The sequence below is a fragment of the Mucilaginibacter sp. 14171R-50 genome (genome assembly GCF_010093045.1).
Taxonomy (GTDB): Bacteria; Bacteroidota; Bacteroidia; order Sphingobacteriales; family Sphingobacteriaceae; genus Mucilaginibacter.
In genome coordinates this window covers 2,476,827-2,590,072 of the sequence record NZ_CP048115.1, presented here as the reverse complement: position 1 = coordinate 2,590,072, position 113,246 = coordinate 2,476,827, and the positions used below count along the sequence as shown (strand labels likewise).

The 113,246-nt window shown below is 45.0% G+C and carries 118 protein-coding genes (2 of these 118 cut by a window edge); 54 read left to right on the top strand and 64 right to left on the bottom strand.

The genetic code is table 11. The features are described 5' to 3' along the window. Positions 1-1,264, top strand: partial view of an amidase gene (locus GWR56_RS11985; protein ID WP_162431473.1) — the 3' portion only. It extends 353 nt beyond the left edge of the window; only the last 1,264 of its 1,617 coding nucleotides appear in the window; the start codon falls outside the window, past its left edge; it ends in the stop codon at positions 1,262-1,264. 461 nt (positions 1,265-1,725) lie between these two features. On the opposite strand, the gene GWR56_RS11980 is transcribed toward GWR56_RS11985, so the two are convergent. Genes GWR56_RS11980 through GWR56_RS11970 form a run of 3 tightly spaced genes read right to left on the bottom strand, consistent with a single transcriptional unit; the run spans position 1,726 to position 3,521 of the window. Beyond that, on the bottom strand, positions 1,726-1,920 hold the full coding sequence (locus GWR56_RS11980) for a hypothetical protein (RefSeq protein WP_162431472.1): 195 nt from the start codon (positions 1,918-1,920) through the stop codon (positions 1,726-1,728). A gap of 51 nt (positions 1,921-1,971) precedes the next feature. Further along, a complete protein-coding gene (locus GWR56_RS11975) occupies positions 1,972-3,126 on the bottom strand; it encodes a hypothetical protein (protein WP_162431471.1) in 1,155 nt (384 codons plus the stop codon). Positions 3,127-3,128: 2 nt separating this feature from the next. Continuing rightward, positions 3,129-3,521, bottom strand: coding sequence for a hypothetical protein (locus GWR56_RS11970; protein WP_162431470.1), 393 nt, complete (start codon positions 3,519-3,521; stop codon positions 3,129-3,131). A 137-nt stretch (positions 3,522-3,658) separates the two neighbouring features. Here GWR56_RS11970 and GWR56_RS11965 point away from each other — a divergent pair, with 137 nt between their 5' ends. From GWR56_RS11965 to GWR56_RS11955, 3 genes are all read left to right on the top strand, one after another. Then, positions 3,659-4,051, top strand: a complete 393-nt coding sequence (locus GWR56_RS11965) for an AraC family transcriptional regulator (protein WP_162431469.1) — start codon at positions 3,659-3,661, stop codon at positions 4,049-4,051. A gap of 215 nt (positions 4,052-4,266) precedes the next feature. Beyond that, a complete protein-coding gene (locus GWR56_RS11960; protein WP_162431468.1) occupies positions 4,267-5,028 on the top strand; it encodes an SDR family oxidoreductase in 762 nt (253 codons plus the stop codon). Between the two features lie 141 nt (positions 5,029-5,169). Beyond that, positions 5,170-6,087: a DUF72 domain-containing protein gene (locus tag GWR56_RS11955; RefSeq protein WP_162431467.1), complete on the top strand. Its 918-nt coding sequence runs from the start codon at positions 5,170-5,172 to the stop codon at positions 6,085-6,087. A 147-nt stretch (positions 6,088-6,234) separates the two neighbouring features. Here the strand turns inward: GWR56_RS11955 and GWR56_RS11950 are convergent, their stop codons facing one another. Together GWR56_RS11950 and GWR56_RS11945 are read right to left on the bottom strand one after the other, a co-directional pair. Further along, a complete protein-coding gene (locus tag GWR56_RS11950; protein ID WP_162431466.1) occupies positions 6,235-6,456 on the bottom strand; it encodes a PspC domain-containing protein in 222 nt (73 codons plus the stop codon). Position 6,457: 1 nt separating this feature from the next. Continuing rightward, positions 6,458-7,744 (bottom strand): DUF2851 family protein, encoded by a 1,287-nt coding sequence (locus GWR56_RS11945; protein WP_162431465.1) that lies wholly within the window; start codon positions 7,742-7,744, stop codon positions 6,458-6,460. A gap of 95 nt (positions 7,745-7,839) precedes the next feature. Between GWR56_RS11945 and GWR56_RS11940 the strand changes: the two genes are divergently transcribed. Next, positions 7,840-9,144: an MFS transporter gene (locus GWR56_RS11940; RefSeq protein WP_162431464.1), complete on the top strand. Its 1,305-nt coding sequence runs from the start codon at positions 7,840-7,842 to the stop codon at positions 9,142-9,144. A gap of 109 nt (positions 9,145-9,253) precedes the next feature. Here GWR56_RS11940 and GWR56_RS11935 read toward each other — a convergent pair whose 3' ends face one another. From GWR56_RS11935 to GWR56_RS11905, 7 genes are all read right to left on the bottom strand, one after another. Next, a complete protein-coding gene (locus GWR56_RS11935; protein ID WP_238395224.1) occupies positions 9,254-9,976 on the bottom strand; it encodes a DUF1345 domain-containing protein in 723 nt (240 codons plus the stop codon). 46 nt (positions 9,977-10,022) lie between these two features. Next, a complete protein-coding gene (locus GWR56_RS11930) occupies positions 10,023-10,223 on the bottom strand; it encodes a YwbE family protein (protein ID WP_162431463.1) in 201 nt (66 codons plus the stop codon). A gap of 7 nt (positions 10,224-10,230) precedes the next feature. Then, positions 10,231-10,488 (bottom strand): hypothetical protein, encoded by a 258-nt coding sequence (locus GWR56_RS11925; protein ID WP_162431462.1) that lies wholly within the window; start codon positions 10,486-10,488, stop codon positions 10,231-10,233. Between the two features lie 8 nt (positions 10,489-10,496). Then, on the bottom strand, positions 10,497-11,831 hold the full coding sequence (gene argH, locus GWR56_RS11920; protein WP_162431461.1) for an argininosuccinate lyase: 1,335 nt from the start codon (positions 11,829-11,831) through the stop codon (positions 10,497-10,499). Positions 11,832-12,532: 701 nt separating this feature from the next. Next, a complete protein-coding gene (locus GWR56_RS11915) occupies positions 12,533-13,597 on the bottom strand; it encodes a M20 family metallo-hydrolase (RefSeq protein ID WP_162431460.1) in 1,065 nt (354 codons plus the stop codon). A gap of 224 nt (positions 13,598-13,821) precedes the next feature. Then, positions 13,822-15,072, bottom strand: coding sequence for a DUF2130 domain-containing protein (locus GWR56_RS11910; protein WP_162431459.1), 1,251 nt, complete (start codon positions 15,070-15,072; stop codon positions 13,822-13,824). Between the two features lie 258 nt (positions 15,073-15,330). After that, positions 15,331-16,983: a gliding motility protein RemB gene (locus tag GWR56_RS11905; RefSeq protein WP_238395223.1), complete on the bottom strand. Its 1,653-nt coding sequence runs from the start codon at positions 16,981-16,983 to the stop codon at positions 15,331-15,333. Positions 16,984-17,248: 265 nt separating this feature from the next. On the opposite strand from GWR56_RS11905, the gene GWR56_RS11900 reads away from it, so the two are divergent. Further along, on the top strand, positions 17,249-20,269 hold the full coding sequence (locus GWR56_RS11900; RefSeq protein ID WP_162431458.1) for a DUF2723 domain-containing protein: 3,021 nt from the start codon (positions 17,249-17,251) through the stop codon (positions 20,267-20,269). A 71-nt stretch (positions 20,270-20,340) separates the two neighbouring features. Here GWR56_RS11900 and GWR56_RS11895 read toward each other — a convergent pair whose 3' ends face one another. The 3 genes from GWR56_RS11895 to GWR56_RS11885 form a co-directional block, all read right to left on the bottom strand. After that, complete coding sequence (locus tag GWR56_RS11895; RefSeq protein ID WP_162431457.1) at positions 20,341-20,778, bottom strand: hypothetical protein; 438 nt, start codon at positions 20,776-20,778, stop codon at positions 20,341-20,343. Positions 20,779-21,103: 325 nt separating this feature from the next. Then, positions 21,104-21,595, bottom strand: a complete 492-nt coding sequence (locus tag GWR56_RS11890) for an isoprenylcysteine carboxyl methyltransferase family protein (RefSeq protein ID WP_162431456.1) — start codon at positions 21,593-21,595, stop codon at positions 21,104-21,106. Positions 21,596-21,599: 4 nt separating this feature from the next. Beyond that, complete coding sequence (locus tag GWR56_RS11885; RefSeq protein ID WP_162431455.1) at positions 21,600-22,658, bottom strand: type III polyketide synthase; 1,059 nt, start codon at positions 22,656-22,658, stop codon at positions 21,600-21,602. A gap of 125 nt (positions 22,659-22,783) precedes the next feature. Here GWR56_RS11885 and GWR56_RS11880 point away from each other — a divergent pair, with 125 nt between their 5' ends. The 3 genes from GWR56_RS11880 (at position 22,784) to GWR56_RS11870 (ending at position 24,547) form a co-directional block, all read left to right on the top strand. Next, positions 22,784-23,560 (top strand): DNA-formamidopyrimidine glycosylase family protein, encoded by a 777-nt coding sequence (locus GWR56_RS11880; protein WP_162431454.1) that lies wholly within the window; start codon positions 22,784-22,786, stop codon positions 23,558-23,560. 188 nt (positions 23,561-23,748) lie between these two features. Further along, the gene (locus GWR56_RS11875) at positions 23,749-24,225 is read left to right on the top strand and encodes a PA2169 family four-helix-bundle protein (protein WP_162431453.1); all 477 of its coding nucleotides are present in this window, start codon (positions 23,749-23,751) and stop codon (positions 24,223-24,225) included. Between the two features lies 1 nt (position 24,226). Next, positions 24,227-24,547, top strand: coding sequence for a hypothetical protein (locus GWR56_RS11870; protein ID WP_162431452.1), 321 nt, complete (start codon positions 24,227-24,229; stop codon positions 24,545-24,547). Between the two features lie 67 nt (positions 24,548-24,614). On the opposite strand, the gene GWR56_RS11865 is transcribed toward GWR56_RS11870, so the two are convergent. Next, complete coding sequence (locus GWR56_RS11865; RefSeq protein ID WP_162431451.1) at positions 24,615-25,247, bottom strand: HAD family hydrolase; 633 nt, start codon at positions 25,245-25,247, stop codon at positions 24,615-24,617. Positions 25,248-25,759: 512 nt separating this feature from the next. Between GWR56_RS11865 and GWR56_RS11860 the strand changes: the two genes are divergently transcribed. Next, positions 25,760-26,638, top strand: a complete 879-nt coding sequence (locus GWR56_RS11860; protein ID WP_238395222.1) for a helix-turn-helix transcriptional regulator — start codon at positions 25,760-25,762, stop codon at positions 26,636-26,638. After that, the gene (locus tag GWR56_RS11855) at positions 26,635-27,081 is read left to right on the top strand and encodes a DUF983 domain-containing protein (RefSeq protein ID WP_162431450.1); all 447 of its coding nucleotides are present in this window, start codon (positions 26,635-26,637) and stop codon (positions 27,079-27,081) included. The genes GWR56_RS11860 and GWR56_RS11855 overlap by 4 nt, the downstream gene beginning before the upstream one ends. Positions 27,082-27,155: 74 nt before the next feature. Here the strand turns inward: GWR56_RS11855 and GWR56_RS11850 are convergent, their stop codons facing one another. Further along, positions 27,156-27,512 carry a response regulator transcription factor gene (locus tag GWR56_RS11850; protein ID WP_238395221.1) on the bottom strand — a complete coding sequence of 119 codons (357 nt, stop codon included), beginning with the start codon at positions 27,510-27,512 and terminating at the stop codon, positions 27,156-27,158. A 71-nt stretch (positions 27,513-27,583) separates the two neighbouring features. Continuing rightward, positions 27,584-30,199: a PAS domain-containing protein gene (locus GWR56_RS11845; RefSeq protein ID WP_162431448.1), complete on the bottom strand. Its 2,616-nt coding sequence runs from the start codon at positions 30,197-30,199 to the stop codon at positions 27,584-27,586. A gap of 358 nt (positions 30,200-30,557) precedes the next feature. Here GWR56_RS11845 and kaiC point away from each other — a divergent pair, with 358 nt between their 5' ends. Genes kaiC through GWR56_RS11825 form a run of 4 tightly spaced genes read left to right on the top strand, consistent with a single transcriptional unit; the run spans position 30,558 to position 34,579 of the window. Next, positions 30,558-32,300, top strand: coding sequence for a circadian clock protein KaiC (gene kaiC, locus GWR56_RS11840; RefSeq protein ID WP_162431447.1), 1,743 nt, complete (start codon positions 30,558-30,560; stop codon positions 32,298-32,300). Further along, positions 32,300-32,590, top strand: coding sequence for a circadian clock KaiB family protein (locus GWR56_RS11835; protein ID WP_162431446.1), 291 nt, complete (start codon positions 32,300-32,302; stop codon positions 32,588-32,590). The genes kaiC and GWR56_RS11835 overlap by 1 nt, the downstream gene beginning before the upstream one ends. A 17-nt stretch (positions 32,591-32,607) precedes the next feature. After that, a complete protein-coding gene (locus tag GWR56_RS11830; RefSeq protein ID WP_162431445.1) occupies positions 32,608-32,928 on the top strand; it encodes a circadian clock KaiB family protein in 321 nt (106 codons plus the stop codon). A gap of 1 nt (position 32,929) precedes the next feature. Beyond that, on the top strand, positions 32,930-34,579 hold the full coding sequence (locus tag GWR56_RS11825; protein ID WP_162431444.1) for an ATP-binding protein: 1,650 nt from the start codon (positions 32,930-32,932) through the stop codon (positions 34,577-34,579). Here the strand turns inward: GWR56_RS11825 and GWR56_RS11820 are convergent. Next, entirely contained in the window at positions 34,548-35,144 is a 597-nt protein-coding gene (locus tag GWR56_RS11820; RefSeq protein WP_162431443.1) for a hypothetical protein, read from the bottom strand. The genes GWR56_RS11825 and GWR56_RS11820 overlap by 32 nt on opposite strands. Positions 35,145-35,268: 124 nt before the next feature. On the opposite strand from GWR56_RS11820, the gene GWR56_RS11815 reads away from it, so the two are divergent. Then, positions 35,269-36,039, top strand: a complete 771-nt coding sequence (locus GWR56_RS11815) for an enoyl-CoA hydratase/isomerase family protein (protein WP_162431442.1) — start codon at positions 35,269-35,271, stop codon at positions 36,037-36,039. A 171-nt stretch (positions 36,040-36,210) separates the two neighbouring features. Here the strand turns inward: GWR56_RS11815 and GWR56_RS11810 are convergent, their stop codons facing one another. From GWR56_RS11810 to GWR56_RS11800, 3 genes are all read right to left on the bottom strand, one after another. Further along, positions 36,211-36,549: a hypothetical protein gene (locus tag GWR56_RS11810; protein ID WP_202925315.1), complete on the bottom strand. Its 339-nt coding sequence runs from the start codon at positions 36,547-36,549 to the stop codon at positions 36,211-36,213. A 95-nt stretch (positions 36,550-36,644) separates the two neighbouring features. Further along, positions 36,645-36,938, bottom strand: coding sequence for a chaperone modulator CbpM (locus GWR56_RS11805; protein ID WP_162431441.1), 294 nt, complete (start codon positions 36,936-36,938; stop codon positions 36,645-36,647). A 4-nt stretch (positions 36,939-36,942) separates the two neighbouring features. Next, positions 36,943-37,860: a DnaJ C-terminal domain-containing protein gene (locus tag GWR56_RS11800; protein ID WP_162431440.1), complete on the bottom strand. Its 918-nt coding sequence runs from the start codon at positions 37,858-37,860 to the stop codon at positions 36,943-36,945. Between the two features lie 164 nt (positions 37,861-38,024). On the opposite strand from GWR56_RS11800, the gene GWR56_RS11795 reads away from it, so the two are divergent. The 3 genes from GWR56_RS11795 (at position 38,025) to GWR56_RS11785 (ending at position 39,508) form a co-directional block, all read left to right on the top strand. Continuing rightward, positions 38,025-38,360 (top strand): cupin domain-containing protein, encoded by a 336-nt coding sequence (locus GWR56_RS11795; protein WP_162431439.1) that lies wholly within the window; start codon positions 38,025-38,027, stop codon positions 38,358-38,360. Between the two features lie 57 nt (positions 38,361-38,417). Further along, positions 38,418-38,915, top strand: a complete 498-nt coding sequence (locus GWR56_RS11790) for a GNAT family N-acetyltransferase (RefSeq protein ID WP_238395220.1) — start codon at positions 38,418-38,420, stop codon at positions 38,913-38,915. Between the two features lie 233 nt (positions 38,916-39,148). After that, complete coding sequence (locus GWR56_RS11785) at positions 39,149-39,508, top strand: DUF1493 family protein (RefSeq protein WP_162431437.1); 360 nt, start codon at positions 39,149-39,151, stop codon at positions 39,506-39,508. Between the two features lie 38 nt (positions 39,509-39,546). Here the strand turns inward: GWR56_RS11785 and GWR56_RS11780 are convergent, their stop codons facing one another. Continuing rightward, positions 39,547-40,101, bottom strand: a complete 555-nt coding sequence (locus tag GWR56_RS11780; RefSeq protein ID WP_162431436.1) for a YdeI family protein — start codon at positions 40,099-40,101, stop codon at positions 39,547-39,549. A gap of 175 nt (positions 40,102-40,276) precedes the next feature. Here GWR56_RS11780 and GWR56_RS11775 point away from each other — a divergent pair, with 175 nt between their 5' ends. Both GWR56_RS11775 and GWR56_RS11770 read left to right on the top strand, forming a co-directional pair. Next, positions 40,277-41,476 (top strand): ROK family protein, encoded by a 1,200-nt coding sequence (locus GWR56_RS11775; protein WP_162431435.1) that lies wholly within the window; start codon positions 40,277-40,279, stop codon positions 41,474-41,476. A gap of 67 nt (positions 41,477-41,543) precedes the next feature. Beyond that, positions 41,544-41,912, top strand: a complete 369-nt coding sequence (locus tag GWR56_RS11770; protein WP_162431434.1) for a hypothetical protein — start codon at positions 41,544-41,546, stop codon at positions 41,910-41,912. Between the two features lie 67 nt (positions 41,913-41,979). On the opposite strand, the gene GWR56_RS11765 is transcribed toward GWR56_RS11770, so the two are convergent. From GWR56_RS11765 to GWR56_RS11740, 6 genes are all read right to left on the bottom strand, one after another. Beyond that, positions 41,980-42,780, bottom strand: a complete 801-nt coding sequence (locus GWR56_RS11765) for an alpha/beta hydrolase (protein WP_162431433.1) — start codon at positions 42,778-42,780, stop codon at positions 41,980-41,982. A gap of 102 nt (positions 42,781-42,882) precedes the next feature. After that, positions 42,883-43,551, bottom strand: a complete 669-nt coding sequence (locus GWR56_RS11760; protein WP_202925314.1) for an MBL fold metallo-hydrolase — start codon at positions 43,549-43,551, stop codon at positions 42,883-42,885. Between the two features lie 37 nt (positions 43,552-43,588). Next, positions 43,589-44,233, bottom strand: coding sequence for an HAD family hydrolase (locus GWR56_RS11755; protein WP_162431432.1), 645 nt, complete (start codon positions 44,231-44,233; stop codon positions 43,589-43,591). A gap of 51 nt (positions 44,234-44,284) precedes the next feature. After that, the gene (locus GWR56_RS11750; protein ID WP_162431431.1) at positions 44,285-44,437 is read right to left on the bottom strand and encodes a hypothetical protein; all 153 of its coding nucleotides are present in this window, start codon (positions 44,435-44,437) and stop codon (positions 44,285-44,287) included. Positions 44,438-44,651: 214 nt separating this feature from the next. Further along, positions 44,652-44,855, bottom strand: a complete 204-nt coding sequence (locus tag GWR56_RS11745) for a hypothetical protein (protein WP_162431430.1) — start codon at positions 44,853-44,855, stop codon at positions 44,652-44,654. 65 nt (positions 44,856-44,920) lie between these two features. Then, positions 44,921-45,400, bottom strand: coding sequence for a VOC family protein (locus GWR56_RS11740; RefSeq protein ID WP_238395219.1), 480 nt, complete (start codon positions 45,398-45,400; stop codon positions 44,921-44,923). A 205-nt stretch (positions 45,401-45,605) separates the two neighbouring features. On the opposite strand from GWR56_RS11740, the gene GWR56_RS11735 reads away from it, so the two are divergent. Then, the gene (locus GWR56_RS11735) at positions 45,606-45,779 is read left to right on the top strand and encodes a hypothetical protein (RefSeq protein ID WP_162431429.1); all 174 of its coding nucleotides are present in this window, start codon (positions 45,606-45,608) and stop codon (positions 45,777-45,779) included. Positions 45,780-45,949: 170 nt separating this feature from the next. Here the strand turns inward: GWR56_RS11735 and GWR56_RS11730 are convergent, their stop codons facing one another. Then, positions 45,950-46,774 (bottom strand): family 16 glycosylhydrolase, encoded by an 825-nt coding sequence (locus tag GWR56_RS11730; protein ID WP_162431428.1) that lies wholly within the window; start codon positions 46,772-46,774, stop codon positions 45,950-45,952. Positions 46,775-46,879: 105 nt separating this feature from the next. On the opposite strand from GWR56_RS11730, the gene GWR56_RS11725 reads away from it, so the two are divergent. Continuing rightward, the gene (locus GWR56_RS11725) at positions 46,880-48,130 is read left to right on the top strand and encodes a metallophosphoesterase (RefSeq protein ID WP_162431427.1); all 1,251 of its coding nucleotides are present in this window, start codon (positions 46,880-46,882) and stop codon (positions 48,128-48,130) included. A 113-nt stretch (positions 48,131-48,243) separates the two neighbouring features. Here the strand turns inward: GWR56_RS11725 and GWR56_RS11720 are convergent, their stop codons facing one another. Then, a complete protein-coding gene (locus GWR56_RS11720) occupies positions 48,244-49,257 on the bottom strand; it encodes an ABC transporter ATP-binding protein (RefSeq protein WP_162431426.1) in 1,014 nt (337 codons plus the stop codon). A 126-nt stretch (positions 49,258-49,383) separates the two neighbouring features. Between GWR56_RS11720 and GWR56_RS11715 the strand changes: the two genes are divergently transcribed. After that, a complete protein-coding gene (locus tag GWR56_RS11715) occupies positions 49,384-49,596 on the top strand; it encodes a hypothetical protein (protein WP_162429149.1) in 213 nt (70 codons plus the stop codon). A gap of 10 nt (positions 49,597-49,606) precedes the next feature. On the opposite strand, the gene GWR56_RS11710 is transcribed toward GWR56_RS11715, so the two are convergent. From GWR56_RS11710 to GWR56_RS11700, 3 genes are read right to left on the bottom strand one after another with little or no spacing between them, the layout of a single operon-like run. Beyond that, positions 49,607-50,116: a GNAT family N-acetyltransferase gene (locus tag GWR56_RS11710; protein WP_202925313.1), complete on the bottom strand. Its 510-nt coding sequence runs from the start codon at positions 50,114-50,116 to the stop codon at positions 49,607-49,609. Position 50,117: 1 nt separating this feature from the next. Beyond that, positions 50,118-50,912: an SseB family protein gene (locus GWR56_RS11705; RefSeq protein WP_162431425.1), complete on the bottom strand. Its 795-nt coding sequence runs from the start codon at positions 50,910-50,912 to the stop codon at positions 50,118-50,120. After that, positions 50,912-53,308, bottom strand: coding sequence for a glycoside hydrolase family 3 N-terminal domain-containing protein (locus GWR56_RS11700; RefSeq protein ID WP_162431424.1), 2,397 nt, complete (start codon positions 53,306-53,308; stop codon positions 50,912-50,914). The genes GWR56_RS11705 and GWR56_RS11700 overlap by 1 nt, the downstream gene beginning before the upstream one ends. Positions 53,309-53,480: 172 nt before the next feature. Between GWR56_RS11700 and GWR56_RS11695 the strand changes: the two genes are divergently transcribed. Then, the gene (locus tag GWR56_RS11695) at positions 53,481-53,933 is read left to right on the top strand and encodes a DUF2147 domain-containing protein (RefSeq protein WP_162431423.1); all 453 of its coding nucleotides are present in this window, start codon (positions 53,481-53,483) and stop codon (positions 53,931-53,933) included. Positions 53,934-53,999: 66 nt separating this feature from the next. Then, the gene (locus GWR56_RS11690) at positions 54,000-54,458 is read left to right on the top strand and encodes a DUF2147 domain-containing protein (protein ID WP_162431422.1); all 459 of its coding nucleotides are present in this window, start codon (positions 54,000-54,002) and stop codon (positions 54,456-54,458) included. Positions 54,459-54,526: 68 nt separating this feature from the next. On the opposite strand, the gene GWR56_RS11685 is transcribed toward GWR56_RS11690, so the two are convergent. The 4 genes from GWR56_RS11685 to GWR56_RS11670 all read right to left on the bottom strand — a co-directional run bounded on the left by GWR56_RS11685 (position 54,527) and on the right by GWR56_RS11670 (position 58,092). Further along, a complete protein-coding gene (locus GWR56_RS11685; RefSeq protein WP_162431421.1) occupies positions 54,527-55,105 on the bottom strand; it encodes a YceI family protein in 579 nt (192 codons plus the stop codon). Between the two features lie 89 nt (positions 55,106-55,194). Next, positions 55,195-55,980 (bottom strand): alpha/beta fold hydrolase, encoded by a 786-nt coding sequence (locus GWR56_RS11680; RefSeq protein WP_162431420.1) that lies wholly within the window; start codon positions 55,978-55,980, stop codon positions 55,195-55,197. Positions 55,981-56,095: 115 nt separating this feature from the next. Further along, a complete protein-coding gene (locus GWR56_RS11675; RefSeq protein WP_162431419.1) occupies positions 56,096-57,202 on the bottom strand; it encodes a Gfo/Idh/MocA family protein in 1,107 nt (368 codons plus the stop codon). Between the two features lie 62 nt (positions 57,203-57,264). Then, the gene (locus tag GWR56_RS11670) at positions 57,265-58,092 is read right to left on the bottom strand and encodes an N-acetylmuramoyl-L-alanine amidase (protein WP_162431418.1); all 828 of its coding nucleotides are present in this window, start codon (positions 58,090-58,092) and stop codon (positions 57,265-57,267) included. Positions 58,093-58,297: 205 nt separating this feature from the next. On the opposite strand from GWR56_RS11670, the gene GWR56_RS11665 reads away from it, so the two are divergent. The 8 genes from GWR56_RS11665 to GWR56_RS11630 all read left to right on the top strand — a co-directional run bounded on the left by GWR56_RS11665 (position 58,298) and on the right by GWR56_RS11630 (position 64,633). After that, entirely contained in the window at positions 58,298-58,630 is a 333-nt protein-coding gene (locus tag GWR56_RS11665; protein WP_162431417.1) for a hypothetical protein, read from the top strand. 267 nt (positions 58,631-58,897) lie between these two features. After that, a complete protein-coding gene (gene mnmD / locus GWR56_RS11660; protein ID WP_162431416.1) occupies positions 58,898-59,599 on the top strand; it encodes a tRNA (5-methylaminomethyl-2-thiouridine)(34)-methyltransferase MnmD in 702 nt (233 codons plus the stop codon). Between the two features lie 102 nt (positions 59,600-59,701). Further along, positions 59,702-60,508, top strand: a complete 807-nt coding sequence (mazG, locus tag GWR56_RS11655) for a nucleoside triphosphate pyrophosphohydrolase (protein ID WP_162431415.1) — start codon at positions 59,702-59,704, stop codon at positions 60,506-60,508. Positions 60,509-60,569: 61 nt separating this feature from the next. Further along, the gene (locus GWR56_RS11650; RefSeq protein ID WP_162431414.1) at positions 60,570-60,992 is read left to right on the top strand and encodes a hypothetical protein; all 423 of its coding nucleotides are present in this window, start codon (positions 60,570-60,572) and stop codon (positions 60,990-60,992) included. A 138-nt stretch (positions 60,993-61,130) separates the two neighbouring features. Next, the gene (locus tag GWR56_RS11645; RefSeq protein WP_162431413.1) at positions 61,131-61,685 is read left to right on the top strand and encodes an RNA polymerase sigma factor; all 555 of its coding nucleotides are present in this window, start codon (positions 61,131-61,133) and stop codon (positions 61,683-61,685) included. Beyond that, positions 61,678-63,090, top strand: a complete 1,413-nt coding sequence (locus GWR56_RS11640; protein ID WP_162431412.1) for an outer membrane beta-barrel protein — start codon at positions 61,678-61,680, stop codon at positions 63,088-63,090. The genes GWR56_RS11645 and GWR56_RS11640 overlap by 8 nt, the downstream gene beginning before the upstream one ends. A 93-nt stretch (positions 63,091-63,183) precedes the next feature. Next, positions 63,184-63,891 (top strand): PorT family protein, encoded by a 708-nt coding sequence (locus tag GWR56_RS11635; protein WP_162431411.1) that lies wholly within the window; start codon positions 63,184-63,186, stop codon positions 63,889-63,891. A 22-nt stretch (positions 63,892-63,913) separates the two neighbouring features. Next, positions 63,914-64,633: an outer membrane beta-barrel protein gene (locus GWR56_RS11630; protein WP_162431410.1), complete on the top strand. Its 720-nt coding sequence runs from the start codon at positions 63,914-63,916 to the stop codon at positions 64,631-64,633. 46 nt (positions 64,634-64,679) lie between these two features. Here the strand turns inward: GWR56_RS11630 and GWR56_RS11625 are convergent, their stop codons facing one another. After that, the gene (locus GWR56_RS11625; protein WP_162431409.1) at positions 64,680-65,900 is read right to left on the bottom strand and encodes an FtsX-like permease family protein; all 1,221 of its coding nucleotides are present in this window, start codon (positions 65,898-65,900) and stop codon (positions 64,680-64,682) included. Between the two features lie 85 nt (positions 65,901-65,985). Between GWR56_RS11625 and GWR56_RS11620 the strand changes: the two genes are divergently transcribed. From GWR56_RS11620 to GWR56_RS11610, 3 genes are read left to right on the top strand one after another with little or no spacing between them, the layout of a single operon-like run. Continuing rightward, positions 65,986-67,230, top strand: a complete 1,245-nt coding sequence (locus tag GWR56_RS11620) for an exo-beta-N-acetylmuramidase NamZ domain-containing protein (RefSeq protein ID WP_162431408.1) — start codon at positions 65,986-65,988, stop codon at positions 67,228-67,230. A 29-nt stretch (positions 67,231-67,259) separates the two neighbouring features. Beyond that, entirely contained in the window at positions 67,260-68,177 is a 918-nt protein-coding gene (fmt, locus tag GWR56_RS11615; protein WP_202925312.1) for a methionyl-tRNA formyltransferase, read from the top strand. Positions 68,178-68,218: 41 nt separating this feature from the next. Then, on the top strand, positions 68,219-68,842 hold the full coding sequence (locus GWR56_RS11610; RefSeq protein ID WP_162431407.1) for a hypothetical protein: 624 nt from the start codon (positions 68,219-68,221) through the stop codon (positions 68,840-68,842). Between the two features lie 51 nt (positions 68,843-68,893). Here the strand turns inward: GWR56_RS11610 and GWR56_RS11605 are convergent, their stop codons facing one another. Next, on the bottom strand, positions 68,894-69,730 hold the full coding sequence (locus tag GWR56_RS11605) for an aminotransferase class IV (protein ID WP_162431406.1): 837 nt from the start codon (positions 69,728-69,730) through the stop codon (positions 68,894-68,896). 98 nt (positions 69,731-69,828) lie between these two features. Further along, positions 69,829-70,887 carry an RluA family pseudouridine synthase gene (locus GWR56_RS11600; RefSeq protein ID WP_162431405.1) on the bottom strand — a complete coding sequence of 353 codons (1,059 nt, stop codon included), beginning with the start codon at positions 70,885-70,887 and terminating at the stop codon, positions 69,829-69,831. 78 nt (positions 70,888-70,965) lie between these two features. Here GWR56_RS11600 and GWR56_RS11595 point away from each other — a divergent pair, with 78 nt between their 5' ends. The 3 genes from GWR56_RS11595 to GWR56_RS11585 all read left to right on the top strand — a co-directional run bounded on the left by GWR56_RS11595 (position 70,966) and on the right by GWR56_RS11585 (position 74,058). Then, complete coding sequence (locus tag GWR56_RS11595) at positions 70,966-71,856, top strand: 1-aminocyclopropane-1-carboxylate deaminase/D-cysteine desulfhydrase (RefSeq protein ID WP_162431404.1); 891 nt, start codon at positions 70,966-70,968, stop codon at positions 71,854-71,856. A 266-nt stretch (positions 71,857-72,122) separates the two neighbouring features. After that, a complete protein-coding gene (gene lat, locus GWR56_RS11590; protein ID WP_162431403.1) occupies positions 72,123-73,454 on the top strand; it encodes an L-lysine 6-transaminase in 1,332 nt (443 codons plus the stop codon). Positions 73,455-73,617: 163 nt separating this feature from the next. Further along, entirely contained in the window at positions 73,618-74,058 is a 441-nt protein-coding gene (locus GWR56_RS11585) for a hypothetical protein (protein ID WP_162431402.1), read from the top strand. Positions 74,059-74,123: 65 nt separating this feature from the next. Here GWR56_RS11585 and GWR56_RS11580 read toward each other — a convergent pair whose 3' ends face one another. From GWR56_RS11580 to GWR56_RS11565, 4 genes are read right to left on the bottom strand one after another with little or no spacing between them, the layout of a single operon-like run. After that, the gene (locus GWR56_RS11580; RefSeq protein WP_162431401.1) at positions 74,124-74,432 is read right to left on the bottom strand and encodes a hypothetical protein; all 309 of its coding nucleotides are present in this window, start codon (positions 74,430-74,432) and stop codon (positions 74,124-74,126) included. 11 nt (positions 74,433-74,443) lie between these two features. Further along, positions 74,444-75,169, bottom strand: coding sequence for a bacillithiol biosynthesis deacetylase BshB1 (gene bshB1, locus GWR56_RS11575; RefSeq protein ID WP_162431400.1), 726 nt, complete (start codon positions 75,167-75,169; stop codon positions 74,444-74,446). Between the two features lie 12 nt (positions 75,170-75,181). Continuing rightward, positions 75,182-75,685: a glutathione peroxidase gene (locus GWR56_RS11570; RefSeq protein ID WP_162431399.1), complete on the bottom strand. Its 504-nt coding sequence runs from the start codon at positions 75,683-75,685 to the stop codon at positions 75,182-75,184. After that, a complete protein-coding gene (locus GWR56_RS11565; RefSeq protein WP_162431398.1) occupies positions 75,686-76,303 on the bottom strand; it encodes a DUF4294 domain-containing protein in 618 nt (205 codons plus the stop codon). 107 nt (positions 76,304-76,410) lie between these two features. Between GWR56_RS11565 and GWR56_RS11560 the strand changes: the two genes are divergently transcribed. The 5 genes from GWR56_RS11560 (at position 76,411) to GWR56_RS11540 (ending at position 82,289) form a co-directional block, all read left to right on the top strand. Then, a complete protein-coding gene (locus GWR56_RS11560; protein ID WP_162431397.1) occupies positions 76,411-78,633 on the top strand; it encodes a bifunctional (p)ppGpp synthetase/guanosine-3',5'-bis(diphosphate) 3'-pyrophosphohydrolase in 2,223 nt (740 codons plus the stop codon). Between the two features lie 118 nt (positions 78,634-78,751). Then, entirely contained in the window at positions 78,752-79,222 is a 471-nt protein-coding gene (locus GWR56_RS11555; RefSeq protein ID WP_162431396.1) for a Fur family transcriptional regulator, read from the top strand. Positions 79,223-79,268: 46 nt separating this feature from the next. After that, positions 79,269-80,546 carry an adenylosuccinate synthase gene (locus GWR56_RS11550; RefSeq protein ID WP_162431395.1) on the top strand — a complete coding sequence of 426 codons (1,278 nt, stop codon included), beginning with the start codon at positions 79,269-79,271 and terminating at the stop codon, positions 80,544-80,546. 206 nt (positions 80,547-80,752) lie between these two features. Further along, a complete protein-coding gene (locus GWR56_RS11545; RefSeq protein WP_162431394.1) occupies positions 80,753-80,998 on the top strand; it encodes a hypothetical protein in 246 nt (81 codons plus the stop codon). A gap of 16 nt (positions 80,999-81,014) precedes the next feature. Next, positions 81,015-82,289 (top strand): anthranilate synthase component I family protein, encoded by a 1,275-nt coding sequence (locus GWR56_RS11540; RefSeq protein ID WP_162431393.1) that lies wholly within the window; start codon positions 81,015-81,017, stop codon positions 82,287-82,289. 71 nt (positions 82,290-82,360) lie between these two features. Here the strand turns inward: GWR56_RS11540 and GWR56_RS11535 are convergent, their stop codons facing one another. The 5 genes from GWR56_RS11535 to GWR56_RS11515 form a co-directional block, all read right to left on the bottom strand. Continuing rightward, positions 82,361-83,110 (bottom strand): YqjF family protein, encoded by a 750-nt coding sequence (locus GWR56_RS11535; RefSeq protein WP_162431392.1) that lies wholly within the window; start codon positions 83,108-83,110, stop codon positions 82,361-82,363. Positions 83,111-83,374: 264 nt separating this feature from the next. After that, positions 83,375-84,178 (bottom strand): M48 family metallopeptidase, encoded by an 804-nt coding sequence (locus GWR56_RS11530; protein WP_162431391.1) that lies wholly within the window; start codon positions 84,176-84,178, stop codon positions 83,375-83,377. 6 nt (positions 84,179-84,184) lie between these two features. After that, positions 84,185-84,832, bottom strand: a complete 648-nt coding sequence (gene plsY / locus GWR56_RS11525; protein ID WP_162431390.1) for a glycerol-3-phosphate 1-O-acyltransferase PlsY — start codon at positions 84,830-84,832, stop codon at positions 84,185-84,187. 137 nt (positions 84,833-84,969) lie between these two features. Then, positions 84,970-85,818 carry a carboxylating nicotinate-nucleotide diphosphorylase gene (gene nadC, locus GWR56_RS11520; RefSeq protein ID WP_162431389.1) on the bottom strand — a complete coding sequence of 283 codons (849 nt, stop codon included), beginning with the start codon at positions 85,816-85,818 and terminating at the stop codon, positions 84,970-84,972. 41 nt (positions 85,819-85,859) lie between these two features. Continuing rightward, on the bottom strand, positions 85,860-86,255 hold the full coding sequence (locus GWR56_RS11515) for a DUF4783 domain-containing protein (RefSeq protein ID WP_162431388.1): 396 nt from the start codon (positions 86,253-86,255) through the stop codon (positions 85,860-85,862). 61 nt (positions 86,256-86,316) lie between these two features. On the opposite strand from GWR56_RS11515, the gene gpmI reads away from it, so the two are divergent. Together gpmI and GWR56_RS11505 are read left to right on the top strand one after the other, a co-directional pair. Beyond that, complete coding sequence (gene gpmI / locus GWR56_RS11510) at positions 86,317-87,870, top strand: 2,3-bisphosphoglycerate-independent phosphoglycerate mutase (protein WP_162431387.1); 1,554 nt, start codon at positions 86,317-86,319, stop codon at positions 87,868-87,870. Continuing rightward, the gene (locus GWR56_RS11505) at positions 87,857-88,429 is read left to right on the top strand and encodes a hypothetical protein (protein ID WP_162431386.1); all 573 of its coding nucleotides are present in this window, start codon (positions 87,857-87,859) and stop codon (positions 88,427-88,429) included. The genes gpmI and GWR56_RS11505 overlap by 14 nt, the downstream gene beginning before the upstream one ends. Here GWR56_RS11505 and GWR56_RS11500 read toward each other — a convergent pair. Next, complete coding sequence (locus tag GWR56_RS11500) at positions 88,407-89,036, bottom strand: tetratricopeptide repeat protein (protein WP_162431385.1); 630 nt, start codon at positions 89,034-89,036, stop codon at positions 88,407-88,409. The two genes, GWR56_RS11505 and GWR56_RS11500, sit on opposite strands and share 23 nt — an antisense overlap. Positions 89,037-89,663: 627 nt before the next feature. On the opposite strand from GWR56_RS11500, the gene lon reads away from it, so the two are divergent. The 3 genes from lon to GWR56_RS11485 all read left to right on the top strand — a co-directional run bounded on the left by lon (position 89,664) and on the right by GWR56_RS11485 (position 93,877). Further along, entirely contained in the window at positions 89,664-92,144 is a 2,481-nt protein-coding gene (lon, locus tag GWR56_RS11495; protein ID WP_370463748.1) for an endopeptidase La, read from the top strand. 134 nt (positions 92,145-92,278) lie between these two features. Continuing rightward, the gene (locus GWR56_RS11490) at positions 92,279-92,851 is read left to right on the top strand and encodes a hypothetical protein (protein WP_162431383.1); all 573 of its coding nucleotides are present in this window, start codon (positions 92,279-92,281) and stop codon (positions 92,849-92,851) included. Between the two features lie 57 nt (positions 92,852-92,908). Next, positions 92,909-93,877, top strand: a complete 969-nt coding sequence (locus GWR56_RS11485) for a lipid A deacylase LpxR family protein (protein ID WP_162431382.1) — start codon at positions 92,909-92,911, stop codon at positions 93,875-93,877. Positions 93,878-93,955: 78 nt separating this feature from the next. Here GWR56_RS11485 and arfB read toward each other — a convergent pair whose 3' ends face one another. Beyond that, on the bottom strand, positions 93,956-94,369 hold the full coding sequence (gene arfB, locus GWR56_RS11480) for an alternative ribosome rescue aminoacyl-tRNA hydrolase ArfB (protein ID WP_162431381.1): 414 nt from the start codon (positions 94,367-94,369) through the stop codon (positions 93,956-93,958). A 106-nt stretch (positions 94,370-94,475) separates the two neighbouring features. Here arfB and cmk point away from each other — a divergent pair, with 106 nt between their 5' ends. Next, positions 94,476-95,150, top strand: coding sequence for a (d)CMP kinase (gene cmk / locus GWR56_RS11475; protein WP_162431380.1), 675 nt, complete (start codon positions 94,476-94,478; stop codon positions 95,148-95,150). Positions 95,151-95,282: 132 nt separating this feature from the next. Here the strand turns inward: cmk and GWR56_RS11470 are convergent, their stop codons facing one another. Together GWR56_RS11470 and GWR56_RS11465 are read right to left on the bottom strand one after the other, a co-directional pair. Continuing rightward, positions 95,283-95,738 carry a dCMP deaminase family protein gene (locus tag GWR56_RS11470; protein ID WP_162431379.1) on the bottom strand — a complete coding sequence of 152 codons (456 nt, stop codon included), beginning with the start codon at positions 95,736-95,738 and terminating at the stop codon, positions 95,283-95,285. A gap of 74 nt (positions 95,739-95,812) precedes the next feature. Continuing rightward, complete coding sequence (locus tag GWR56_RS11465; protein WP_162431378.1) at positions 95,813-97,423, bottom strand: sugar MFS transporter; 1,611 nt, start codon at positions 97,421-97,423, stop codon at positions 95,813-95,815. A gap of 190 nt (positions 97,424-97,613) precedes the next feature. On the opposite strand from GWR56_RS11465, the gene GWR56_RS11460 reads away from it, so the two are divergent. Next, entirely contained in the window at positions 97,614-98,270 is a 657-nt protein-coding gene (locus GWR56_RS11460; protein WP_162431377.1) for a LysE family translocator, read from the top strand. 145 nt (positions 98,271-98,415) lie between these two features. Here the strand turns inward: GWR56_RS11460 and GWR56_RS11455 are convergent, their stop codons facing one another. Further along, complete coding sequence (locus tag GWR56_RS11455) at positions 98,416-100,323, bottom strand: class II glutamine amidotransferase (RefSeq protein ID WP_162431376.1); 1,908 nt, start codon at positions 100,321-100,323, stop codon at positions 98,416-98,418. Positions 100,324-100,518: 195 nt separating this feature from the next. Here GWR56_RS11455 and GWR56_RS11450 point away from each other — a divergent pair, with 195 nt between their 5' ends. Together GWR56_RS11450 and GWR56_RS11445 are read left to right on the top strand one after the other, a co-directional pair. After that, a complete protein-coding gene (locus tag GWR56_RS11450; protein WP_162431375.1) occupies positions 100,519-101,367 on the top strand; it encodes a sugar phosphate isomerase/epimerase in 849 nt (282 codons plus the stop codon). Positions 101,368-101,409: 42 nt separating this feature from the next. Beyond that, entirely contained in the window at positions 101,410-102,198 is a 789-nt protein-coding gene (locus tag GWR56_RS11445; protein WP_162431374.1) for a carbon-nitrogen hydrolase family protein, read from the top strand. A gap of 368 nt (positions 102,199-102,566) precedes the next feature. Here the strand turns inward: GWR56_RS11445 and GWR56_RS11440 are convergent, their stop codons facing one another. The 9 genes from GWR56_RS11440 to GWR56_RS11400 form a co-directional block, all read right to left on the bottom strand. Then, on the bottom strand, positions 102,567-104,540 hold the full coding sequence (locus tag GWR56_RS11440) for an amidohydrolase family protein (RefSeq protein WP_162431373.1): 1,974 nt from the start codon (positions 104,538-104,540) through the stop codon (positions 102,567-102,569). Between the two features lie 123 nt (positions 104,541-104,663). Continuing rightward, positions 104,664-105,971 carry an ammonium transporter gene (locus GWR56_RS11435; protein ID WP_162431372.1) on the bottom strand — a complete coding sequence of 436 codons (1,308 nt, stop codon included), beginning with the start codon at positions 105,969-105,971 and terminating at the stop codon, positions 104,664-104,666. A gap of 78 nt (positions 105,972-106,049) precedes the next feature. Beyond that, positions 106,050-107,564, bottom strand: a complete 1,515-nt coding sequence (locus tag GWR56_RS11430) for an NADH-quinone oxidoreductase subunit N (protein ID WP_162431371.1) — start codon at positions 107,562-107,564, stop codon at positions 106,050-106,052. A 9-nt stretch (positions 107,565-107,573) separates the two neighbouring features. Next, positions 107,574-109,184 (bottom strand): NuoM family protein, encoded by a 1,611-nt coding sequence (locus tag GWR56_RS11425; RefSeq protein WP_162431370.1) that lies wholly within the window; start codon positions 109,182-109,184, stop codon positions 107,574-107,576. Next, a complete protein-coding gene (locus tag GWR56_RS11420) occupies positions 109,184-111,247 on the bottom strand; it encodes an NADH-quinone oxidoreductase subunit L (protein ID WP_238395218.1) in 2,064 nt (687 codons plus the stop codon). Before GWR56_RS11420 ends, GWR56_RS11425 begins: the two co-directional genes overlap by 1 nt. Then, positions 111,244-112,086, bottom strand: a complete 843-nt coding sequence (locus tag GWR56_RS11415; protein ID WP_162431369.1) for a hypothetical protein — start codon at positions 112,084-112,086, stop codon at positions 111,244-111,246. Before GWR56_RS11415 ends, GWR56_RS11420 begins: the two co-directional genes overlap by 4 nt. Continuing rightward, positions 112,083-112,391, bottom strand: coding sequence for an NADH-quinone oxidoreductase subunit NuoK (nuoK, locus tag GWR56_RS11410; protein ID WP_162431368.1), 309 nt, complete (start codon positions 112,389-112,391; stop codon positions 112,083-112,085). The genes GWR56_RS11415 and nuoK overlap by 4 nt, the downstream gene beginning before the upstream one ends. After that, positions 112,388-112,909: an NADH-quinone oxidoreductase subunit J gene (locus GWR56_RS11405; RefSeq protein ID WP_238395217.1), complete on the bottom strand. Its 522-nt coding sequence runs from the start codon at positions 112,907-112,909 to the stop codon at positions 112,388-112,390. The genes nuoK and GWR56_RS11405 overlap by 4 nt, the downstream gene beginning before the upstream one ends. Positions 112,910-112,935: 26 nt before the next feature. Then, positions 112,936-113,246: the 3' portion of a 4Fe-4S dicluster domain-containing protein gene (locus GWR56_RS11400; RefSeq protein ID WP_162431366.1), read on the bottom strand. It continues 280 nt past the right edge of the window; only the last 311 of its 591 coding nucleotides appear in the window; the start codon falls outside the window, past its right edge — the gene reads right to left on this strand; the stop codon is at positions 112,936-112,938.

Sequence of the window (113,246 nt, the reverse complement as noted above, 5' to 3'; positions counted from 1 at the left end):
TGGCATCCCGGTGCTGATAAAAGACAACATCGATACCGGCGATAATATGCATACCACGGCCGGCTCGCTGGCTTTAAGCGATAATTTTGCCAAACAGGATGCCTTTATTGTACATAAGCTGCGCGAAGCAGGCGCCGTGCTGTTAGGAAAGACCAACCTGAGCGAGTGGGCGAATTTCCGCTCGTCACGCTCAACCAGCGGCTGGAGCAGCCGTGGCCTGCAAACCAAAAATCCTTACGTACTGGATAGGAACCCGAGTGGCTCAAGCGCCGGTTCGGGCGCGGCAACCGCGGCCAACCTTTGTGCAATAGCCATCGGTACAGAAACTGATGGATCTATCGTTTCGCCATCGTCCGTAAACGGGCTGGTAGGCATTAAGCCAACCGTAGGCTTATGGAGCCGCAGCGGCATCATACCGATATCAAAAACGCAGGATACTGCCGGCCCCATGGCCCGTACCGTAAAGGATGCGGCTATATTACTGGGCGCGCTTACCGGCATTGATACGGCCGATGACGCCACTATTAAAAGCAAACCCGAAAAAGATTACAGCAGATACCTTGATATTAATGGCTTAAAAGGCAAGCGGCTTGGGCTGGTAAAAATTGAAAAGCTGCCTGCATCTACAAACAGGCTGCTTCAGGAGGCAATTGCCACGCTGAAAAAACAAGGCGCAGAAATTATAGAGGTTGACCTGGATACCCGTTTAAAACCCATTGAAGGGTCGGAATTTACGGTATTGCTTTATGAGTTTAAAGATGGCCTTAACAAGTATTTAAGCAAAGCCGGTTCAAAGGTTGAGACTTTGGCTGATGTTATCGATTTCAACAAGAAGAATGAGGATAAAGCCATGCCATTTTTTAAGCAGGAAACGGCCGAATATGCCCAAACAAAAGGCGACCTGAACAGCAAAGAATACCTTGACGCGGTGGGCAAAACCACTAAATACAGCAGGCAGGGTATTGACGGCTTGCTTCAGGAAAACAAACTGGATGCACTGATAGCACCTACCAATGGCTTTGCCGTATGCATCGACCTGATCAATGGCGATTATGATAACGGATTCTCATTTTCGGGCCCGGCTGCTATGGCGGGCTACCCGCATATTACGGTACCAATGGGTGCCTGGCACGACCTGCCCATGGGCTTGTCGTTTGTAGGTACCGCCTGGAGCGAAGGGAAATTAATAAGCCTTGCGCATGCTTATGAGCAGGCGTCAAAGAAGCGTACACCGCCAAAGTTTAAACCGGACCTGTTTGTATAATTATCGTAGTTTTTTAAAGGGTTAATTTGTACTGAGTTACCCATGTTGGCCAACCGGTGTACCATTGACTACTGTAAACACTGTGAAAAGGTGTGAAATGTGAGAATCGGTGCTCATTAGGTATCAGTCATACAGTTCTTCGTTAGACAGTTGTTGTGCTGCAGTGATTGTCAGTGGATGTTACTTTCTTTTCTCTCAAAAGAAAGTAACCAAAGAAAAGTCGCGGCTGCGTCCTGCTCTGTGAAAGTTAGTGCTTTATCAATTGCTGTACTACCCGAACAGGCCAATGCCGCATTTTTGGGTGATGTTAGGGCAGTACTTTTTCCTGGCGGCTCACTTTTCTATCGAAGATTGCCACGCTACGCTCGCAATGACGTTAGGGGAGCGAGTGTATTCCCGTCAGCAAAACAGCTTCGGACGAAAGCGGGCAGAACAAAGGGGGGTTGTGTGTGGCAAGGGCATTAGGAAATTTTGCTGAAGCGAGGGATATGTGCGGCGAAGCGCGAGGCAAAAGCTTCCAGCTCGTGGTTCTGCCCGGTTTGCGGGGTAATGGCCTTGTGCGGCAAAGAAGCCTTTTTGCTGACTTGAATTTTTGCTTCTTTTGTTTCAAGACAAAAGAAGTAGCCCTCCGCGGCAATGAGCGGACTAACGTTCATGTAAGCACAAACCTACCTGTGCTTCTACGACCTCCTTACTTACTTACTCACTTACTTACTTATATCAACCTTTTCGTTGCCAAGGCCCCAGTTTATACCAAATAAAGCTATTGATTTGCTTTGCGACTGGAAGTTTTTGCCAAACGCCCCCATGAGGTATATACTATCGGCAATTTTATAGCTTAGCACACCTACGGTTCTGTTCTCGTTACCTGCCTTTCCATTAATATGGCGGTATAACGATTCCACCCCTATCGAAAACCCGTCAAAATCGAGCCCGGCTTTACCACCAATGTCAAAGGCTGTGCTTTTAACAATCAATCCCGCATCGTTTTTGGTATAATTATCCCAAAGCGAACGTGCCGAAACATTCATATTAAAATAATTTTTTGAAGGCCCACCTGTGGCCGATGCCAGTGGTAAATAAGTGGATACGGTTGTCCATACTCCGCTGCGGCCGGGCTGCCAGTCGGCATCGCCTATGCCATAGGTAGCGTACGCACCGGCAACATCCCATGAAAATTTTGGCTTCTCCTGTATATAGTCATTTATCTGTTTAGACAGGTCAAGGCTATCGTTAGCCTTTCGTAGGGCAATGGCTTTTACCAGGCTATCTACAAATGATTGTGGCTTATCGCGGGCCAGCGCGTCCTGGTACTGCGCGATATCGGTCAGGGCATCTGCATGCCATTTTTTTATTTTATTAAGCATTTTTCCTGCCGAGCCAGACTGCTGCACCTTTATGATAGTTGTTTTTAAGCCGATAGCAAATACTTTGTGTGCCTGGTCGGTACCGTCGGGTATCAGGTCCTTATTAATAAACGCGATGGATATGCTCGTAAATTTCAACCCCGAAAAAACATCTTCTTTATATCCGGGGATAAGCTTCCCCTCATCATTTACCCGTGTTTGCAGGCCAAGTGCCGAATACACGTTTTGTTTGCTTCCGTTTAGAAACCAATAGGGTGCAAACTCTGCCGAGTAGTTATCAGGGAAACCCGAAGATGAGTTACCAAACGACTGGGCAACCCCCAATATAAATTTCTTTGGAGTATTTGGCGTTTGTACAAGTGTGGGCGTAATATCGGTAAGTATAAAAGCCGGGGAATTTGGCACAGCAAGATCTTTCAGCTTTATGCCTTCGTCCTGTGCGCAAACCGTTAAGGCAGCCGTTAATAATACGCAGGTAAGCAGGTATTTTTTCATGATTATATCAGATCAATATTTTTAGAAAGTATTGCCACATTGTAACCTTCGTCCACTGTAATTTTGGGGTCGTTATACGTTTTTGCTCCTGCGCTGCCACCATCTAAAGTGTACGTTGCAGATAGCGCTTCGTACTGCGCCTTGCGTTGATCTGCGCTACCCCAGAATTCTACTTTGGTAACAATTGAAACCCTAAGGCCGCGCAGTTGCCCGGCCTGTCCTATCTCATGCTGCGCTATATCACCCGTAGCATTATCAGAATGCGCTACCGGTTTGCCCGGTTCCTGAGAGTTAAGATCGATAGTGATTGCCCTTGAAGCAGCCAGGCCTACAGTAGTGATATCTGCAGCCAGGCTTATTTGCCCGGCGCCGCTTCCCGTTTGATATGTGCTCATTTTGTGAAGTATTAAATGTGATAATTGATATGTTTAAGGTTATACTAAAGTTACTGATTGCTGGACTGAAAAAACAGGGTGTTTTCCCCCTATTATCATCCCGTTATTGATTGCTGATAAAATACTTACTTTTACATATGCCAACTCCCATCCCAAAGAAAATATTGGCCCGCCGGCACGAAATATTTGCCGACTACGTGCGGGAACTTGATAAGCATTTGGATGATATTATGCATGACCGCACCACCGAAATGCTGGAGATAAGGGATTTTGCCGAACTGCTGCACATACACCCTACCCACCTGACCAATACCATAAAGCTCACCACCGGTAAACCGCCCTGCTGGTATTTTGAAAGCCGGATAATGGACCTTGCCAAAACTATGCTGCAACAAAATATCCCCATAAAACAAATAGCCTTTAAACTTACGTTCGATGCTTCAAACTTCACCAAATTTTTCAAGCGCTTTGAAGGCGTAACGCCGAAAGAATACCGGGAACGGGTGTTGTCTGAACCGGTGCATTTGTAAACAACGTCATTGCGAGCGTAGCGTGGCAATCTTCGATACGCTTGTCGTTCACTTTTCTTTCGAAGATGGCTACGTCGTTATCGCTCCACCGAAATTAACGTATTCTAACCTTACTTATGAAAATACTGTAACTGTCACCATTTATTCTGTAACTGTCACCATTTTTTAGCAACGTTTTGGGTGCAACTTTGTAATGTATTAAAACACACAACAAAATGAGCACACAAAAAATTGCACTGATAACGGGCGGCAGCAGGGGCCTTGGCAAAAACGCCGCGTTAAAAATAGCCGGCAAAGGCATAGATGTTATTATTACCTACCGCACTAAAAAAGAGGAAGCGGACGAGGTAGTGAACCAGATAGCGCTGGCAGGACAAAACGCTGCTGCCCTGCAGCTTGACACATCAACAATAAAAACGTTTGATGCCTTTAAGCAGCAGCTGACCGATACCCTGCAGCAAAAATGGAACCGGGACACTTTTGATTTTTTGGTAAACAACGCCGGTATAGATGCCGCGTCGCCGTTTGCCAAAACCACCGAAGAGGATTTTGACAACCTGTTTAACGTTCACTTTAAAGGCGTTTACTTTTTAACGCAAACCCTGCTTAACACCATTGCCGATGGCGGGCGCATCATCAACCTATCTACCGGCCTTACGCGGTTTGCCACACCGGGTTACGCGGCTTATGCATCAATGAAAGGCGCTATAGAGGTGTTTACCAAATACCTGGCGAAGGAGCTGGGCAGCCGCGGTATTGCCGCCAACCTGGTTGCGCCGGGCATAGTTGAAACCGATTTCACCAAAAGGGCGTTTGAAAGCCATCCTAAAATGCACGAGTTCATATCCTCAATTACCGCGCTTGGGCGCCCCGGCCAGCCGGATGATATTGGCGGCGTGATCGCGTTTTTATGCACCGAAGATGCCCGCTGGATAAACGCGCAAAGGATCGAAGCTTCGGGCGGGATGTTCCTGTAAGCGGAGATCAGAGATAGTTAATTAGAGATTAGTGGGCTTTAATTCATAAACGGCGACCAATTTGGATGGCCGTTTTTTTGTTAAACCAATATTTATGGCGATGATATTAATACTTAACTTGCTCACCAAAAAATTATCATTATGGAATTTGGCCGCGTAACCGATCATGAACTGCCTCTTGTAGATTTTACCCTGCCGCCCGACCCGGCCTTTACCCGCGAAACCCTGGCCGCAGCTGAGAAAAGCCAGCCGCTGCAGGTGCATGTGGGCTGTGCCAAATGGGGCCGTAAGGAATGGGTGGGCAAAATATACCCGCCAAAAACTAAAGACGCCAACTTTTTAGATGAATACGTAAAGCATTTTAACTGCATTGAACTTAACGCAACTTTTTATCAAACATACGGCCCCGAAACCATCACCAAATGGAAACAAAAAGCCGATGTAAACCCAAATTTTAAATTTTGCCCCAAGTTTTCGCAAAGCATCAGCCACATCCGCAGGCTTAAAAACGCTGAAGAAGTTACCACCCAATACTACGAGGGTGTTATGGCCTTCGGCGATAAGCTTGGCCCGCTGTTTTTGCAGTTGAGCGATAACTTTACACCCAAAAGCTTACCGGAGCTAACCGCCTACCTGGAGCAGCTGCCCACCGATGTGCCTGTATTTGTTGAACTGCGGCACAAAGACTGGTTTGCCATACCCGAAAACCGCGATGCCGCTTTTAACCTTTTTAAACGGCTGAAAATAGGCTCTATAATAACCGATGCCAGCGGCCGCCGCGATTGCCTGCACATGATGCTACCCACGCCGCATGCCTTTATACGTTTTGTGGGCAACAGCCTGCACCCTACTGATTATGCCCGCTGCGACGAATGGGCAGAACGCATTGCCGAATGGAAAGAGCAGGGCTTGCAGTCGGTATGGTTTTTTATGCACCAGCACGATGAGCGCTACTCGCCCGAGCTATGTGATTACGTAATTGACAGGCTAAACCAAACGCTGGATATGCAAATGCAGCGCCCCCAATTTATTGACCGGGACAAGGGCTTGTTTGGATAGATCGTCGCTCACCGGCTCACTGCGTCGCGAGGAACCGGGCATATTTTTTATCGAAAATTCTTCGCGTCAAAAATGCAGCCGTTTTATCAATAAAAGGCTGTAATTTTTTAAGATTTTACCGGAAAAAAGTCGAGTTTTTTCAAGAGATCACATGTCTACTGCGCGCGTGCGGCTGCGTTTGATGTAGTTCCGGATATCGAGTACTATGCCCGCGAAAAAATAAAATATCAGCGGGAATCCCACCGCCAAAAACGACGAATAGATAAAGAAAAGCCTAATCTTGCTGATCGAAATATTAAAACGCTCGCCCAGGTAGGTGCATACCCCAAACGAGTAGCGCTCAAAAAAGGTGATTATCCGTTGTAACATATCAATTTGGTCTTAACACTTTAATACCAACGCCGCATTGCAGGCATTTCTTATAATCGCAATACGTATTTTTTAACTCCAGCAGCGCCTGCGACTCAAAGGCATTATCAATTTTCACCCCTAAGTTAGCAAAATCTGCCGTAATATTGTTTTGCTCTGCAGGTAAATTCTCAAGCAATTTTAGTGCCCGGCTTACAAAATGCTGCAACTTCATGTGCCGCCCATAGCTAAACAAGAACAATACGACGGTGTTCAGCAATATCGTGTCAATAGATGCTGCCCCCAGGCCTTTACTTGCCGGTGCCGATTCCTTATCAAAGCGGTAGTGTGTTTCCCAATATGGATTTACGCCGATATCCGTGAACAGCTGGCGCAGGTTTTTAACTTCCTTTATTTCCAGCACTTTTGAGAACAGGTGGTTCGATTTTACCACCAACGCGGCAAACTGGGCCAGCCTGATGGTGGGGAAGTTTTGAGGACGCATTCTTAAAAACTTCCAAAGGTGATTTTCTATGGGCCGCAGCGTGTACTTTTTAGCCAAATACTCGTATTCCTGTTTCAACTTTCGCGGATACTCGTCCTCCAAATTTCCAGTTAAAAAACCTGCCTGCCCAAATATCAGGGCTTCTATCTGCATGGCGTTATTTTTATTTTTGGCGAGGATACTTTGCGGCAGCGATCTGGCCATCAACTCAAATGGCAGGGCGTTGGTTTTAAACCCGAAATTTGCGGCCAGGAACTGGTAAAAGGTTTCCTCCCAGTCGCCGCGGTTTATTTCAAGCGCGCTAATAACCGCCTCCGAACGTTTTTCCAGCCGCTCAACCAATATTCGCGTTAGCCAGTTTTGCATGGTAAGGCCATCCACACTGGCAATACTTGCTTCGCAAGGGATAACCGTCTGCGTACCAAAAACAAGATTGTGATACCGGTTATATAAATCCGGCGATATACGATCTTTAAGCTCAAGGGTAGGCACCTTACGGCCATCGGCTCTAAACAGCGGCTCATCATCGCGGTAAACCACGTGCAGTATTACATTATCGTAGGCGTTATCTGTTGTATGCCCATGGCGTTGCCAGTCTGACGAGGAAAGGTGCAGTTCCGCGTTACCTGCCCAGGTAGCTTGCCCTATACGGATACGGGCGTTCTGAAAATCGGGCCCGGCATGGGTATTATGCAAACCCGACGAATACACCTCTAACTCCTCACCCTCGGTTGTGCGCAGGTCGATACGATCGAACAAGCGGAACTTCCAAACGTAATGTAAAAAGTCTTCGGTGAAAAGCATTAAGCAAGATAATTAAGAAAACGAGATTTAACAACTTTTAAAAAGTTGTCAAATCTTACCCATAATTAATTTTATCTTGCACCAAAACCAATCACATGGACACCAATCCCACCCCGTTCCCGCAAACTACCCAAACCCGCGTATGGTCAATAGTGGGCGGTTCGCTGGGCAACCTAGTTGAATGGTACGATTGGTACGTTTACTCCGCATTTTCGCTTTATTTTGCGGGTTCGTTCTTCCCAAAGGGGAACCTTACCGTACAATTGCTGAATACCGCCGGGATATTTGCCATTGGCTTTTTAATGCGCCCCATAGGTGGCTGGCTGATGGGCACCTTTGCTGATAAACGCGGACGTAAAACTGCGCTGACCTTTTCGGTTTTACTGATGAGCGCAGGTTCGCTGATCATCGCCATTACGCCCGATTACGAACACATCGGCATCGCCGCGCCGATACTGCTTGTGCTGGCCCGCGTTATACAGGGCTTAAGTGTAGGCGGCGAGTACGGCACCAGCGCTACTTACCTCAGCGAAATGGCCACCAAAAAAGACCGGGGATTTTATTCCAGCTTTCAATATGTTACCCTAATAATGGGGCAACTACTGGCACTTGCCGTATTGATACTGCTGCAGCGTATTTTCCTGACTGAGGCGCAACTGCATGCCTGGGGATGGCGCATCCCGTTCGCTGTTGGCGCTATGCTGGCCATCATAGTGATGTATTTAAGGCGCAGTTTACAGGAATCGGTGGCGCTTGATAAAAAGGCCGATGCTTATAAAAATGCCCGCGGATCGTTAAAAGCACTGGCCGGACATCCCCGAGCAGTATTAACCGTTATTGGCCTTACCATGGGGGGTACCGTTGCCTTTTACACGTTTACCACTTACATGCAAAAGTTTTTGGTGAACACTAACGGTTTCAGTAAGAACGATGCTACACTTATATCCAGCCTAACCCTTTTTGTTTTTATGCTGATACAGCCACTTTATGGTTATATATCCGACAGGATAGGCCGTAAACCTATGCTGAAAACATTTGGCGTTTTAGGTACAGTTACCACCGTACCCATATTTATTTACCTAAGCCAAACGCATAACTTTTGGGTAGCCTTTGCATTAATTATGCTGGCGTTGCTTATTGTAAGTAATTATACCGCTATTAACGCTGTAGTTAAGGCCGAACTTTTCCCTGCGCATATCCGGGCATTGGGGGTTGGGTTTCCGTATGCCATAGCGGTTTCCTTTTTTGGCGGCTCGGCCGAGTGGCTGGCCTTGGAATTTAAAAAGCATGGCCACGAAAATTGGTTTTACTGGTACGTTACCGGGTGTATCGTTATATCCCTTGTTGTTTATACTACCATGAACGATACGAAGAAGCACTCGAAGATAGACCAGGATTAGCAGGTTACCATGGCGTTGTCATGCTGAACGATAGTGAAACAGCTGCGTGCCGAAATGTGTCCTCCCTGATATTCCTTCGCCATCGCCCAGGATGACAAAAGATAAAAAATCATTTCGATACCAGCCCGGAGATCACGTTAATGCTTAAAGCAACAATAGCTGTATTAAACGCGAAGGAAATAAGGCCATGCCCCCACGCCAACCGGCGGATCTGTTTTGAGGATATCTCCACATCTGATACCTGGAAGGTCATACCCACTACGAAAGAAAAATATACAAAATCAAGGTAGTCCGGGTCTTTGTCGTCGCCCGGAAAATCCAGGCCGCCTAAGGGTGTTTTTTTGCCATCATCGGTATTATAATATAAATGAGCGTAACGCATGGTAAAAACCGTGTGCACCATCCACCAGGAAACTACCACAGCCGCCATTGCCAATATAATGTAGCCGGTAACCGTATCGCCAGATTCTCCTTTTGTTGACTTTAGTAACAGGTAAATAGCTATTAAACTCACCAGCGACGCCGTCATCACAAAAACAAATATCATCGCCCGGCTGCTGTCCTGCAGATCGGTTATTCTTCGGATATCCTTAGGGTGCGCCAACAAAATGGTTATCCAATCCAATATAATAATGCTTAATGCGACCGCTATCCAGGTTATCAGGGTAACCGAAGGAACTGATGGATTATGCCGGGCGAAAAAGAAAGTTAAGGCCCCTATCAACAGCGATAAGTATAGTCTGTAATGTACGTCAAGACGAAGCAGCAGGTTCTTTTCAGGTTGGGTTACACGTTGCATATTGTAGTCTATGGTCAATAGTCGATAGACCATGGTATGTGTTTTACTATGGACCATCGACTATGGTCTATGTACTAAATTAATCTTCCTCTACTATCTCTGCCACACGGCCCACCTGCCCGTCTTCCAGCCGCACCTTTATACCACGCGAGTGGTAAGAGGCGCTGGTAAGCAGATCTTTCACCACACCGCGCGTAAGCTTCCCGCTGCGCTGGTCCTTTTTTAGGATGATATCAACCTCCAATCCGGGATATATGTCGCTTCGGTTTTGACCGTTCATGAATATTTTATTTAGTGTCTAACTCCAAATCGGCTGGCAAAATCCAAAGCGAATTAATAGTTGGATTATGATTTGCAACTCCAAATTGGTCTAAGTTCTTTTCAAATAAAACTAAAACTCTTTCATTATAGCGCTCATCCGTTATCACTTCCCCCTTTTCGCCGATAAGCTTCCAATAATTATTTGAAGGGTCTGTTCCCTTTTTTGGGGTTAACTCCCCAGAGAAAGTCTTTAATTTAACCTTAGTGCCCTTTTCGATTTTCATAGCTGTAATTACTTCACCAACCAGCTAATGGCATCCTCAACTTTTTTAAAGTCGAAGCTACCGATCACTTTATCCATCGCTTCGGTTATCTGCTGGTTTTGCAGGTTGCCGATGCTGCCTTCGTGGGTGTGGTTAACCGTTTTTTCAGGGTTAAAGTTGCCCTGTTCAATATCCATCCCTATTTGCTTATATGCATCGCGGAATGGGGTGCCATTTAGTACCGATTTATTTACCTCTTCCACGCTGAACAGGTAAGCATACTTAGGGTCGTCCAATATATTTTTGTTTACGCTGATGTTTTGCAGCATAAAGGTTGCCATTTGCAGGCAGTCTATCAGGTCAGTAAACGCCGGGAACAATAACTCTTTAAGCAATTGCAATTCGCGATGATAGCCCGATGGCAGGTTGGTGGTCATCATGGCCACATCATTGGGCAGGGCCTGCAGGCGGTTACATTTACCACGCATGATCTCCCAAACATCAGGGTTTTTTTTGTGCGGCATAATGCTGCTGCCGGTGGTAAGGTTTTCGGGATAGCTTACAAACGCAAAGTTCTGGCTCAGGTACAGGCACTGGTCCATAGCCATTTTAGCCAATGTTGCCGCTATTGACGATAAAGCCTGCGCTATAACCCGTTCGGTTTTGCCACGACCCATTTGCGCATAAACTACGTTATGGTTCAGGCTTTCAAAACCAAGCAGTTTGGTGGTCATCGTGCGGTTAAGCGGGAACGATGAGCCGTACCCCGCGGCCGAGCCCAGTGGGTTTTTATTGGTGATCTTCCAGGCGGCTAAAACCATTTCCAGGTCGTCGACCAACCCCTCGGCGTAAGCTCCAAACCACAGCCCAAAGGATGACGGCATAGCCACCTGCAAGTGAGTATAACCCGGCAAAAGCACATCTTTATGTTGTTCGCTCAGCTGTATCAACTGGCGAAATAAAGTATCGGTTTCGGCAACCACCTGCTGTAACTGGTGGCGAAAGAAAAGCTTAAGGTCAACCAGCACCTGGTCGTTACGCGAGCGGCCGCTATGGATCTTTTTACCGGCCTCTCCAATACGGCGGGTAAGCAGCATTTCTACCTGCGAATGCACATCCTCCACATCCTGTTCTATCTCAAAATTATTGTTTTCAATCTCGATATAAAGGTTTTTGAGTTCCTGCTGCACCAGCATCAGGTCGGCAGCATCCATCAGTCCGATGGATTCCAGCATTTTTGTATGAGCAAGGGAGCCAAGCACATCAAAAGCGGCCATTTGCCTGTCCAGCTCGCGGTCGCGGCCAACGGTAAAGGTTTCTACCAGCTTATCAACGTTAGTGGTTTTTTGCCATAATTTTGCCATGCACAAATATAGAATTAAATGCGTTTTGTAGAGCGCAATAAATATGGGGCTCGATGCGGCCGGCTATCCAATTTACGTGCCTTTATGTCAAGAGCGCGGTGGGTAACCGTTCTTTCAATAAAATGCAGTTAAACAAATACTCAGAGTTTTTTATCTTTATCAAATGAGCATGAGATCGTCATTCCTGCAAATAAAACAAAGGCCGTTTGAGCTGCTCAGCATATTTGCCTTCTTGTTTTTCATCATTACCCTGATACCATTTAAGGAAAGTCTTGACATCAATCTCCACGATACATACATCGTGTTTACTGCTAATTTCGCCGCCGGTATGTTTACCGTTTATTTGGTTTTGGTGTGGCTCATATATTTACTTAGCAATCGTTTTTTGCTGTCAAAAAAACTTATTTGGATCCATGTGCTAACTACAATTGTATTTGCAGTCCTATTTATGGCTATGCTTCTGTTTAAAGGCTTTTTAAATGGAGCCCCCAGGCGATATTCCATGAATGAATTAAATGCGACCCGACCGGTTTTTAACATATACATGACTTATTGGGTCTTAATACTCACCGCCGTTATAACTCAAATTTTATTCCTGATAAATATTGTTGGCGGAATATTAAAAAGGATGTTGGTGAAGCAGCATTATTAGTTTTTTTATAATACCCAAAGCTTTATGCCGCGGCTGCCGTAATATTTAGCTAAACTATCCCGTTCAGCATTTCAATATACATCTCAATCCCTTCGCTAATTTCATCCACATAGATAAATTCATCGGCCATGTGGGAACGGGCCGAGTCACCGGGACCTATTTTAATGGACGAAATATCCAGCAAAGCTTGGTCTGATGTGGTGGGCGAGCCGTATGTTTTACGGCCTAATGCCACGCCCGCCAATACAAATGGGTGGTTCTTATCTATTGATGACGGTTTTAGGCGGATGCTACGCGGTTTTACGTCGCAGCTTACATGCTGGCGGATGATCTCCAGCACCTCCTCATTCCGGTAGGCATCGGTTACCCTTACATCAACCGTAAAAGTACAGCTTGCCGGCACCACATTATGCTGCGAACCGGCGTTGATAATAGTCACCGACATTTTTACCGGCCCAAACAGTTCCGATTCCTTCGGAAATTTATAGCTGCGGAACCATTCTATATCAGCAAGCGCCTTATAAATGGCGTTTTCGCCTTCCTCACGGGCGGCGTGGCCGGCTTTGCCGTGGGCAGTGCAATCCAATACCATCAGGCCGCGTTCGGCAATGGCCAGGTGCATTAGTGTAGGTTCGCCAACAATGCCAAAATCAAGCGGGCCAAGTTCAGGGATGATCAGTTCCAGTCCGTTAACGCCCGAGATCTCTTCTTCGGCAGTAGCAGCTAAGCAAAAATTGTATTTTAAATTTTCCTGCTCAAAGTAATACAGAAATACAGCAATTAGCGATACCAGGCAGCCGCCGGCGTCGTTACTGCCCAGGCCATATAATTTATCGTCTTCTATTTTGGCGTCGTATGGGTCGCGGGTGTAGCCACTGTTGGGTTTCACGGTATCGTGGTGCGAGTTGAGCAGGATGGTGGGTTTAGCAGCATTATAATATTTGTTGTACGCCCAAATATTATTTTTTTTACGGTGCGTTTCAACGCCATGCTGCTGCAAAACCTGGTCTATCAGGTCGGCGGTGCGGTCTTCTTCTTTGCTGAACGATGGTATAGAAATGAGTTGCTGCAGCAGCTGTAAAGCCACTTGCGACAATGTGGTTATATCGGCCATATGTAGCGGGAATATTCCCGATGTTGAAACGGTAAAAGTAATGGTTTTTTGGCGAAAGTAGGTAACGGGTGCAATTGGTTAACGCCTCAAAAAGTGTTCACGTTCGGCGCACGTGAACATCGTGAACATACGTGAACACTTGGTAATCAGATATTTAATTTTTAGACAAGTGTAAAAAACCGCGTTTTTAATGAAAATTAATAGTTTAAATACGCGTTAAACGATCATTCTAACAGTAATGGCTCATCCTCATCATCTAAACTTAATTGTATCACATCGTTGCCGGCAATACCCTCGATCGAGCCTTTGATATGGGCCGCGTTCAGCAGTACTTTTTCCAGTTGTTTTTCGCGGGCCTTCCAAAGCTTTTCCATCGCGTCGCGTTCTTTCTGTATAGACAGGCGCATGCTCATGTACCCTTCGCGGATGGCTTTCCACTGCTCAGAAAATTCACTGCTGGTGAGGTAATCGTACAGCAGGTGCATTTTATCGCCCTTATTATCCTGCGCCTTTGCCATGTTGGCCAGCTTGATCACCCCATCGCGCAGGATGTACGATACCGCCTTCACCTCGTCAAAGCTGCATATCCATACACCATCCTTTTCGCCAAAGCAATCCATCCCTTTAGGGTAACATTGGGTTACAATAACGGCAACATCAATCCCCTGCGCGCGCATATCCTTTTTCAGTTTATCTATCCAATCGCCGCCAAAGGCAGTGGTACGTTTGCTTTCATAAATGATACGGCCGCACTCCTGCCCAAACTGGTTACGCACTATCTGAACACAATCGGCCCCGCGCACGCCCTTGCCTACCTCGGCGATCACATCAAACGGGAAATAACTGCGCAGCTGCTCTTCCAGTATCAGTTCCTGCACCTCGCCCTGCAATTGCATCGACCCCTGCTCGGCTTTACGCTTCATCTCGTCGGCAAGCTTTTTCTGATCCTCCAACTGCTTTTCCAGCTCCTTAAGCTTCAATTGGTATTCGGTATCTTTTATATTGTGCTTTTCGTTTTCCTGTTTACGTATCTGCTCGCTCAGTTCGGCGCGCTGCTCCTGCAGTTTGCGCTGCAGGGCAATCTCCATTTCTTCTTCCTTTTGTTTAAGGGACTGCTCGCGCTGTAAAAATTCAAGCTCTTTCTGGCGCGATTCCTTCAACTTTTCGGCACTGGCGTTAACCGAGTTCTGGAGCATCAGCAACTGGTTCTCGAAATCCGAAGCGATGGATTTGCGCAGGTTCTCTTCAAGCGTTAACTGCAGGGCCTTCTTTTCGCCGGCAAGGCGCTGTTCAAAAGCTTCCTGCTGCTTTTTTTCGCGCGCGAAAAATTCCGACTCCTTCTTCTGAAATTCCTCCTCTTTTTGGCGGGTATAATCCTGCATTTTCAGCCTTAGCTGTTGTTTATATTCCTCGGCCATAACTTCCTCAATAGGGAAACCATGTCCGCAGCTTGGGCACTTAACTTCTGTAGCCATAATTTAAAATAGAACATCAAAGATAGGGGTTTTGGAAAAGAAATGAGCGAGGGTTTGTGCGATTCCCTCCCAACGGGAGGGTGTAGGGAGGGGGTTTAACAACGCGGCTAAACCCCTCCCTGCCACTACACTGTCAACCGCACCCTCCCAGGGGAGGAATTTATCTGGGCGGGAACTTCAAAATCGTGATATAAATTCTAAAACTGCTCTGGAGAACAAAGACGCAAAGTATCGCGTCGCTCCATTTTGAAAACTTATTTAAAAATCGTGGTATAAATTACGGAAGCTGCTGCGCAGACCAAAAGTAATTACCGCGGCCTTTTTATTGGCAAGATCACTTTTTTCCTGGCGATATATGCCGCCAAGCTCTAAACGCATGTTGTATTTAGGGTTGATCAGGAACGATACGGTGCCTTCTGCGTAATATAAGTTACTGGCTATGCCCTGCCCTATGGTGGTGTTAGCCGGTGTCGCCGGGAAAGGTTTCATGATATCCCTGCCGTTATTTTCGTTCAGCCCGTCGGTGCCATATTTGGCGTACAGCAATTGCCCCTGGATATCAAACCGGCCTATCGAATAGTTCATGATGCCTGTAACTTCCCTGAAATTGGCCCCAAAGGGATCTCCAAGCGGCTGGCTGTAGTAAGAATAGGAACTGATAACCTGATTGCTGAAACCGGTGTAAGGTTTAACGGCATTGTATTCTACCAGGTAGTTAAGGTCTTTTACGCCAAAAATATCCGCGCCGCGTATACCCAGCTGCACACCGTTTGTGTTGTCGGTAGTGTTATTTTTGAAAAAGCTCCTGGCTTTAAAGCGGTCTATCAGCAACTGGCCGTAAAGGGCTGTTTTGTCAAATATCTTATACTTGCCGGTAAACCCTACCAAAGCATTGCCCGGCTGCGACGATGGCCCCAGGCCACTCGCGAAAATTACAGGGTTTATAAAGTTAACGTCGAAGCCTCGGCGGTTGCCCTGGTCATCAGCCTCGGGCACTATATAAGCATTAAAGAAGCCGAACGACAGGCTTTTGCTTACATTCCAGTCGAGGTAGTGAAACAGGCCCCATTTACGGCGGTTGCCGCCAAAGCTGTCAAACTGGGGCACATTGATATCCTGCATGTAGGTCCACATCATCATGTACTGTATGTTGCCAACATTTGCGGTTAAACGTAACAAGGGCATGGGGGCGCTATAATCTGATAGCAAGATAGAGCGGTAACCGTCGCCAATAAAGGTTTTATCCAGCCCTAAAGTAATATTAAGCTGTTTTATAGGTGTGTATGATAATATGGCGGTAGCGTACGAATAATCGCGGTAGCTTTTTGACGGGGCACGGTCATAAGCCTGCCCGGGAACAAAGCCGGTAAGCTTTACATAATCAGTATAATAATCCGGGAACGAGGCCTGGTTTTCGTAGCCGCTGGTGTAGAACGAAAATTTTGTACCTACTGTGCCGCCAAACTGAAACCCGCGCGTATTTAAGCCGATCCGGGAGTTTGGGCCAAACCCTACAGGTTTAAAATTGATTGGATCGGTAGATTCGTCGTTAAAGTCTTTACCAAAGGTGCTCTCTAAAAGTATATCACCGTAAAAGGTGTATTCTTTGGTTTTAACATCTATCAAGTGCTCGTTAAACAACTTACGCGAAAACCAGTTTTTGCGGGTGGTATCAACACCGCGGTCCAACAGTTGCCCGTACCTTTCATTCAGCGTGCTGTCTATTAAAAACGGGCGCAATGCAGTGTGCATGCGGCTGCCCTTTGAGTATATATCGGCATTAAACTTTTGATATAACTGATACGATTGCGGCAAATAAACAGATTGCGCTTTACCTATCGTTACTGATAAAGTGGTAACGCACAGTAGTAAAACTATTTTACCTGCCAGCCTTGTATAGTTTTTTTGCATACACAACAAAATAACTGTTATTTATTTAAATTCTAAAACGTTAAAAATCCTATGTTAAATTCTAAACTCTAAATTCTAAACTCTAAACTTTAAACTTTAAAGCTCAAATAGCTATCCAATTTACACCAATGAACCATTGAACTAATGAACCAATAAACCCCCTGAACAGTTAATTTCTGTTAAATTTATATATACCGGCTTGGTATAGCATTATCAAGCTGCAAAAAATACTGATATTTGCCGCGCTTAATTATACCATTTAAGGATGCAATACAATAAAATAAATAACCTTTTTGGCTGGCTTTGCTTTGTTATAGCTTCAGCAACCTACATCTTAACGTTAGAGCCATCAGTAAGTTTTTGGGATTGCGGAGAATTTATTTCGTGCGCATACAGGCTGCAGGTATCGCACCAGCCCGGCTACCCCATGTTTGCCATGCTGGGCAAAGTTTTCTCGCTGCTATCATTCGGCGATAATACTAAAGTGCCCTACTTTACCAACATGGGCTCGGCTATTGCAAGCGGCGCAGCGGTAATGTTTTTATTCTGGACCATAACAGCTATGGCCAAAAAGCTGCTGACCAACGGCAAACGCAACTTTGGCGATGCACAAACCACCGTTATTATGGGCGCCGGCCTGGTTGGCGCGCTGGCCTTTACCTTTACCGATACATTTTGGTTCTCGGCTGTCGAAACCATCGTTTTTGCTTTATCGCAGCTGTGCATATCTATCGTTTTCTGGGCAATACTAAAATGGGATGCCCACGCCGACGAACCGGGCACTGATAAGTGGCTGGTTTTTATAGCCTATGTTATGGGGCTTTCTATCGGCATACACCTGTTAAACCTGTTAACCATCCCCGCAATTGCACTGGTATATTATTTTCGCAGATACAAAAATATTACGGTACGCAGCGCGTTTTTGGCTTTCCTGGTAAGTATTGCCATACTTGGGTTTGTGCAATACGGCATACGGGGTTATACCATCAAATTCGCCGCCTTTTTCGACTTGTTCTTTGTGAACAGCCTGGGCCTGGGTTTCGGCAGCGGGGCGTTGTTCTTTTTTGTATTACTGATAGGATGTATTGTGGCGGGTATTGTTTACAGCATCCGTAAAAATAAGCCAACGCTAAACCTGGCGTTCTTGTGTATTGCTTTCATTTATTTCGGGTATGGTTCGTTTGCTTATATACCCATCAGGGCAACGGCCAATACCAACCTTAATAACTCCCACCCTGATAACGCCTTTACCTTATATGGCTATCTTAACCGTATCCAATACGGCGAAAACCCGCTGCTTACCGGCCCGTATTTCGACGCGCAGATAACCGGCCAGACCGATGGCAGCACCATTTACCGCAAAGGGAAGGATAAATACGAAGTTGCGGGTAAACGGGCCAATTACCAGTACGACCACACCACCATATTGCCGCGCATGTATAGTACCGACGCCGGTGACGTACAGTTTTATCGCGGCTGGCTGCAATTGCCCGAAGGGCAGGCGCCGAATTTTATTGACAATATCAAATGGATGGCCAGCTGGCAGGTGTACCAAATGTATTTCCGGTACTTTTTATGGAACTTTGTAGGGCGGTATAATGATCAGGATGGCCAGCAAAGCACGGAAAGCATTGACGGTAACTGGACCAGCGGTATCTTTGATGGCGGCAGGCATTTGCCTAAGTCGGTAGTAAATAGCCCTACTTACACACCCTTGTACGCCCTGCCGTTTATATTGGGCATGATAGGCCTGGTTTACCAGGTAGAGCGTAAAAAGAAAGACGCGCTTATTATCGGGTTGCTGTGGTTTTTTACCGGCCTGGCGGTTGTGCTTTACGTAAACCAGCCTTCGGTACAACCGCGTGAGCGCGATTACTCGTACGTGGGCTCGTTCTACGCCTTTGCCATTTGGATAGGCCTGGCGGTTATTGCCATTGCCGATGGCATCAGCCGTAAGGTTAACGTCCGCGCATCTGCGTATATCGCTACCGGTATTTGTTTGCTGGCGGCACCCGTACTCATGGCCGTTAAGGAGTGGCCGGGGCACGACCGTTCTACCAAAATGACAGCGCACGATATGGCCTATAACTACCTGATATCCTGCCCGCCAAACGCTATTTTGTTTACATACGGCGATAATGACACCTACTCGTTATGGTACGACCAGGAAGTGGAAGGCATACGCCCTGACGTACGCATTGTTAACCTGAGTTTGTTTAGCGGCGATTGGTATATACGCCAGATGCAAAAGAAAATGAACCAGTCGGAACCGCTGCCGATAACCATGCCTTATGATAAATATAAAGATGGCGTTCGCGATGTTATTTATTACAACGACGCCAAAATTGCAGGGCCTGTTGAACTAAAGGATGTGTTTGATTTTCTGACATCAGATGATAAAAACGTAATGGCGCAGAGCCAGGGCGGCGAAATGATCAATTACCTGCCTACCAAAAACTTTAAGATCACCGTTAACCCTGATGATGTGATGAAAAACAAAGTAATAACGCCGGCGCAAAAAGATCAGCTGGCCGGCACTATCGAGTGGAAATACACATCAAATTATGTTACTAAGGATAATTTGGCCTTGCTTGATATTTTGGCACATAACAACTGGAAAAGGCCGATATGTTTTACCACAACTATTGGCAACAGCAACCTTATTGGCCTGCAGCCATACCTGTATAAGGAAGGGTTCACCTATCGCTTGCTGCCACTAAAGGCCGATACCGCCAACCACGACCAGCTCAGCAAAACCAACAGCCTGGTGATGTACGATAACATGATGAACAAGTTTAAATACGGCAAGTTTAAAACAGCAAAATATCTTGATCACGAATCCACCAATATGTTTTACCCGGTGCTGCTGACTACCTTTTTAGACCTTGCCGAAAACCTGGTAAAAGAAGGCCACCCGGATATGGCGCTTAAAGTACTGCACAAATGCGACGATGAATTGCCTGAAGACCTTTACCCTTATATTGATGTTACCGCCCGCAAAATGTTTTTGGCAAAAATAGCTTACGAGTTAGGCGATCATAAACTTGGCAATAAGTTCATAACCAGTATTGATAAGTTTTTGGTTGATCAGCTTGATTACAATTATCACCTGTTAAAAGACGACGCCAACAGCGTAAACGCCCGCGACGTACAAATAGGGATGCAGGTATTAAACGGCATGTCCGAATATTCGGAAACGGCTAAAGAAACCGCGCTCAGCAACAAGTTGCAGGCACAGGTAAAAGATTACGCTACCAAGTTTGCACCGATAATGGGACAACCATAACATGCTTTGTAAAGCAAAAGCGCCCTGCCGGTAAATACCGGCAGGGCGCTTTTTTTTGGAAAATTTTAAAATTACGGGTGAACGTAAACTAAAGTATCGGCCAGATCGCCGTTAACCATTTTAAGGCGGGTTGCCGACGATTCGATTATGGCGTCTTTACGAATGCTGCCGTCCTGTTTTGTAAATTCAAGCGTTTTGCCATTATCAGTTAAAGCCCATTTGCCCGGCTTTGCACCCTGCGGGGAAACCGACTCATAAGTATGATCTGCCTTGATGTTCAGCCTTACTGCTTTCACCATGCTGGCAATAGCATCCTTTTGAGCATTGATCTGGTCTTCCGCGTCGGGGTTGGCTTCAACAGCTTTTTTGATAACCTTGTTAACCGTGCCCTCTATATTCGAGTCGTCGATCTTCCATGAACCAACCAAATCCTTTTCAGACGTTGATACAATAGTAAAAGCGGATAGCACCACCGTTGCTGCCACTGCTGTAATTAATTTTAATTTCATTATTTTTAGTTTGTTGGTTTTGGATAATTATTAACCGCGTTTGTTACAATTATACCGAATATTTTTAAATTTATTTCTTTTTAATTAATCGGGAAATCTTTCATTTGGCGTGGTAAGGGGTAAGTCCCGGCCATGCGCCGCATTAGGATAATTCACTTACATGAAAGACTAATGAATAGATAAGTCCTGCATTGCGCAGGGCGCTAACCTTGTGTAAAGTAAGATCATCAAATACCGTAAACCTATCAAAAGAGTCGGCAAAAAGGTTGGGAACTGGTTGGGTGGCAGAATAATGGAGTCTAAACTAATAAATCGGTGCCACTATCTACATCGCTAAAACTTCGTTTTCTTTTTTGATACGCACGTACAGCATTATAGCGTTCAGGATAGTGAATGTTATTGCGGTATAATACAGCCCAAATGCAAGTGGTATTATCGCTATCTCGCAGATAACTATAATATAATTGGGGTGTTTTATGTATTTATAAATGCCGGTAGCAACCGGGCGGGTGCCGGGCACCTTATAAATTTTAGTATTCCAGTAATGCCCGAGGGTAGATATAACGATCACCTTGATAACGATCAGTACAAAAAACAGCACGATAAGCGGGTAGCTAACGATAGTGTTATCACGCCACATATATTCGGCGATTACCGATATAATGAAAAGGGTATGCAATGCTACAATAAAAGGATAATGCTCCTTTCCGTATTGCACGGCACCGTTTTTAAGCAGCCATTTTTCGTTGCGTGAGGATACATAAAGTTCGGCAAGGCGCTGAAATATCAGGAACAGGATAAATACCGTAAATATCATGTGATTAGTTTTTCATATCCAGTAGAACCATTTCGCTGCTAAAGCCTGGCCCCATGGCCAGCATCAGCCCGTAACCATCGGTAAAACCATCGGTCATAAACCTTTCCAGCACATAAAGCACTGTTACGCTGCTCATGTTACCGTTGTTGTTCATTACCTCGCGGGTGTTTTTCAAAAAGTCGCTTTCAATACCTAAAGCATCGGCATACGCATCCAGCACCTTTTTGCCGCCGGGATGAAAAATAAAGTTTTTGATATCGCTAAGCTGCAGGCCTTGCTTTGCTAAAAAATCATCAATATCATGCCTGATGTTCCGGTGAATAAAGGTTGGGATATCCTTAGAAAAAACCACCTTGAAACCCTCTTCGCCAAAATCCCAGCCCATTACATCAAGCGAATTATAGTATAGTTTACTGCTGGCCGCTTTTATCTCCACTTTAGGTGCAACATATTCATGATTATCGCCTTTTATAAGGCATGCCGCTATCCCGTCAGAGAACAAGCTCGACCCTATGAAATTACTTTTACTATAATCGTTTTTTATGAGCGTAAGCGAGCAAAGTTCCACAGCAACCAGCAGCACCACCGCATCGGGGTTTGCCTTTGCCGCTATATTCGCCTTTGCCATACCCGACACCCCGCCTGCGCAGCCCAAGCCCCAAACCGGCGTGCGGTTTATATGCGGATCAAGTTGCATTCGATCGATAATCAGCGCATCTATACTTGGGGTGGCCAGGCCGGTAGTAGATATAAATATGATATCGGTAATTTGTGCTTTACTAATGCCTGCCTTTGCAATAACCGTTTCAATGGCCTCTACCGAATATTGCAGCGACAGTTTTATATAATCATCATTCCGCTGCTTAAAAGTGGTATTTTCTGCATAGTAGCTTATCGGCTTCGCGAAGTTGCGGGTTACAATGCCGGTATTATCAAAAGCCTGAATGAGCCTGTCGGCCTGTGGAAAATTGGCCAGGAAAATTTCGCGTGCCTGCTTTTTTACCTGCTGCTGGTCAACCTTGTCCGGTAGATCTATCTTAGAAATTGCTGCTATATGTGGCATTTGTATTAATTTAGTAAAGCCCTATAACAGATACGTTATAAAAGGGACTTTGGTTGACAACTTTTAACCGGGGCTATTGTTTTATTTATACCTAAGCTTAATTTAGTGATCTAAAAAACAGCATCATGCCCGAACTACCCGATCTGCAGGTTTTCAGTCATAACCTTGATAAAAAGCTAAGCGGTAAAGCCCTTAAACAGGTAACCGTACATAAAGCTCCAAAACTAAACGTTACCTACAAGGAATTACAAGACACCCTGCGTGGGCAAAAGCTTTCTTCGGTTTATCGCGACGGGAAAGAACTGTTCTTTAAATTCAGCAAAGGGGATGTGTTGGGCATGCACCTGATGCTGCACGGCAAACTTTTTTTGTTTGAGGGCAAACACGATAATAAATATCCCATAATAGAGCTGTTATTTACCGACGATACCGGCCTGGTGCTTACGGATTTTCAGGGGATTGCCACCCCTACCCTTAACCCCGATGCCAAAGACGCGCCCGACGCCTTATCGCCCGGTGCAGGTTTGGATTACTTAACCGGCATCCTGGGCAAAAAGAAAACTAACATCAAAACCGTATTGCTCGATCAAAAGATCATTCGCGGCATTGGCAATGCTTATGCCGACGAGATATTGTGGGATGCGGGTATATCGCCGTTTTCGGTATGTAATAAGATCCCGGAGGGGAAAGTGAAGGACCTGGTAGGTTCCATCCATTCCGTTTTAAAAAACGCCGAAAAAGAGATCATCAAGGCAAACCCTGATATCATAGCCGGCGAAGTGCGCGATTTTATGCTGATTCATAATTCAAAGAAGAAGCATAGCCCCAAAGGCGCGCCGATACTGATAGACGAAAAATCGCGCAAAACGTATTATACGGAAGAGCAGGAATTGTATAAATAGTAAAAACGCGTTATTGCGGGTAGCGTGGCGATGTGGGCGATCTGCGACATGCTTACCTCCTGCCTTTCTATCGACAATTGCCGCGCAATCGGCCGCAAGACGTGACAGGTTTTATTTGATTAATATATTTTCTATAAACTCAAAACATTTAACTCCAACGCCATGTTTAGCAAAGAAAAGCTATCAACATGGGAACATTACAACACATACAACACCAGATATCGGCATTGAACGATCTGATAAAGATAAATAACGACCGGATAACGGGTTATCAAAAAGCTGTTGAAGGCACACAAGACACCGCTTTAAAAACAGTGTTTGAAGGGTATATTGACCAGAGCAAAGGATATGTAAACGAGTTGAACGATTACATCCACTTGCTGGGCGGCTCGCCTACCGACGGCACTACCCTTTCAGGGAAGTTTTATCATGCCTGGATGGACGTAAAATCGGCTTTCACCAAAAAGGATAACGTTTCGGTACTGTCCGACTGCGAATACGGTGAAGACGTAGCCAAAAGCGCTTATAGAAAAGCCCTTGATGATAAGGAACTGATATGGGAGGACGAACAGGTTGTAAGCCTGCTGAATAATCATATAAACGGTTTAAAAATAGCGCACGATGCCATTAAGGCCCTGCGCGATTCAAGCAAAAACGTAGCATAACATGGATAGCCCCGACCAGGATTTTTTAAAAGACTACAAGCCCCTGCATGTGCCGCACGAGTATGATGCAGGGGCTTCTATGCAGGACAATGTGATCTATGCCCTGGCGCAGCTGGAATATGCCACAGCGCCTGAGGTAGCCGCTAAACTCAACGAATTAGAGCCGCAAACAGATACGGCTACACACCTGAAGCAAACCCGTGAGGTACTGGAGGGATTGTTCTCTAAAGGGCTTATAAAGGGTAACAACGACCCCGACAGACAATACAACTTAAGCAAGATACTTACGCCTAACTCCGGAAAGGCAGATAAACTGTTTTGAAACACGGCCAAATCATTGCAACCACCCCGTCAATTCGCTGCACCGGGGCAATGGCTACAGGTGGGCTCTATAAGTTCACAAAATGATTTACCAGCGAGGTAAAATCGTTGAACTTAAGATCGTAATCGTCTGTTTGGCCAAAGCCGTAACTTACAAATACAAAGGGTATTCCCGCCAGGCGACTTTGCTCGCCATCACCGGCGGTATCACCAACGTAAACAGGGCTGTTAAGCCCGTGCTTATCCATCAATAGTTTGATGTTATGGTTTTTAGGCATAAAGTTTACGCCATGTGCCATCTCGTCCTTTATCAGGTCGTTTATCCCCGCCCAGTCAATAAACTGCCTGATAATGCCTTTGGCGCAGTTGCTTAGTATAAAAAGCGGGTACTTTTCGGCCAGCAGTTTAAGGCCGTCTTTCACACCCTCGTACAATATGCCGCCCTTTTCGCTGATCAGGTTATGGCGTTGGCCGTTCACCATATCGTATATTTCAATTCTTCTGTCATGCTCCAGATCAGGCATTAAAACCTCAATAACCTTTTTCCCTTCCCAGCCCACCATGCCGGCTAAAACATCGCGCGTAATTGTTTTATCGATACCCTGCTCCGCGAAAACAACATTCCATGAGTGGGCGTAAGTGTCAACGGCATCCCAAAGGGTACCGTCCATATCAAAAATAAGACTGTCAGGTTTTTGCATGGGGGTGAAATTAATAAGTTAATTTTAAAGTAGATTAGTTATATGTAAATGCCGTGAACTTTATTTATACCAGAGACGCGATACTTCGCGTCGCTGAACGATTTGTCGTGCTGAACAAAAGGTTTTAAAATGTTTGGTGCGAGTTGTGGTTGCGGGGGAGTGTTTGGCGAACAATCGTATAATATAGCCCTTCGTTAGCAATGGTTGTGGGCTGTATGAACCGTCAGTGGTTGTTACCAACAGTCCAATGCCGCATTTTGAGGCGTCGTTAGAGCAGTACTTTGCTGGCGGGTGGCTTTCTATCGATGATTGCCACGCTACGCTCGCAATGACGTTAGGGGAGCGATTGTAAATCCCGTCAGCAAAACAGCTTCGGGTGAAAGCGGGCAGAACATGGTGGGTGGCGCATGGCAAGGACATTAAGAAATTTTGCAAAATCATAAATCGGTAAAAAATACCATAACAACACCATTTTACACCATTACTACAGGTAATAGTTAACTATCTTTGTGATGATGAAAAAAGCATTCCCGGTTTATGATATTTGTTCCCTGGCTGATCATCAGCACAGTGATCTGCTCATCAGCCGTTTTGCGCCGTATCTGCAAAAACATCAAAACCTTAGCCTGCCCCACAAGCACACGTTTTACCACGTAGTTTTTTTTACAAAAGGCAGCGGCAAACATTCTATCGACTTTAAATACTTCCCTGTTGAGCCTCACCAGATCTATTTTATGTCGCCGGGGCAGGTGCACCGGTGGAGTTTTGAAGGCCCGGTAGATGGTTATATCATCAATTTTTCAGCGGAATTTTTCCAGTCGTTCCTGCTGCGGCCAGATTACCTGGAAAGCCTGCCGTTTTTTACCGGCAATGTTGATGACGAAGTAATAAACATAAGCGCAGATAAACAACTGCAGGTTACCGCCCTGTTTGAACAGTTGATAGCAGAGAGCCATGGCCCGGGCCATATGGCTATGGATATGATACGCGCGCTAATGCTGCAATTATTTATTTTAGTGGCAAGGCACGGCGTATACAGCAGCCAAAATACCACGCCAAACTATAATTATACGTTGCTGCAAAGTTTTAAAAAGCTTACCGATAAAAACTTTGCTACCCTGCGCCTGCCAAAAGATTACGCGGCCCTGCTGTACATTACGCCCAACCATTTAAACGCGTTATGTAATGATATGCTGGGTATCCCCGCGGGCGAGGTTATACGCAACCGCGTAATATTAGAGGCAAAGCGCCTGCTGGTAAACCTGGACCTTAACATCACAGAAATTGCCTCCAAGCTTAATTTTGCTGATAACTCGTACTTCACCAAATTTTTTAAAAAATATACCGGCCTAACCCCCGAGGATTTCCGGAAAAACCCCATTGCCCAATGACACCTACAAACATAAAACCCGCCAGCTACGTACCTGTTTTAGAAGCTTACATAAAAGCTAAATGCCCGCGCTGCCGCAGGGGCGATATTTACAGCACACCTACCTACAACTTTGGTTCGCAAAAAATGCACGAGCGATGCTCGCATTGCGGGCTTCATTACGAGCGCGAACCGGGATACTGGTATGTGGCTATGTTTATAAGTTACGCTTTTAACGTTGCAGAGATGGTAACCTTCGCGGTGGGTCTGCACATCCTGACAGGGTCAAACTCGCCGTGGCTTTATGTGGCCGTGTTACTGGGTGTGATATTCGTTTTATCACCTTTTAACTACCGGTATTCGCGGGTGGCTTTGTTATACTGGCTTACACCAGGCTTACATTACGAACCCTGGAGGGCAGAAGACAGAAATAAGGTAGAGCAGCCTGACACTAAAAAGAAATAGTTTCAGTAATTTGCTATGGATCTCTTCGCTTCGCAAAGAAGGCGTCGCGGGGGTGAAATCCTTTATTAGCACCCTTAATGCGTCAACCGTTCTATCTTTTCTAACAGCTCGTTCATTTCGAAAGGCTTAGCCAAAAAATCATCGGCGCCGGCAGCTAATGCCGATTCCTGGATATCTCGGCTGGCCGACACCATGATAACAGGGATATTACGGGTGGCGGCAGCAGCCTTTAACTGCCGGCAAATATCGCGGCCGTCTTCGCCGCTCATCCATATATCAAGCAGCAGTAAATCGGGCAGTTCGTCCTGCATATCCAGCACCGTGGAGCCGTCAAATGTGGTGGTTACGGCATAGCCTTCAAACTGAAGCAGCATTTCTACAGCATCCACTATTCCGGGGTCATCATCGGCTATCATTATTTTTTTTTGCATCCGGCTCATTTTATGATATTAGAGTTGAAAACATAAGGCAGGTTTAACCGGGTATTAACCGGCTGGTTAAATTACGCGCCTTTGTTAACGGGTAACGAAAAGCAAAAAGTAGACCCTTTTCCTTCTGTACTGTTTACCCACATTTTTCCGCCTTCGCGGCGTATTATCTCGTTCGAGATATATAACCCAAGCCCCAAACCGGGAAAAGTATGCTGCTTACTGCCGCTTACCCGGTAAAACTGTTCAAATACCTTTTCCTTCTTATCCTCGGGGATACCGATACCAAAGTCTTCTACGCAAACTGTTACCATGTCACCGCTACGGCTGGTACTAATGATGATTCGGTTGCTTTGAGGTGAGTATTTGATGGCATTGGTTACCAGGTTGGTTACCACCTGCCCAATGCGCTCTTTATCAGAATAAAGCTTGCCGGTTTCTTTAAAATCCATCACCAGCAAGTGTTTGTGCGTAGTATTCTGAATATCCTGAAGGGTTTCCTGCACGGCCTGGTTAAAATCAAACCATGCCCTGTTAAACAATATCCGGCCCGAGTTTATTTTGGTTACATCAAGCAGATCGCCTATTAAATTGGTAAGCCGGTTTAGCTGCGCATCCATTTTCATAACCATGGCAGCCTTTTTTTCCTCTCCCTCGCGGCTTAGCATGGCGCCCAATACCTGCGCGTAGGCCTTAATGCTGGTTACGGGCGTTTTTAACTCGTGGCTGGCAATACCCAAAAAATCGTCTTTTTGGCGCTGCATCTGCTTTTGTTCGTCAATATCGGTGTTGGTACCAAACCACCTTACTATCTCTCCATCCAATATAAAGGGTAATGCCCTTACCAGGTGCCATTTATAATTACCGCTTTTATCGCGCAGCCTAAATTCGTACTGGTAAAGGCTACCGGTTTTTATGGCCTGCATCCACGCGCTTATATATCCATCCCGATCGTCATCGTGTACATGGTTCAGCCACCTTTCGCCAATAACGTCTGCCATCGGCAAGCCAAAATAATCAATGGTTTGTTGGTTTACGTAATCCAGTTCTCCGGCAGTGTTGGCCGTCCACAACTGCACGGGCATAAAATCGGTCACAAATTCAAACTGCTTTATCTGGTCGTTCAGTTCGCCGTTCTTTAGCTGCAGCTCTATATCGGCAATGGTTTTTTCGGTTACATCTGTACAAGCGCCAATGTAACCCATAAATTTACCGGCGTGGTTATATTGCGGGTTACCGGTAGCAATGCACCAGCGTATCTCACCATCTTTACGGCGTATCCTAAAATCAACTTTATATGGCTGCTGTGTTTTCAGGTCTTCCAAAAACTTCTCGGCCACCCGGTGCCTGTCCTCGGGCAAAATAAATTCCAGCCATCCCTTACCTAAAAACTGCTCGTTTGATTGGCCGGTCCACGTTGTCCAGGTTTCGTTGGCATAAATGATCATGCCCTTATCGTCGGCCATCCACAGGGCGGCGGGGGCGGCGCTGGTTATATTTTTCAGAAGGTGCTCGCTATTGATAAGCGCCTGTTTGCCTGCAATTTCTGAACGCAGGTCGCGGGCTATGGTAGCCCTGCCCTGCGGCTTTCCGTTAGGGTCGTAAATATACATGGTGGTACCATATACCGGTATAGCTTCGCCGGTTTTAAAATGGCGATATAAACATTCGCCGCTCCACTTACCCTGCTCTTCCAGCGCTTTATTTACCTCGTTTTTCAGTTTATCAATTTCTTCGGGCATAATAAACTGCGAATTATGCGGCAAAGCGTCTTCATCATCAAGCCCAACCATTTTGCGGCCAACAGCATTAACGTATTTAACGCTCCCGTCAACTTCAGACAGGCTTATAAAATCTGATGTATTATCTATCAGGGTCATCAGCTTGCGCTGCTCCTCCTTATCCTTTATCTCGTTAGATATATCCAGCGTAGTGCCGGCAAACCGTATGCAACTGCCTGCGCTATTAAAATGTGCCTTGCCTTTGCTGCGCAGCCAGCGCACCTGTTTGTTATGCGGGTCAATTATTCTGAAAGTTGCATCGTAGATACCCGAGCCATCAGGGTTCAGCGCTTCCCTAACCATTACTTCCACTTTTGAAAGATCGTGAGGATGTATGTGTGCCAATACGTCGCTATACCTGGTACCCTCGCCTTTAGCAAAGCCGTACAAAGCGTTACAGCGGTCGTCCCAGGTTACGGTTTCGCTCACCGGGTCCATATCCCACGCCCCCATCTCAGCCGAGTCGAGCGCGAACCTTGACCGTTCCTCGGCTTCGGCCAGTTTCTGGCGCGTAAGCACCAGTTCGGTTACATTCTCGGCCGTGTTTAGTATCCCCCAAACTTCGCCCTTGTCATCCTTAAGCGGCTTATAGGTAAAATTAAAATAAAAGGTTTGCAGTGCGCCACTCACAACAAGGTCAACCTTTTCGGCATAGGCCTGGTAAGCAATACCGGTTGCAAAAACCTCGTCAAGTATATCGCAAAACTGCTGGCTTTCCAGTTCGGGCAACGCCTGGCGGAAGGTTTTACCAATAACCGACCGGTCCCTGTCCCAAACCTTTAATATGGCATCGTTAGCTAAGGTTATTACAATATCGCGCCCCACGTATAGGCCCACGGGCGAGGGCGACTGATCTATGATAGTCTTAAACAGATTTTCGTTTTGCACAGGGTAGCTGTAACTTTCCATTTATGTCAGAAATAAACGTATAAATATTCAGAAAAAGTACCGGCTAACTAAGCTGTAAGCAGAATGTAAATGTAGCATTAATTTTTTTGGTTAATAAAACCGGCTGCAAAAGCCAAAGTATGGTTTGCCTTATCTCTAAATAAATTAAATGATTGTTAAAGATTTTATTTAAGGGTTATCCTCGAACAGCTTCCTGTAAATAAAATGTTATAATTCAAACAATTATAAATTCAAGTAGTTAAGCAGATAATTTTGAGATAGAAATTTTACAACTTATTTGAATAAATAAGGTTGGTTTTAAGCAAATGAGTTGCTTGCTACGGTATAATTTATACTTTTATGAAAACTACTGAATTACATGAGTAAGTCAAAAAAAAATAAAGAGCCTATAATATATAGCACATTACCCAAGGCCTTAACAGGTATAACCGGCCTTGACGAAATTACCGAGGGAGGGTTGCCTTTGGGCAGGCCAACTTTAATATGCGGCGAAGCAGGATCAGGCAAAACGCTGATGTCGATAGAGTTTATCGTTCGCGGGGCTGTTATGTACAATGAGCCGGGCGTGTTTGTGGCGTTTGAGGAACAATCAGAAGAATTAGCCATGAATGTGGCCTCGCTGGGCTTCGACCTTAACAAGTTGCAGGCCGATAAAAAAATAAAAATAGACCACGTACACATTGATCGCAGTGAAATAGAGGAAACAGGCGAATACGACCTGGAAGGTTTGTTTATTCGTTTAGGCTATGCCATAGATAGCATCGGCGCAAAAAGGGTGGTGCTTGATACGCTCGAGAATTTATTTTCGGGTTTAAACAACCAAACTGTGCTGCGTATGGAACTGCGCCGCTTGTTCAGCTGGCTGAAAGAAAAGGGTGTAACGGCAATAATTACCGGCGAGCGTGGCGAGGGATCATTAACGCGGCAGGGGCTGGAAGAATACGTATCTGATTGCGTTATCCTGCTTGATAACCGCGTGGTAAACCAGATATCTACCCGCCGGCTGCGCGTTATAAAATACCGCGGTACCGTGCATGGCACAAACGAGTACCCCTTCCTGATTGATGAGGACGGCATCTCGGTGCTGCCGGTTACATCGTTAAAAATGGCCAATAAGGTCTCTACGGAAAGGTTGTCGACCGGGATCCCTGCATTGGATGAGATGCTGGGCGGCAAAGGTTTGTACCGCGGGGGCAGCGTGCTGGTGTCGGGCACGGCAGGCACCGGGAAAACAAGCTTAGCTGCATCATTTGCTAACGAAACCTGCAGCCGTAAAGAAGCATGCGTGTATTTTGCCATGGAAGAATCGCCAAGCCAGATCATCCGGAACATGAGGTCGATCGGCATGGATCTGCAAAAACATGTAGATAATGGATATCTGCACTTTAACGCTTCGAGGCCAAATTTATACGGGCTTGAAATGCACCTGGTGGCTATGCATAAATGCATTAAAAAATACCAGCCAAAAGTGGTCATCATCGACCCGATAACCAACTTCATCAATATCGGGTCGGTAAGCGAGGTAAAGAATATGCTGGTGCGGATGATAGACTTTTTACAGGAGGAGGGTATTTCGGTAATGTTTACCGCACTATCATTAAACACCATTGTAAACGAGCAAACCGATGAAGGTGTATCATCATTGGTTGATGCCTGGATACTGGTACGTGACATTGAATTTAACGGCGAACGTAACCGGGGGCTGTATGTCATGAAATCGCGCGGGATGAAACACTCAAACCAGGTGCGAGAATTTATAATTACCAATAACGGGCTAAAACTTGTTGAGGTGTATTTAGGCCCCGAAGGAGTGTTAACCGGGTCGGCCCGCGAGCAGCAAATGCTGCTTGAAAGAGCAGGCGAGGCCCTTCACAGCAGCGCTATAGGCCGTAAAGACAGGGAGATACTACGGAGACGTAAGGTACTTGAAGCAAAAATAGCCAGCCTGCACACCGAGTTCGAATCTGTTGAAGAGGAGTTGAACAAGGTTTACCTGGAAGAAGAACTTAAAAAAGAAATACTAAACAAAAACCGTGAGGAAGTGGTGAGGCTGAGAAAAGGCGAAACGGTTGCCGAATCAAAAACAAGCCGTAAAAAGTAATGGTAAAACACGTTGATAAAAAATGGGAGCTTAGGCTGTATGTAGCGGGTAAAACGCCAAAATCGGTTACCGCGTTAAGCAACCTTAAAAAATATTGCGAAGAACATCTGAAAGGCCAGTACCGCATTGAAGTAATTGATCTTTTAGAGAAACCTCAGCTGGCAGAAGGAGACCAGATACTGGCTATCCCCACCCTGGTTAGAAAGGTACCGGAGCCTATCCGTAAAATTATAGGCGATCTGTCAAACGAAGAAAAGGTTTTAGTTGGTTTAAACATTCGCCCGGCTTAATTGTAATAAACATAGTTATGGCCGATCAGAACGAGGTTGCAGGCATGTCTGATACAGACGCCGGGGTTTTTATATTACGTTTGTTTATAACGGGGGCATCCCCCAACTCTATCCGCGCGGTTGAAAACATCAAAGCTATCTGCGAAGAACACCTGGCCGGCAACTATCAGCTGGAAATTATTGATATACACCAGCAACCGCAGCTTGCCGAGGGCGACGATGTGATAGCCGTACCTTTAATGATAAAAAAAGCACCCTACCCCGAACGCCGGATGATAGGCGATATGAGCGATACGCAAAGGGTGCTAAGAGGGCTTGGAATAGCACATAACAGTTAATATGGAGCAGCAGGATCAACATTCAGAAGAAATTCGGGAACTGCGCTTTCAACTGGAAGAAGCGCAGGAAACCATAAATGCTATACGTACCGGCCAGGTTGATGCCCTGGTAGTAAAGGATACTGATGGCCACCAGTTATATACGTTAAAAACTGCCGACCAAACCTATCGTGTTTTTATTGAAAAAATGAGCGAAGGGGCGGTCACCATAAACAGCGAAGGCATAATTTTGTATTGCAACACCCGCTTTGCTGTAATGGCTAATACGCCTCTGGAAAAAGCTATAGGAGCCCCCCTCGCGTCCTTCGTACCCGATCAATCTAAAACTGCGCTGGAAGAACTGATACACAGCAGCTGGAACGAAGAGTGCCGGTTAGAAATTATATTAAAAGATGGCGGCGGTAAGGATATGCATTGCATGTTCTCGTGCAATACCATCGAGCTTGATGGCGGTACGGCTTTAAGTATAATCGTAACCGACCTAAGCCTGCTAAAAGAAACAGAAAAACAGCTGCAGCTGCGTAACGAGCAGTTGGAAGAATCGCGCGCAAACGCCGAAAAGCTGAACAATACTTTAGAGGCTACGGTAAAAGAGCGTACCCACGACCTGGTAATAAGCCGTGAGCACTTTAAGCTGCTCACCAACAACATTGTGCAAATGACCTGGACAAACCTGCCCGATGGCAATGTAAACTCTTACAACCAGCGCTGGTACGATTACACAGGCAAAGATTTTGAAGCAACAGCGGGCTTGGGTTGGAAAGAACTGATACATCCCGACGACCTGAAAATGACCATCGAAAAATATACCCACTCGCTGGCTACCGGCGAGATGTTTGAGGTGGAGAATCGCTACAAACGCCACGATGGCGTTTACCGCTGGCACCTTAACCGGGCCCAGCCGCTTAAAAACGATAAAGGTGAAATTATTTTTTGGGTTGGTACGGCAACCGATATTGAGGACCAGAAACGCGAGATGGACCGTAAAGATGAGTTTATTGGTATTGCCAGCCACGAACTGAAAACCCCTTTAACCAGTTTAAAAGGTTATCTGCAGCTTATTGCCGGCTATAAAAAAGAACAACTGCCGCCAATTATTACGCAATACATTAACAAAGCAGGGGTATCTATAAACAAACTGCAAAGCCTGATAAACGATTTGCTTGATGTGAGCAAAATAAAGGCCGGCAGGTTAGAATATTCCCTGAATGATGTTAATATAACCGAACTGGTAAACCAATGCGTTGAAAATGCCGAACATGTTTATTCATCGTACATATTTGAGAAGCAGATAGAGGGTGATCCGATTGTAAAGGGAAATAATGAACGCCTTGAACAGGTGTTGATGAACCTGATCAACAACGCGGTAAAGTATTCGCAAAACGATAAAAACGTGCTGATAACGGTTAAAAAGAATAACAATAAAGCACGCGTATCTGTTACCGACCACGGTATCGGGCTATCGCAGCACCAGCAAACCCGCATTTTTGAGCGCTTTTACCGTGTAGAAGACAGAAAGAACATGACCAGCGGATTAGGCATGGGGCTGTACATTTCGCAGGAGATCATCAGCAATCATAACGGCACTATAGGTGTGGATAGCGAAACCGGCCAGGGTTCTACCTTCTATTTTGAGCTTCCGCTGGTTTAGTGGTACTTTTTACACCGCGAAAGGCTACATAACCCATCGGCACCAGCATTAACAAATCAACGGCGTGGGCTATTGCCTCTATCCGTAAAATCCGCGATACAGGAAACAATACACCCGCCGCCGAAAGAACTATACCCGCCCACACCGGTATCATCTTGGTTCGCGCCAGCATAATGCCCATCGCAAATACACTTAACGGGAAAAGCGGCCCGCCTATCCAAAAGATCAAATTTGCAAATACCGGGTGCAAAGCCAGCCCGTTAAGCATGGCACTGTGCGAAATATGAAACATATCAGCAAAGGCATCCTGAAGGCCAAAAGCAACACCGCCGCAGGCGCACCCATAAATTGCCACACACCGCCCTATCGCGCTGTACCATGGTGCGTGTGCTTTTAGCCCGGTAAAAAAACCATTGAATACAAAAACCCAGAAAACGCTGCCAATAACAATAAGTGTAGCGCCGGTAACATTATACCTGCCATTACTAAGCCAAAAAAAGCCCGATGCTGTATAAAGCAGTGGTGCGATAGCCAGCGATAAAGTAAAAATTTTCTTTTCCATCATGATTAATGCAGCTTGATTAAGCTTTGTGACGCCCTATATAAACCGGGGGTTACATACAGGTATCCGTAAAATTTGTGATTAAGTTAAATTTGCGGATATTGGCACGCCGTTATCTAAACATGCAATGACAGATTCACCAAATGGAAATGTAGCCGTTAACATAAGTGCCGATGGCATAGCTACCATAGGCTTTTATCACCCTGCGCAAAACTCGCTGCCCGCTCACCTGCTGCAGGCGCTTACCGAAAAAATTAATGAGGCCGGTACCAACCCAGCTGTTAAAGTGATTGTATTACAAAGCGCCGGCGAGCGTACCTTTTGCGCGGGGGCCAGCTTTGACGAACTACTGCAGATAAAAGATAAACAAGCGGGCGCGGTTTTTTTTTCGGGGTTTGCCAATGTGATTAATGCCTGCCGGAAATCACCCAAGATCATTATCGCGCGCATACAGGGCAAGGCGGTTGGCGGCGGGGTGGGCCTTGCTGCCGGCGCCGATTATTGCCTGGCTACCGAAGCGGCATCTATAAAATTAAGCGAACTTGCCATTGGTATCGGGCCATTTGTAATATCGCCGGCGGTTATACGCAAAATAGGGTTACCGGCATTTTCGCAGCTCACTATCCGCGCTATCGATTTTCAATCGGCCCAATGGGCCATGCAAAAGGGCTTGTTTAACGAAGTTTACGGCGATATAAAGCAATTGGATGAAGCGTTAGGGATACTGACACGCAAACTTGCCTCGTATCATCCAGAGGCGCTTAAGGGCCTTAAACAGATACTTTGGGAGGGTACTGAAGACTGGGACCAATTGCTTACCAACCGGGCGGCCATTAGTGGCGAACTGGTACTGTCTGAGTTTACGCAGCAAGCGCTCAATGCGTTTTTAAAGAAGTAAAATAATCGCCTTTAAACCCAATGACGGTAACTCTGGATCCGCGACAGAAAAACCGCGATAAGTATGGCAAGAGCGACGCCGAAATTCCGGCGAAGTACAATACAACAAAAAAACCCGCTAAGTGCGGGTTTTTTTAATTATACAGGATAGTGCGTTCTCGGGTTTGCAAGATTAGTGCCTTCCGTGGCCATGACCATGACCATGACCCCAACCACGACCCGGGCCGCGACCGTGATAATAATGTTTGTTATATACAACTACATTGCGGTAAACCGGGCGGGTGTAATATCTTGTACGGTAAACCGGGCGTGCGTAATAACGGGTTGCATAAACCGGGCGCTCGTAGTAAACAACGCGGCCAAAATCGTCATAATAATAAGGCCTTTCAACTACCACCCTGTGTACCGGGGTGCCTATATTTACTCCTATACCTACGCTAACCTGTGCTTTCGCCAGTTGCATGCTAAAGGTTAATACTATCGCAATTATTGAAATTTTAATGATCTTCATGGCAGTGAATTTTTATTAACAATTATAGTTTCATTTACCTCTATGACACGATCGGTGTACAGGGGTTTAATAAAAAATCACACTTTTTTTCAGTATCACCCTTCGTAAAGCTTCAATTTGCTTCTTAAAATACTCATTTCCTGCTGCATATCTTCCAGCTTTTGCAGCAAATTATTTATCGTTGCAATCCCCGGTTCGTTTATTTCAAGCTCGTTGTGCAGCCGTACCATGCGCTCCAGCTTTTGTATCTCATCAATAGGTATGCAGTTGGTTTTGTTAACGGTTGTTACCTTAATCAGCCCGGCCTCGGCCAGGTAATCAACAAAAGTATATTCCACGTTGTGGTACACACAAAAGTCGTTCACGGTTATTAAATTCTCGGTTCTCATCGGTTTATGATTTAGCCAGTTCTTCAAATAACTCTTTTTGTTTAGCGGTAAGGCTGGTTGGCAGCTGTACATTGTAGGTAAGGTAAAGGTCGCCAAAATGCGCTTCCTTTTTATAAACCGGCACACCCTTGCCCTTTAGTTTAACTTTAGCGCCCGGCTGCGTGCCCGGCTGCACTTTCAGTTTTACCTTGCCTGTTAAGGTATCGGCTGTAATTTCACCCCCCAAAACGGCGGTATAAAGATCGATGTTTATCGTGCGGTACAGATCATTGCCTACCCGTTTAAATTCCGGGTCATCCGGGATGGAAAAGGTTATATACAAATCGCCGGCAGGTGCCCCATTGCTGCCAGGGCCTCCATGCCCGGCAATTTTTATGGTCTGCCCGTTCTCTATGCCTGCCGGGATAGTAAGGCGTATGTTTTTACCGTTAACGGTTATGGTTTGCTTTTTTGATTCCAGTATGTCCCGCAGGCTTAGCTGCAGCTGCGCGTTCATATCCTGCCCCCGGTAACGTGCCGATTGCCTGCCCCCGCTCCCACTGCCCGGCGGGCCTCCGCCAAACATCGAATTAAAGAAATCAGAAAAATCTCCGCCACCGCCGCCAAAATCGTAACCGCCAAAACCTTGCGCGCCACCACCGCCGCCGTAGCTGCGCTGCTGGCTTTGCTGCCTCGCCTGCTGCTCGTAAGCTTCGCCGTGCTGCCAGTTTTCGCCATACTTATCGTATTTTTTGCGTTTTTCGGGGTCGCTTAAAACCTCGTTAGCTTCGTTCACCTGCTTAAATTGTTTTTCGGCTTCCGCATCGTTAGGATTAACGTCCGGGTGGTATTTGCGGGCCATTTTACGATAAGCGCTTTTTATTTCTTTTTCGGATGCGTTTTTGTTTACGCCAAGTATCTTATAATAATCAATAAATGCCATAGCTTATTACAATGTATTTATTTAAACGACGGAGCGTGGGCTTAAGTTTTAACAGGGTTGTTTAATTACGCCTGTTTTACATAAATTACACCCGCTAAACCGTATGCGCACGGCAGCACGCTGGCCTACGCCGCATAGCAATATACGTTTAAAGATCAATACTTATGAACAATACTATCATCCGCCGTTTCGCCGATATTGAAATTAAAGAGATTGCGCCCGGCTATTTCTCAAAGCTGATACATACCGCAACCAACACCATTAACTTTATTGAGGTTAAGGCCGGCAACGCGGTGCCCGACCATGCGCATATCCATGAGCAATGCGCCTTTGTAATTGAAGGAAAGTTTCAACTAACTGTTAATGACGAACCCAAAATACTTGATGCAGGCACGTTTGCGGTTATTCCGCCCAACGTGCGCCACAGCGGCTTAGCCATAACCGATTGCAAACTGATAGATATATTCAGCCCGGTAAGGGAAGATTATCAAAAACTATAAACTAGCGGCTCCGTGGGTTTAAAAGCAATTTGATAAATTTGCTGCATGTATATTAAAATGGCAACCCTTGCTGATGCGCCCGAACTGGCTACGCTTATAAACGCTGCCTACAGGGGCGAAAGCTCGAAAAAAGGCTGGACCACTGAAGCAGACCTGATTGGCGGACAACGGATTGACCAGGAGGGGGTAGTGGAACAGCTAAACGATCCCGACGCGGTTATCCTTAAAAATACTAACGAAGATAGCCGGATAACCGGCTGTGTGTACCTGCAAAAGCGCGGCCAAAAAATTTACCTGGGCATGCTTACTGTATCGCCAGCGTTACAGGCAAACGGACTGGGCAGGCAGTTGCTAACAGCTGCCGAAGATTACGCTCTGAGCATTAATTGCCGCACCATTGAGATGACGGTTATTACCACCCGCACCGAATTGCTGGATTGGTACGAACGGCGTGGCTACAGCAAAACCGGCGAGGTTATACCGCTGAAGATCACCGAGCGTAACGGTATTTTAAAACAGCCGATAGAAATGTATAAACTGGAAAAGACACTGTAATTTCCGGAAAGATCAAGCGCCGTGATATTCTTCCCCGAAGGGGTGCAGAGAGGGTCTCGCCCCCTTGTTAAGCCCTCCGTGCCAGCTCACAATCCGCCGCATCCCTCCCCCGGGGTGGAAAGGCAATTAGTTAATAAAAGTTAAATTTTTGAGTATTTGAAACCCTTTTGTTATTTTTAAACTGCAACGCCGGGCAAAAAACGGTGTCTTTTAATAAACTATTAAGGCATTGTATGGAGCAGATCGAACCGCAGTTAAAAGATTTTATAGTTGATTACTGTAATCGGTATAAGGTTTATCGGTTAGACCCCGCGCTGCTGAACGCCGACACCAGCGTTGACCTTGACCTTGACATATACGATATAGAAATAGACCTTTTTTTGGCCGAATTTGCCGAACATTTTAAGGTTGACAATTCCAAGTTCAGCTGGTATAAATACGGATACCCCAAAGGTTCGGCCAGGGTGCGTATGCTAAAGCTTATGTTTGGTTACAGGCGGCCATGGGTTAAACGGCTTGCGAGTTATTGTTATAAGCCAAAGTTTAAGGTAGCTGTATTGAACAATGCTTTACAAAACGGCAGGCTGGTATAGGATTACTCGTATACCTTGAAACCACATTTCAAAATCCACTAATTCCGCTCTCCTTTCTCACTCACTTTTATTAATGCTTCTAATCGGCTAAGTTGTGTTTTCTCCTGTTTAGCGGTCATGATACGGTGGATAGAAACTTTTTTATACCACGGTGCCTGTGCCTGGAAAAACTCCCACGCCTTTTTGCTGGCTTTAAATTGTTGTTCGTATTCGGGCTTTAACGCCATCACTTCGTTCTCGAAGCTGTAAATGGCCGATTTTTCTTCTTTACGCTTTGCAAAAGCGGCGATGCCCGCGGGTTGCATGAGGCCCTTTTCGGTTAACTCGGCCACCTTCTTTATGTTAACGGCACTCCATATACTGTTTGGTTTACGCGGTGTAAAACGTATGGTATAACTTTCGTCACCAAGCGATTTGCGTACGCCATCTATCCAGCCAAAACACAAGGCCTCATCAACAGATTGCGGCCAGGTAATGCCCGGCTTACCGCTGCCTGTTTTATAAAAGCCAACCAGTAATTCGGTTTCAGTTGCAGCATGCTCCTGCAGCCATTGCCTGAAATCGGCCGGCGTTTCAAAAAATCTGGGTTCCATCGCAGCTAATATACAACCGGGGCCTTAATTTCAGCAGGCCTTTTATCCCCTTTAACAAGCTATGTGTATTTTATAAAATTTTAAAAAGTTTTCCAACTTATTGCGCTTTACAGCATTATTTATAATTTTATAGCAGAAAATATCCTACAACTATTTAAAGGCAAGCAGCTACTTTATGGAAATAAAAGGCACTGGTGTAAAAAGCGGATGGTTAAAAAACATGATCATCAAAAGATTATATTTTGATAAAGCGATGTCGTGCGCCGGATTAAGCCAACTTTTTGATAAAAGCATCCCCTCAATAGCGAAAGCTATTAATGAGCTTATTAAAGAAGGTTTTGTAATAGAACAAGGCTACGCGCCATCAAGCGGCGGCAGGCGGCCTTTAATGTATGCCATCAACACCAACGCCATGTTTATACTGGCTGTGGCGATGGACCAGCTATCCGCGCGCATACAACTTATTGACCTTAATAACAACCCGGTTGCCGAAATGGCCACGGTAGAGCTTAAGCTACACAATAACGACGATGCTTTGCCCCAACTTATCAGACATTTAAACCAATATGTAGAAGATAGCGGCATCCAAAAAAAGAAAATAGCGGGTATTGGCATAGGCATGCCCGGTTTTATAAACGCGGTTGAAGGCATTAACTATACTTATCTTGATGCGGGCGGCGAAAGCCTGAGCAAATACATTGCAAAAGAAACCGGCATCACCACTTATATTGATAACGATAGCAGCCTGATAGCCCTTGCCGAGCAAAAGTTTGGTATAGCGCGTTCGCAACAGGAAGTAATGGTGATAAACCTGGGCTGGGGCATTGGCCTGGGGATGATCATTGACGGGAAAATATTTAGGGGATATAATGGTTTTGCCGGGGAGTTGAGCCACATCCCGCTATCAGACAACGGCGCATTGTGCGTTTGCGGTAAACGTGGCTGCCTGGAGGCTGAGGCATCAATGCTGGTGGTAGCCGAAAAGGCCGAGGAAGGGATAAAAAAAGGACGTGTAACCAGCCTTAAACCACATAACGGCCAATCGAAACTAATGGGCGAAGACCTGATGGAGGCCGCCAACCAGGGCGACCAGTTTGCCATTGAGCTGCTTACCGATGCTGGTTATAAAATTGGCAAAGCACTGGCTATCCTTATCCATATCATGAACCCGGCAAACATCGTTTTAAGCGGCCGCGGCGCTAAGGTTGGCAAAATACTTATGGCGCCTATACAGCAGGCTTTGCATAAATATTGCATTCCGCGCCTTTCATCCGGAACCGAACTGCTGATATCATCATTAGGTTTTGATGCCGAGCTGATTGGCGCCGCCGTGCTGGTAATGGAAAACTTTGACAAGGAGGAGAAGGCAAAATAGGTATTGGTAAGTGGTTGAATGGTGAATGGTTTTTGACTATTGCAAACGGTCCGCTAAAATTTAACAAATGATCAGGAACATTTTATCAGTTATAGCTGGTTACTTAATATTTGCCATTAGCTCTGTGTGCTTATTCATTTTTACCGGACAAAAACCGCATGCAGAAGCGCCGATGGCCTTTAAAATTATAACAATAGCTAACGGCATTATATTTTCTGTTATTGCCGGTTTTGTTTTACAACTGATAGCAAAGCAGAAAAGGTTGACTTTAAACTATATCTTAACGGCAGTTATTTTTGTGTTTGCCGCAATATCGCTTGTAACTGCCAGCGGCAGCCATTGGACGCAGTTGTTCGCCATGTTTATCTTCGCGCCAGTATCAGTTTTGGGCGGGTTTTTATATTTAAGGGTGACGGGTTCAACAAAAACTGCCTGAAACAAAAAAACCCTCATGCGCCACACGCCGGCACATAAGAGTTCATCATACTGCTCAAAAAGTATCGCTAATTGGCCGCTATATATTTTACGTTGTATTTAATGGTTTTGTGCCGCTGCAGCCATTCTGCAATGTAAGCCGCAACATCTTCCCAGCCATCCTGCCCGCATATCCAATGGCCACGGTTGGGAAATTCTTTATAATCTGATATACTCGAATCATCTTCATACGCTTCGGCATTTCGCTTGCAAAGCTCGGCGGGTATTATCTCATCCTTTTCGGCACCAATAAATAACAGCGGCGAATGCGGCATCCCGGTATCAATTTCGCCATCCTCGCCCATACAATCGCGTAACACATTACGGCTGTCGTGGGTGGCGGTTTCTTCAAAAGCTGCTTTACTATCCTCTATGCTCATGGTATTACAAAACGACTCATGAAAACTTTCCGGGTCTGTATAAAAAGGTTGGTTATCTTTAAACGGGTTAGCTATTAACGCGCTGTTTTTCATAAAACCCCAATCAAAGGCAAGCATGGTATTTGGCGCAACCGCGCTTATGGCAACGCCCATATCAGCAAGGCCTTTGGCCACCATCAGCTGCACTATCAACCCTCCAACCGAGTGGCCAATTAAAATGGGTGGCTCATCCTGCACACGTATCAGCGCTTCTATATTTTCCACAATGTTGTTAAGCCGCAGATCTCCAAGCCCTTCAGGCGGATAGTTACGCAGATCTTCGGGCTCGCCTTCATGCTTTGGCCAAGCGGGGGCCAGGCAATTGTAACCTTTGTTAGTAAAGTAAGTTACCCAATTGTTCCAGCTTTTGGGATTTTGGAACATGCCATGGATAAAGATGATCGTTTTCATAGGCAGTTAGTTTTACTAATCACTCCCAAAAACATACCAAAGATTTAATAATTTACTTATTAAGAAATTCTGATTTTTATAATTAATATAAACGATTGATTATTAAAGAATTACGCTATCCCCAACCCGGTATACTTTATGAAATTGTATGCCGGCCTTTTTAAAGTGTGTGCTATAATTATCATAGCGCTGTTCAATAAAAAAATCTTTGGCGTACCCATCGTGCACAGGCAGTATCTGTTTGGGGTTTACGGCATCGGCAAAGGCGGCTATGCGCAGTTCGTTTGTAAAAGGCGCCATAGTAACCATCAGCAACAGATCGATATTTTTATATCCGGTAAGCTTAGCCTCCATAGAATCAACAGGGTGAAGCACCTTATCATTAATAATAAAGCCGGTCATCTGCGGTATAGGGTTATCAAGCAGGGGCTCGTGCTGCACGGGAATAGCCTCTAATTTAAAAGGGCCTATGTGGTAAACGCCTTTTTCTATTACTTTAAATTGAATGCCCTCTTTCTGAATAGCTGCACCTACTTCTGCGTTAGTATATAAAGTAGCATCACTTAAGGCTAATATCGCTTTCAGGTTTTCGATATCGAGGTGATCGGGATGGATGTGCGTAATGATAATACTGTTTACATCCGCGAACATTTGTGGCGTAACCCGTCCTTCAGCAAAGCTAAACTTACCCGGGTCGAACAGAAGCTTATGCCTATCCAGCTCAAAAACAAGGCACGAATGTAAGTATTTAGTGATCTTTATATTATTCATGATACACTATAAACTTTCGCCGTAGATAAAGGTTTTTTTACAGCAGTTGTTTTAACTCGCGGAAACTATCGATGGTTGCAACCTGCCCGCCCGTAACTTGGCCAAAACCGTACGAAGCGAAAATAAACGGAACGCCCGCTTTGCTGGCCGATTCATGATCACCAAAGGTATCACCCACATAAACAGGGCTTTTAAGCTCATGATCGTTTACTATATCCTTTATGTTATCAGCTTTAGGGTTGCCTTTAGTACCATAGCATTGGTGCGCCCGGAAATAAGGGTGCATGTTATGGAGATCTAAAAAAAGTTCGATGTATCCGCTCTGGCAATTGCTTACAATGTACAGTTTATACTTTTCGCCAAGGTAAGCCAGCGTTTCGGCAAGGTCTGGGTAAAGTGTGCCGCCCTGCTTATGTAATATGTCCAGCTCGGCTATTGAGCACAAACGCTGCACTTCGGCGCGTTGTTCTGTTGTTAAAGCCGGGAACAACGTTTCGAAGATCCTGTCGTAGGTCATACCGGTTATCGAGCGCACGCGCTCCCGGGTCATTACTTCGTGGCTCATGTAGGGCGCCTGCGCAAGCGCGGCTTGCCAGGCCCGGGTAATGGTTTCGGTACTATCCCAAAGGGTACCGTCCAGGTCGAAAATTATGCTGTCGAATTTATCTTGTAAGCTGTCCATCGTGCCGCAAAAGTAGCAGATTATTTTTAGCGGATTGTTTACTAAAAGTAATTAGTACAACGGCGGCGGCCCAAAGGTAAACACGGCGCATATTGACGGTATGGCTAATAACAAAAACACCCGCGCCTGCTCGGTCTTGTCAGATTCGCCTTTAATAATTACGTGGTTAATATCGCTTAATATGGTTTTGATGGCGTTTTTCATGGTATATATATTGTGATTGTTGTATATGTGACCATGAAAAATTTGATTGGTTTAACCTCCGCATTTTTGTAAAGCGGATGTTACTGATAGGGTTTAGCTGCTGAGACTGAATGCTGTGACCGCGCGACTCACTGTTTACTCACGCCGACTACAATGCGTTTGTCGACCCTCTCTGACCGGGATGAGCTAACTGGCGAAGCGATCAAGCCTGCTCCTACTCTTGTTCGTATAATACCGTGTTATGAATATTCCAGTCTTCAATGTCAATTAAGCCCGGGGTTGTTTGATAGTGGTTATCGTCCTTAGGGCATTTAACTACATAGCCTGCATTATCAATAAGGGCGATGATAGGGCGTGTACCGCAATGTTTACAAGTTTTGCAATAAATAGACTTAGGTATATTTACATATCCCTTCATAACTGTGATGTACTGGCAAGGGTTACCCCTTTTAGGTTTGAGCAAGTATGGCTTAGGTTGCTAAATTACTTCGCGTCGTTCACTTCTATCCAGTACCCATCCGGATCCTGAATGTAAACCTGCGATACACCGTCTACGCGGTGTTCTACCTGGTTTGGCACACCTTTCCAGTTAGTATAAGGTATGTTTTTTTGCTTAAGCATGGCAATAAAAGGGGTAATTGCCGGTACGCTGAAGCAAATATGGTCGCCAATAAGTTTTGGCGCGGTTGAGCAGCCTCCCTGTATTACGTGCATGGCAATGTTTGGCGCTATGCTGTACCAGGTATGCACGGTATCTTTAAAGGGATTGGGTATTATTTTCAAGTTTAAAACCGACGTATAAAACTCGTTGCTTTTTTTTAGATCTTTTGAACAAAGTGCAACATGGTTAAAAAGCGTTTTGGTGGTCTGCGCGTTGCTTACTATTGGCACGCTTAATAAAAGCACCGCCGCAACTTTAAAAGCAGCTGTTTTTAATGGTTTAAAATGGCTGTGATTTAACATCTGAGAAATTGTTATACGTGTTAAATATACACTTTACCAACTATTCTGTTGATTTTTTTTGATAATAGTTGTAACAATTACATCTATACTTACATGCCGGTCTTTGTAACTTTTTAGTTGATGTTGGTTTACCGCTTTAAACCCACAGCCGTGGTGTAGGTTTAATATATAACAACAGCATTTATAAATTTAAAAAAGACAGACCATGAAAAAGGAAATAACAAAACTGTTAGCGCTATTGATATTCGGCGCAGCAGCATTATCGGGGTGCTCAATTGAAAACCATCGCGGTAGGCGTAACTACGACCGTTATCATCATGACCGCTACCACAACGATCATCATGATAACCGCTACAACGACCACAACCGCGGCTATTAATAATGCCGAATTTTCCTAACAAAATTCAAGAAAATTGAAGTATTTTAAAGTAATACAGCAACGCTTGCGGTGTTAAAAACGGCTTGGGTATCGTTGCCAGTATTATGAGCGAATTTATGGTTTTATCATAAACAAAAGCCCTTCTCTTAAAACTGAGGAGGGCTTCCTTTTTATTTTGTTACCAGTACCCAATCTACATATACTTTGGCATCGCCGCCCTTGATCTTATCAACTGACGATTGCGATAGCCCATAATAGGGCTTGGAAACCTTATTAACCGAGTTTGGATACCCGCCGCCCAGGGCAAAGTTCAATATTAAAAACTTAGGATTGTCAAACGCCCAGCGGCCATACTTTTCGGCCATAGCTTTGGTAACCTTATAGGTAACTAAGCCGTCTACCTTAAAAGTTAAACTGTTTTCCGTCCAGTCAACACTGTAAACATGCCATTGGGTAGCATCGGTACCTTTTGGGAAGTGCGCGCGATAAACCAGCGGTGTATTGCCAAAGTAGCCCGGCCCGTGCAAGGCGTTGCTGGTCCAGGTGGTATCGCCAACGGTTTCCATCACGTCTATCTCGCCGCAATCGGGCCATTTGCCTTTGCCTAACGCCCAAAACGCCGGCCACATGCCCTCGCCGCCTGTAACCTTCATACGTGCCGAAGCGCTGCCGTAAGTAAACATTACTTTATCGCTCGTGTTGATACGCCCGCTTATAAAATCATACTTATTGCCCTGTTTGCTGGTATAACCGGGCTTATACAACGCCTTTAAAACCAGCGTACCATTTTCAATATAGATGGTAGCGGCCGAATCGACATACGCTTGTTGTTCGTCGTTTACGGTATGGCCGGTAACTTCTACGTTCCATTTGCTGCGGTTAAGCGTACCTTCCTTAAAATCATCGAAAAATACGGTATCCCTTTTTGAGGGCTGCGCAACAACTGCTGTTGATGCTGCTAAAAGAGCCAACAGGCCTACTAAACGTGCTTGCATGTAAATATAATTGGATAGCTAAAATAGGTAATTACCTTGAAATCTGTGTTTTTACAAAGCAATTACCTTACCTTTTTTATATTGCGGCTTAATGAATTGATATCAATGAAGTTTCTTAAAATATTTCTTATTATATCGGCTATCACCCTGTTAATGGACTGGTATGTTTTTAACGGGTTGCGCACCTTTACTGCCGATTGGCAATCACGGCCATTGCGGCAGTTAGTTACCTGGGGGTTCCTGGTGGTTTCTGTGGGTGTAACTGTGGTTTTTTTGCTTGGGTTAGGCAGCATGAGCAGCGCCCGTGGCATGACACCGTTTCACGAATGGATGCTAAGCCTGTTCCTTACCTTTTTTGTTACCAAGCTGGTTTTTCTGATAGTGCTTTCCTTAGGCGACCTTGTCCGTTTCTTTTACGGCATTGCGCGCGCTGTTAGCACCGACAGCAAACCGGGCGGCGCGTTTTTTCCCTCGCGGCGCAAATTTATTACCGAAATAGCCATCCTGGTGGCCGCTATACCTTTTACATCGTTCTTTTACGCCATGTTTCGGGGCAAATATGATTATAAGGTGCACCGGCAAACCATTTATTTTGATGACCTGCCGGATGCCTTCGATGGCTTTACCATTACCCAGCTATCAGATATCCACTCGGGCAGCTTTGATAATGTAAAAGCCATGCAGCGGGGTATCGACCTGGCAAAAGCTCAAAAGTCCGACTTGTTTGTGTTCACCGGCGACCTGGTGAACAATGCCGCCTGGGAAATTGAACAATACATCGACCGTTTTGGGCAGATAAAAGCGCCTTACGGGCAGTACTCTATCCTGGGCAACCATGATTATGGCGACTACATTCATTGGGACAGCGAGCAGGAAAAACGGGCTAATTTAGCCAAGCTAAAGCAGCATCATGCCGACCTGGGTTACCGTTTGTTGCTTAACGAGAACGTTGTACTGGAAAAAGGCGGGCAAAAGTTATCACTGATAGGCGTGGAAAACTGGGGCGATGGTTTTATACAGCTTGGTGATATTGACAGGGCCGTTGAAGGGGTTGATGCAAATGCTTTTAAAATCCTCCTCTCGCACGACCCTTCACACTGGGAAAAAATAGTAAAACAACACCCTGCCAATGTACACCTTACCCTTGCCGGGCATACCCATGGCGCGCAGTTTGGCGTTGAGGCGGCAAACTTACGATGGAGCCCTGTAAAATACCGCTATCCTGATTGGGCCGGGCTGGTAAAACATGACAACCGCTATTTGTATATAAACCGCGGGTTTGGGTTCCTGGCGTTTTCAGGCCGCTTAGGTATCTGGCCGGAGGTTACGGTGCTAACGCTGAAGAAGAGGGTTTAATATATAAGCCCGTCATTGCGAGGTACGAAGCAATCTCTTTAAGATCGGTCGGCTACATGGCATATCAGGAGATTGTTCGTACCTCGCCATGACGCGGAGAAAGCGTTAATATCTTAACTCAGCCACTTGCCAAACTCGTAAAACTTTTTAATGCTGATGCCTATTTTGCTGCCCACAGGATGCTTGCCGCGGCTATAATTGATAACCCGCAGGGTTACCTCTTCGCGCTCGATGATCAACTCTTCAAAAAAACCTTTAAACAACACTTGCTTCACCGTCCATTTGGCGCCCATAGCCAAGGGGGTGATACTGATATGCTCGGCATAAATAACTACAGTGCCCCGCTTTGATTTAATGCCGCAAACCTTTGCCTGCGCGGCGGTAAGTTCGCTGCAGCTTACCAGTATTTTTGAGGTGTACAGTAACCTGGGCTTGTGGTAAAGCTCCTCGGGGCTGCCATACTCTACTATCTCGCCCTCCTTTATCACGATCAGTTCATCTGCCATAGAAAGCAATTCAGCCGGATCATGCGATACCAGTATTACAGTTACACCCCACTCTTTTACTATCTGGCGTATGTCGTGTTGCAGGCTTTCGCGGTAGTTGGCATCTACCTGGTTAAAGGGTTCATCCAGCATCAATACTTCGGGGCGGTTTATAAGCGCCCTTGCAATGGTAACGCGTTGTTTTTCGCCGCCGCTAAGTTTCCCAAAAGGCTGGTCGCGTAGGTCATATATGCCCAGCAGGTTTAGCGCCTGGGTGGTTTTTTGTATTTTGTAGTTTGCATCTTCGGTAGGCAGGCCATTGCCAACGTTATCCCAAACACTTGCCCCCATGTTCATATCGGTATTGTCCTGGCTCACCATAGTAATTACCGTATGCGCAGAAGTAAGATGAGCGGTGCGCACCGGCAATGGCTGACCGTGGAAGAATACATCGCCCGAATCGGGCTTCATGGTACCTGACAGCAGTTTAAGCAGTGTGGTTTTACCGCTGCCGCTTTCGCCCACAATGGCTGTAATTTTGCCCTTTGGTATAAAAACGGTGATGTTATTAACGCCTGATGATTTATCGCCAAAAAAATTCTTGGTAACCGATATGGTTTCCAGTATCAGGTCATCTTTCATTTTACTGCGGAGTGATCAATAGTTTAATTGTCTCAAACCTAATCTATAAAAAGCTATCGGCAAAAAAAAGTTAAAAACAATTAGGGCTAAACTGGTATTGTACTATCAAACCAAAAAACTAATATCATGAATAAAACAATCGGCATAGTACTCATCGTAATTGGCGCGGCAATGCTAATATGGACGGGCTTTACTTATACCAAGAAAGAGAAAATTGTTGATGCCGGGCCGATCCAGGTATCCGCCGACAAGCAAAAAACGGTTAACTGGCCACCGTACCTGGGTGGAATACTGTTAGTGGGCGGGATAGTAATTGTTGCTACCGCAAAAAAATCATAGGTTACGCTGGCTATAACCCCATCCGCATCTCGATCATGTGCCGGCTAAAGCCAACTTTTTCATAGGCTTTTATAGCAGGCGCATTTTGATTATAAACCTGCAGGCGCAGCTCGGTTATGCCCTGTTTAAGCGCCCAGTTTTTTAACGCCTGGATGATAAGCTTGTTTACGCCCTTGCCACGGTACTGCGGCAGCACATACATAAAGCCAAGGTAGGCATACTGCCGGTGCTTCAGGTAGATCTTTGAAGTCTCGATTCGGGCGTAGCCGCTGCCGATGACCTGGCCGTTCAGTTCGGCCAGGGCCAGGTAAATGTTTGGGGCGGTTATAAACTCATTCAGGTCGTAATAGTTGATATGTTCGTCTTTAAGCGTAGGATCAAACGGCCGCTCGGCGGCAATAACACCCTGCTCAAACTGCAGCAGGATATCCATATCAGCCAATGTGGCCTCGCGGATGGTGATGTTTTGCAAATAGTCTGTATAAGCAGACGGAACCCAGTCGAAACGTTTTGGTGGCATATTATTTAGTGTAAAATTTTGAACCAGGTATTTGCCTAACCGTTCGCAGCCATTCGGCGTCTTGCAAGAAAAACGCATCTACGGGCTGCTCCAGGTCTTCGCCGCGTAAAGCATCTTGCAATATAAAGCTGACGGCAGCCCTGGCATCCTGGCTATCCGCAGCTAAAACAACACCTACAACCAGGCTATATTGGTCAGCGAACGAGGTAAGGTATTGATAACCCTCGTTGACATTGGTATTGGCCTTAAACCCGGTTATTATCTTCTCTAAGACCCGTTTAGGCAGGGGGCGTTCGGCCGTGCCTATCCTAACCGTGGTCCCCGCCGGTATGTGGTGCGTTTGCACTTCGTCCCTGCTGCGCTGCAATATAAACATGTTATATGCATTGCTATTGATCACTAACCTGCTGATGCCATTTTTTTCGCACAGCAGCAGCACATCGTTTGAGTGCATGGCGGTATAAACGGTTGATTTACCTGTCCAATTTAGCAAAGCCGCTTCATCGGTAAAGGCACCTAATACCTTTACGCCATCTACTGTAAATATCGATGTTAGGTTAAGCGTAGTATCTTCCTTTGCTACCTGCCACTGATCAGGAATATCTACCTTGTTTGCGGATGGCAGCAATAGCACAGGCCTGCCTTCCATTAACTCCAACACCGTTTTCTTGTAGTTTTCGTCGTTCGGTGTTTTATACCAGTCCGCAATGTAATTTATAAGCGCACGGTTTTCCGGAGGCCCTTCATAGGGCTCTTTGTTGTCCTCCTTTTTAAACAAAGAATTTAAAATTCCCATTACTCCACCGTAAAACTTTTCTTCAGCTTAATATCTTCCGACGAGCTGCCTATCCAAACCTGGAAGGTGCCGGGTTCAATGGTCCAGTTCATATTTTTATCCAGCAGGGCCAGATCATCGGGATGCAAGGTAAAGGCAAGGGTTTTCTTTTCACCTGGGTTAAGGGTTACCCGTTCAAATCCGCGCAGGTCGTACTCGTAAGTGGTTACGCTGCTTACATCATCCTTTAAATAAAGCTGCACTACATCATCGCCCTTGCGCCGGCCGGTGTTGGCTACGTCAACAGTAACCGTTACATCTCCCTGGCTGTGCCCTTTTTCCGGCGACACCTGTAGGTTGCTGTATTCAAATTTGGTATAGCTTAAGCCGTAGCCAAAGGGATACAGCGCGCCGTTAACACTGGTATGCCCCCAGCTGTTTTGCCCGCCCTGCCCCGCCTGCGAATTTGGCTTGAACGGAAAGTTAAACTCTATCTGACCCGTTGTTTTCGGGAAGGTAATGGGCAGCTTGCCGCCGGGATTGTTATCACCAAAAAGGGTTTCAGCAATTACCTGTCCGCTTTGCACGCTCGGGAACCAGGCCTCTAAAATGGCAGGCACGTACTTATTTTCCCAGTTAATGGTTAGCGGCTGCCCGTTTATCATTACCATAACAACGGGCTTGCCTGTGGCCTGTAAAGCCTGTATCAGCTTTAACTGGCGGCCCGGCAGGTTAAGCCCGGTTCGCGACAGGCTTTCGCCTACCCTTTCGTTATCCTCGCCTACCACCGCTATAACAATATCCGATTGCCTGGCTTGCGCCACCGCCGAATCTATCCCGGCCTGCTCGGCGGCGGATAGTGGTGTTTCGATGATCTCGCTCTCCGGCCAGGTTGGGTCAACAATATTGCAGCCTTTGGCGTAGGTTACCCTGGCATTGCTCCCCACGTAGTTCCCTATCCCATCCAGCACGGTAGTTACCGGGTTATGCGAAGGGCCATACCTGCTGATGGCGTAGTTGGTTTCGGCAGCCAGCGGGCCGGTTACCAGTATATTTTTGTACTTGCTTTTATCAAGCGGCAGCAGGTTGTCCTGGTTCTTTAAAAGCACCATAGACTCGCGGTTCATTTTAAGGCTCATCTGTGCATCTGCAGCGGTGTGTACTTTTTTATCGGCCGCTTTAGGGTCTTTCACGTAAGGGTTATCAAATAATCCCAACCGGAATTTCACCCGCAGCACATCCGCCACACGCGAATCTATCACCTTCATGGAAATGCGATTTTCTTTGATCAACTCGCGCAGGGGCAGTATAAATGTTTGCGGCATGGTAAAATTGGTGCGCACGTTCAGCCCAGCCTCCACCGCCTGGCGTACTGCCTCTTTGTAATCGGCGGCAACCTTATGCTTGGAGTATAGAAACTCCACCGCCTCGCTATCAGATACTACATACCCCTGAAAGCCAAATTTTTGGCGCAGCAACTCGGTTAAAAAATAGTAGCTGCCTGTTATGGGTACACCATCCCAATCATTATAGCTGCTCATTACCCCCATCGGGTGGGCTTCCTGTATCACCCGGCGAAACGGGTACAGGTACACCTGGTGCATCTCGCGCGGGGCCACATGCGGGTCGGTGCGGGCACTGCCGTCGCGGCCGCCTTTTGGTACGCTATATACTGCGTAATGTTTTAAGGTTGATGCTACCCCCTCTTCTTGTATGCCCAGCACCATTTGCTTGCCCATTTCGGCTATCAGGAAAGGGTTTTCGCCATAGCATTCTACTACACGGCCCCAGCGCTGGTCGCGTGCGGGGTCGAGTATGGGGGCGTAAACATTGGTATAACCCAAAGCCTTTGCTTCGCGGCCCACGGTTTGGCCGGCCTGGCGCACCAGTTGCTTATCCCAGGTACTGCCAATGCCTATCGGGGCAGGCAGCGGGGTGGCGCGGTCGTGGTTTAGGCCGTGGATGCCCTCGTTGGTAAAATCAACCGGGATACCCATGCGGGTTTCTTCAACAAACCACTTTTGCACGGTGTTTATGGCCGATGCATGCTTGCTAAAAGGATAAGAATATTGCGTAGGCGCATCGTCGGTATGCGAAGTAAGGTTATTCAGTTCTTCGTCAATATTGGCTATACCATCCTTCCATATCTCGTTCTTCCAGCTGGCAACGGGCATTTCGTCCTTTAGTACGCGTTTGTAACCATACAGGGTAGCCATCTGGCAGGTTTTTTCCTCTACGGTCATCTGGCTTAGCAGGTCGGCAATGCGTTTTTCGATGGTTTGCGAGGGGTCTTCAAAAACGTCCATTCGGCCGTTCTTGTTAAAATCGACCCAGCCCTTGTGGTAAATATTTTTTTGCTGTGCCGACGCAGAGATGGCAAGCCCGAGCAATGATAGCAGCAGTGGCAGTTTTTTCATACAGATAAGATGCGTGTTGGTTTACGATCTCAAATATATAAAAGTACCAGGCAGATGCCCGTTTTTAAGGCCAGGGAATTTACTATCACGTTTTCGTAGATACTTTTAATATTTTTAGTTTTGCCAAACAAAATGGCTGTATACAATATTGTGTAGCTGTTTATTATAGCCTATGCGATATCTGCTTCTTTTATTAATAACTGTACTTCCCTCGTTCAAATCTATCGATACTGACGCCGGCCCGCAAGCCAACCGTATTTGCGGTAAGTGGCAAGCCAGCGAAAAAAACCTTACTGTCGAGGTTTACCCTTACAAAAACACCTTCAAGGCAAAAATTATCTGGTTTAGCGGCGGCGTTTCAAAAGCCAAACCCATGGAAACCATTACAGATATTAAAAACCCCGATCCTGCCCTGCGCAACCGAAAAGTGCTTGGCCTTGACGTGGTGCAGGACCTTAAATACAACGCCCGCACAAACTCCTGGGAAAGCGGTAAGATTTATGAAGTGCAAAGCGGTAAATACTGGAACGCCGCGGCATATATTGATAAAAGCGGCTTGTTAAAAGTAAAAGGATACTGGAAAGTTAAGTTCCTGGGCAAAACCATGACCTTCAAGCGTTTATAACGTACGCTTTCTCCTCAAACGGGAACAGCATTTTATATTGGCACTGATATTGTTTGTTAATATAATATGACCAATCAATTTCTATGTAGTTTTTTAGCCTTTTTTTTATATAGCGGAATAATTTCTCAACCTTATACTGCAGCCGGAGCTGACAGGGTTTGCGGTAAATGGCAAATGGTAGGCGAAAGCCTTGTAATACAAGTATACCGCGACGGCGGTGAGTTTAAAGCCAAAATTTTGTGGTTTGATGATGAAGATGATACCAAACCAACCGATTATTGGAAGGATGTAAGAAACCCCGACCCACACCTGCGCAGCCGCAAAATTTTGGGGTTGAACGTTGTTGAAAAATTGAGTTACAACCCTAAAACAGATAGCTGGGAAGATGGCATGATATACGATCCTAAGCATGGCCGTCATTGGAACGCCTCGGCGTACATTAATAAAGATGGGCTACTTAAAGTAAAAGGGTACTGGCACTTTAAGTTTATTGGTAAAACGTTAACCTTTAAAAGGGTAAATTAATTAGGCTATAATAAAAAAAGGCTCCTGCTATCATTAACAGGAGCCTTTTATTTATGCTGGTAAATGTATTATTGCTGTTTCAGGAATTCGCCGCTGGCGCTAAGTTCAACTTCGTCGCTAAGCATTGGCGAACCATATTTGCTACCGAATGAGAAATCTGAACGTTTGATTGTACCGGTGATTTTAAAGCCTGCATCAGGGCCTTTGGTCATGGGGTTGGTAATAGTACCGCGGTAAACCACATCTAAAACTACAGGTTTGGTAACGCCATGAAGGGTAAGATTGCCGGTCACCTTATATTTGTTTGTACCCGCTGGCGCAACGTTTGTGCTAACAAATGTAAGTGTCGGGTATTTAGCCACATCAAAAAAATCAGCGGACCTTAAATGATTGTCGCGGTTATCGTTATCGGTGTTTACTGATGCGGTATTTGCAGTAAAAGTAAACTTAGCATCGCTAAAGTCGGGTTTTGCAGCCACTATGCTGGCATCAAAATCTTTAAAGGTACCATCAACATCAGACACAGCTAAGTGGGTAATGGTAAATTTTACGTGCGAATGTGCCTTATCGGCTTTCCAGGTGCTTTGTGCAAACACGGTACTTTGCATAAACAATGCCGCTGCTGCTAAGGTTAAGATTTTTTTCATGTGTGTTATATGGTTTTATGGCGTAAATATAACAAAGATATTTTTAAAAGATGTTCAAACATCTTTTTTGAGAAACTAATGACAATCGCTTATTTGCCTTTAAAAAAAGCGTCAACCCGGTTGTTAAACTCGGTGGCATGCTCAATCAATGTGCCATGGCCCGAGTTTTTAACGATCCAGAGCTTGCTGCCCGGAATATTGGCCTGTATAAGGCGCGTGTGTTTATCCGCTATAACGTCGTGATCGCCGGCGATGATCAGGGCCGGGCATTTTATCCTGTGCAGATCGGCAAGTTTTATATTCGGCTGCTCCCAATCCAGCATAAACATTTTCCAGGCGTTTTTTTCGGCGGCGGTACGCCACTTTCTGTTTTTATTTTGCTCGTAGTATTTTTTTGAACCGGCCCAGGCGCCGTCAGCGAATGCGGAGGCATCGGGCGTAATATTTGCCCCGGTGGATGCCAGTTTAATTACCTTATCAGGGTGGCGCATGGCCATCAATATAGCGTTAATACCACCATCGCTCCACCCTAAAACATAAGCCTTTGAAATGTGCATGGCATCCAACAGCGCCGCGAAGTCATCTGCCATTTGCTCGAAGGTAATATACGGATTCGGGTCGGCCGACTTTCCCTGCGACCGGCTATCTACCAGTATAACGCGGTACTTTTTTGCGAAGTACGGCACGTTTTCGCTAAAAGCGCTCATATCGCCGCCATTGCCGTGTATCATTAATAATGGCTGGCCGCTGCCGTATTCTTCTACATAAAGCTTTATTCCGCGCACATTGTAATACTTGCCAACCGCGGCGTTTTTGCCGTAAGGTGTTTTTTGCGCGAAACTGAACGCAGCTATCAGTTGAGGTATCAGCGCCATTAATATAATTCGTTTGATATGCATGCGTAAATATAATCAAAGGCGTTGTAACACGTTGTGCCGCCAATAAAATACAACCGCAGCGTGTGGCGGGCTTGTATGTAAGGACAACCTATCACGCTATCTTTTCCCAGTCGCCGCTATCAAGGCTTCGGTAAATAGCATCAACAACCTTCATATCTTTTAAGCCTTCTTCACCGGGCACGCGGCTTTGCTTGTTCAGGGTAACGCAGGCGGCAAAATCATCCATTTGCGCGGCCTGCTGTATAATGTTGGGGATATCCATCGGTTTGCCGTTCACCTTTCCATCCAGGCCGCCATAGCCGTATGCAGGTTCCAGTTCAAAGCTCCCTTTTTTGGCTTCGGCGCGCAGGTAGCCCCAATCGTGGTTATAGCTGCTTTTGCCGGTAACCTTTGCACCGCCCGGAAACTTAAGTTCCCAGTAAACGGTTTCGTCAACCTCCTTGAAAAAATCGGGGCGGGTTTTCTCCTGCCTGGCTTTTACGGCCACCGGCTCTTGCCCCAGCGTATAACGCGCGCCTTGTATGGCATAGATCCCCATATCCATTAAACCGCCGCCACCGGCCATCGCCTTTTTTAAACGCCAGGCGTTAGGGTCGCCATTGTAAGTAAAACCATTGCCGGTATCCACTTTGGTCACCTTGCCGAAAATTTGTTTTTGACCAAGGCGCATTACTTCCTGTGTATGCGGCTCAAAATGCAGGCGGTAACCAATTGAAAGCAGCCTGTTTGCCTTTTTGCAAGCCGCTATCATTTCGCGGCAGTCGGCGGCGTTCAGTGCCATGGGCTTTTCGCATATCACATGCTTACCGGCCTTAGCCGCGCGTATGGTGTACTCTTTATGCATAGAAACGGGCAGCACTACGTACACAATATCAATATCCGGGTTATGGGCTATGTTGTCGAAATTTTGGTAGTTGTAAACATTTTTTTGCGGGATATTGTACTTTTTAGCCCAGGATACGGCCTTGGCGGGGGTGCCGGTCACTATCCCCGCCAGGTAACAATTTTTTGTATGCTGCAACGCGGGCGCTAACTGCCCGCTGCTGTAGCTACCCAAACCAACAAGTGCTATGCCCAAACGCTTGCCCGGCTTTGTCAAAGCCAATGATGATAACGCCGGCCCCATTATCAAGGCCCCTGCGCCTATGGAACTTTTGCGTATAAAATCTCTGCGGGATGTTTTTATGGTAGGTTTCATGGCGATGGTTTTAAGTAAAGCTATCAAAAACCCGCAAATTTTGTACCTAATACCGCCGCACTTTATTCAAAGCTTTGCTTATATTTTTTAATGGCAGTTAAAATAGATTGCACAATATCATTTTGCCCCGCGGCCGAATTGAGATATTTCTCGTCGGACGGGTTATTGATAAAACCGGTTTCAACCAAAATACCCGGCATACCGCTTTGCTGTAGCACCAATACCCCCTGCTCGCGCACACCCAGGCTTTTGCGGCCGTTGCTTACGGTAAATTCATGGTTAAGCAGGTTGCCAAAATGCACACTTTGCTTGCGGTAACGTTGCTGAAAAGCGGCCAGTATAATGGCATTTACGGCGGCATCCTCACCATAGCCGTTATATTTCTTTTTATAATCCTTTTCCTGGAATATGGACGCATTCTCGCGCAGGGCCTCCATTTGCTCATCTTTACGATGGTAACCATACAGCAGCAGCAAAACGCCCCGGCGCTTGCCAACCCTACCCGGCGACGAGTTACAATGTATGGAGATGAACAGGTTTGCCTTATTATCATTGGCAATATCGGCGCGGCGGTGCAGTTCAATAAATTTATCGGTACTGCGCGTCATGATCACGTTAACGTCGCTTAACTCGTTGTTAATAGCGGTCTTTAATTTTTTGGCGATGCTAAGGGCTACTGTTTTTTCATTTGAGTAAGCGCCGTGCGCGCCGGGATCTTTACCGCCGTGCCCGGCATCAATAACTATCGTTTTGAACCTAAAGGAGCGAACAGTTGTTGCAGCCTTTTTTTTTGACTTATACGTACCCTGTGAAAATGCCGGCGATGCACCCAGCATCAGTATAAAAGCAACAGAATAATTCAGGATTGTTTTTAAGTGCCTGTGTAACATTGCGCAAATGTAAACGGATTGTTTTTAAAAATTAACCACAAAGCATGTTAAACCTCAGTTTTTTGGCCGGGGCTTGTAATAGGCCACCTGTTTTAACCCGTTAAAACATTATTTAAAAAACATGCAACCTTCTGTTTATCATGTTCGTAATAATTAAAACCGAAACGCCTGTCACGAAAGTTTGATATTGAAGAAGGCAATTTATATGAACGAGTTTTTTACTGCATCAACCGCAAATTTCTTTTACTTCCTGATAGCAGGATCAATTATCGTATATCTGATACTCAAATTCGACAAACGGAACAGGAAAAAGTTAAACAAGGTGTTATTGCAAGCACAGGACGTGCAGCCACTGTACCTAAAAAAGTCGGTAGAGCATAAATTAAACGCGCTAAAAGCATCACAGGGCAATGGCCAGACCACCCGCAGTATTGTTGAAAAGGAGCTTGACGAATTGGTTGCCGAATATGATAAAGGCCTGATAAGCCTGCCCGATTATTGCCACAGGCTTAACCGGCTGCTGGCCATGACAGCATAGCTCAATTCCGGATTTTGTCCCTCCATTTACTCACCCCGCGAGTAAACTAACAAAGCGGCGAGTTTTACTCACCCCCTGCCCCTCTCTGCTTCGCAAAGAGGGGAGTTTTTTTGTTTCTTCACCCTCTTTGCAGCAAAGAGGGTCGACAAAGCGAAGCGAGGTCGGGGTGAGTTAACTAATGAAGCGGCGAATCGCCTTTATATTATCGGAAACGAACGAATGATATAACTCGTTAAAATTAAACTTAATGCTTTTCTTTGTTTGAGAATGAGCACAGACCCATCCGTTTCGCATTTACAGATAGTACCTACTGCAGATGGTTCAAACACCATTTACAACGCTGTGGTTGGCGAAAACTACCACTCTCGCAACGGCGCCCTGCAAGAGAGCAGGCATGTATTTGTTGTAGCCGGCCTGCAGTACTTTTTAAAAAACAGCGGTACAGGTAACAAAGGTGTATCGGTGCTTGAGGTAGGCTTTGGTACAGGACTGAACTTTTTGCTCACTGCCGATTTTTGCACCCAACGGCAAATATCCCTGCAATACACCGGCATAGAGGCTTATCCATTAACAAACGAAATGATCGGCAAAACGGGGTATAACCAGTATGTGCCTGCACCCATATGGCAAAGTTTTCTTCAAAATTATGATGCATCGTTACAAGGCGCTGTACAGCTTAATCATGATGTGCAATTACACATAGCCGCCTGCGACCTGCTCGGGTTTTCGTCGGCGGCCAAATATGATGTGATCTATTTTGACGCTTTCGCGGCGGCGCACCAACCCGAAATGTGGAGCCAGGAAGCGATTGCCCATACGCTTAACTTTTTAAAGCCGGGGGGTATATTTGTTACCTATGCCATTACCGGCAACCTTAAACGCATTATAAAAGCGTTGGGCCTTAAAGTGCAAAAAGCGCCGGGCGCACCCGGCAAACGCGAAATGCTTAGAGCGGTGAGTAGTTTATAGGGGGGGGGGGGCGTTTTGGGGGCGTTTATTGACCATTTATGGCCCGTTTAGGGCCGTGAAAACTACAACCGAAACACTACCTTTGTTATTTAACAATATACTATGCCAATTACCGCACCCATTACCGCAAACACCCCATCCGGCGCTTTTGAACGCCTGCTTACCATTATGGACGACCTGCGGATGAACTGCCCGTGGGACAAAAAACAAACGCTTGAAAGCCTGAGGCACTTAACAATCGAAGAAACTTACGAATTATCTGATGCTATATTAAGCGGCGATATGAACGAAATTAAAAAAGAGCTGGGCGATATTATGCTGCACCTGGTTTTTTATTCGCGCATAGCTTCAGAGACGAATGACTTTAACATTACCGGTGTGTTAAACGGCATTTGCGATAAACTGATAAACCGCCACCCGCATATTTACAGCGACACTGAAGTAAGCAACGAAGACGATGTTAAACGCAATTGGGAACAAATAAAACTTAAAGAAGGCAACCGGTCTGTTTTAGGTGGTGTACCGGCTTCGTTACCTGCATTGGTAAAGGCCTCGCGCATACAGGAAAAAGCACGAGGGGTTGGGTTCGACTGGGATAACAAGGAGCAGGTTTGGGCTAAGGTTGAAGAAGAACTGCAGGAATTTAAGGATGAGTACAATGTTGTTAATGAAAGCGCTATTGACCACGACAAGGCCGAAGGCGAATTTGGCGACCTGCTGTTCTCGCTGATAAACTACGCCCGTTTTATTGGCATAAACCCTGAAGACGCCCTGGAAAAGACCAACCGCAAATTTATTAAGCGTTTTCAGTACCTGGAAAATAAGGCAAAAGAAAGCGGTAAGCAGCTGCAAAATATGAATCTTGCCGAAATGGACGTGTTTTGGGAAGAGGCCAAAAAAGTAAAATAATTATAGCTTTATTGTAGCGTTTTCAAATTATATACGTAATGTAAGATGTAATTCTGATGATATGAAAAGACTGATTTATTTATTGCCCCTTTTGGTAACCCTTGCGGGTTGTTTTAATAACAACAACCAACCCGTTCCGGAGCCGTCAGGCTCTTATACGGGCGAGTTCAGGCGTGTTTCACGTGAAAAAAATGCGACAACCATTGATACCGTAAAAACAAACTTAACAGTAGTGATTGAACCGGGTGTTGGGTATCATGTGCTGGGCGATACTACAACTGTACATGCAGGCAGCAAAGGCCACTATGGCATTAATAGCAGCAGCATGTTGTTTATGGATAGCACCTATCCAAAAACCGGGGTACCTGTAAAAAACCATCTTAACGGCGAGTACCTTTACATTTACGATGGCAAGATCTTGCAGATGGTAAGAAACAGCGGTGATACGTTAAGCTTACAGTACGATCTGAAAAAGGCTAATTAATATTGTTTTAACTTTTCAGGCACCCATGGTTTGGCATAGCTAAAGCTATTGGTATTTTGTTAAAATTTGCAGGGTTTGTAACGTTTAGGGTTTTGGCGCGTATTGTATAAATCAGCTTAAGCAGTATTAACATAATTAATGCATTTACTTCACCGCGTTACTGAAGATGAAATAATCAGTAAGTGTAAATCAGGCAGCATAAAACACCAGGAATTACTATATAAACAGTTTTATGGCTATGCTATGGGTGTAAGTATGCGTTACAGTTTAAACGAGGACGATGCTTTAGAGGTTGTAAACGATGCTTTTATCAAGATATTTAATAATATAAATTCTTATTCTGCCGGCAAACCGTTTAGGGCTTGGCTGCGCACAATTGTAGTGAACACCGCTATCGACCGTCGCCGTAAAGAATTAAAGCATCAAAGCAACACAGATATAGAAGATGCCTATGGCGTTGGTAATAACGCCGCTATAATTGAAAACTTAAATGCACAGGATATTTTAAAGCTGATGAAGCAATTGCCTCAAATACAGCTTACAATTTTTAACATGTACGAAATAGATGGTTATAACCACGATGAGATAGGCAAAATATTGAATTTACCGGCAAGCTCATCAAGGGTTTATTTAAGCCGGGCTAAAGATAAATTAAGGCACCTGTTAACAACTGAAACACGAAACCATGGATGAGCAGTTTGATAATAAACTAACCAACCACATCAGGAAGGTGTTTGATGACTATGAACACCCCGGTGCTGAGCATGGTTGGGCGCAGTTGAAAAATAGATTTCCGGTGGAAGAAAAAGGCCGGAAAATAACCTGGCTATGGTGGGGCAGTGCCGCGGCCGTTATTTTGGTGTTTTTAGGTATCGGCCTGTGGTACAATAATGGTGGTACCGATGGAAATAGTATTGCCGTAAAGTCCGCCGTAAAACATCAAAACGGGCAACCTTTTAGCACTGACACTGCCGGGGAGCAGACCGCGCCTATCATAAACAACCCTGAACCTGTTATTGCGGGCAACAACCCTACGCCAGTTACTCATAAAAACATTGGTAACCCAGCAAACAATGGGCATTTTGCAGTTAAATCTTATCCAAATAATACGGGCATCACGCAAGCGGGGCAAACTTCAAATGTATTAATTGACCACCCCCAACCGGCGTTTATTGCAGCACAACCTGTGCAAACCGTACAAACAAACCCTGCAACAACAAGTAATAAGGGGCTTGCTTCTGATAGCCAAAAGGTTATAAATAACGTTACAAACCAGCCGCAAATGGCCAGCGCTCAGCCAGCTACCGTAAACGGTGCAACGCAGTTAGCAGCTGCTGCCACCAACAATAACGGGGCTTCGCCCTCAGCCAAAAAAACCATGGCCGATATGTTTAATGAGGACAAACGCCAAATTATAAAGCAGAAAGACGACGATAACGAACATAGTAAAAAGGTAAACTTCAGCATTTATGCCGCTACCTATTTTAACTATGCCGAGGGCAGCACAAACCAGATAAACGCCGGTGCAGGGTTTACATCCGATTTTAAGCTGAGTAAAAACCTTAAATTATCTACAGGTATAGCGTTGGCTCAAAATTCTTTAAATTACAATAACGCTGCGCCGCAAGCAGCGAAAGGCGAGGTATTTGCGGCTGCGCCGCCGTTAAAGCAAGCAAGTCTGTTCGCTGCGGCCGCGCTTGTGCCCGTGTTTAAAAATTATAATGCAAGCCTGGTAGGGCTTGATATCCCGATCAATATAAAGTATGAGTTTAATCCGCAAAAAACAGATGCCTATATATTGGCAGGGGTAAGCTCGGGCACTTTTATTGACGAAAGTTATACGTATCGTTATAATTACAGCAACGGTACTTCTATTGCACCCAATAGCCAGACCGAGCAAACGGCCCACAATAGCTTCAACAGTTTCTATTTTGCTAAAACACTCAATTTATCGTTTGGAGTTGGGTATCCTTTGGGCAAAAACAGGCTGATAGTAGAACCCTTTGTAAAATATCCGCTTGGCGGCCTTGGTGCCCAGGACATCCGTTTTGGCGCTGGTGGTGTTAACCTTAAGTTCAGCTTTAAGGGAAAGAAATAATTACCTTGTAACAGCATTGTTTCTGTTATTTAATTACACTGCCAGTTTTTTTGCCGTTATTAGGGGCATATTACCTATCAATTATCACGATTAATGAAGAGGATTTTACTTGTTGCAGTGCTGGTTGCATTTGCGCTGCAGCTATCTGCCCAAAAGATCGAGGTTAGCATTTATGCAAGTGCGGGCCTTTCTCACTACGTTGGAAACTACGTAACAACCACCACTTACATCGGGCCATCTGCAAGTCCAACTAACACTATAGATAAAAGAGATAACAACCCTTATGGTAACAAAAGTGGGTTTAGCAATAGTTTTGGGTTGCAAGCGCAATATGTTTCAAAACCAGGTATTATTGGCGGTTTACAGGCAGGTATTGAAAATTTGCGAAGCCAGGTACATATCGACGAGTTGAAAGGCACTTACCCTACAACTTATCATTACGATGGTACAAGCACACTGATCAAACAATTTTTTAATTTAAACCCTTACCTGGGTTATCGTCTTTCATTAAATAATATAAAGATAGACCTTATGCCCGGATTAGATTTTGGCGTGAAGTTAAGCAGTCGTCAAAAAATACGCACAAATAGCGAAATTAAATATACGGCTGGCAATGATAAGGTAGAAGATATATCTGTTGATCGTCGCGTTAGGTTTGGTTCAGCGATCTATTATAAAAGGATAGGCCTTACCGCCAGTTATTCGCGCGGGTTAAACAACTATGTAGAAACTACTAAAGGCGCACAGAACACCGCACGCAGTGAAATAATGAGGTTGGGCCTAATTTTCCGCGCCTATTAAGAATAAACATTGAATAACACACATGAAGAAACTACTATTTTCTGTTCTATTTTATTTTATCACTACCCAGCTTTTCGCCCAGGCTACTGAATTTTCGTTCGGTGTCAATGGCGGGCTAATGCATTTTTCAGGCTCCACTGCTACCTCAACTTCCGCAATAAACGAAGGAGTGGTTAATTATACCAATAATCCTTACGGCAGTAAAAATGGGTTAGGTTATGGCATTTATATCCAGGGGCAATATATTACAGTATCGAAATTTATTTTAGGCTTACAACTTGGCACCGATAACCTAAACAGTAAGGTTACCATCACCGAAATAAACCGGAGTGCTGTACCATTCCCTATAAAAGCAACAGGTTCATCAGCAGTAAATGCCCATTATCTTAATGCCAACCCATACGCGGGCATGCGTTTCGTTTTATCAAACATAAAGCTTGATATTACGGCAGGTTTAGAATTCGCTTATGTTGCGGATGCTTACGACGAAGGTGAGGCTAAAAATTCGTACGGTACAAAATATAAGACAAACAACGATATCAAAAATATCAATATGGATACCCGATTGAAACTCGGTGTTGCTGCTCACTACGATCGTTTAGGTATTACACTTAGTTACGCCCATGGCCTTAGTAATTATTTAAACGGCAGTTTGGGTACTATGGCTGGCGGCACCGGCAATACAACATTTAGCGCTCATACCGAAGTGATACGCCTGGGCATCAATTGCATTGTTTTTTAACGACAAAAACTTTTTTGAGACAGGCTGCTTAGCAAATAGCGGCCTTTTACTTAAACCTGATGGCTTTTACCGGAGTTATGCGGGTTACCAGCATTGATGGTATAATAAGCACCAGCAAACAGACGATAAGTGTGCCTAAATTAAGCATCAAAACATCCGTCCAAACTATTTTTATGGGTACAAACCGCATGTAGTAGGATCCCTCCTCGAGTTTGAAAAAGTGCGTGTGTTGCTGGAAGTACCCAAGTCCAAGGCCCAAAATATTGCCCAATACCAGGCCTAAACCTATCAGGTAGGCAGCATTGTATAAAAACACTTTCTGTATCACCCAGTTGCCGGCGCCCATAGCTTTAAAAATACCTATCATGGCGGTACGCTCCAGTATCATGATCAACAACGCCGATATCATGTTAATCACCGCTACTGCTGTCATCAGCACCAGCATTACTACCGCGTTCACATCCAGCATATCCAGCCACTCAAATATGGTGGGGTAGTTCTCTAAAATGGTGTGCGATTTCAATTTAATCGGCAGTTTATCATCAATCGAATCGGCAGTGGCGTTTAGTTTGTCAAAATCCTTTATTCTAACCTCATAGCCGCCAATTTCGCCGTTATTCCAGTCATTCAAACGTTTTATCAGGGCCAGGTCGCCAATTACAAAGGTTCTGTCAACCTCGTCAACACCAAGGTTAAATATGCCTACTATCTTTAGCTTACGCTGGCGTAAAGGCTCCTGTACAAAATACATTTTCAGGTCGTCCCCCACTTTCAGCTTCAGCCGGCTGGCAGTCAACTGCGAGATCATTATCTGCAGCTGCACATCGGTTGTATCGGTAAAATTAATTACTGTACCCGCTACAAGGGCTTTTTTCAGATAATCCCAATTGTAATGTTTGTCCACCCCTTTTAGTACCACACCCTCAATTTCATTATTGGCCTTTATAATGCCCGGCTTGGTAGCATACGGATAGATCGCGTCAACCTGTTTAACCTGCCTGATATTTTTAACCACGTCGGCGCTATCGGTAAAGCTCGATTTTTCATACGAGGTATTGTTATCTGTTTTAACAATTTGAATATCCCCACCAAATCCCCTAACCTTTTCGCGTATCTCTTGTTTAAACCCTTTTATAACAGCTAATGATAGTATCATTACACCAAGGCCAAGCATAATACCAATAATGGCTATGCGCACAATTAATTTGGAGAAAGTGCGCTTGCTCTTGAATGTGATACGACTTGATATAAACCTGGCGAAATTCAATGCTGAAATGATTTTTGTAACTTCGCAAAGATGCGTTTTTACACTAAACATACTGCTTTTAAATTTGCTTTAACATCAAAAAACTATGATAGGCATCAAATTATATACCCCACTGATAGCAGTAAGCCTGCTGTTTTTTAAATGCGATAATTTTGCGCAATCGCCTAAGGCAACGCAAAATACCGCCAAAAAGATCGCGGTAAAAAAGATAGTGGCGCCTATACTGCCTGCGGCCGACAGGCTGGACGCCTACCTGGATTATCTTAAGGGCCGTAAAATAGGTATGCTGATAAACCAGACATCTGTTATCGGCATCAATAAAACCCCACTTGTTGACAGCCTTTTGAAACTGGGCGTAAACATAAAAAAGATATATGGCCCAGAGCATGGCTTTAGAGGGAATGCCAGTGATGGCGCCGAGATCGATAACACGATTGATAAAGTTACCGGGCTGCCTGCTATATCGCTTTACGGCAAACACAACAAACCAACTCCTGAGGATCTGAAAGGCATCGACCTGATGATATTTGATGTTCAGGATGTAGGCACTCGCTTTTATACATACATTTCAACCCTGCATTATGTAATGGAGGCCTGTGCCGAAAACAATATCGAGCTGATGATATTGGACAGGCCAAACCCCAACGGTGTTTATGTGGATGGCCCCGTGCTGGACACGGCGGGCTATCGGTCGTTTGTAGGTATGCACCCCATACCCGTATTGCACGGCATGACCATAGCGGAATACGCGCAGATGATAAATGGAGAAGGCTGGTTAAAAAACAAGGTACAATGCAAGCTTAAAATTATTAAAGTAGCCAATTATCAACGCGATATGGATTATACGCTGCCTGTCAGCCCGTCGCCAAACTTAAACAGCGCACAGTCTATATTATTGTATCCGCATATATGCTTTTTTGAGGGCACGGCGCTTAGTTTGGGCAGGGGCACGCTGTTCCCTTTCCAGGTTATTGGCAGTCCGATGCTTAAGGGGAAGTATAGCTTTTCGTTTAAACCGGTGAGCATACCCGGCATGAGTGATAACCCACCGCTTAAAGACAAGGTATGTTATGGCCTTGACCTTAAAAATTACAATATGCAAACCATCCGCAAAAGCGGAAAGCTTAATTTAGCCTGGGTTATTGATATGTACAAAATTTACCCCGATAAGGAGCATTTTTTTATCCCTTATTTTGCCCGGCTTGCCGGTAACGATGAGTTAAGAAAACAAATTATTGCAGGTAAAAGCGAAGCTGAGATACGCCAAAGCTGGGAACCGGCATTAACCAAATTTAAAGCTACACGCAGCAAATATTTATTATACAAATAGTACTGTTAAATTAAACTGAGCAAGCCAACATGAGGATCATATTTATGGGCACCCCTGCCTTTGCCGTTGCATCGCTTGATGCTTTGATACAAGCAGGTTGTAATGTTGTGGCGGTTGTTACCGCGCCGGATAAACCCGCCGGGCGTGGCCAAAAGGTTAACCAGTCGGCAGTTAAGGTATATGCCGAAGAAAAGGGCATAAAGGTGTTGCAGCCCGAAAAGCTTAAAAATCCGGAGTTTTTAGCGGAATTAGCCGCCCTTAAAGCTGATTTGCAAGTGGTTGTTGCATTCAGGATGCTGCCGGAGGCAGTTTGGAACATGCCGCCAAAGGGTACCATTAACCTCCATGCTTCCCTATTGCCGCAATACCGGGGCGCCGCCCCCATCAACTGGGTGATCATTAATGGCGAAAAGGAAAGCGGCGTTACCACCTTCTTTTTAAAACATGAGATTGATACGGGCGACATCCTGTTTACCGAAAAGGTTACCCTTACCGGCACTGAAACAGCCGGAGAGTTGCACGACCGCCTGATGAACAAGGGTGCTGGCCTGTTAGTTAAAACTGTAAAAGGGATTGAAAGCGGCAAATATAACGAGCACCCGCAGGAACAATTAGCCGCTGGCACAGAGCTGAAACACGCGCCCAAAATATTTAAGACCGATTGCCTGATAGATTTTACCCAGCCGGTTGAACGCGTTTATAATTTAATACGCGGGTTAAGCCCATCCCCTGCGGCCTACACCATTTTAAACGATAAAGTGCTGAAGATATATAACGCTACCTATGAGCCCGGCGAACCCGGCATCGCGGCGGGCGGTTTTGTAACCGATAACAAAACACGGTTAAAATTTGCCGCCAGGGATGGTTTTATCAGCGTAACGGATGTGCAGTTAGAGGGCAAAAAACGTATGGGTATAGAGGAGTTTTTGAGGGGTGTAAAATTGTAAAAATGAACAAGTTTTGCCTGACGATACTACTATTCATCGTAATGATAGCAAATGTCAAAGCATCTGCCGATACATTGATAGCTAAATTGATCAATACGGTTTATAAACAAGTTGTAGACCCTAAAGCAAAATTTTATTATCTGCATGAATTTGGAGAAGTGCCAAAGTTCGATAAATATGATTTAAATGAGCTAAAAGGTATTTCCAAAGCGCAAGAAATACCATTAAGCGATTTTGTTAAAAACGTAGCAAATGATACAGGAAGAATAATATGGAGCGATTATAATATTATTAAAGCTAAAATCGCTCTGGAAGCCCCGGTGAAATACACTAATAGCTATAGAATAATCCGTCGTTTGCCGTTTAAAACTCCCGATGCGGTAATGCGAAGTTATCGAAACAAAGGAATAATACCTGTTAGACAAAAAACCGGCTATTCTGCCCAACAGCTAAAAATAGAGGAAGCAAAAGCCATTGAACAATACGAAAAGAGCTTTTCCATTGAGGAAAAGCATTTCTATCATTTCACAAAACCAGTTTTCTCCAGCGATAGAACTTTTGTATTGATAGGCTTAAATGATAGCGATAGAGGATGCCTGTATATTTTTAAATTAGTAAATGGCGAGTGGGTAAAAGTGCTTCGGTACAAATGCTGGGTGGCCTAACTACCAAAAAATTGAATAAGCAACCCGTTAATAGCCTGCGTATTCGCTTTCCTACACCTTATTTAACTCATCCATCAGCGCTTTGCTGATGCGGTTAAAATAGCGTTTTACCCCATAACCCATTACCCATTGTATGCCTTTCGTGGCATTGGTTAAAAATACTTCGTCGGCCTGGTTTAGTATCTCGGGGTTTATCTGGGCTTCGGTAACCGGGATGTTATTCTCGCGGGCCAGTTTCATTACTACCTGTCGCATTACCCCTTCTACACAGCCTTCGCTTAAGGCCGGCGTGTACAAATGATTTTGATACCACACAAATATATTAGCGCTATTGGCTTCGCACAGGTAGCGGTTCTGGTTTATTAAAAATACTTCATCCAGCTTATTTTGCTGTTTAAATATCCCCGCCATTACATACAAAAGCGAATTACAGGTTTTGATGTTTGATAACCAGTTTAACGGCTTGGGCAGTTCGGTATATACATCCATGATCAGGCCGCGCTCGTTCAAAAAATATCGCGGCTCATCTACCGGCTGTATCTCCAAACAATACGCCATTTTGTTTTGAGTGGGCGTGTAAAGCCCCCCTGCGTCCCGAAACACAGTGAGGCGCAGGCGGCCATGCTTTATTTTATTGCGGCGGGCAAGCTCTTCTGCCTTTTCTTTTAAAAACCAGCTATCGGCTTGCGAGTAGCCATCCATCTTCAAAGCTTTCATGCCTTTTTGCAGGCGCTCGGCGTGCAGTTCGGGGAATTTGAGTTTTCCCTTCATCAGCCGCATGCTTTCAAACAAGCCGTCGCCGTACCTGAATGCCCTGTTGGCAATACTAAGCAATAAGCTGTCGGCAGGCAGTATCTCTCCGTTAAAATTTATATACAGCGGCGGCATTTATGAATGTACTGATTTTGGTGTGCAAATTTGCGGATTTCAAACGGTTAATATCAGTGCTATTAACGTTATTTGGGCAATTAAGATTGCAAAAATATTTAATTGTTTTCTGTTTGTATGTCTCCCGGCACATTGGCGCTGGTATACTTACGCCACTTTTCTAATACTGCTGTAAAATCAGCCGGTAACGGTGCTTCAAAATAAATATTCTTTTTAAGCGACGGGTGTAAAAACCCGAGCGAAGCTGCATGCAGGGCCTGACGTGGCATTATCTCAAAGCAATTTTCGACAAACTGGCGGTACTTGCTAAATACGGTACCTTTCAAAATTTTATCTCCGCCGTACATAGCATCGCTAAACAGCGGGTGGCCAATATGCTTCATGTGCGCACGGATCTGGTGCGTGCGGCCGGTTTCAAGTTTGCACTCAATAAGGGTGACATAACCCATACGCTCAAGCACCTTATAATGCGTTACAGCCCACTTACCTTTCTCCGGGTCGTCGTATATCGACATTACCCTTCGGTCGTTCACGCTGCGGCCTATATAGCCTGTAACGGTGCCGTCCTGCTCAATATCACCCCAGGCCAGCGCAATATATTTACGATTGATGGTATGGTCGTAAAACTGCCTGGCCAGGTAGTTCATACTGCGCTCATTTTTGCTGATGAGCAACAAGCCGCTGGTATCCTTGTCAATGCGATGCACCAGCCCCGGGCGGCCATCGTTACCCGGCAGGGTCGGCAATTGCTGAAAATGATACACCAGCGCATTTACCAGCGTACCCGTATAGTTATTATAACCCGGGTGCACTACCATACCGGCAGGTTTGTTCACTATCAGTACATCATCGTCCTCGTAAACAATATCAATGGGAATGTTCTCGGGGTAAACTTCGGTATCGCGCGGCGGGTGCGGCAACACTACAGATATTATATCCTGGGGCTTTACCTTATAACTTGATTTGGCAAGCTTGTCATTCACCAGCACGTTGCCCGCTTCTATCGCATTCTGGATCCGGTTGCGCGACGCGTTCTCCACCCGGTGCATTAAAAACTTATCTATCCGTAACAACGACTGGCCCTTATCAACAACCACGCGCAGGTGCTCAAATAGGTCCTGTTCATCGCTCTCGGTTATGGCGGTCTCGTCGATCATGTGGCAAAAGTAACGTTATTAAGGTTAAGCCCAAAGGCGCTATAACAATATGTCAGCTTTACTTTATAAGTTTGCAATGTGGATATCAGCCTCGACATATACAGCCCCGTTCAGCAAATCAACAATACGCTGTTTATTGATAAAGGGCTTAAGGTTTTTATCAAACGCGACGACCTTATCCATCCCATGATATCGGGCAACAAATGGCGCAAGCTAAAGTACGTACTGCGAAGTGCGCGGGCGCAAAACAAAACCCACCTGGTAACATTTGGCGGGGCGTTTTCCAATCACTTACTGGCAACAGCAGCGGCGGCAGCTAAATTTGGTTTTAAAGCCACGGGCTTTGTGCGCGGCGAAGACGTGCAAAACGATACCTTGTTCTTGTGCAAACTGCACGGCATGCAGTTGATATATACCAATCGCGACAGTTATCGTGATAAAAAAGCTTTGTTTGACGACGTTTTCGGTAGTGATGAAAACGCTTTTTTTATTGACGAGGGTGGTGCATCTGCCGAAGGCGCGCAAGGCTGCAGCGAACTGGTTAACGAGCTTACGGAAACTTACGATCATATTTTTTGTGCATGCGGCACCGGTACAACAGCGGCGGGCATTATAAATGGCATAACCTTAAATGTTTTACTTACCCATTTTAACGCAGTTCCGGTCTTTAAAAATGGTGAGTTTATTCGAGATGAGATCGACCGCTTTTTGAGCGTTCCCGCAAAATATACATTGCACACTGGTTACCATTTTGGCGGATATGCTAAAACCGATCCGCAGCTTATTCAATTTATTAAACAGTTTGTTGCTGATACCGGGGTGCTGATAGAACCTGTTTACACCGGCAAAATGCTTTATGCGATATATGATCTTGCCGCTAAAAATCACTTTGCACCCGGCAGTAAAATACTGGCCATCCACAGTGGAGGCATTTGGGGTTTGCTGGGTATGAAGGATAAATTTGTGTAAATGTGCAGATTTCAGATGTGCAGATATGCAGATATTTTGTCTTCCAACGTCACAATTCATATTACATAACTGTGCCTTTTTGCGCTCATTTGCACATCTAAAATCTGCACATCTGCACATCGTTATCGGTATACCAATAAGCTGTTCAGTACAAAAAATAGGTTTAGTTCGTTTAAAGTTACTTTTTAGTCAATCGGTATAAAAACCTTTAAATTATTGTTATTTAGGCCTTTTTGTTAGCTTTGTATAACCAATTTTCATCCTTTATGCACAAATTGCACGTAACTCCGCAAAACGTTTTGGCTACCCTTAGCAAACATATCCTGGCCGATGGTTTCGACCTTACCTTCGATATGGAAAAAAGCCAGGGCGTCCATATTTACGATTCAAAGAACAACCGCACCCTTTTAGATTTTTTTACTTGCTTCGCCTCGGTACCGCTGGGTTATAATCACCCTAAAATGCTGAACGACGAAAACTTTAAAAAAAACCTGATGCTGGCGGCATTAACCAACCCGTCGAATTCTGATATATATACCGAGCAATACGCCCAGTTTGTAGAAACATTTGACCGTGTTGGTATCCCCGATTATTTACCGCACGCTTTTTTTATAGCAGGAGGCTCGCTGGCTATCGAGAACGCGCTTAAAGTAGCTATGGACTGGAAGGTTCAGAAAAATTTTGCTAAAGGCATCACTACCGAAAAAGGCTTTAAGGTAATACACTTTGAAAATGCCTTTCACGGCCGGTCAGGCTATACTTTAAGTTTAACCAATACACAGCCCGTTAAAACCAAGTGGTTTGCCAAGTTCGACTGGCCGCGGGTATCGTTACCCGAGATACACTTCCCGCTTACTGATAGCAACATGGGCGACCTGCTGGCCCGCGAAGCAAGGTCGATAGCGCAGATCAAGCAAGCCTTTGCGGATAATCCCGACGATGTTTGCGCCATAATTATAGAGCCTGTATTATCCGAAGGCGGTGATAAACATGTAAGGCAGGAGTTTCTGGAACAGTTAAGGGTGCTTGCAAACGAGAACGAAGCGATGCTGATATACGACGAGGTGCAAACCGGGGTTGGCCTTAGCGGCAAATTTTGGCTGCATCAGCACTTTGGTGAAAACGCCCGCCCCGATATACTGGCCTTTGGCAAAAAGATGCAGGTGTGCGGCATACTGGCCGGCAAAAAAGTAGATGAGGTAGAAAACAATGTGTTCCGGGTTTCATCGCGCATTAACTCAACCTGGGGCGGCAGCTTGGTTGATATGGTACGATCGGCAAAGATAATGGAGATCATTGAAGAGGACGGCCTTTGCGATAATGCCGCCCGAACCGGCGAGTATTTGCAAACCAGCTTAAAAAACATCGCGCAGAAAAACAGCATGATCAGTAACGTGCGCGGTAAGGGTTTATTAACCGCGTTCGATTTTCCTGATAGCAATACGCGTAATATGTTCATCAACATAGGTTTGCAAAATAATATTATGTACCTGGGCTGCGGCAACAAAAGCATACGTTTCAGGCCGGCGCTGATCATGGAAAACAAACATATTGACGAGGGTATGAATATGCTTGAAAAAATATTAACTCAACTATAATAAAAGTGTAATAATATTGCTACAAGCGCCGGTTTTAACACAAACCGGCGCTTTTTTTATTTATCAAATACTATAATTGCGCAAACGCGTTAATATTATATCAAATGATGTTACATATATACATTTGAGAACGTAGATATAGTAGAAGGGGATATTTAATATAATGAGCAGACAAATTGAAAAATTAAAAAAACAACTTACAGAAATTGCTGAGGTTGTTAATTCTTTCCAGTCTGAAGCCGTGCAAGTTAGAGTTGTAGACAGGCTATTAGACGAGATTATGGAAACAGAGCGGGTGGATACGGAAGGAACTGAAATTTTCAATAAGAGGGGCCGCAGGCCATCGAGGGGAAACGAGGTAAATGAACTGACACAGAGCCGCAAAAAGCCAGGCGCTACCAAGGTTTTGAACCAATTGCTATCAAGCGATTACTTTAAAACACCGCATTCGATATCATCCATAGCAGATTATTGCAAGGAGAAATTCGATTCGGACTTTAAAACATCCGAACTATCGGGCATACTGTTAAAGCTTGCGAAAGAAAACAAGCTGAAGCGCGAAAGAAGCAACGAAAATAACCGCTTCGAATACGTAGGGGTTTAAGTTCAAACTATTAAACAAAAAAAGGCCGCTCAATTGAGCGGCCTTTTTGGTTTATGTTATTTGATTTAATCTCCTATAATCAGAAACCCATCCTTAACCTTGCAAAGGTATTTATTAAGTTGCATCAAAGAATCTTTTTTAATCTTTTCATTCCCAAAGTCCTTTAGTTCGCTCGCGATATTTTGAATGTATGTAGAGAGCACCTGGACCTGTTGACTGTAAATTCTTGTCGTTCCATAATAATCGATGTTAAAACCACTTAACTTTTTCAGTTCCAATAGAGCATCGTTAAGAAATTGAAAGTCATTCTCAGAAACAGAAAATAGCCGCAGCGTTCTTTTGTTATCACCAATATCGTAAAAATCTAAAGCCATTTACTTCCAAACTACCTCAAATCAAGCAAATTATCTACACCCAAGATCTTTCTTGAGGTAAAACCTTCGCCGTATTTGGCGTTAATGCTTTTGCCAAATTCGCGACCCCGGCCTTGTATTTGTTCAATAAAATCGGGCGATGAGATGTACGTTTGGGGCTCATCTTCATTCCATTCAGGATTGTGAAACTGCGAGCCGTAAGCGTAAATACTTTCAATCTTCTTTTCCCAGAATTCGGTAACGTCAACAATTATATCGGGTTTAATGTAACGGTCTTGTATAAAATGCAGCACCTGCGTCGGGCGCCACGGCTCCTGCAATTCGCCCCGCTCAAAAGTTTCTATACGTCGTAAGCCCGATAAAAAGGCCGATGCCTCTACCAATTCGTTGGCCCGGCCATGGTCGGGGTGGCGGTCGTGGTAGGCGTTAGTAATAATTATTTCGGGTTGGTAACGGCGTATGGCCTCAATTACCTTTAACTGGTACTGTTTGGTGTTCTCAAAAAACCCATCGGGAAGTTCCAGGTTTTCGCGAATGGTTAGGCCTAATATTTCAGCTGCCTTTGCAGCCTCCTGGTCGCGTATCTCAGCAGTACCGCGGGTACCTAATTCGCCGCGGGTTAAGTCGGCAATGCCAACTTTGTGGCCAAGTTGCACATGTTTTAAAATGGTACCGGCGCAGCCCAGTTCGGCGTCGTCGGGATGTACCGGTAAAACTAAAATATCTAATTTAAGCATAAAAAAGCGTAATTATTTAGGTTCGGTAGCCAGCAGGCGCTGTATCCGTTTTCTTATTTTAGAGGTTGTAGGTTTGGTAAAGGGGTAAAAAAAATCAACTACATGGCCATTGCGGTCAATAAGATATTTATGAAAGTTCCATCGTGGTTTTGAGTTGATATTGCCGTTCTCTTTTTTATCAGCCAAAAACTTAAACAACGGGTGCGCATATGGTCCCCTCACCCTTATTTTTTCAAATATGGGGAAGTTGTTGCCATAATTGGCGCAAAAGGCAGATATTTCCTGGCCCTCCAGCGGCTCCTGCCCGCCAAAATCATTTGATGGAAAAGCCAGTATCTCAAAATCCTTACCGGCAAATTCGGTTTTCAGGTTTGCAAGATCCTGAAGCTGTGGTGTAAAGCCGCATTGCGATGCAGTGTTCACTATAAGCAGTACTTTATTGCTGTAATCCGCCAGGGTAATAGGTTCGCCGTCCAGTTTTTCAACTGTAAAGCTGTAAATGTTGCTTTTATCCATTTAATTTGAACTGGAAACATAGCCTGCTTCAAGCAGGATAGCTTCGATATCGCGTTGCTCAGCGGGGTCGTAAGTTTCTTTAAGATTGTGCCCAAACAAACGGGCTACAGACTGGAAAAGGAAAGCATTAAACCCACCCTTCAACTCTTTCGCTAAAGCATAGCTGGTGTTGCCGGTTTCGCGGCTCACCAGTTTTATAAGCACCTCGCCCTGACTAATTGACAGGTTCTTTATATCCTTATTAAACAGGTCTTTTATTTCCTTTTCGCAGGCCTTCATTAATTCCTTTTGCTTCTTTTTGTCGCCGGTAAGGGCAAGGTCGCGCTGCAACTGCCGATAGCGCTGGCCTGCAAAACGCGCATAAGGAAGCACTTTTATAACATTATAGCGCAACCGCCTGTAATTAAGCCTGTCTTGCTCGCTGGCAAAAATGCGGGTATCAACAATGCGTACCTCCGGCTCCACAATCCAGGGCACCATCTCGCCGTCGAGCTTGGTCATGTACACCTTAATGGTATCATTTTTGCCAAGTATAACCGGTGGTGCGGGTCGCTCATCCTGGGCCTTTAAGCCACCGGCCACGCAACAAAACAACAATAGCGAAACAATTAATTTCATATTTTTACCAGATACAAAATTAACGCATTTTATTTTGTTATTTTATAATAACCTGCAATAATAAATATTGTTACAGGTTTATGATAGTAGGAGATACACACTGATACATGAAAGATTTAGTGATTGACCTGGAAGCTGAGAAAAAGGAGATACTGAAAAGGTATCGGGCATTGCTGCGCGCCAGTAAATCTACCTTGCAAAAGGGCGATAAGCGGATGATACGCAAGGCGTTTGAAATGTCGTTGGAGAGCCACAAAGATATGCGCCGTAAAAGCGGCGAGCCGTATATATACCACCCAATTGCCGTGGCGCAGATAGCCGCCGAAGAAATTGGCCTGGGCACTACATCTATAGTATGTGCATTGCTGCACGATGTGGTTGAAGATACCGATGTTACGCTGGAAGATATTGAGCTTGAGTTTGGTAAAAAGGTTGCCAAGATCATTGACGGCCTTACCAAAATATCGGGTGTATTTGATACCAACAGTTCGTTACAGGCCGAAAACTTTCGAAAAATGTTGCTTACCCTTGCCGATGATGTAAGGGTGATATTGATAAAACTGGCCGATAGGCTGCACAATATGCGCACCATGGAGTTTATGCCGCGCGATAAGCAGCTTAAACTCTCGTCAGAAACGGTATACCTGTACGCACCGCTTGCCCACCGCCTGGGTTTATATGCTATAAAATCTGAACTGGAAGACCTTTCTATGAAATACATGGAACGCGAGACCTACCAGTTCATTAAAAACAAGCTGAACGAAAAGAAGGCCGAACGCGAAAAATTTATCCGCGATTTTATTGAGCCGGTACAAAAGGTACTGGAGGGACAGGACCTGCACGGCGAATTATTCGGCCGCCCAAAATCCATCCACTCCATCTGGAACAAGATGAAGAAAAAGGCGATCCCGTTTGAGGAGGTTTACGACCTTTTTGCCATCAGGATAATTTTGGACAGTACACCAGAAAATGAAAAAGCCGATTGCTGGAAAGCTTACTCGATAGTTACCGACCTTTACCGCCCTAACCCCGACAGGCTGCGCGACTGGATATCATCGCCGAAGGCAAACGGTTACGAATCGTTACATACTACGGTTATGGGCCCCCGGGGGCAATGGGTTGAAGTGCAGATACGTACTAAACGCATGAACGAGATTGCTGAAAAAGGCTTTGCGGCGCACTGGAAATACAAAGAATCATCAACCGATAGCGGTTTGGACCTTTGGGTGCAAAAGGTTAGGGATATGCTGAAGAATCCCGACTCTAACGCGCTCGACTTCCTTGACGATTTTAAAATGAACCTGTTTAGCGACGAGATTTTCATTTTTACACCAAAGGGCGCTTTGATACAATTACCGCTGAACGCCACGGCGCTTGATTTCGCGTTTGAGATACATACCGATGTTGGCGCAAGCTGCATCGGCGCTAAGGTTAATCATAAACTGGTGCCGCTAAGCTATAAATTGCAGAACGGCGACCAGGTAGAGATCATAACCTCCGGAAAGCAAACCCCTAAAGAGGATTGGCTGAACTTTGTGGTTACGGCAAAAGCCAAGGCCAAAATCAAATCGGCACTTAAAGAAGAACGACGCAAAATTGCTGAGGACGGTAAGGAGATACTGGAGCGTAAGCTTAAATCGTTAAAAATAACTTACAACTCAGAGAATATACATAAGCTGAGCTACTATTTTAAGCTGCCATCAACACAGGACCTTTTTTACAATGTAGCCAAGGGGCTCATTGATATGAAGGACCTGAAGGAGTACCAGGCATCTGAAAAAACCATTGAGAACAAGCCGCAGGATAAAATTGAGCACGAGCAGTTACAAAGCCTGGTAAAAAATATAAAAACCAAGGATAGCGATGTGTTGCTTTTTGGCGAGGACCTGCAGAAGATAGATTATAAGCTCTCAAATTGCTGTAACCCTATCCCCGGCGACGATGTGTTTGGCTTTGTAACGGTGAGCGACGGCATTAAAATACACCGTACCAATTGCCCTAATGCCGCTAAATTAATGGCTAATTATGGCTACCGCATTGTTAAGGCCCGTTGGACCAACCAGCAGGAGCTGGCTTTCTTAACCGGCTTGCGTATTACCGGTATTGACGATGTAGGCCTGATAAACAAGCTTACCACCGTAATATCGCAGGATTTTAAGGTTAATATCCGTTCGATAACAGTGGATAGCGATAACGGGATATTTGAGGGATCATTAATGGTGTATGTAAACGACACGCAACACCTGGATAACCTGATACGTAACTTAAAAATGGTAAAAGGTATTACCGGTGTTACCCGGTTTGATTCGGCTATAGAAAAAGCATCATAAAAGAGGTAAGATATTAGAAACTAGCGCCAAGACCGAATGTCATTTTCTTGGCTCTTGACTCTTGTTTTTTGACTCTATATTATATTTTATTATACCTTTGCTTTGTTAATTTAACATTATGCCTGTACAGGAAACCATTGCGTTGGTAAAAAAGATTTTTGAGGCCTACCTTGAAAATAAAAGCCTGAGGAAAACCCCCGAGCGCTTTGCCATACTCGAAGAAATTTACTCGAGGAGCGATCATTTCGATGTGGAATCGTTATACATCCACATGAAAAATAAAAAATACCGTGTTAGCCGTGCTACCGTTTATAACACCCTTGAATTGCTGGTATCGTGCGACCTGGTAACCAAGCACCAGTTTGGCAAAAACATGGCCCAGTTCGAAAAATCGTACGGCTACAAACAGCACGACCATATTATCTGTATCGATTGCGGCAAGGTAGTTGAGTTTTGCGATCCGCGTATCCAGCAGATCCAGAGCATGATGGGCGATATCTTAAAGTTCGATATTAAACACCACTCACTAAATTTATACGGTAACTGCATAAAGCTTCGCAATGGTTTTTGCGACAGAAAGGTATCGTAATCACACAAATCTCATTTAAAACTTATTTCAAGAAAAGTATCATTTAATGGCTGTTGACGTATTATTAGGCCTCCAGTGGGGCGACGAAGGTAAAGGTAAAATTGTTGATGTGTTAAGTGCGGGTTACGACCTGATAGCACGTTTTCAGGGCGGGCCAAATGCCGGCCACACCTTAGAGTTTGAAGGCAAAAAGTTTGTTTTAAACACCATCCCTTCGGGCATTTTCTTTGATAACACCATGAACCTGATAGGTAACGGTGTTGTTATTGACCCCATCACCTTAAAAAAAGAGCTTGATAAACTGAAAGACGCAGGCCACGATCTGCTGGCGAAAAAAAACCTGCAGATAGCAAAAAAGGCTCACCTGATATTACCAACGCACCAGTTGCTTGACGCGGCCTCTGAAAAGAAAATGGGCGATGGCAAAATTGGATCGACCTTAAAAGGTATAGGCCCAACTTATATGGATAAAACCGGCCGCAATGGTTTACGTATTGGTGATATTACCCTGCCCGATTTTAAAGATCGCTACCAGAAACTGGTTGATAAACACACCTCGATGCTGCAAGCCATGTATGGCGAAGTGGCTGATTTTAGCGAGCGCGAAGCGGCATTTTTTGAAGCAGTTGAACTGATCAAGCAATTCCCGCTGGTTGATAGCGAACACCTGGTAAACAACTATATTAAACAGGGCAAAAAAGTGTTGGCCGAAGGCGCACAGGGCGCTATGCTTGATATTGATTTCGGCTCGTACCCGTTTGTTACATCGTCAAACACTACCGCGGCCGGCGCTTGTACCGGTTTAGGTATCGCCCCGAGCAAAATTGGCGATGTGATTGGCATTTTTAAGGCGTATTGTACCCGTGTAGGCGGCGGCCCCTTCCCTACCGAACTTAACGACGAAATGGGCGAAGAACTGCGCCGTATAGGGCACGAGTTTGGCGCTACTACAGGCAGGCCGCGCCGTACCGGCTGGATAGACCTGCCGGCACTTAAATACGCCATTATGCTTAACGGTGTAACACAACTGGTAATGACCAAGGCCGATGTACTAAGCGGATTTGATAAGATATATGCCTGCACCCACTACAACTACCTGGGCGAGCAAATTGACTATATGCCTTACGATATTTGCTCGGTTGACGCACACCCGGTGCTGAAAGAAATTGACGGCTGGAACGAAGACCTTACCGGCATTACCGAACTAAACGAAATCCCTGAAAAACTACAAGCCTATATTAAATTTCTGGAGGCTGAACTTGAAGTGCCTGTAAAATGGCTATCTGTTGGCCCGGACAGGAAACAGACTTTGGTATTGCAATAAGCACACCTTATAAAACAATACAAAAGGCCTCGATTTTATCGGGGCTTTTTGTTGAAAATCTATTATATTTAAAAACTAAACCAACCATCATGTTTAAGCCATCCACACTTAAGATCGCTTCATATATTTCTTTAGTATGCTGTTTGTTAGGGGTTTTATTGCTGTTGTTTACATTGACTTATAACAACGGTTACCAAATTTATTTAATGCTTATATCGTGGGCATTGCTACTTTACTGTTCTTTTTTAGGCATCAAACTATCCGGTTATGAATTATACGATGAAGACCGGAAACGCCTTGGCTATTGTATCTATGGTGTGATGATATTATTTGTTTTATTTTTACTTTTCAACTTTTCTTTAGGTTTGCTACCTGCCATATTCATAACCATAACTCTTCACAATCAAAAAAAGGGATTTGACACCTGGATGAAAGAGAAAGAAGGTTTATAACTATTAAATTTGCCATGTGATAACCGAGGTAACCGACATAGCATTATTTAAACAAAAAGCGCTTGCCTGGGCCTCAAACTTTGACACCCTGTGTTACCTTGATAGCAACAGTTTTACCGACCCCTATGGTAAATTCGATACGCTGATAGCCGTTGGTGCCAGAGCCGAACTTATGGCAAATTCCGGTAACGCTTTTGAGCGACTTTCGGCATTTAAGAATAACAACCCCGGCTGGTTAACAGGCTTTTTTGGTTACGACCTGAAGAACGAAATAGAAGGCCTTCAGTCAGACAATCCCGATCGGCTTCAATTTCCGGATATGTACTTTTTCGCGCCGGAAATCCTCATCAGCATCAAAGGAAATACTGTTGAGATAATTGGCGAAAACGAAAACCAAATATTGGAGGCATGTACGAGATTCGAACTCGTAAATGGTAAGCAGCAGCCGACTATTAACCTGCAGCCGCGTTTCAGCAGGCCGGAATACGTGGAAACTGTTGACAAGATAAAACAACATATTATCCGCGGTGATATGTATGTAACCAATTTTTGCCAGGAATTTTACGCGGATAATACAGTGATAGAGCCATTGTCTATCTTTAATAATTTAAATGACCTATCGCCTACGCCCTTCTCTGCCTTTTTCAAATGGAAGGGCAATTATATCATGTGCGCTTCCCCAGAGCGTTTTTTGGCGAAGCGGGGCAGCAAGCTAATCTCCCAACCAATAAAGGGTACCGCCAGACGTGATGATGACGAGGTTATAGATAAAACCATCATCGAAGAGTTGCGCAACCACCCCAAAGAACTGCAGGAAAATGTAATGGTAGTAGACCTTGTACGGAATGACCTGACCCATTCGGCTAAACCCGGCACCGTTAAAACCGAAAACCTTTACAATATTCAAAGCTTTAAGCAGGTGCACCAGATGGTATCAACTGTAGTGTGCGAATTGAGGAATGAAGTAACGTCTGTGGATGCCATCAAAAACACCTTCCCTATGGGCAGCATGACGGGTGCGCCAAAAATAAGCGCCATGCGGCTAATGGAACAGTACGAACGCAGTAAACGCGGTGTATATTCCGGAGCGATAGGTTATTTCAGTCCGGATGGTGATTTTGATTTTAACGTAGTGATACGTACGCTGCTTTATAATTCCACGAAAAAGTATCTATCCCTTCATGTAGGCAGCGCCATTACGTATCACGCCAATGCAGAGCAAGAATACGAGGAATGTTTACTTAAAGCGAAAGCTGTTTTGGAAGTACTGGGGGTAGCGGGTAAAAGTTAATAGTAATGGCGAATTGCAGAACCATTCGCAAAGCGTTTAGGTCTTCGACAAGCTCAGACTGACAAAGTTACTTATCCCGGCAACACCGGATCCAACAATAACTTATCCGCTATCCTAACGGCTATTTCGGACCCATTTGCCCAAAAGACCGAAAAGGGCTTTACGCTCAGGTACGGCACAAAGGCATCACCATACAACTCCTTGATATCCGCTTCGAAAATAAAATCCTTTACTTCGGCAATTTGCCAGGCAATGTGCTCTACCTGGTACTGCATGGTTTTGCGGTCGGTAAGGCGGTTATAACCCCAGTAATGTTCAAAAATAAATTCTTCGGCACTGCCTGCATTTATCTGGGTAAGGCTGTTGCGCACCGTAGCGCCAAGTTTATTCCATTTGCCTTTAAGTTTCCATTCATATAAAAACTGGGTATGACTGGCTCCATCTTTAGTGATCGCATGCCGCATAGGTAGTGCCCGGTAGTGCTCTTTATACAGGTTGTTGGCAATAAGCACGATCATGCTTTTTGGCACTATTTCGCTGATAAATACTGCGCCGCGTTTCCATTGCTTTCCATCAAAATGGCGTACGTAAAAGCGCAGGTTCACTTCCTCGAAATTTACATGGAACGGCCACTTAATACCGAGCACCCGGGTATCTTTAAACATAAAGCCTACCATGCTTACCAGCGCTTTCCCCTCCCACAGGTCTATCTCTGTGGCGGCAGGTAAGTAGGGTTTCAATATCTCGGGGTCAACCTCATAATTAAGCATTACCAGGTTGCGCCATTGGGCAGTAAGAAAGCGGGATTTAGAGGTGGGCATGATGTTAAAACGGTGAAAGACAAGGTTTGTTTATGATCTATTGCCTATTTCTACTCACCCCGCGGCACTGCGTGCGCGGTCCTCTCTGCTGCGCAAAGAGGGTGAGGAGAGATTTTATTTTACCCTCTTGCACAGCACAGAGGGTGGTCGAGCGAAGCAGAGACCGGGTGAGTAAATTTGCGCTTCGCAATTTACATAGCTAAAACACAAAAGGCCGCAAAGTATAAATCTCTGCGACCTTTTGAATGTTTATACTGTAACTTCTTATCTTCCTTTGTAATACTTCAGTGCCTCAGGTATCAGCCTTTGAATATTGGCAATACGGGTAGCATCGCTGGGGTGTGTGCTTAAAAACTCTGGCGGGGCGCCTTGATTTTGGGCGGCCATGCGCTGCCAAAAGCTAACCGCCTGGCGCGGGTCGTAACCGGCCATAGCCATAAAGGTTAAACCTAATCTATCGGCCTCATTTTCTTTATCCCTTGAGTATTTTAATGTTGCTAACTGGCCACCAACGCCATACAGTGTACCTATAATGGCTTGTGTAGTTTGCGATTTATTGCCCGTTGCAGCGCTAACTGCGGCACCGCCCGCCTGCACAGCCATTTGCTGCGAAAGCGCTTCGGCCGAGTGGTGAGCAATGGCGTGTCCAATTTCGTGGCCCATAACAGTGGCCAAACCCGCATCGGTTTGTGTTAAAGGTAATATACCGCTATACACAGCAACTTTACCGCCAGGCATGCACCAGGCGTTTACCTCTTTACTTTGTATCAGGTTAAACTCCCATTGATAATTGTACTGGTCGCCGTAACCGTTGGCCTTTAAATAATTGTCAATTGCCGCGGCAAGCTGGTTGCCAATGCGCTTTACACGCTGGGCATCAGTACCGGTATTGATTACTTTTGTGCTGGGGTCTGATAATAACTGTCGGTAGCTTTGCGCCGCGGCCGGATTAATCTGATCATCGCTTACTAAACTGAGTTGTGAACGGCCTGTTAACGGCACGGTGGAACAGGCATAAACAGCAACGGCAATAATTGCCATCGCCAAAATTGGTTTGAGTTTTTTCATGGTAAGTCAGGCAGTTTTCTTTTTAAATAAATTAACTTTCGACTCTTTGCCTTTTAGTAACCGTTCTATATTTTTTTGATGCGTAACCAGGATCAATATACATATACACATTCCGTATATTATGACCGATTTAATATACACCGGGAAAATAAAAGTTACACCGATGGGATACATAAAACCGGCTAATATAGACGATAACGATACATACCTGGTTATAAGCAACGTAACAATAAAAACCAGCACGCAAAGTAAAGCAGCCGGTAAATTAATAGCTAATATCATTCCAAAAAGGGTAGCAATGCCTTTGCCGCCCCTAAAACCCGCAAAAACCGGAAACAAATGGCCCATAACCGCGGCTATACCCAAAGCTAATTCGTAATTGGTAAACGCTATAGAGTGGAAAGCGCCGGTGGTGGTTACCCCGATAACATAAGCCAGGTTGGTGGCGGTCCATCCTTTTAAAATATCAAGCAGCATAACCGGTATGCCGGCCTTTTTACCAAGCACCCTAAACGTGTTGGTTGCGCCTGCGTTACCACTGCCGTACTCGCGTACGTCAACATTGTAAAACGCCTGCCCTATCCATACTGCAGTAGGAATTGATCCGAATAGGTAAGCCAGAATAAGCGCTGAAATCGAGTAGACTGATAGCATCTGCCTGCAATATTATTAAATTGATGTTAATACTACGCAATATATCATTATAATTTTACACGGCTCCCCAAAATCCCCGGCAACACAAAGCCCTTTAAAAAAGCATTTATACAATCCGGTTGAAAGGCAAGCCTGGACTACGCTTTTACAGCTTTCAGGCTAAGGTCTAAACTCTTTACAGAGTGTGTAAGTGCGCCAACCGATATGTAATCTACGCCGCAATCGGCATAATCGCGTATGTTATCGATGGTTATACCGCCTGATGCTTCGGTGATATACCGGCCCTGTATCATATTTACTGCCTGCCTCAGGTCATCAAAATTAAAATTATCTATTAAAATACGGTTTACATTACCGGTTTGCAATACCTGCTCTAATTCCTCAAGGTTGCGCACCTCAATCTCTATGGCAAGTTTTTTCCCGGTATCGGTAAGATATTTATTGGCATTTTCAATGGCCTGGCGTATCCCGCCCGAATAATCCACGTGGTTGTCTTTGATCAGGATCATATCGTACAATCCAAAACGGTGGTTAACACCGCCGCCTATGCGTACGGCCCACTTTTCCAGGTAGCGAAGTCCCGGGGTTGTTTTACGCGTATCTAATACCTTGGTATTAGTACCCTGTAACAGGCGTACGATATGGTTGGTATTGGTGGCAATGCCGCTCATACGCTGCATGCAGTTAAGCACCAGCCGCTCGGCTTTTAGTATGCTCCGGGCATCGCCTTCTACCTCAAAGGCAATATCTTTGGGCTTTACTTCTGCGCCGTCGTTTAAAAAAACATTCAGCCTAAGGTTAGGGTCAACCTCTCGAAATATCTCCCGGGCAAGTTCTACCCCTGCAAGTATGCCGGTATCTTTAACTAATAATTTGGCTTTGCCTTGTGTGCCTGCTTCTATGGTCGAGAGCGAAGTATGGTCGCCATCGCCTACGTCCTCAATTAAAGCATTAACAATAAACTGGTGTATAATTTCTTTATCCAAACCTTTGATTTTTGAGCTTCAAAAGTAAGAACATTTGACAATTAATTAGGTTTTTCGGTCTCAATTCTCAACTCAATAATTTCCATATCCTTATTGATATCTTTGAGCGTGTACGACACCCTGAACTTGCCCTTATCTGTAGTTAATATAAGCACGCCAAAGTTGTAATTAGGATTTGAGCTTACACGGTGCAGTATTTTTACCGAATGCGGTTTATTCTCTCTGAAAAATTTATCCAATATCATTTCCGATTGCGCCTTCGCATATACATTGCTTTCGTCTAAAATGCTGATATCTACATTTACAGCAAAAAACTTCGCTATTTCGTGGGCGTTACCTTGTTTAAAAAAATCGGCGATTTTTTCAATAGTGCCCCCGGTAGCTACCAGCGGCAACAGGTAAAAAAGGGAGAGCATCGGCAGATATCTTAGTTTCATAATGATATGACCATTAAACTAAAGAATTGTTGCACAAAAATAAACAGGTATTTAAATTATAATGTTTAAACGTTGCTTTTATATTTGCATTGTGGAAAACGAAAAAAAAGTTGTATTAATTATACTCGACGGCTGGGGATACGGCCGTAACGATAAATCGAACGCTATTGCGGCAGCAAACACGCCGTTTTTCGACTCGATGATTGCTCAATATCCAAACTCAAGGCTGGAGGCATCGGGCCTTGCCGTAGGATTGCCTGAAGGACAAATGGGCAACTCCGAAGTGGGGCACATGAATTTAGGCGCTGGCCGGGTGGTTTACCAGGAACTGGGCCGTATAAACAAAGCGGTTACAGACAATGAGTTTGTACAGAACGAAACTATACTGGAAGCATTTAAGTATGCTAAGGATAACGATAAAGACCTGCACCTGATAGGTTTAGTGAGTGATGGCGGAGTGCATGCACACATTAACCACTTAAAAGGGTTAACTGATGCCACCAATGCGTTAGGCCTGGAAAAAGTATTTGTACACGCCTTTTTAGATGGCCGCGATACCGACCCAAACTCGGGCTTAAAATTCATTACCGACCTGGAACAGCACATAGCCGACTCGCCGGTAAGATTGGCGTCGGCTATTGGCAGGTATTACGCCATGGACCGTGATAACCGCTGGGAGCGGGTAAAGCTGGCTTACGACCTGATGGTTAAAGGCGAGGGCGAACCTACTGACGACGTATTAGCCGCCATAGAAACATCGTATGCTGAAGGCGTTACCGATGAATTTATTAAACCCATTGTTAAGGTTGATGAAAACGGCCAACCTGTTGCGGTTATTAAAGACGGCGATGTGGTGATCTGTTTTAACTTCCGTACAGACAGGGGCCGCGAGATCTCGCAGGCGCTTACTCAAAAAGAGTTTCCGGAGTACGGTATGAAACCGCTAAACATCCATTATGTCACCATGACATCCTATGATGAAACCTTTAAAAACGTAAAGGTGGTTTTCCGCAAAGACGACCTGGATAAAACCTTGGGCGAGGTTTTAGAAAGCGCGGGTAAAAAACAGATACGCATAGCCGAAACAGAGAAATATCCACATGTAACGTTTTTCTTTTCGGGCGGGCGCGAAACGGAGTTTAAAGATGAGAAGCGCCTGTTAGTACCATCGCCAAAGGTTGCAACTTACGATTTGCAGCCCGAAATGAGTGCCGAAGGCATCCGCGATGCCATAATCCCAGAGCTGGAAGCCGGCTGGCCCGATTTTGTGTGCCTTAACTTTGCCAATACCGATATGGTGGGCCACACAGGTGTTTTTAGCGCGGTTATGAAGGCTGCCGAAACCGCCGACGCCTGTACAAACGCAGTGGTTGAAACAGGCTTAAAAAACGGGTACTCGTTCATCATCATTGCCGACCATGGTAATGCCGATTATATGATAAATGAGGATGGATCGCCAAATACGGCACACACAACCAACCTGGTTCCCTGCATTATTATTGATGCTGATGTTAAACAGGTAAAGGATGGCAAGCTGGGCGATATAGCGCCAACTGTGCTGCAAATTTTAGGTGTACCTATCCCTCAAGAAATGACAGGTAATGTATTGGTGTAATCCGGTTAAAAAATATACAATTTATATTGGTCTGCTGCTGCTTTTAAGCGGCAGCTATGCCTGTAACAAACCCGAAATTAAAGAAACAGGCGCCCGGCTAAGTTACTTTGACCTAAAGGGATATTTTAACAGCGAAGCAGCACGCCTTACCAGGCAAAACCCGCAGGTTTATAAAACAGTTGCCCATAACGATGAAGCTGAAAGCCATAAATTGCATATTGGCAGCTGGCCCAAAGAACTTGAGCTTTTTACAGAAAGCGATATCAACAAGCCTGCCTGGAAACTAAGCTACACCGTACAAGCAAATGAAGATAGCCTGGTTTACAAAGCCAAATACCCCGACCTTAAAACGCGAAAAATAGTTATCACTAAAAAAGCAGGGAAGGTAACCGCTATAGCTATTATCAATAACGCCCGCAATATATTGTACAATACTACCGAAAAGCTTGTTTACAACCCTAACTTGTATTACTCCATCGAAAAAATGCAGCGGGTAAAAATAATGGGCGCCAACAGCTACCGCATTAAAGGGATATTTAATGATGGCCAAGCGCTGTAGCTAACTTCTCTTTCGAAAGCTCTATCAGCGACGATATATCGGCCCGTCCGGGGTTATCGTTAAGCACTTTCTCCAGATCGGCTATTGATGCTTTAAGGGCGTTAATGCCCCGGGCCTTATCGTAGGTATGCTGACTGTTTTGCTGTAATTTAAATTCGCCGTATTCGCGGTATGCTATGCCGCGGGTCTGGTAGCATTTTCCGTGATCGTCCGGGTCTATGGCTAATGCTTTAGTGAGGTCGAAAATTGCCCCCAGCAGGTACTTTTCACGCTCTGTCGGCGACAGGAAGGTGTCCTTCCCCAGATATCCCTTTGCACGTGCGCGGTAATAATAGGCGGTGGCATCAATCGGGTTTATAAAGATAACCTTGGTATAGGCAGCTATTGATTTACGGTAGCTTTGGCTGTGATAATAAGAATAACCCAGCATCCAGTATGCGTTGGCATTGGTCGAATCGACCATACAGGCCTTTTCAAGCTGCTTAACCGCCGATTTAAAATTGCCATCCATAAACGCCTGCTGCCCCAACTTTACATAGGCGTTCTGGGCCGATGAAGTTTCGAGCGAGGTAAGTATGAAAAAAGAAATTATAGCCGACAGCCTCATTAATTCTTGGGATTTATCCGATAACAATAATAACTAACAATACCGCAAATTATTATGTGATGCCCGCAATTTGTTAATAATTTGTTAAGCTATATAATTATCAACTAATATAGTTACATGCGGTATGCGCACTGTAATAACGCTCATGACTAAAGAGGAGCCGGTTGTATCTTAAAAAGGTGAAGAACCAACATCTCTCAAAGTCATCCAAATGTTAACCTTATAATTATGGTTGCTGTGTTGCCGGGGGCTATAATTTACATGTTGTTTGCGGCTGAATAAGCAGATAAATACCTAAATCTACCGGGAATGTTCTGTTTTTTTTCGAGGGGCTGGTAACTCTAGGGGACTTTGCCGTTATCTGTGTAAATCCTCCCTCAGCATGACTTTTTTTCCGCTTTATCCAAATCTAACACCCTCACTTATCAGCAGCCCTGTAATCCTAAGGCGCAATAAGTCAGTTAATTAAGCTAAAACTACCTTTCATAGCCCGGATAAATTTATATTGGCACAGCTCTTGAAACTGTATATTTGAATATATAACTACCGGTAATAACCCTGTATGTGTATGCCCGGCGTATCTGAGCCTGCCATTATGACGTTATTACCATACATAACAGGTGATTGATGAGTTTTGATCCATTCGATTTTAAGAATACCATGCCTTCTATTAACGAAGATTCCGAGTTTTTCCCCCTGATGTCGTCAGAGGATGAGGAGGAGATGAATAATGAGCAGGTACCCGATATTATTTCTATCCTTCCGCTGCGCAACACCGTGTTATTCCCGGGTGTTGTTATCCCTATTACTGTTGGTCGCGATAAATCCATCAAACTGATACGCGATGCCAATAAAGGCAGCCGCCTGATAGGTGTTGTTGCCCAGCAGGATGTAAGTATTGAAGACCCTACCTTTAACCAGCTTAACAAGGTTGGTACCATTGCACTTATCATAAAAATGCTGCAAATGCCCGATGGTAACACTACCGTGATACTGCAAGGCAAAAAGCGTTTTGTGTTGAAGGAAGAGGTACAAAGCGAGCCTTACATTAAGGCAACTATAGAACCTTTTAAAGAAGTTAAGGCCAAAGAAGATAAAGAATTTAAAGCCATGGTATCGTCCGTTAAAGACATGGCCATGAACATTATACAGCTATCGCCGAATATCCCCAGCGAGGCCGGCATAGCTATCCGTAATATCGAAAGCACATCTTTTCTGATCAATTTCATATCATCAAATATGAACGCTGATATGGCGGCTAAGCAGGCGTTATTACAAACTGCCAGCCTGCGCGACAGGATAAATATGGTGCTTGAACACCTTACGCTCGACCTGCAGATGCTGGAACTAAAAAACCAGATACAAACCAAGGTAAGGGTTGACCTTGACAAGCAGCAGCGAGATTATTTCCTTAACCAGCAGCTGAAAACCATACAGGAGGAACTTGGTGGCACATCGCCCGACCTGGAGATAGAAAACCTGCGCCAGCGCGCGCTAAAAAAGAAATGGGGCAAGGAAGTTAAAACCCATTTTGCCAAAGAGCTGGAAAAACTTACCCGCACCAATCCTGCCGCGGCAGATTATTCGGTGCAGATAAACTACCTTGAACTGTTGTTAGACCTGCCCTGGAACGAGTTCACTAAAGACAACTTTGACCTTAAACGCGCCCAAAAAATTTTAGATAAGGACCACTTTGGCCTTGATAAGGTCAAACAGCGCATAATTGAATACCTGGCTGTATTAAAGCTGAAGCATAATATGAAAGCCCCTATTCTTTGTTTGGTAGGCCCCCCGGGTGTTGGTAAAACATCGCTGGGCAAATCGATAGCAAAGGCATTGGGCCGTAAATATGTGCGTATGGCGCTTGGCGGCGTACGCGACGAAGCAGAGATCCGCGGGCACCGTAAAACTTATATTGGCGCTATGCCGGGCCGTATCATTCAATCGGTTAAAAAGGCCGGTGCGGCAAACCCCGTATTTATTTTAGATGAGATAGATAAAGTAAGCACCGATTTCCGTGGCGATCCTTCATCGGCTTTGCTTGAAGTGCTTGACCCTGAACAGAACAGTACTTTTTACGATAACTACGTTGAGGTTGATTTCGATCTCTCGAACGTAATGTTCATCGCTACTGCAAACTCGCTGAGCACCATACAGCCTGCTCTTTTGGACCGTATGGAGATTATCGAGGTGAACGGTTATACCATCGAAGAAAAAACAGAGATAGCAAAACGGCATTTATTACCCAAACAGCGCGAGGCCCACGGCCTTACCGCAAAAGATGTGGTCATAAAAAGCGATGTTATTGAAAAGCTGATAGAAGATTACACCCGCGAATCGGGGGTGCGCGCCCTGGAGAAAAGGATAGGTTCGGTTATACGGGGTGTGGCTAAAAATATAGCCATGGAAGAGCCGTACAACACCCTCGTCACCAAAAAGGAAGTTGAAAAGATACTTGGCCCGCCATTTTACGATAAAGACCTGTACGAAGGCAACGATACCGCGGGCGTGGTAACCGGCCTTGCGTGGACATCAGTTGGCGGAGACATTCTGTTTATTGAAGCCAGCTTGAGTCCGGGTAATGGCAAATTAACCCTTACCGGCAGTTTGGGCGATGTAATGAAGGAATCGGTGACAATTGCATTAGCTTATTTAAGGGCGCATGCCGCTGAATTTAACATTAATCCAAAGCTGTTTGAACAATGGGATGTGCATGTGCACGTACCGGCAGGCGCTACCCCAAAAGATGGCCCATCGGCAGGTGTTACCATGCTTACCGCGCTGGTATCGGCATTTACGCAACGTAAGGTAAAACCACACCTGGCCATGACGGGTGAGATAACCCTGCGCGGCCGTGTGTTGCCTGTTGGGGGTATAAAAGAAAAGATCCTGGCTGCAAAGCGTGCCAATATTAAAGAGATCATCCTGTGCAAATCAAACCAAAAGGATATCCTGGAAATCAAGGAAGATTATATTACCGATCTTAAATTCCATTACGTTACCGATATGCGCGAGGTGATAAACTTGGCACTGCTTGACGAAAAGGTTGCCGGTGCACTTGACTTAACGGTTAAGGAAAAAGATGCGCCAATCGTAGTTGTAAATTAAGCCATCCGCAACACCATAAAACAATAGCCGGCAGACCATTCTGCCGGCTATTTTGTTTAATATATTTTAAAGGATTTAACTTATAAATTAGTTTAACTTAAAATTTTATCTTCGGGCCAATTTTACACCCTTATATGTTTAAACCTTTCCGATTAAGCCTACTCGCATTACTATGCGCCGGCACCTTTACAGCCAGCGCTCAAAAAATATCACAGACAGATTCCGTTCAATCTGCTTACTTTACCAGACAAGCCAAAACCTTCTTTTTTGAGTTGCTCGGTCCCGGCGCTATCTATTCGGTTAACTATGATGTACGTTTCAAGAAGGAGCAGGACGGCTGGGGCGGACGAGCCGGAATAAGCTACTATGCCGATAATGGCGACCACCTGTTTACTTTACCTGTGGCAATAAATTACCTGGCAGGTAAACGCGGTAAATATTTTGAAGTTGGCGCAGGTGTCACTTACTATAACGTGAACACCAACGATGTTTTTTTCAGCACACAGTATGAAGATGTTTATTTTAGCGACGGCACTTATTACACCAAAAGCAAAAACCACAACGGAATAATCGGAACGCTAAATTTCGGTTACCGTTATCAACCTGTGGACGGAGGCTTTTCGTTCAGGGCGGGTGTGAGCCCGGTTATTACATCCGAGCAGTTCTTACCCTACTGGCCGTATGTGAGCTTTGGCTACGCGTTTTAAAAAAAAGCAGCGATAATATCGCTGCTTTTTTTACATTAGCGCACCTTTAATCCTAAAATGAAGAAAAAATTTCTTTTGTTAGCCGCTGCTGTTTTAACCGGCATTGGCTCATACGCCCAAAACCGCAGCAACGAAATTGGCTTTCAATCAGACAACGATTCTTTCCTGGGCCAGGGGTCTGACAGGTATTACACCAATGGCTTTTTTCTTAATTATCGCCACGCGATTGATTTTAGCAAAATGAAGCGCCACGACGATATTGCGAATTACATAGCCGGGTATGAGATCGGTCAAAAGATCTATAATGCGCAATCAGGCCAATTACCTTCCGCGAGCGAAATAGACAGGCCAGTTGCAGGTTACCTATACTTTGGTATATCCGGAAATATCATCTATAAAAACGAAACCTCGATAAAATTAACTGCGCGGGTGGGTATTGTAGGTCCGGCAGCAGGCGGCTACGCTATCCAGAAATTCATCCACAATACCTTTGGTTTTTACGAGCTTAATACCTGGCAGTATCAGGTTCGTAACGCCCCGCAACTGAACCTTAATTTCGAGGTTAATAAATTACTTGCACGCAACTCATGGGCCGATATTAGTTATGCGGGCTATGTTAATGTAGGTACAGGTTTTAATGCTGCAGGCATTGGGCCAATGCTGCGTTTGGGTAATTTTAACCAGCTGTTTCAATCGGTTAGTACGCAAAGCACGGTTAGCAAAAACACCAGTACCCCGCTTTTGCATAACAACGAATTGTTTTTTTACTACAAACCGCAAATTAACGGCGTTTTATACGATGCTACCGTACAAGGCAACATATTTAAGGACCACCCCGAACCAGGCACCCAGGAGATAGTGGGCGATATTAACCACGTTGTTTTTAGCAATCAATTGGGTGTGGCATTTACCACCAGCAGGTTTGTGTTTGATATCGGTGCGGTCATTAATACCCGCGAGGTGAAGCAGATGGTTAAAAGCACCCACCAGTGGGGTTCGGTAAGTGTGTTGTACCGCTTTAATTAGTCCATAGTCAATGGTTGATAGTCCATAGTTAAGGGCATAAATTCACACTATGGACTATCGACTATGACAATTATATTCTCACCAATAATCAAAATCCCTTTTACGGTCAGCTTTTTTGGCTGATTGTATCTTTTTGTTGCCAAGCCGGGCAAGCTTTGCCGCCTTGCTGATCTTTGATGCCTTGCGCGCTTTGGGTTTGTGCAGCGCGTTGGTTAGCAATATTACCAGCCGTTCAATGGCTATCTCTTTATTAAGGTACTGGCTGCGCTCTTCATCGCATATCACCTGCACCAGGCCATCCTTGTTAAAACGTGTTTGCAGCTTTTCGTTCAGTAATAACTTTTCTTCATCACTAAACAAGGCCGAGCTGTTGATATCAAAAAGCAACTCCACCTTGGTAGAAACCTTGTTTACGTTTTGCCCGCCCTTGCCCCCGCTGCGCGATGTTTTGTAGGAAACCTCCTTTTGCAGGTCGGCCTTATTTAAGTTCATGGCGGCAAAGATAGTGAATGGTTGATTGGGTTGATTGGTGAGTAGTTAATTTTCAACTCAATCAACCACTTAACCATTCGTCAAAAAACCGTAACTTCGTTACCTGATGAGCAACAATATCATAGTAGCCATTGATGGCTATTCATCATGCGGTAAAAGCACCCTGGCCAAGGCATTGGCTAAAAAGTTACAATACATATATGTGGATAGCGGCGCCATGTACCGTGCAGTAGCCCTGTATTTTTTACGGAACAACATTGATACGCATAACCACGCGCAGATAGAGGAAGCATTGAACAATATCCATCTTAATTTCCACTCGCGCGATTACGAAACCCACATTACACTGAACGGCGAGGAAGTTTCGGACGAGATACGCCAGATGCCTGTATCAGAAAAGGTAAGCGAGGTATCGGCGCTTAAAGAAGTGCGCCGCGAAATGGTAAAGCAGCAGCAGCGTATGGGTAAATCAAAAAACATTGTGATGGACGGCCGCGACATTGGCACCGCCGTTTTCCCCGATGCGCCTATAAAAATATTTATGACCGCCGACCCGGCCGTACGCGCCAAACGCCGTTATGACGAGATCCATACAAAAAACCCAGGGATCACATTAGAAGAAATATTTGAGAACATCGCCCACCGCGATTACCAGGATACCACCCGCGAGGAAAGCCCTCTGGTACGTGCCAGGGATGCCATTATACTGGATAATACCAACCTTACCCCCGATGAGCAGCTGCAGTTTGCACTGGATAAGGTGGAGAAGTTGAAGTCGTAAGTTTTTAGTCTAAAGTCACAAAAAGAACGTCCTTAAAAGACACGAAACAATCTCTTCAGAACAATTGTACACTTTGCATAAAGGATTTGCTTGAAGAGATTGCTTCGTACCTCGCAATGACGCGTGGCGAAGTCACTCTCCCGATCTTACTGCTTTCACGCCAAACCTGTTTAAAAAGTCAACACCTTCGTCGCTGGCGAGGCCTTTGTATTGGGCGTAAGATTTGTCGAAATAAACTTGTTTTATCCCTGCAGAAAATATAAGTCTTGCGCATGGCAGGCATGGCGATAATGTGGTGTATAATGTAGCGCCTTCAAGGTTAGCGCCATTTTTTACAGCATACAGAATAGCGTTCTCCTCGGCATGCAGGGCAAGCGAGCAGCTGCCCTTAGAATCGCGTGCGCAACCCTGACCAGGCCATTCTTCATCGCAGTTGTGGGTACCCGCAGGCGGGCCGTTATACCCTATGGATATAATGCGGGTGTCTTTAGCCAAAACGGCACCGACCTGTGCCTTAACGCAGTGCGAGCGTTTGGCCAGGTCGGTTGCCAGGTTCATGAAGATATTTTCGAAACTTGGTTTATCCATAGTTAATTAGAGATAAGAGATTAGAGGTTAGTGAAGAAAACTAATCTCTGATCACTAATCTCTAATCACTAATATTAGTGTCCTCCTGATGCTTCCATATTATCTACATCAATACCTTGTTTCTTTAACTCAGATCCGGCCTTCCATGCGAAGAACGCAAGGTAAGCAAAGCCTATAACAGGGATAATGTACGATTGGTGAATGCCGCTGGTATCTGCAAGAATACCTTGTACCGGGGGAATTATGGAGCCGCCCAGGATCATCATAATTAAAAATGCCGAACCCTGGCTGGTGTATTTACCTAAGCCGGTAACTGACAACGAGAAGATAGATGGCCACATGATAGAGCAGCATAAGCCACCGCTGATAAACGCAAAGATGGCCACCATGCCAGTTGTTAGTAAACCTGTTATCATAAATATAGCGCCCAGTATGCCAAACAGGGCCAATGTGCGTACCGGCTTTTGGTTGCCAATAAGGAAGCCTATTACCAATACAGCAACACAACCCGCATAAGGTAATAAGGTGGTTACATCTGTACCTCCAATATGATTAACGATCATAACCACTGCAAACGCTATAAACGGAACAATTACAGTAAGAACAAACTTAACGGTTTTTGTAAGCTGAAAAGCAGCTATAGCGCCTGTCCATCGGCCAATCATCAGGCTACCCCAATAAAGCGATATGAACGGTGCAATAGTATCCGGTGTGTAGTTACCAAACGCGGGGGTTTCCAGTAAGGCACCCATATTACTCTGGATGGTAACTTCGACGCCTACATAGGTAAATATGGCAAGCATACCTAATATTAACTGTGGGTATTGCATAGCGCCCCAACCCTCTTTGTGCTTGCTACTTACAGATACGGTAGTAAACAGGGTTATGAGGATGATGGCCAGCGAGGCATACACAAAGTAAGATTTTGCAATGCCGGTAGCATCTGTAAGCGGCTGCGCGGCCAATATCAGCAGGAAAGCGATAAATATGATTCCCAATGGCCTGTTAGCTTTACTGCTCGATTCGATTTTTTCATCGCTGGTTACGCTTGGTAACTTTGATACCCAAAAGAATATAGCTACGGCAATAAACAGTCCTGCAAGTATATAATAAAGATTATTTACTGATGATATTTTAACATCCGCAGCGGGGATTTTAGCTGTAGCCGATCCAAACAGCACAAAGCCGACGATAATTGGGCCTAAAATACTACCGAAGTTATTTACACCACCGGCAAAGTTTAAACGGTGGGTACCGGTTTCGGCACTGCCTAAGGCTACCACAAAAGGGTTGGCAGCGGTTTGCTGTAAAGAGAAACCCAAAGCAATTACAAAGAAAGTGAACAATATGAAGGCGAATGAGCCTGAATTAATTGCCGGGATCATGATCAATGCGCCAACGGCCGAAATCAACAACCCATAAATGATACCGTTTTTGTACCCTATCTTGTTCAGGATATCTACCTTAGTTGCCGAAGACGCAAAATAAAGTATCAACGAGCCGATGAAATAGCCACCGTAAAAAGTAAAATCGATCAATTGCGATTCGAATTGTGTTAAGCTAAAATGCGCTTTACAAAAAGGTATGAATATTCCGTTCGAAGCTGCTAAAAAGCCCCAAAAGAAAAATACTGTTACCAGCGTATACAACGCCGATCCATTACTCTTCGAGTGTGTTTTTTCCATCGTTTAATTAAGATTATACTATTGGTGTGTTTGAAGCACTAAACATAAATCAAATTTTATAATTATGGCTATAATTTTTTCAAAATATAAATCACAACATTAAGTTTTTGTTGTTTAACAGATAAAAGTTGCATATTAGTGTCCTGATTTTTTACCTGTATGATTTACGCAGGACATATAAGCCTATATAATGATAGAAGCCATTATTTCGGGAATTGGATTTGGATTAGTGCTCACGTTTATAACAGGCCCGGTCTTTTTTGCTTTAATAAAAACCAGTATAGAAAAAGGCTTTCATGCCGGCATATCGCTTGCCCTTGGTGTGGTAATGAGCGATATGGTGTTTGTTGGCGCCATACTTTACGGTTCGCAATATTTTGAGGTTTCCGCTCATGATAAAACCATTGCAGGCATTATCGGTAGTGTCATCTTATTCACTATCGGCATTTATTACATCTTTAAAAAGGCCGATGTTGATTACAAAAACACTATTCCAAAGAAAATAAACCATGCGGGTTACTTTTTTAAAGGTTTTGTGATGTGCATTTTCAACCCTACCGTGCTGCTACACTGGACGGTGGTTATCGGTGTGGCCAGTACGCAGTTTCATGCGGGTGTGCACCACCGTACCGCTAAAATAGCGATAATGTTTCTTACCATATTGATTATCCAATTCGGCCTTGATACAGTAAAAGCCTTCTACGCAAACAAACTTCGCGAAAAAATATCGCCGAAATTTATACATCGCTTAAATGAGGTTGCCGGCATAGCGCTTATCATCGCCTCGCTGGTGTTGATAGACAGGTTGGTTACCCATTTCATATTTTCGGCACCGGCGGTTAGTTGAGCAACCATTCCGGAGCTAAAGACGAGAAGTATCGCATCTCTACGGAAAGCATCTAGCAAACAAAAAAGAGCGATAGAAAACCCATCGCTCTTTATATTGATTAGATCGGGACTGCTCTCCAATCTCTATTCTCTAATCACCAGATTTACATATATGCCCTCTGGTTATTCCCTTCCATCCAGTTAACAAAGGCGCGGTTTACCACCTTATTACCACCCGGGGTTGGGTAATTACCGCTAAAGTACCAGTCGCCGGTATGGTCGGGGCAAGCTATGTGCAGGTTATCAAGCGTTTGATAAAGCACCTCTACTTTGGCCTTAATATTTGGCGGGGTGATGATCTTAGCAATACGGTCGGATATTTCCTGGTCGGTAAATGGCGCGTAGATAGCCTTTACGTAGTTCTCTACTTCCTCTTTGGCAAGCTTAGAGCTATCCTTACATTTTTGGTAAACCTCAACAATGATATTTTCCTTACCCTGCTCTTTTAACAGGCTTATAGCAGCCTCAAAAGCCACAAATTCGCCCATGCGCGACATATCAATGCCATAGCAATCCGGGTAACGAATTTGCGGTGCCGACGATACCACTACAACCTTTTTAGGGCCAAGGCGGTCAAGTATTTTTAATATGCTTTGTTTTAACGTAGTACCACGCACTATCGAATCATCTAACACCACCAGGGTATCGGCGTCTTTATTAATAAGGCCGTAAGTGGTGTCATAAACGTGGGCAACCATTTCGCTGCGGTCGGCATCCTGGGTAATAAAGGTTCGCAGCTTAACGTCTTTTATGGCTATCTTTTCAACCCTCGGGGCAAGCGCCAAAACTTCAGAAAGTTCTTCTTCGCTTATCTTATCCTCGCGGTTCAGCAGCCTGTCGCGCTGGTATTGCTTTATGTACTTGTGCACCCCCTCTACCATCCCGTAAAAAGCAACTTCGGCGGTGTTTGGTATGTAAGAGAATACGGTATTTTTAACATCGTTATTTACCGAATCCAATATTTGCGGGCAAAGCAGCCTGCCTAATTGTTTACGCTCTTTATAAATAGAAGCATCGCTGCCGCGCGAAAAATAGATCCGTTCGAATGAGCATGATTTTTTTTCCAACGGTTCGCTAAACATGCTCTCGGTTATCGTACCGTTCTTTTTTACAATAAGGGCGTGGCCGGGCTTTATCTCACGAATATCCTCAATAGGGATATTGAACGCGGTTTGAATAGCGGGGCGCTCAGATGCGGCAACCACTATCTCATCATTATAATAATAAAACGCAGGGCGTATGCCAACCGGGTCGCGCATTACAAATGCGTCGCCGTGGCCCATTATACCGGCAATGGTATAACCGCCATCCCAGTTCTTAGCCGATTTGGTAAGTATCTTGGCTACGTCAAGGTCGTTGGCTATCATTTTACTGATCTCCATGTTGTCATTCACACCCTCGCGTTTGTACTGGTCAAACAACCCCTGATTTTCAGTATCAAGGAAGTGTCCGATCTTCTCAAGCACGGTAACGGTGTCAGCCTTTTCTTTAGGATGCTGCCCCAGGTCGTAAAGTTGCTGCAACAGTTCATCAACATTTGTCATGTTGAAGTTACCGGCAATAACCAGGTTGCGGGTCATCCAGTTGTTCTGCCTTAGAAAAGGGTGGCAGTTCTCGATACTGTTTTTACCATGCGTACCATAACGCAAATGGCCCAATAACACTTCGCCGGTAAAGCTTATATGTTCTTTGAGCCATTCGGTGTCAGCCATTTTTTCAGGCGTTTCCTTTTGTATCTCAGCAAATTTTTTCTGAATATACTCAAAGATGTCGGCCACAGCGTTCGACGCCATTGACCGGTGCCTGCTAATGTACCGTTTGCCAGGCTCGATATCCAGTTTAATGGTGGCAACACCCGCGCCGTCTTGCCCGCGATTGTGCTGTTTTTCCATTAAAAGGTAAAGCTTGTTTAAACCGTACAGCGCAGTGCCGTACTTTTTCTGATAGTAAGAGAGTGGCTTTAGTAAGCGGATAAATGCCACACCGCATTCATGTTTAATCTGATCGCTCATGATTGGTAATGAGCATGCAAAGGTAAAATTTTATCTTATATTGTGTTTAAACATATTGTCATTAGTTAGTATTTTTTGCGATGTGGAAAATCAGCGCGTACCTGATACAATTTTAACATTTTATAATGCCCAGGCATCTCAAATTTTGACACTATTGCAGAAACCTTAAATTTGAACAGATCAATTATCTGCATTATGAAAAAATTGTTTTTTGGCGTAGCTACGCTTTACGCCTTAGCTACCGTTTCCTGCTCGTCTCAAAAGGCAAAGCCGCTGTTTGACATGCCGATGGGTGTTCAGGCATATACTTACCGCGCCAGTTTCCCTAATGGCGTTGCTACCACACTTGATACCGTTAAAGCTTTGGGCATTACCGAAATGGAAGGCCCAAACCCTAAAAATATCAGTCCCGGGGAGTTTAAAAAAATGCTTGACGACCGCGGCATCAGTATGCCGTCCATCGGGCTTGATTATAATATTATTGCCACCAACCCGCAGGAAGCTGTACGGCTTGCCAAAATATTCGGATCTAAATACGTAATGGTGGCCTGGATACCTCATGGCGATACTTTTACTATTGATGACGCCAAAAAAGCCGTTGCAGACTTTAACGCCGGCGGCAAAGTGCTGCAGGAAAACGGCATCACCTTATGCTACCATAATCATGGCTATGAATTTGGAAAGTATGAAGACGGTACCCTGTTTGATTATATCGCCAAAAATACAGACCCAAAATATGTATCGTTTGAACTGGATATGCTTTGGGCATTCCATGGAGGTGCAGACCCGGCCGCGCTGCTGCTGAAATACCCAACCCGCTGGAAGCTAATGCACCTGAAAGATATCCGCAAGGGTATAGCTAACGACCTGACCGGCGGCACCGATATTAAAAACGATGTAGCTTTGGGAACAGGCCAGATAAACGTACCCGAAGTGATAAAAACGGCAAAAAAAGTAGGCGTTGAACATTATTTTATTGAAGACGAAAGCCCGGACCACGCCGCGCAAATCCCCGAGACTATTAAATACCTTAAAAGTTTGTAATAAAATGTAACGAAAAGCTGGCTAACTGTTAAATTTACGTGCATGAAAATAGCACTTGCCTCTCCCCCGTTCCCAACATCAATAGCTGATGGATTAGCCGTTACCGAAAAGTTGGTTAAGGACGCGGCACAGCGAGGCGCGGCAATAATTTGCTTCCCCGAAACATTTATACCAGGCTATCCGCTGGCAGATGTTGAAGTGCCAAAAGCTTCGCCCGATGAATTGCAGGCTGCTTTAAATAACGTTTGCCAAATAGCTGCTGATAACCATATAGCTGTAATTATGCCGATGGATTGGTATGATAACGGCAAATTTTTAAACGTTGCGCAAGTAATATCCGCAGAAGGCAAAGTATTGGGCTATCAAACAAAAAACCAGTTGGACCCATCTGAAGACGCGGTTTGGACACCCGGCACAGAACGAAAGCTGTTTGAAGTGGGCGGCTTAAGGTTTGGTATCACCATTTGCCATGAAGGTTTCCGCTATCCCGAATCGGTTCGCTGGGCCGCACGCGAAGGCGCACAGGTAGTTTTTCACCCGCACCTTACCGGCAGCGATATAAAAGGCAAACAAATATCCCAATGGTGCCACAGCAGCAGCCCGTATTACGAAAAGGCCATGATGATGCGTGCATTAGAAAACACTATTTATTTTGCCAGTGTGGGCTATACCATGAAATATCAGGAGTCAACCAGTTCCATCATAGCGCCGGATGGCGTATGCGCTGCCTATCAGCCTTACGGCGAAGCCGGCGTTATTGTGGCGGATATTGATACTGAAAAAGCTACCGGTTATTTAGCAAAAAGATTTAAGCCGGAATTGTATGATTAATCTCTAACCACGTCATTGCGAGGAACGAAGCAATCTTCGATAGCAAGTCGCGAATCCTTCTTTAAATCATCTTAAGAAATTCATAAAGCTGAATTCTGATGCTTGGCTGCATAAACCATTCCATATATTATATAACATATTACAGAAAGTACTGCGTGAGTAATAGTTAGGATGATTAGCCATATTGCGATCTCCTCACTTTCGCCGCCGGCCAAACTGCTAATATAGACCCATCCAAATAAATTGTAAAGCGACATGATAGCAGTGCTGATTAAAAACACTTTGCTTCCCCTCATGTCGCGGGTTACATAGCCTATAACAGTAACCATAAGGAAAATCACCAATAAAATTATAGCTAACATCATTCCTTATTTACTAAATCCAACCATTTTGTGCAGCATATCCGGGTCATAGACCTTGCCACCTTTTATCACTACCTTGACGTTACGTACACTGCTGATGTTGGTTAAAGGGTTGCCGTCTACAATAATAATATCAGCATTTTTGCCCACTGTTACTGATCCTGTTTGCTTATCAAGCCCCATCACGGTTGCCGGAGTAATAGTACCGGTTTTAAGCGCTTGTGCGGGGGTTAGGCCTGCTTCTACGTACAATTCCAACTCGCGGTCAACACTAAACCCCGGGAACCCCATATCGGTACCTGCTACTATCGGAACACCGGCATCATAAAGTTTTTTTACTATCATTTTCATGCTTTTAAGCATGGGCGCGATCCTTTCAACCGTAGCCGAGTCTTCGCCGTACGTCCTGAACTGGGTTTGTAATGGCAGGGGCAGGGTATTAAACGCAGGCTCCAGCTTAGTTATATCTTCCTTAACATTGCGGTACGCCAGTTCATAAACGCCAACGGTTGGGTCAATAACGGTGTTATGGTCTTTTATAAATTTAATTGCCGCTATGCTTACGCTGTCGTCAAAATTCACCGAGCGGTCTTTGTTCTTTTTCATGATGCTGTACACATATTGTACGTGGTTCACCATGTTCATACCCGAATCAACACCAGCCATCAGGGTCATACCGTTAGGGATATGCCCGGTAACGGTCAGCCCTAATTTGTGCGCTTCGTCGCATATTGCCTTAACAATAGCAGGCTTGGTTGAGCTGTAAATTTTTATCTGTGAAAAACCTTTTGCCTTGTAAATATCCACCGCCTTTATAGCCTCCTCTTTTGTATCTGCCTGGATGATACCCAAAGCCATAGGGCCCTTGCCATCGATAATACCGGCCATCAATATCTTGGGGCCAATACCTTTGCCGCTGTCTATAGCTTGTTGTATAGCATCAATAAACCCAAGTTCGTTACCACAATCGCGTACGGTAGTTACACCTGCCGCCAGGTAGGCCGGCCCCCATTCGGTTTGTTCAAAGTGAGCATGCATATCCCATAAACCTGGCATAATAGTTTTGCCCGCTGCATTAATAACCTGTGCGCCTTTAGGTATTGGCGCAGCGGCCGATCTGTTGATGCTGACGATCTTACCGTTACGTATTATTAGAACGCCATTAGGAATAGCCCGTCCGGTTTCCACATCAATTATATTGCCACCCTTAATGGCTATCGTTCCTGCCGGTGTGTTATTGGAAGGTGCTGCCTTGGCAAAAGCTTCCATTCCATATCCTGCTGCGCGTTTTATTAGTTCGGGCAACAGTGGCTCATACTGCTCGCGCATCATTTCGGTTTTATCACCCTCGGCGTCTATAGTAAGGATGCAAACCAACTTGCCGGCGTTATCCGTCCACACCAGTTCGTTGCCCCATATCAACCCGCTGATCGTATAGCGTTTAAAGGCAATCGGTTTCCCGTTGAACATGAGCTGATCAACTCCTGTGTTTTTGATCTGTAAAGCTCCAAAAGGCAGGGTATTGATGCTTGCTGGCTGCTTTTTGTTGTTCCAGTATTGCAGCAAGACCTGTTGTACAGTGGCAGGCGAATAGCCCGTTACGGGAAACGTGAAGCCGCTGATGTTTTTTTTGTAGATTGAATCGCTGACCCGGATATCAGCTACATTCCCCCTGATCTTTATAGAATCGTTTATAACCGAAAACCTGGAAGTATTGCCTTTAACAAATAGTTCAATAGGGTCGGCAACGGGGTTTACCGTTAGTGTAGCTTTTAGAGGTACAGGGCTGCCCCTGTCGATAAATTTAAAATCAACCACATACTTCTTAGCGTCCTTATAATTATAAACCTTGTACGTTTCCTTGCCAATATGCTGCTCGAATTTATGCAGCAGGAATACGCCACTATCGGCAGGCATATCCTGGGCGTGAACTTGTGTTAGGGCAATAAAAAAAACGATACAGGTTAAAATACGTTTCATGATGCGGGTTTATGTTATTCAAATATAAAATAAATTGCACCGCGAAAAACCGGTATTATATTATCCTTTACACCTTATTTTACTGCAACAGGACGCAGCCCGGTTTATTGATTGCTTTGTCATCTACAACTTTTCCCCGTGCTGGCTGATATCTAACCCTAATTCTTCTTCTTCTTTTGATACCCGTAACGGCGATATCATGTCGGTGATCTTTAGCAATAATACCGATCCAAAAAACGAGAATAGGGATGTAGCCACCAGTGCCAGTAACTGTACCAGGAACAAATGCGTGTGACCGAAAAACAGGCCTTCGCCGGTTGTATTGTTGGGGTTAACATTTTGGCTGGCAAAAACACCGGTTAGCAGCATGCCCACCATACCGCCCACACCGTGGCACGGAAATACATCTAAGGTATCATCAATTGAGGTACGCGTGCGCCACTCAACCACCAGGTTACTAACCACTGCCGATATAATACCTATGGCCAACGAGTGCGGCACACTTACAAAACCTGCTGCCGGTGTTATGGCAACCAAACCAACCACCGCGCCGATACAGGTACCCATAGCCGATGGCTTGCGGCCCCGAAGCATATCAAAAAATATCCAGGTAACACCCGCTGCTGCAGATGCGGTTGTGCTGGTGGCCAGCGCAGTAACCGCTAAATGGTTGGCTCCGAATGCTGAGCCCGCGTTAAAACCGAACCAGCCAAACCATAATAAGCCGGTGCCTATCATTACATAAGTGATTCGCGCCGGGGCGTGGTTAGCCTCGTTACGTCGCTTTAAAAATAAGGCCGATGCCAGCGCCGCCCATCCGGCCGACATGTGTACTACCGTACCACCTGCAAAATCCAGCACGCCTAATTTGGATAATATGCCATCGGGGTGCCAGGTTGCATGGGCAAGCGGCGAAAAAATGAATATGGAAAACAGTACCAAAAATATAATGTACGAGTTGAACCGGATACGCTCTGCAAAGGCGCCGGTTATCAGCGCAGGGGTAATAATGGCAAACTTTAACTGGTACATTGCAAACAGCAATAAGGGGATGGTAGGCGCTAACTTCCAGCTGGCGTTGCCCAGCATGCCCTTCATCATAAAATAGGTAGATGGATTGCCTATTACCCCTCCTATGCTATCGCCGAAGGCTAAACTAAAGCCAAATATTCCCCAAAGCACCGTAATGATCACCATACAAACAATACTTTGCAACATTGTAGAAATAACGTTCTTTTTATTGACCATTCCGCCGTAAAAAAAGGCAAGTCCGGGTGTCATTATCAAAACAAGGGCAGTTGACATCAGCATCCATGCAATATCACCTGTATTAAAGTTGGTTTTTACTGTTTTATCGTACTCAACAGAAGGGAAAACAAATGTTAATGTTAAAATAACCAGAATTACAAAAAAGGGAACGTAGCGTTTCATATCAAATTAAAACCATTTAGTTTAAACGGGTTTAATTTATAAATTTTTTATCCGAAAATTTTATAAAAATTGAATGTATTACAATAATTTAATCAACAAATCAGGAAATATGCCTAATATTATTAACAAAATTGCAATTATTGAAGAAATCACGAGCAGATTGTTGGAATATGAAGAGTTTTTTTTGTCAATCTCGGCGCTTTTTAAGAATAAGTTGAGGGGTATTTTAATATAGTAAAATAAACCGACCACAGTTGTTACCGCTCCGGTAATTAGCAAAGCCATCAACCATACATCGTTCGCTTGCTGATAAATGTCATACACAGCCGAGAATATATACACTTTGCCTATAAAGCCTGCGCTAACAGGTATCCCTGTTAAAGATATCAATACGATAACAAAGCAAACCGAGGCCAGCGGATATTTAAAGCCCAGGCCTTTATAATCGCTCATATTGGTTATACCTTCGTTATTTTCAAAGTAATTGGCCAGCATAAGGGCAGCAATGTTGGCCAAACTGTAAGCCAGCAGGTAATAGCTTAAGGCGGTAAGGCCCTCGCCGCTAAAGGTAATTACTGCCATTAAGGCAAACCCGGTATGCCCAATTCCCGAATACGCGAGCATCCGTTTAACACTGTTTTGCCAAACCGCAGCAAAATTACCCGTTACCATGGTGACTATACCAATCGCCGCCAGCACAGTCCTGAAATTAAGTCCGGTCCAATTGATGTACATTCCGCTGGAACTAATGAACGGTGTGATGAAATTCACCAGTAAGGCAAAGGCGGCTATTTTTGGCAAGGTAGAAAGGTAAGCGGTAACCGGTGTAGCGGCGCCTTCATAAACATCGGGCACGTAAAAGTGCGCGGGTACAAGCGATAGCTTAAACCCGATACCAAGTAATAATAGCACCAGAGCAAACGACACACTTAAATGGTTGGTTTGTATCAGACCCTGCTGCATCTCGCGCGAAAAGATATCCAGCGAGCCACTGAAAGCATAAAGCAGCGAAATGCCATACAACATTACCGCAGACGCTGCCGCCCCAAAAAGCACATATTTTAAACCTGCCTCGGTACTTTTAGCATTACCGGTATGGTATGCAGCCAGCAGGTATGAGGCTATAGAGACCATTTCGATAGCCAAGTAGACTGACAGCAGGTTCACAGCCATTACCATTAAATGCAGGCCCAGTACCGAACCTATTACAATGCTGTACAGGTCTGACAAGCCTTTTTTATGCTGCTTAAGCTTATCGTCCCAGGCAAAAAACAACAGTAATATGAAGGCCAGCGCGTCAATGATCAGCTTAAATATAATACCGGGATGGTGCAGCAACAGCATATCGCCAAAAAACCGCGCGGTTTCGTTTGTCTGGAGGCTTACGTTCTGACTAACCACCTGCACAAACACCAGCGCCATCCCGCCGATCGCTATTATACGGCACAACGTTGCCGACCTCTTACCAAATAAAAGATCTGTTACCAGCACCACAATAAACAATGCGGTTAAATACAGCTCGGGCACAAAAAAGTGCAAGCCGCGTAATACATCATTTAACTGGGTAGTAATATCGGGTAACAGATCCTTCATTTATTATTGTTAACGTAAAACGTTTTGAGTGTAAGCAACCACGGCCAATACCGAATCGTTTATTTTACCCAGCACCAGCGATGGCATAATGCCCAGGGCCAGCGCAATAAGCGCCAGCGGCAGTAAAGTTGCCGTTTCGCGCAGGTTGATATCGGTTAATGCAGCCTTCCAGCTATCACCGCCTTTTAGGGATAGGCCGCCAAAGAACATGCGCTGCAATGTCCACAGGAAATAAGCGGCACTCAACAAAATACCTACCGAACCGCAAACCGCCATCCAGTAAGGCAGCAGGCCATTAACCGAGTGTGATTTGAACGCACCAGCCAGCGAGAAGGCTTCGGCTACAAAAGCAGAAAAACCCGGTAAACCCAGCGATGCGAAAAATGCTATCATGATATAAACCGTATAGCGCGGCATTAATGTGCCTAATCCACGGAAATTGTAGATATCCCTGTCGTGCACGCGGTTGTATATAATGCCCACCAGGAAGAACAGCATGGTTGATAAAAACCCGTGACTAACCATTTGCAGCACTGCGCCGCTGATGCCCTCGGCGGTGTTAGAGGCAATGCCCAATAACACAAACCCCATGTGCGATACCGAGGAATAAGCTATCATACGTTTCAGATCGCGCTGGGCAAGGGCGTTGAATGCACCGTATAAAATGGATATTACTCCAAGCAACCCAAGCCAAAATGCGCTGGTAAAGGCAACATCAGGAAAGATACCGATGCAAATGCGGATAATACCATAACCACCTATTTTTAACAAGATCCCGGCAAGGATAATAGATACAGGGGTAGGCGCCTCTACGTGGGCATCGGGCAGCCAGGTGTGCAGGGGCACAACCGGTACTTTAATGGCAAAGGCTATAAACAATACCACAAAGCCGACCGTACGCGCGGGCATCCCCAATATGGTAGCGTGACTTAACACCGAGAACACCGAACCTTCGATATAGTTAGCCGGGTTCATCATGTGGATGATGTTGAAGGTGTGGTTACCCGTGGCCGGGTCAGTAACCGACAGGTATAAACCCACCATTACCAACAGCATAAATACGGAGCCGAACAGCGTGTAGAGGAAAAATTTGATTGCTGCGTATTCGCGCCTTACGCCGCCCCACATTCCTATCAGGAAGTATAAGGGTAGCAGCATCAGCTCGTAAAAGGTATAAAAGAGGAAGAAATCCAACGCGCAGAATACGCCAATTACGGCCATATCCAATAGCAGGAATAGCGCGAAAAACCCTTTCAAATTACTTTTTATTTCCCAGGACGCTATGGCGGCTATCACCATCACCAGCGATGTCATCACCAATAACGTAACCGATATACCATCAATCCCCACAAAATATTCTATCTGCATTTTGCCTATACTGCCCAGGTTAAGGCTTATCCACGGCAGTTTCTGCACAAACTGAAACTGCCCCTCGTTGCTGATGCCCGCATGCGCCGCCCCGGTTTGGAAGTGCATATAAATGTATATGCTGAAACACAGCTGCAAAAAGGTTGCAAATAGGGTAATGTATTTGAAACTCGCGCGCAGCGATGATGGCAGCAGCAAAATTACCAGGCCAAATAAAATAGGTGTAAAAATGAGCAGGGTTAATATATTCATCAGGTCCAGATCAGTTTTAATATAAATACGGTGATAAGCACTAACAACATGCTGTATAAATAATATTGAATTTTACCTCCCTGAAACCGACGCGCAAAACCGCCAATGCCGTATACAATATCGGCAATCAGGTGCAATATGCCATCAACTATATACCTGTCGAGCCAGGCGGCGATAGCGGCAAGGGCGATACCTGCTTTTTCCAGCAGAGCAACCAAGCCATCCACCACTTTCCGGTCGAACCAGTACGAAGCCTTGCTGAGCCACATCACAAAGCGAACGATAACACGGTTATAAAATACATCTATATACCACTCGTTGAACGAGATGCGGAACAGTAGCCCCGTTTGCGGGAATGACCAGGTATTGCGTTTTACATAAATAGCATAAGCTGCATAAATTACCACCACGCTTAAAATATTTACCAGTACGGGAATAATGTAATGGTACATGTTTTCGCGGGCTAAAAAGTTTGCCTGCAAAAACCCTTTGTATAGCCAGGCGTCTTCATAAAAAACCGGGCTGTATGAAAACACCGGGAATAAGCAGCAAATGGCTAAAAATACCAACGGCAGTTTGTATTGCCAGCCACCATCGCCCATGTGGATATGGATATGCGGATTCATTTTTTGCAGGCGGAACTCTCCGAAGAAAACTTTCACAATAAGCCTCGCCACGTAAAACGCGGTTAGCCAACTGGTGAACAGCGCCGCGTAAGGCACTAGCTTTAAAACGCCGGATTTGTTATCCGCCCAATCAAAAGCCTGTATCAGGATACCATCTTTTGACAGATATCCCGAGGTAAGCGGCAACCCTACAAGCGCCAGGCCGCCAATCAGGGCAGCGATAAAGGTTAAGGGCAATTTTTTGCGCAGGCCGCCCATATGCAGGATATTTTGCGGATCGATATCGAGGTTGTTATCGTCCTTGATATGTTTTACCTGGTGGATAACGATACCCGCTACCAGGAACAGCAAGCATTTAAAGAAAGCATGCGTTGCTAAGTGGAACAGCGATGAAGAATAAGCCCCAACACCCATTGCCATCACCATAAAGCCAAGCTGCGAAATGGTAGAATATGCCAGGATGCGCTTTAGATCGTTTTGTGTTAGGGCGATAGTTGCCGCCATGAAAGCGGTAAAGCAGCCAACTATAGCCAGTATAGTTAGTTCGGTTCCGTTAAACATGGGGTAAAACCTGCCTAACAAAAATACGCCTGCCGCCACCATGGTTGCTGCGTGGATAAGCGCCGATACCGATGTAGGGCCTTCCATCGCGTCGGGCAGCCAGGTGTGTAAGGGGAACTGCGCTGACTTAGCTGCAACAGCTAAAAATATTCCACCAACTGCGATATACTGCCACAGGGCCGGGATGCTGCCGATGGCAGACGTCCATTCGCCATTGGTAATATTGGATAAGGAGATCAATCCTTTGTTGCCAAACAGGGTTTCAAGGTCAAATGTATCGAACTGGGTGTACAGGATGATAATGGCTACCAGCAAACCGATATCCCCTATCCTGTTCATGATAAAGGCTTTTTTATTGGCGATGATGGCACTCTGGCGGGTAAACCAAAAACCAATGAGCAGGTACGAGGAAAAGCCCACCAGCTCCCAAAAGGCATATAGCAGTATCAGGTTATCAACCACCACTAAAGCCAGCATACTAAAGCAAAACAGACTTAAATAACGGAAGTAACGGCTGTATCCGTCGTCATCCTTCATGTAAGCGGTAGAGTAAATGTGCACCGGCAACGCGATAACCGATACCAGCAACAGCATCAACACCGAAAGGTTATTGAGCAATATACCTGCCTGTACCTTAGTAGCGCCGATGGTAAACCAAACCTGTTGCGCATGGATGGTAGGGTTATTCCAAACATTAAAAAACACACTACCGGCCAGTACCGTGCTTGCCAGTATGGCCACCGTAGATATCCAGCCCGAAGCCTTGCTTTTACCTAACAGTAAAAAATTTACCACAAAGGCAGTAAAAGGCAACACCACTGCAATAATTGCAAGGGTTACGGTTTGCGCATCTTTATATGGCAGGGTTGGGTTCAATTTTCCGATTGGTTTAGTTCAATGGTTACTTTGGCAGGCGTACGGTTTTTGCGTTTACCGCCCGGCGGAGTAAAACTTACCGATTTAACACCTGCGTTGTACACATTTAGTAATTTGATCAGGTCTTCTTCTTTACCGCCAGTCAGCGTTGTGCCATCGCCCAATAGATAAAGCACACCGTTATCATTCCCCCTGCGGCTCCTGATATAGGTTTTGTAGGCTTTTGACAGGGTGCCGAATTTCCATTGGTAGAGCTTTTTGCCGTAGACTTTAGTAGTTACGCTTATGGTGGTGTCATTGTCTTTAGCGCCTGAAAATTTAGGCTCTATCAGCGTATCAATACTCAATATCTTTTTAGGGTCAAGGTCCTCAACATTTCCATAGGTAACTTCCTCGTTAAACAGGAAAGATTTTTTTACAGTCGGCGGCTTGGGTAATGGCAAGGCGTTGTTACTCAAATTAGCAGGCAGCTGCTGTCTTGTTTTAATAATAATAGCGCCCGCAGCGGCTTTAGGCCCATACATTATCCTGGCGCCTTTACGCTTTATTACCGATACATCTATAATATCGTCTACATTCAGGTCTTGCAGCCTGCCGTTGTAAACGGTGTCGTTTATCAGCACAAAAGGTTTTTCGAGTTCTTCGGGCGGGTCGGTAAATACAATTCTTTTGTCGGCCCCCATAGCTACATATTGAAAATCAGGTTCCGTCTTCTCAATCGCTCTATGCCGTACCGAGCGCTTAGCCGTACGCCTAACCTTCTTTTTCGTACGCTTTTTATGTTGGGCAAACGCACCAACAGAAAGCAGTATAAGCAGTATTAAAAGGAGCTTTTTCATTGATCTTTTAACTGGTTTATCCTGTCGGGATCGATGGTTTTGTACCGCCGGTATACATTTAGTATAATAGCCAGCGCTACCGCTGTTGTAGCAGCGGCAAGCACAATGGCAAACAGCGCGAACATTTGGCCGCCATTGTTGGTACGGTCATATTTGCCAAAAGCCACCAGGTTTAATATGGCGGCATTCAGCATCAGTTCAATCCCTATCAAAATTTGTATGGTGTTTTTTTTTGATACGATAATGAACAGGCCCGTGCAAAACAGCACCACGCTCACTATCATAAAATCGCTTAGGTTGATCATGCTTCGGCTGCCTCCTTTCGCGACAGGTGGGCTGCACCCACAAGGGCTATCATCAACAATATAGATACTACCTCAAAAGGCAGCAAATAGCGTGTCATTAAATTTACGCCGATGTTATTAATACCGCTACCATTAACGGGCACTACATTTTTACCGGCTATGGCAGCCTTTACCCAGGGCAGGTTATTTACATCGGCTTTAAATATTACGTTTAGCATCACTATCAAAAACAAGGAGGCCAAAAATAAGGCAGGTATATTTTTCAGGCTGATGAACTTACCCGGATGTTTTTCGGCGGCAACCAGCGCTTCCCTGCCCGATAGCATAAAAGCGAATAATATCAGTACCAAAATACCCCCAACGTATATTACTATCTGGGTAACAGCCACAAAATCGGCCAGGGCCAGCACATATAAGCCAGCCAAGCCAAACAGCGTTACAAAAAACATAAATATACTGCGCACCAGGTTTTTGCCGGCGGCAACTACCAGCGCCGAACCCAATGTTATAAATGCCATTACATAAAACATCACCTGCAACAAACTCATGCCCCGCCCTCCTTCGCCTTCATGGCGGCTAATTTCGCGGCCTGTTTTTCGGCGGTTTGTTTTTCAAGCAGCATACGCTTTTCAGCAGCCTCCTGCGGCGACATATCCGAAAATTGATAAGTAAGCTTACCCAGGTCAAAAACCGTTTTATCGTACTGGTTGGTCATTACAATACACTCGGTTGGGCATACAATGGTACAAAGGCCGCAATACATGCATTTGGCCATATCAATATCAAACTTAGCGGCGTACAACAGTTTTTTCGACCCATCGGATGTTTCACCGATGCTACCTTCAGTCGACTTTA

What these genes read in the sequence shown, in the direction of transcription:
- GWR56_RS11980 (WP_162431472.1), bottom strand. Translation starts at nt 1,920, where the DNA reads ATGAACGTTAGTCCGCTCATTGCCGCGGAGGGCTACTTCTTTTGTCTT.
- GWR56_RS11975 (WP_162431471.1), bottom strand. Translation starts at nt 3,126, where the DNA reads ATGAAAAAATACCTGCTTACCTGCGTATTATTAACGGCTGCCTTAACG.
- GWR56_RS11970 (WP_162431470.1), bottom strand. Translation starts at nt 3,521, where the DNA reads ATGAGCACATATCAAACGGGAAGCGGCGCCGGGCAAATAAGCCTGGCT.
- GWR56_RS11965 (WP_162431469.1), top strand. Translation starts at nt 3,659, where the DNA reads ATGCCAACTCCCATCCCAAAGAAAATATTGGCCCGCCGGCACGAAATA.
- GWR56_RS11960 (WP_162431468.1), top strand. Translation starts at nt 4,267, where the DNA reads ATGAGCACACAAAAAATTGCACTGATAACGGGCGGCAGCAGGGGCCTT.
- GWR56_RS11955 (WP_162431467.1), top strand. Translation starts at nt 5,170, where the DNA reads ATGGAATTTGGCCGCGTAACCGATCATGAACTGCCTCTTGTAGATTTT.
- GWR56_RS11950 (WP_162431466.1), bottom strand. Translation starts at nt 6,456, where the DNA reads ATGTTACAACGGATAATCACCTTTTTTGAGCGCTACTCGTTTGGGGTA.
- GWR56_RS11945 (WP_162431465.1), bottom strand. Translation starts at nt 7,744, where the DNA reads ATGCTTTTCACCGAAGACTTTTTACATTACGTTTGGAAGTTCCGCTTG.
- GWR56_RS11940 (WP_162431464.1), top strand. Translation starts at nt 7,840, where the DNA reads ATGGACACCAATCCCACCCCGTTCCCGCAAACTACCCAAACCCGCGTA.
- GWR56_RS11935 (WP_238395224.1), bottom strand. Translation starts at nt 9,976, where the DNA reads ATGGTCTATCGACTATTGACCATAGACTACAATATGCAACGTGTAACC.
- GWR56_RS11930 (WP_162431463.1), bottom strand. Translation starts at nt 10,223, where the DNA reads ATGAACGGTCAAAACCGAAGCGACATATATCCCGGATTGGAGGTTGAT.
- GWR56_RS11925 (WP_162431462.1), bottom strand. Translation starts at nt 10,488, where the DNA reads ATGAAAATCGAAAAGGGCACTAAGGTTAAATTAAAGACTTTCTCTGGG.
- argH (WP_162431461.1), bottom strand. Translation starts at nt 11,831, where the DNA reads ATGGCAAAATTATGGCAAAAAACCACTAACGTTGATAAGCTGGTAGAA.
- GWR56_RS11915 (WP_162431460.1), bottom strand. Translation starts at nt 13,597, where the DNA reads ATGGCCGATATAACCACATTGTCGCAAGTGGCTTTACAGCTGCTGCAG.
- GWR56_RS11910 (WP_162431459.1), bottom strand. Translation starts at nt 15,072, where the DNA reads ATGGCTACAGAAGTTAAGTGCCCAAGCTGCGGACATGGTTTCCCTATT.
- GWR56_RS11905 (WP_238395223.1), bottom strand. Translation starts at nt 16,983, where the DNA reads ATGCAAAAAAACTATACAAGGCTGGCAGGTAAAATAGTTTTACTACTG.
- GWR56_RS11900 (WP_162431458.1), top strand. Translation starts at nt 17,249, where the DNA reads ATGCAATACAATAAAATAAATAACCTTTTTGGCTGGCTTTGCTTTGTT.
- GWR56_RS11895 (WP_162431457.1), bottom strand. Translation starts at nt 20,778, where the DNA reads ATGAAATTAAAATTAATTACAGCAGTGGCAGCAACGGTGGTGCTATCC.
- GWR56_RS11890 (WP_162431456.1), bottom strand. Translation starts at nt 21,595, where the DNA reads ATGATATTTACGGTATTTATCCTGTTCCTGATATTTCAGCGCCTTGCC.
- GWR56_RS11885 (WP_162431455.1), bottom strand. Translation starts at nt 22,658, where the DNA reads ATGCCACATATAGCAGCAATTTCTAAGATAGATCTACCGGACAAGGTT.
- GWR56_RS11880 (WP_162431454.1), top strand. Translation starts at nt 22,784, where the DNA reads ATGCCCGAACTACCCGATCTGCAGGTTTTCAGTCATAACCTTGATAAA.
- GWR56_RS11875 (WP_162431453.1), top strand. Translation starts at nt 23,749, where the DNA reads ATGGGAACATTACAACACATACAACACCAGATATCGGCATTGAACGAT.
- GWR56_RS11870 (WP_162431452.1), top strand. Translation starts at nt 24,227, where the DNA reads ATGGATAGCCCCGACCAGGATTTTTTAAAAGACTACAAGCCCCTGCAT.
- GWR56_RS11865 (WP_162431451.1), bottom strand. Translation starts at nt 25,247, where the DNA reads ATGCAAAAACCTGACAGTCTTATTTTTGATATGGACGGTACCCTTTGG.
- GWR56_RS11860 (WP_238395222.1), top strand. Translation starts at nt 25,760, where the DNA reads ATGATGAAAAAAGCATTCCCGGTTTATGATATTTGTTCCCTGGCTGAT.
- GWR56_RS11855 (WP_162431450.1), top strand. Translation starts at nt 26,635, where the DNA reads ATGACACCTACAAACATAAAACCCGCCAGCTACGTACCTGTTTTAGAA.
- GWR56_RS11850 (WP_238395221.1), bottom strand. Translation starts at nt 27,512, where the DNA reads ATGCAAAAAAAAATAATGATAGCCGATGATGACCCCGGAATAGTGGAT.
- GWR56_RS11845 (WP_162431448.1), bottom strand. Translation starts at nt 30,199, where the DNA reads ATGGAAAGTTACAGCTACCCTGTGCAAAACGAAAATCTGTTTAAGACT.
- kaiC (WP_162431447.1), top strand. Translation starts at nt 30,558, where the DNA reads ATGAGTAAGTCAAAAAAAAATAAAGAGCCTATAATATATAGCACATTA.
- GWR56_RS11835 (WP_162431446.1), top strand. Translation starts at nt 32,300, where the DNA reads ATGGTAAAACACGTTGATAAAAAATGGGAGCTTAGGCTGTATGTAGCG.
- GWR56_RS11830 (WP_162431445.1), top strand. Translation starts at nt 32,608, where the DNA reads ATGGCCGATCAGAACGAGGTTGCAGGCATGTCTGATACAGACGCCGGG.
- GWR56_RS11825 (WP_162431444.1), top strand. Translation starts at nt 32,930, where the DNA reads ATGGAGCAGCAGGATCAACATTCAGAAGAAATTCGGGAACTGCGCTTT.
- GWR56_RS11820 (WP_162431443.1), bottom strand. Translation starts at nt 35,144, where the DNA reads ATGATGGAAAAGAAAATTTTTACTTTATCGCTGGCTATCGCACCACTG.
- GWR56_RS11815 (WP_162431442.1), top strand. Translation starts at nt 35,269, where the DNA reads ATGACAGATTCACCAAATGGAAATGTAGCCGTTAACATAAGTGCCGAT.
- GWR56_RS11810 (WP_202925315.1), bottom strand. Translation starts at nt 36,549, where the DNA reads ATGAAGATCATTAAAATTTCAATAATTGCGATAGTATTAACCTTTAGC.
- GWR56_RS11805 (WP_162431441.1), bottom strand. Translation starts at nt 36,938, where the DNA reads ATGAGAACCGAGAATTTAATAACCGTGAACGACTTTTGTGTGTACCAC.
- GWR56_RS11800 (WP_162431440.1), bottom strand. Translation starts at nt 37,860, where the DNA reads ATGGCATTTATTGATTATTATAAGATACTTGGCGTAAACAAAAACGCA.
- GWR56_RS11795 (WP_162431439.1), top strand. Translation starts at nt 38,025, where the DNA reads ATGAACAATACTATCATCCGCCGTTTCGCCGATATTGAAATTAAAGAG.
- GWR56_RS11790 (WP_238395220.1), top strand. Translation starts at nt 38,418, where the DNA reads ATGGCAACCCTTGCTGATGCGCCCGAACTGGCTACGCTTATAAACGCT.
- GWR56_RS11785 (WP_162431437.1), top strand. Translation starts at nt 39,149, where the DNA reads ATGGAGCAGATCGAACCGCAGTTAAAAGATTTTATAGTTGATTACTGT.
- GWR56_RS11780 (WP_162431436.1), bottom strand. Translation starts at nt 40,101, where the DNA reads ATGGAACCCAGATTTTTTGAAACGCCGGCCGATTTCAGGCAATGGCTG.
- GWR56_RS11775 (WP_162431435.1), top strand. Translation starts at nt 40,277, where the DNA reads ATGGAAATAAAAGGCACTGGTGTAAAAAGCGGATGGTTAAAAAACATG.
- GWR56_RS11770 (WP_162431434.1), top strand. Translation starts at nt 41,544, where the DNA reads ATGATCAGGAACATTTTATCAGTTATAGCTGGTTACTTAATATTTGCC.
- GWR56_RS11765 (WP_162431433.1), bottom strand. Translation starts at nt 42,780, where the DNA reads ATGAAAACGATCATCTTTATCCATGGCATGTTCCAAAATCCCAAAAGC.
- GWR56_RS11760 (WP_202925314.1), bottom strand. Translation starts at nt 43,551, where the DNA reads ATGAATAATATAAAGATCACTAAATACTTACATTCGTGCCTTGTTTTT.
- GWR56_RS11755 (WP_162431432.1), bottom strand. Translation starts at nt 44,233, where the DNA reads ATGGACAGCTTACAAGATAAATTCGACAGCATAATTTTCGACCTGGAC.
- GWR56_RS11750 (WP_162431431.1), bottom strand. Translation starts at nt 44,437, where the DNA reads ATGAAAAACGCCATCAAAACCATATTAAGCGATATTAACCACGTAATT.
- GWR56_RS11745 (WP_162431430.1), bottom strand. Translation starts at nt 44,855, where the DNA reads ATGAAGGGATATGTAAATATACCTAAGTCTATTTATTGCAAAACTTGT.
- GWR56_RS11740 (WP_238395219.1), bottom strand. Translation starts at nt 45,400, where the DNA reads ATGTTAAATCACAGCCATTTTAAACCATTAAAAACAGCTGCTTTTAAA.
- GWR56_RS11735 (WP_162431429.1), top strand. Translation starts at nt 45,606, where the DNA reads ATGAAAAAGGAAATAACAAAACTGTTAGCGCTATTGATATTCGGCGCA.
- GWR56_RS11730 (WP_162431428.1), bottom strand. Translation starts at nt 46,774, where the DNA reads ATGCAAGCACGTTTAGTAGGCCTGTTGGCTCTTTTAGCAGCATCAACA.
- GWR56_RS11725 (WP_162431427.1), top strand. Translation starts at nt 46,880, where the DNA reads ATGAAGTTTCTTAAAATATTTCTTATTATATCGGCTATCACCCTGTTA.
- GWR56_RS11720 (WP_162431426.1), bottom strand. Translation starts at nt 49,257, where the DNA reads ATGAAAGATGACCTGATACTGGAAACCATATCGGTTACCAAGAATTTT.
- GWR56_RS11715 (WP_162429149.1), top strand. Translation starts at nt 49,384, where the DNA reads ATGAATAAAACAATCGGCATAGTACTCATCGTAATTGGCGCGGCAATG.
- GWR56_RS11710 (WP_202925313.1), bottom strand. Translation starts at nt 50,116, where the DNA reads ATGCCACCAAAACGTTTCGACTGGGTTCCGTCTGCTTATACAGACTAT.
- GWR56_RS11705 (WP_162431425.1), bottom strand. Translation starts at nt 50,912, where the DNA reads ATGGGAATTTTAAATTCTTTGTTTAAAAAGGAGGACAACAAAGAGCCC.
- GWR56_RS11700 (WP_162431424.1), bottom strand. Translation starts at nt 53,308, where the DNA reads ATGAAAAAACTGCCACTGCTGCTATCATTGCTCGGGCTTGCCATCTCT.
- GWR56_RS11695 (WP_162431423.1), top strand. Translation starts at nt 53,481, where the DNA reads ATGCGATATCTGCTTCTTTTATTAATAACTGTACTTCCCTCGTTCAAA.
- GWR56_RS11690 (WP_162431422.1), top strand. Translation starts at nt 54,000, where the DNA reads ATGACCAATCAATTTCTATGTAGTTTTTTAGCCTTTTTTTTATATAGC.
- GWR56_RS11685 (WP_162431421.1), bottom strand. Translation starts at nt 55,105, where the DNA reads ATGAAAAAAATCTTAACCTTAGCAGCAGCGGCATTGTTTATGCAAAGT.
- GWR56_RS11680 (WP_162431420.1), bottom strand. Translation starts at nt 55,980, where the DNA reads ATGGCGCTGATACCTCAACTGATAGCTGCGTTCAGTTTCGCGCAAAAA.
- GWR56_RS11675 (WP_162431419.1), bottom strand. Translation starts at nt 57,202, where the DNA reads ATGAAACCTACCATAAAAACATCCCGCAGAGATTTTATACGCAAAAGT.
- GWR56_RS11670 (WP_162431418.1), bottom strand. Translation starts at nt 58,092, where the DNA reads ATGTTACACAGGCACTTAAAAACAATCCTGAATTATTCTGTTGCTTTT.
- GWR56_RS11665 (WP_162431417.1), top strand. Translation starts at nt 58,298, where the DNA reads ATGAACGAGTTTTTTACTGCATCAACCGCAAATTTCTTTTACTTCCTG.
- mnmD (WP_162431416.1), top strand. Translation starts at nt 58,898, where the DNA reads ATGAGCACAGACCCATCCGTTTCGCATTTACAGATAGTACCTACTGCA.
- mazG (WP_162431415.1), top strand. Translation starts at nt 59,702, where the DNA reads ATGCCAATTACCGCACCCATTACCGCAAACACCCCATCCGGCGCTTTT.
- GWR56_RS11650 (WP_162431414.1), top strand. Translation starts at nt 60,570, where the DNA reads ATGAAAAGACTGATTTATTTATTGCCCCTTTTGGTAACCCTTGCGGGT.
- GWR56_RS11645 (WP_162431413.1), top strand. Translation starts at nt 61,131, where the DNA reads ATGCATTTACTTCACCGCGTTACTGAAGATGAAATAATCAGTAAGTGT.
- GWR56_RS11640 (WP_162431412.1), top strand. Translation starts at nt 61,678, where the DNA reads ATGGATGAGCAGTTTGATAATAAACTAACCAACCACATCAGGAAGGTG.
- GWR56_RS11635 (WP_162431411.1), top strand. Translation starts at nt 63,184, where the DNA reads ATGAAGAGGATTTTACTTGTTGCAGTGCTGGTTGCATTTGCGCTGCAG.
- GWR56_RS11630 (WP_162431410.1), top strand. Translation starts at nt 63,914, where the DNA reads ATGAAGAAACTACTATTTTCTGTTCTATTTTATTTTATCACTACCCAG.
- GWR56_RS11620 (WP_162431408.1), top strand. Translation starts at nt 65,986, where the DNA reads ATGATAGGCATCAAATTATATACCCCACTGATAGCAGTAAGCCTGCTG.
- fmt (WP_202925312.1), top strand. Translation starts at nt 67,260, where the DNA reads ATGAGGATCATATTTATGGGCACCCCTGCCTTTGCCGTTGCATCGCTT.
- GWR56_RS11610 (WP_162431407.1), top strand. Translation starts at nt 68,219, where the DNA reads ATGATAGCAAATGTCAAAGCATCTGCCGATACATTGATAGCTAAATTG.
- GWR56_RS11605 (WP_162431406.1), bottom strand. Translation starts at nt 69,730, where the DNA reads ATGCCGCCGCTGTATATAAATTTTAACGGAGAGATACTGCCTGCCGAC.
- GWR56_RS11600 (WP_162431405.1), bottom strand. Translation starts at nt 70,887, where the DNA reads ATGATCGACGAGACCGCCATAACCGAGAGCGATGAACAGGACCTATTT.
- lat (WP_162431403.1), top strand. Translation starts at nt 72,123, where the DNA reads ATGCACAAATTGCACGTAACTCCGCAAAACGTTTTGGCTACCCTTAGC.
- GWR56_RS11585 (WP_162431402.1), top strand. Translation starts at nt 73,618, where the DNA reads ATGAGCAGACAAATTGAAAAATTAAAAAAACAACTTACAGAAATTGCT.
- GWR56_RS11580 (WP_162431401.1), bottom strand. Translation starts at nt 74,432, where the DNA reads ATGGCTTTAGATTTTTACGATATTGGTGATAACAAAAGAACGCTGCGG.
- bshB1 (WP_162431400.1), bottom strand. Translation starts at nt 75,169, where the DNA reads ATGCTTAAATTAGATATTTTAGTTTTACCGGTACATCCCGACGACGCC.
- GWR56_RS11570 (WP_162431399.1), bottom strand. Translation starts at nt 75,685, where the DNA reads ATGGATAAAAGCAACATTTACAGCTTTACAGTTGAAAAACTGGACGGC.
- GWR56_RS11565 (WP_162431398.1), bottom strand. Translation starts at nt 76,303, where the DNA reads ATGAAATTAATTGTTTCGCTATTGTTGTTTTGTTGCGTGGCCGGTGGC.
- GWR56_RS11560 (WP_162431397.1), top strand. Translation starts at nt 76,411, where the DNA reads ATGAAAGATTTAGTGATTGACCTGGAAGCTGAGAAAAAGGAGATACTG.
- GWR56_RS11555 (WP_162431396.1), top strand. Translation starts at nt 78,752, where the DNA reads ATGCCTGTACAGGAAACCATTGCGTTGGTAAAAAAGATTTTTGAGGCC.
- GWR56_RS11550 (WP_162431395.1), top strand. Translation starts at nt 79,269, where the DNA reads ATGGCTGTTGACGTATTATTAGGCCTCCAGTGGGGCGACGAAGGTAAA.
- GWR56_RS11545 (WP_162431394.1), top strand. Translation starts at nt 80,753, where the DNA reads ATGCTTATATCGTGGGCATTGCTACTTTACTGTTCTTTTTTAGGCATC.
- GWR56_RS11535 (WP_162431392.1), bottom strand. Translation starts at nt 83,110, where the DNA reads ATGCCCACCTCTAAATCCCGCTTTCTTACTGCCCAATGGCGCAACCTG.
- GWR56_RS11530 (WP_162431391.1), bottom strand. Translation starts at nt 84,178, where the DNA reads ATGAAAAAACTCAAACCAATTTTGGCGATGGCAATTATTGCCGTTGCT.
- plsY (WP_162431390.1), bottom strand. Translation starts at nt 84,832, where the DNA reads ATGCTATCAGTCTACTCGATTTCAGCGCTTATTCTGGCTTACCTATTC.
- GWR56_RS11515 (WP_162431388.1), bottom strand. Translation starts at nt 86,255, where the DNA reads ATGAAACTAAGATATCTGCCGATGCTCTCCCTTTTTTACCTGTTGCCG.
- gpmI (WP_162431387.1), top strand. Translation starts at nt 86,317, where the DNA reads ATGTTTAAACGTTGCTTTTATATTTGCATTGTGGAAAACGAAAAAAAA.
- GWR56_RS11505 (WP_162431386.1), top strand. Translation starts at nt 87,857, where the DNA reads ATGTATTGGTGTAATCCGGTTAAAAAATATACAATTTATATTGGTCTG.
- GWR56_RS11500 (WP_162431385.1), bottom strand. Translation starts at nt 89,036, where the DNA reads ATGAGGCTGTCGGCTATAATTTCTTTTTTCATACTTACCTCGCTCGAA.
- lon (WP_370463748.1), top strand. Translation starts at nt 89,664, where the DNA reads ATGAGTTTTGATCCATTCGATTTTAAGAATACCATGCCTTCTATTAAC.
- GWR56_RS11490 (WP_162431383.1), top strand. Translation starts at nt 92,279, where the DNA reads ATGTTTAAACCTTTCCGATTAAGCCTACTCGCATTACTATGCGCCGGC.
- GWR56_RS11485 (WP_162431382.1), top strand. Translation starts at nt 92,909, where the DNA reads ATGAAGAAAAAATTTCTTTTGTTAGCCGCTGCTGTTTTAACCGGCATT.
- arfB (WP_162431381.1), bottom strand. Translation starts at nt 94,369, where the DNA reads ATGAACTTAAATAAGGCCGACCTGCAAAAGGAGGTTTCCTACAAAACA.
- cmk (WP_162431380.1), top strand. Translation starts at nt 94,476, where the DNA reads ATGAGCAACAATATCATAGTAGCCATTGATGGCTATTCATCATGCGGT.
- GWR56_RS11470 (WP_162431379.1), bottom strand. Translation starts at nt 95,738, where the DNA reads ATGGATAAACCAAGTTTCGAAAATATCTTCATGAACCTGGCAACCGAC.
- GWR56_RS11465 (WP_162431378.1), bottom strand. Translation starts at nt 97,423, where the DNA reads ATGGAAAAAACACACTCGAAGAGTAATGGATCGGCGTTGTATACGCTG.
- GWR56_RS11460 (WP_162431377.1), top strand. Translation starts at nt 97,614, where the DNA reads ATGATAGAAGCCATTATTTCGGGAATTGGATTTGGATTAGTGCTCACG.
- GWR56_RS11455 (WP_162431376.1), bottom strand. Translation starts at nt 100,323, where the DNA reads ATGAGCGATCAGATTAAACATGAATGCGGTGTGGCATTTATCCGCTTA.
- GWR56_RS11450 (WP_162431375.1), top strand. Translation starts at nt 100,519, where the DNA reads ATGAAAAAATTGTTTTTTGGCGTAGCTACGCTTTACGCCTTAGCTACC.
- GWR56_RS11445 (WP_162431374.1), top strand. Translation starts at nt 101,410, where the DNA reads ATGAAAATAGCACTTGCCTCTCCCCCGTTCCCAACATCAATAGCTGAT.
- GWR56_RS11440 (WP_162431373.1), bottom strand. Translation starts at nt 104,540, where the DNA reads ATGAAACGTATTTTAACCTGTATCGTTTTTTTTATTGCCCTAACACAA.
- GWR56_RS11435 (WP_162431372.1), bottom strand. Translation starts at nt 105,971, where the DNA reads ATGAAACGCTACGTTCCCTTTTTTGTAATTCTGGTTATTTTAACATTA.
- GWR56_RS11430 (WP_162431371.1), bottom strand. Translation starts at nt 107,564, where the DNA reads ATGAAGGATCTGTTACCCGATATTACTACCCAGTTAAATGATGTATTA.
- GWR56_RS11425 (WP_162431370.1), bottom strand. Translation starts at nt 109,184, where the DNA reads ATGAATATATTAACCCTGCTCATTTTTACACCTATTTTATTTGGCCTG.
- GWR56_RS11415 (WP_162431369.1), bottom strand. Translation starts at nt 112,086, where the DNA reads ATGAAAAAGCTCCTTTTAATACTGCTTATACTGCTTTCTGTTGGTGCG.
- nuoK (WP_162431368.1), bottom strand. Translation starts at nt 112,391, where the DNA reads ATGATCAACCTAAGCGATTTTATGATAGTGAGCGTGGTGCTGTTTTGC.
- GWR56_RS11405 (WP_238395217.1), bottom strand. Translation starts at nt 112,909, where the DNA reads ATGGCATTTATAACATTGGGTTCGGCGCTGGTAGTTGCCGCCGGCAAA.